The sequence below is a fragment of the Sediminicola luteus genome, from assembly GCF_040566555.1.
Classification (GTDB): domain Bacteria; phylum Bacteroidota; class Bacteroidia; order Flavobacteriales; family Flavobacteriaceae; genus Sediminicola.
Map to the genome: position 1 here is coordinate 692,059 of NZ_JBEWYP010000001.1, position 115,343 is coordinate 807,401.

Sequence of the window (115,343 nt, forward strand, 5' to 3'; positions counted from 1 at the left end):
TCTTTTAAGGATATGGGGCAGTTATTTGCCAAATAGCCTGAATTTACCTTCGACTAGCTACAGCTTTTTATATAATCAGCCTTACAGGAATTTTTCAAAACACATACTGTTTTCAATTCCCGCATACTGTCCGTAATTGGGAATGATTTTATATCCATTCTTGGTATAGAGGGCTATTGCCTCTGGTTGTCTTTTTCCCGTTTCCAAAACACATTTTTGGTAGCCCAATTCCCGTGCCCAATCTTCCAAAGAGGACAAGACCTTGGTAGCAATCCCTTTACCTCTTTTTTCCGGAGTCACGTACATCCGTTTTACTTCCATGACATTTGGCTCAAATTCCTTAATGGCCCCACAGGCTACTGGTAGATCCTTTTCATAGGCGACCAATGCATATTTTATAAGATGCAGCTTATTGTATTGATCATAAAACGAATGATCTTCCCCGTCCCTTTCCGCCAAATCAACATCCAGAAAAGCCACAAGCTTTTTAAAGTCGGGCTGGGAGGCATCGGTTTTAATTATGCGAATCATTGGATATTTATTATCTCATTATTAATAACGCCAGCTGGTCAGATCGGCCCCTTTTGGAGCGCTCTCAGCAATACGTTTCATTATTTTGGGCACATACATGGTATTGTACCGCAAACGGCTAATATAATTGGGCTGGTCCGGGTCCCCATTCCAACAATGCTCCGCCCTATCTCCATAAGCTACTTCCCCCTCATAATAAGGATCTGTGGTACTTTCTAAAAAGTCCTCCATCAGATACACTGCATTGTTCAAATAGTAATTGTCCATATCTCCACAATAGATATGGATTTTCCCCTTCAATTTATCTCCCAATTTGTCCCAATCGCGTTCCATAATATAACGAAGGTCATAGTTTTCCTGCCAGTATTTGGCCACATCTGCATTAATATCCCCACTCATTTTATCCCATAAGCGAACTGGATATCCATCTTCCCCTTGTGGGGAATACGTTGCCTCCCATATGTCCCATTGCTGTCCAGACCTTGACTTATCCCCTAAGACCAGCTCCAGGTGATTCCCTTCCCTCAAGGTAGATTGTATTTGGCCTAGGTTATCGCGATGGGCAGGTACCTCCAATTTTTTGAAGTTGCTGTTATAGTAATAGGCATTTGTATCCTCATAGATATTGGTTAGGCAATAGGCCCTGAAATCAATGGGGTCTGGACAAGCAGCAAAACACCCGTTGTATTCATCAGGATACTTTACCTGTACCGCCAAGGCCTCCCAACCTCCCGTAGAACCGCCATAAAGAAAACGGGACCAGCCTTCGCCCATTCCCCTAAACTTCTTTTCAATATGCGGAATCAGCTCAAAGGTAATGGCGTCCCCGTACGGGCCTTGACTGGCTGAATTCACCGCATAGGAATCGTCATAATAAGGCGTTGGATGTTGAATTTGGATGATAATGAAACGAGGAAAATCTGGTTCGTTCCAACGCTTATAAAAGTCATATGCTTCTTGTTCCTGTATAATATTATACCCATCAACATTGAACCTAGCCGAATATTCTGGTTTCATATTGGGATCTGGGGGCGTGGTGCTAAAACCTCCAAAGTCACTCGGGAAGTGCCCGTGAAAGATCATCAACGGATACTTGGCCTCAGGGTGTTCCTCAAATCCTTTGGGTAACAATATATGGGCACCCAAGTACATATCCTTCCCCCAAAATTCAGAGAGTTTCTCGGATTTTAATTTGATGTGCTTTATCCATTCCGTGTCCTCTGGCTCTTCTATTGGAGGAATGATCTGATCCATTTGAATATTTATATCCGGAATCCCTTTTTCGGTGATGGTAACCTTTATGGGCTTGCTATAAATATTGCCCGGTGAGCGGTTCCATTGCTGGCCTTCCCCATCGTCCATTGGCAATTTTACGGTCTGACCCGTAGCCAAATTGAAAGTTTCATACTTGTGCAATAGTGCTTGTACATAATAATCGCCTGGTGGGATATCTGCCATACTCACAATCGGAAAACCAAAGTCCTCCCCGTTGAAGACTACTTTTTCATTGGGTGCCATTCCATCCACATTTTTTCCATATATCAATTGGGCCTTGAGACCATCATTAATTTGAAATCGCGGTTCTGTTTGGTCATTGTTTGCCAGCATCAACAATAACCTACCGTCCATTTTCTCCGTTCCAACGGCATCAGAAAAAGATATTGTTACGGCAATGGGAGTGGCTACCTCGTTATTTGATTGAAAGGATGACATGCAAATGACGGCAATTAAGAGAAAAATTCTTTTCATGGTTTGGTATGGATATATTTAGAGAAAAGATACTCATTTCCCAATTATAATCAAACCCCATAAGCAATCCTTCGGACCAAAGGACAATGTATTGAATGTACCTCTCCCGCTCAAGGATGGCATACCTGTTGGTTATAAGAAAAATTGTTTTTAAACGTTATATATCCTAAAGAGGACTAGGTTTTGATACCTACTAAATTTCTGGTCTATGAAAAAAGTATTAGCCGTATTCTTGGTGTTTGGCAGCATCATCGCTATGAGCAGTTGTGATTATGACGACAGTAATGATATTGATGTGTTAAACCCCTACGACACTGTTCAAGGGGCAAGCTATGAAACAAAAATGCCCCAATAAATTGGGGCATTCATAAGTCGTTATATTATTTTCTTCCTCTGTGACGTTCCCTTGCCAATAAGGTGTTTTTTAGCAGCATAGCAATGGTCATAGGTCCTACCCCACCTGGTACGGGGGTAATGAATGATGCTTTTTTGCTTACGTTTTCAAAATCCACATCCCCAGTAATATAATATCCTTTTTCCTTGGTATCATCTGTTACACGGGTAATTCCCACGTCGATGACCACAACATCATCCTTCACCATTTCTGCCTTTAAGAAATTAGGAACCCCAAGGGCCGAAATAATGATATCTGCCTGAGATGTTATTTGGTTGATATTTTTAGTGTGACTATGGGTCAAGGTTACCGTGGAATTCCCTGGCCATCCTTTACGGCCCATTAAAATACTCATGGGGCGACCAACAATATGGCTTCTTCCAATGACAACGGTATGCTTTCCTTTGGTATCCACATTATAACGCTCCAATAATTCCAAGATCCCAAAAGGGGTGGCTGGAATAAATGTGCTCATATCCAATGCCATTTTCCCAAAATTCATAGGGTGAAATCCGTCCACATCCTTATCTGGGTCTACGGCCAACAATACTTTTTGCGTATCTATCTGTGGAGGTAATGGAAGTTGTACGATAAAGCCGTCGATATCGTCATTTTCGTTAAGTTCCTCTATCTTTTTCAGTAATTCAAGTTCAGAAGTGGTACTTGGCATTTTTACCAACGTGGATTCGAAGCCTACCTTTTCACAAGAACGTACCTTACTTCCCACATAGGTTAAACTGGCACCATCATTACCAACGATAATTGCTGCCAGATGCGGAACCTTCTCCCCACGCTCCTTCATTTTGGAAACCTCAACGGCAATTTCCTCCTTAATCTGATTGGAAACTTTCTTTCCGTCCAATAGCTCCATAGTATTTTTTTTAGGTATTAGTTTTTAAATCAAGGTTCAATTACTTCATCCCCTTCATGGCACCCATCATCTGCATCATCTTTTTACCGCCACCGCCTTGCATCATCTTCATCATCTTGCTCATTTGGTTGAACTGTTTCAATAGTTGGTTCACCTCTTGTACCGTTCTACCACTCCCTTTTGCTACACGTACTTTTCTGCTAGCGTTCAATACGGCAGGATTGGCACGTTCATCTGGGGTCATAGAATGTATGATGGCCTCAATATGTTTGAAGGCATCATCATCTATATCCAACCCTTTAAGCGCCTTACCGGCTCCAGGGATCATCCCCATCAGATCCTTTAGGCTACCCATCTTTTTTATTTGCTGAATCTGACTCAAGAAATCATCAAAACCAAAGGTGTTCTTGGCAATTTTCTTTTGGATCTTTCGTGCTTCCTCTTCGTCGAACTGCTCTTGTGCACGCTCAACCAAGGAAACAACATCTCCCATCCCCAGAATACGATCTGCCATACGGGAAGGATGGAATACATCAATGGCATCCATTTTTTCTCCTGTACCAATAAATTTGATAGGCTTATCGACCACCGATTTAATTGAAATAGCGGCACCACCACGGGTATCACCATCCAATTTGGTAAGGATTACCCCATCAAAATTAAGGATGTCATTAAAGGCCTTGGCAGTATTTACTGCATCCTGACCGGTCATGGCATCTACCACAAAAAGAGTTTCTTGAGGTTCAATAGCCTTATGGATGTTGGAAATTTCCTTCATCATGGCCTCATCAACTGCCAAACGACCCGCGGTATCTATGATGACCACATTGTGTCCGTTTGCCTTCGCGTGGGCAATACCGGCCTTGGCAATCGCCACGGGATCATTATTCCCTTTATCCGAGTATACTTGAATTCCCAATTGATCACCTACAACATGTAACTGGTCTATCGCCGCAGGACGGTAAACATCACAGGCAACCAACAAAGGATTCTTTGATTTTTTGGTCTTTAAGAAATTGGCGAGTTTTCCAGAAAAGGTAGTTTTACCAGATCCCTGTAGACCCGACATTAAGATTATAGAAGGGTTCCCTGAAAGGTCAATGCCCTCTGTTTCACCACCCATAAGCTCTATCAGCTCATCCTTTACCAATTTCACCATCAACTGCCCTGGCTGAAGGGAAGTCAGTACATTTTGGCCCAACGCCTTTTCCTTGACGGTATTGGTAAATTCTTTTGCAATCTTAAAATTGACATCGGCGTCCAACAAAGCCCGTCTTACCTCTTTGAGGGTTTCAGCAACATTTATTTCCGTTATCTGTCCATGCCCTTTGAGGACGTGTAGTGCCTTATCTAACTTTTCGCTTAAATTATCAAACATAGTCTTGCAGTATTAAGAAATGCAAATTTAAGAATAACAATGGGAAGTGGGAAGTTTGACCCTAAAAATATAAATGCAAAAAGGGCAACTTCGTTATGAAGTCACCCTTTTCAAAATATTTGGGGCAAAAAAGTGGTTCTTATTTCTCGAAGACCAGGATATCCTCTGTTCCTCCAGTATTTTCTTTTCTCAATTCTATACGTGTACTACTCACAGCGTGTATTCTCCAATCATTGGACAACACGATAAAATTATTGTTTTCACCGTAGTTCAGGTAACATCTTAGTTTTCCTTCACTATCTCGGATAATTCTCCATAAACTATTGTCTACCAAAGGATCTGCATCAACAGAAATACTGGCTACATTATTGGATGAGAAGAAGAAATCAAAATCGACATAAGTATCAGCGGTATCGATACCATTAACAGTATACTTAGCTATTTTCCAGGCACCTCCCATTAAATAATTTCTGATTTCCATCACATCACCATCTTCATTGTTATCATTACAGTGACGCTCCAAAATCAACTCATAGGCCGTACCTTCAATTTCAAATTTCAGACGCTTATTTGTCAAATCTCTCAATAACCATTCAAAGCTTACACCTGGCTCATCGCCCATGGTAATTGCCATAACCAATTGTCCTTGTGCGTTGGTAGTGATGGCCCAAGATCCAGTTGAAGTGTTTACACCATTGCTCAATGTTACTTCGGCATTGGCTCCAAAACTGAACTTGTAACCCAACAAACGATCTATTTCCTCTCCATTATTCTTTACTTTTTTGATCACCCAGCCACATTCCTTTAGAATATCCCTTAAGGTATCAGGCGTATTATTTACAAGATCACAGGCTTTCTTCATGATGATCTTATTACCCTCACCAGAGTATAGCTTAATTCTACCTTCCTCAATCTCATACACAAACCATTCCAAAGTAAAATCTACCAAGACATCAAACTCTAATTTCAAGAGAACACGATTTTCACCAATCCTAGTGGACCAAGTTCCTTCTAAGGCTGCACCTGTTCTATTCTTAACAATTACAGTTCCATTTTCTTTAAAGTTCATTACATATTCGAAATATTGATCGGTCTGGTTAATACCATCCCTTTTTACTTCGTGCACCAAGAAAGGACAAGAGACTAAGAATTCATCCAATCGCTCCTTATTAAAGTCGTCATCGTTATAATCATTGTCATCATCCTCATCACATTTATCCTTTGCATTCTCAATGGCATTGGCCAATTCAATATTACTATTCACTGTTATTTCAGTCCCATCATATAGTGCGAGGCTAATAGGAAAATCGAAACTTACCAAGTCATTATCATCCAAGCCTTTAAAGAATCTTCTTAATTCCAAATCACTGTTCACTACCACACTACCCGTTTGTTGTAGGTTAGCACTGAAGGTGTACAGTTTTACTGGATATACAAAATCTATACATTCAATATCATCATCCTCGCCACCTTCTTTACAATCGGCAACGATTTCACGTAGATCCTCTTTATTGTTGATCACCACTTCGGTATAATCCGCAAGGGTAATGGTAATAGGAAATAAAATTTCCAAGAAATCCTCATCCCCATCAACAGAATCGAATATTTCTTCGATCAATCTCAGATCTGCTATGGAGTCTATGGTCAATTGAATTCCTGCCACTTCTACGGTATAGGGAAATTGGATGGCAATACAACTGGAGCCATCAACAATATTATCATAGGAACCATCATTAGAAGATGTACGCTCCACTAACTTAGCAGTAGCTGAACTGGCTGCAATAGCCTCTTGATCATTTCCTTGTGGCAATTCTTCAAACTCATCTTGACATGAGGTGAAGTTTATAGCAAATACCAGTAGGCCGGCATACATTAGATAACTAAAAAACTTTTTCATAATGTTTGGATTTAATTTGGTGTTATAACTATAGAACAACCCACTTAAAGAAAACCCTACCCACTTTTTAATTTTTTTTAAAATATCTTTGAAAAAAATTAATACGCTTGGATACGGACAACAAAAACAACGTTTGCAAAGAAGAGGTCTATAGCGCCCTCTTTAACACCAATTCTAAAACGGTTTTTAACTATATATATTATAAGTTCGGAAATGAGGAAAAAGCCTATGATGCAGTACAAGAGGCTTTTATAAAACTTTGGGAGAATTGTGCCAAAGTAGCACCGGAGAAAGCAAAATCTTATGTGTATACCGTTGCCAACAATCTTTACCTTAATGTGATAAAGGCCGAAAAGGTCCGTTTAAAGTATGCCGATAAGAGTTTGGAGGTTTCCCATGAGTCGCCAGAATTTTTGTTGGAAGAAAAACAATATCAGGAAAAATTGGACCGTGCTCTGAACAGTTTACCAGACAACCAACGCACCACGTTTTTATTGAATAGGATAGATGGGAAGAAATATGCAGAAATAGCAGAAATGGAAAATGTAAGTGTCAAGGCCATAGAAAAACGGATGCATTTGGCATTAAAAACATTGCGCGAACAAATTGAAGGAATTTAAGGAGTCCGTAATAAAATGTTTAAAGTAGGATAGCTTTAACATGAATTGAATTATCATTTCAGTTATACATTATCCTTTTAAAGATAAAATATTTCAATTAAAAAGTAGGGTTTTTATTTTTTTGGTTGTTACAATTATGAAAAGAACAGTAAGATGCAAGAAAATTACTTAGCAAAATGGCTCAATAACGAACTCTCTGAGGAGGAGTTGGCAGAATTTAAAAAATCTGCCGAGTATGCTTCTTATCAGAGGTTAAAGGAGGTTTCCAGTACTTTGGAGGCTCCTAAATTTGATGCTGATCAGGTATGGGCGTCCCTTAAGAACAAGAGGGAATCGTCCAAATCCAAGGTTGTCCAATTGCGTCCCTTCACAAAATTGATGCGGGTTGCGGCCGCCATTGCCGTTATTGCTGTTGCTTCTATCTTTTACTTGAATTCCCTGGACGAAACCATTTCAACACAATATGCAGAGCGCGCAGAAGTAATTTTACCCGATGCCTCTGAAATTGTATTGAATGCCGATTCCGAAGTTTCCTATAGCAAAAAGAAATGGGACAAAAAACGGAATGTATCCTTAAAAGGAGAGGCTTTCTTTAAGGTGGCCAAAGGAAAACGATTTACCGTTACCACCCCTGAAGGCACTGTTGCAGTATTGGGAACCCAATTTAACGTTGAAAATAGAAAAGGACTTTTTGAAGTGACCTGTTTTGAAGGACTTGTAAGTGTAACCTTCCAAAACAAGGAATTCAAGGTTCCTGCCGGATCTTCGTTTTTGGCTATCAATGGGGAGGTAAGACCTACCATTGCACCAACAACCACGTTGCCGTATTGGATGAACAACGAAAGTAATTTTAAAAGTATTCCGCTTTCCTATGTGCTGGACGAGTTTGAAAGACAATACAATGTAACTGTTGAAGTAAAGGATATTGATACCACCCAATTATTTACCGGTACTTTTAGTAATACAGATATAGATTTAGCGTTAGAAAGTATAAGTGTTCCTGTCAATATCCAGTTCAAAAAACTGGACGGGAATAAAGTCGTGTTCTATGCTGAAGAAACACCATAAAATTCTACATACCACATTTTTACTCCTGCTGTTTTTCACCTTGGCGACCAAGGCGCAAAACAGCAAGGTTGTTTCTATACCCCTCATAGATTATATCCAATCCTTGGAAGCCACTTTTAATGTTAAGTTCTCTTATGTAGACGAGGATATCCAAGATTTATCGATCTCCCCAATACAGAGTAACGACCTAGCAGAAATATTAACAGGCATCCAAAACCATACGCAGTTACAGGTCAAGAAACTGAGCGACCGCTACTATACCCTATACAAAAGTACCACCGTGGATATTTGTGCCCAAGTGCTCGATAATTTTGAAGCTAACACCATCCCCGGAGCTACCATTGAAGTATTGGGAAGCAGTATTGCCATAGTAACCAATTTTGAAGGTTCCTTTAAATTGGAGAATATCCCCAGACAGGCCACCTTGAGAATACGGTTCTTAGGATATAAAACAAGATACATTAGGGCCGAGGAATTGGTAAACCCTTCCCCCTGTCAACAAATATTATTGATACCCAATTATGAAGAATTGGACGAGGTAATCCTATTTAAGCTACTGACCACAGGGTTAAGCCAACAAAGGGATGGAAGTATTTTACTGACCATAGACGATTTTGGGATTCTCCCTGGACTCATAGAGCCCGATATACTGCAAACCGTACAAGCCCTACCGGGGATTAAAAGTATTGATGAAACGGTATCCGACATCAACGTAAGGGGCGGTACCAATGATCAAAACTTGATCATATGGGATGGAATAAAAATGTACCAGTCAGGCCACTTTTTTGGATTGATCTCGGCCTTTAACCCTTATCTCACCGATAAGGTGACCCTCATCAAAAACGGCACCAGCGCCCAATATGGGGGCGGTGTCAGTAGTATTATCAATATGGAATCCCAGAACAACATCCATGATTCATTTTTTGGGGGTGCAGGGTTTAACTTAATCAGTGGCGATGTTTATGCCCATGTACCTTTAAGTAGAAAGTTGGCATTTCAAGTTTCTGCCAGACGTTCGGTAACCGACTTTTTAAATACCCCAACCTATAGCAGATTTTTTGACAAAGCTTTTCAGGATACCAAAATTAAGGACAACAATTCCCAATCAACGGATGCGGATATCATTAGGGAAGAGGACTTTTATTTTTATGACATCTCAGGTAAAATACTCTATGATCTCAATGAAAAACAGAAAGTAAGGCTGAGCTTTATCAATATCAAAAACGATCTCTTATATACGGAAACGGCAAAGGACAGCGCTCAATCTTCACGAAGCGGCCTTGATCAAAACAATATTTCCTTTGGAGGTCATCTGGAAAGTACATGGACGTCTAATTTTTCCACGGATCTAAATATGTACTATACCAGATATAATTTAGATGCCAGAAATAGTACCGATAATGGCAATCAGCAACTGTTTCAAAACAATCAGGTGCTGGAAACGGCTGTAAAACTGAACACCAGATATGAGTTTTCGGAAACCATCAGCATGCTCAATGGGTACGCTTTTACGGAAGTTGGGATCATCAATTTCACCAATGTGACCCAACCGGCTTTTAAAAGCAACATCAAGGGTGTTCTCAGGCAACATTCGGTATTCTCGGAACTCAATTATAATGCTTTGAACAATAAGTTTAATGGTAGGATTGGGGGTCGATTAAATTATTTGGAGAACCTCAACACTTTCAAAGAGTGGATCCTGGAACCACGATTAAGCCTGACCTATAACTTTACCAAACATTTCAATGGAGAGATTTTGGGGGAGTTTAAAAATCAGGCCACCAATCAGATTATAGATCTGGAACAAAACTTCTTAGGGATTGAAAAGAACCGATGGATCTTATCCGACAACGATGAACTGCCAATTACCAAAAGTAAACAAGGATCGATTGGGTTCAAATACGACGACAAAAGTTGGTATGTGGGGCTTCAAGGTTTTTATAAGGAGGTCAACGGCATCAGCACCTCAACCCAAGGCTTCCAAAACCAAAATCAATTCAATGGAGAGATTGGAAAATATGATGTAAAAGGGGTCGAATTTTTGATCAATAAAAAAACAAACACCTTTAGCACTTGGTTGAGCTACGCCTACAACCTCAACAATTATACATTTGAAGATATTACCCCAAATACATTCCCCAACAATTTGGACATAAGGCACACCGTTACTTTTGCAGGTACGTATACTTACGAGGGACTTAAATTGGGAATTGGCCTAAATTACAGGACCGGGAAACCTTATACGCAACCTCAGGAAGGCGACAATGCCATTGACAGGACAACCTTTCCCAATACCATCAATTACCAAGAGAACAACAGCAGTAGGCTTCCAGACTACCTAAGAGCGGATGCCTCTGTCATCTATTCTTTTGAGATGGGCAATAAGGTAAAGGCATCAGTAGGCGCATCCATACTTAACCTTTTGAACAAAAGAAATGTTCTGAACACCTATTACAGGTTAAACGACGATAACCAAATACAAACTATAGAGAGTGTTTCCTTGGGAATAACGCCTAATGTTAGTTTTAGAGTAAGCTTTTAATCTAGACCAACTTATTGTACAGCCCCTAATACTCCTGTAAAAAAAGACTAGAATCCCTACTTAGGTCTCAACGACAACTGCGAAAATTTCCAATTATTTTGACATCCCAATTGGGTGTACTTCCCGAAAAATATGGATTACATCCTTTCAGGTACTTCTATTCCCAATAATTTAAAGGCCGATTGAATCACATCCCCCACTTTCTTGGCCAATTGTACCCTTAGCATTTTCTTTTGCTCATCTTCTTCTCCCAATATAGATACATTCTGGTAGAAGGAATTAAATCCCTTAACAAGATCGTAGGTGTAGTTGGCAATTAAAGCCGGACTGAAATTAGTCGCTGCCAATTGTATGGTATCCGGATATATCTGCAATTGCTTCAACAATTCTTTCTCCTTCTCATGAAGTTCTATCTCAGAAGTTTCTACTTTGCCCGAAATAGATACATTGGTATCCACAGCCTTTCTTAGAATAGATTGAATCCTTGCATAGGTATATTGTATAAAAGGCCCTGTATTCCCCTGAAAATCTACAGATTCCTCCGGATTGAAGAGAATACGCTTTTTAGGATCTACCTTTAAAATATAATATTTCAGGGCACCTAAGCCAATGATTTTATAGAGTTCTTGTTTTTCTGCTTCAGAATAATCCTCCAATTTTCCCAATTCCTCCGAGATCTCTGCAGCGGTTCTGGTCATATCATCCATGAGGTCGTCCGCATCCACTACAGTGCCCTCCCTACTCTTCATTTTACCACTGGGTAGGTCCACCATTCCATAACTTAGGTGGTACAGGTTTTCGGCCCAATCAAATCCCAATTTCTTCAAAATAAGAAATAGGACCTTAAAATGGTAATCCTGCTCGTTCCCTACAGTATAGACCATCCCTTTAACATCTGGGTTGTCCTTTACCCTTTGAATAGCTGTTCCTATATCTTGCGTCATATAAACGGCAGTGCCGTCTGACCGCAGTACTATTTTTTCATCCAACCCTTCATCGGTAAGATCTATCCAAACACTGCTATCCTCTTTTCTGTAAAAAACTCCTTTTTTGAGTCCGTCTTCAACCACATCCTTCCCCAACAGATAGGTATCACTTTCATAATAATATTGGTCAAAATCTACTCCTAGATTACTATAGGTTACTTCAAAACCTTTATATACCCATTGGTTCATGGTTTGCCAAAGTGCAACCACTTCCTCATCCCCTGACTCCCATTTGCGGAGCATTTCTTGTGCATCTAAAAGTATTGGGGCTTCCTTTTCTGCGATTTTCTTATCCACTCCCTCAGCAACCATGGCTGCAATCTCTTCCTTATAGGCCTTATCAAAGGCAACATAATAGTTCCCTACAAATTTATCCCCTTTTAATTGGGCACTCTCCGGGGTTTCACCATGACCAAAACGTTGCCATGCCAACATGCTCTTACATATATGTATACCCCTATCGTTTATAATTTGGGTTTTGTATACCTTTTTCCCAGATGCCTTTATGATTTCAGCAACGGAATAGCCCAATAGGTTGTTTCTAATATGTCCAAGATGTAACGGTTTGTTGGTGTTTGGCGATGAATATTCCACCATCACCGCATCTGCTTCTTTTTGCCCAACATAACCAAAATGCTGATCGTCCTTAATTTCATTAAAGAAATTGAGATAATAGCTATAGCTAATTGTAATATTCAAAAACCCCTTTACTACATTAAAGTCTTCTACTTCTACAACATGATCCTTCAGAAACTGACCGATCTGCTCCCCAATTTGAACTGGATTGCCCTTCACCGTGCGTAACATGGGGAAAATAACAACCGTAATATCCCCTTCAAAATCTTTTCTGGTAGGTTGAAATTCCACCTCAGGCAGATCCACTTTATAAATAGTGTTAACTGCTTCTTTTACCTTTAGGGTTAAGACTTCTTGAATGTTCATTAGATCTTGGCTTTTAAAGCTGCAAAACTACGCATTTTTATTCTTTCACACTGATTATATCACCAACCGAGCCTTTATAGTTGAAGATTTCCTTAACTTTAGAAGTAACTATGAAAAGTAACTTAAAATAAAAAATTGCTAAAATCAACATGCTTGTAAACGTATCCTACAACAACAAAGAAATCACAAGAAAAGTAGATAAAGAAGTAGGTAAACCTTTTACCTTAAAAGAGCGTTTTGCTTTAAAGGGTATCGGTTCCCCAAAATTGTTTATTACCGAATCGAGCCCTGGGATCAGAGACCTTTTGCTCTTGGACAACAATTTGGACACTTGCAATATTGAGATGAGGCCCAAAGGAATAATTGTCAGGTTCCGTTCTTTATTGGAAACCTTTGCACTGGTAATCCCCTATTACAAACTCACCATTTACAAGGGTGATTTTGCGGTATATTCCATCTTCCGGGACCATCACTTTATCAAAGTTAGATCAGATACCAAGGCCATTCAAAAATACTTCCGTAAAATTTTGGATTATAAAGCGGACAATGCTCCCACCTCTATTGAAGATCTTTAGGCAACTATAGCGTCCCCAGTTTAGGAGAAAATTATCAATGAAGGTCTACACCAATAATTAGATGCTATGAAGATATTACTTACAGGTGCCAATGGATATATAGGTATGAGGTTGTTACCACAACTTTTAGACCAGGGGCATGAAGTGGTCTGTGCCGTACGCGATCAAAAGCGGCTGTCCATAGATGCCGAAACGCTATCCAAGATCAGCATAGTAGAGGTTGACTTTTTGGACGAATTTAAACCAAATTTGATGCCAACCGATATAGATGCGGCATACTATCTTATTCATTCCATGAGCTCTTCAACTACAGATTTTGATGAGAAAGAGGCTGTCTCCGCAAAAACCTTCAATCGCTACATGAAGGACACCAACGTGGAGCAGGTCATATATCTCAGCGGCATTGTAAATGACAAAGATCTGTCCAAACATCTGCGTTCCCGAAAAAATGTGGAAGACATTTTGTTCCAAGGAGGTTACAACCTCACGGTACTAAGAGCAGGTATTATTGTTGGGTCTGGAAGTTCTTCTTTTGAGATCATAAGGGACCTATGTGAAAAGCTACCCATAATGATTACACCAAAATGGGTTTTGACCAAAACCCAGCCGATCGCTATTAGGGATGTTATTCAATTTTTGACAGGGGTATTAGGAAATAAAAAAACCTTTAATGACTCCTTTGATATTGGGGGTCCCGAAGTTCTCACCTATAAATCTATGTTAGAGCAATATGCAAAGGCCAGGGGGATTAAAATTGCTATCTATACCGTACCGGTAATGACTCCAAAACTTTCATCCTATTGGTTATATTTTGTAACCTCCACCTCCTATAAATTGGCTATGAACCTGGTAGATAGTATGAAGATGGAAGTTGTGGCAAAGGACGATCGCCTTCAACAGATACTGGGGATAACGCCCCATACTTATCAAGAGGCCATTGAAATGGCATTTGTCAAAATAGAACAGAACTTGGTCGTCAGCAGTTGGAAAGATAGTATGGTAAGTGGGAGAATGAACAAAAATTTGCAAAAATTCATTCAGGTCCCAAAATTTGGGGTTCTCAAAGACCACCAACAGATAAATGTTGAAAATCCCGAAAAGGTATTGGAAAACATCTGGAAAATTGGGGGTGAAAATGGATGGTACTATGCCAATTGGCTGTGGAAGATTAGGGGCTTACTGGACAAGTTTACAGGGGGTGTGGGCTTGAGAAGAGGGCGTACACATCCTGATAGAATATATGCTGGGGATTCCCTAGACTTTTGGAGGGTTTTAGTGGCCGATAAGAAGGATAAGAGACTATTGTTATTTGCGGAAATGAAATTACCCGGAGAGGCTTGGTTGGAATTTAGAATAGACGAACAAAATAAATTACACCAGACGGCCACTTTTAGACCAAGAGGATTAAAAGGGCGCTTATACTGGTATAGTATTGTACCGTTACATTTTTTTATATTTGGAGGTATGATCCGCAATATTGCTAAAACCTAAACTTCTGCCCTATCGATATACTTAAATTCATTAGGAAAAATATACTCCTTTCCGTCTCTATCGGGATCATATTTTTACTCTCTCTTGTCGTTTATGGTTTTACTAAGGAATCTTACAATACCATAGAAGTCGTATCCATTTGGGTACGCAACTATTTTGGCTATTTCTATCTCTATCTTGGTTTGGGGTGCGTTCTGTTGTTGGTAGGAGTTGCGCTTTCCCCTTTAGGCCAAATAAAATTGGGAAAAAAGAATCAAAAACCAGAGCATTCCCTTTGGGCATGGACCGCCATGCTCTATAGCGCCGGAATGGGGGCCGGTATACTTTTGAGAGCAGTTCAGGAACCCGTATTTATGCAACAGAACCCTCCATTCACTTCTACGAACACTCCCGAAATTTTGGCCTTGGAATTCACGTTCTACCAATGGGGCTTAACGGCCTGGGCATTTTATGGACTGTTTGCAATGGTTGTTGGTTACGCCCTTTTTGTGAAAAAGAAAATGGTATTGGTGAGTTCAACCATAGACGATACCATCACTTATAAGCCCGCGAGAATGGGTATTGATGTTATGACGATCATTACCACCGTATTTGGCCTCATAGCAGCCATAGGCCTAGGGACCACACAGATCAATGGTGGTCTAAACCATGTATTTGAAGCAAATTTTGGAATTGCGACCACATTAATTTTGGCCATTGTCATTTCCTGTATCGCATTTATTTCAGTTTGGATGGGTGTCAACAAAGGGATTAAACTCTTATCAAAATTGAATATCCTAATTACCCTTGCACTCTTGGTTTTCATTTTCGTAACCAGTGATATTGGCAATATACTATGGTCCTTTATACAGGCTACACTACAATATTTAATTGACTTCATTCCTATGAGCCTTGCCTTGGGATCCTACGATCCCGGTATAGAATTCCTAACGGACTGGACATTCTATTATTGGGCCTTCTGGTTGGCCTGGGCTCCGTTTACCGGTATTTTTATTGCACGCATCTCCAAGGGTAGGACTTTACGTCAATTGTTGTTGGGAGTGCTTATCATTCCCTCTCTCGGAACCTTCTTTTGGTTTTCTGTATTTGGTAGTTCGGCTTTTCAACTTATAGAGGAATGGGGAACCTACCAAAATGAGTTTGGCAATGTCTTCACCTCTATTTTTAAGTTTTTCGAACACTATCCCTTGGCTACCTTTTTGAATCTGACCACCATTGTTTTGTTGATAAGCTTTTTGGTGACGTCCGTGGATTCTGCTGTTTTTGTATTGAGTATGTTCAGCGATAAGGGAAAAAAAGATCCCAGTAAAATGCACCGTCTTCTTTGGTCCGTTTTTATTCTTTTTGGGGCGTTGGCCATTATTCTTTTGGGGAATGCCAAACCGGAGGTTGATGTGTTGATCGCCGTACAGAAACTACTGATCATCACCTCGTTGCCTTTTGCCTTTTTTATGGTGGCCATGATTATCATTTTCCTTAGGGAGCTCATAAAAAGTAAAAAAGCCCCTCTTTCACAATAAAAGAGAGGCTTGATAAATTTAAGTTTTGCCTATTTTTTTGGAAGGAATACCTCTGCCATCATACAGCGTGCACTTCCACCACCACAGGTTTCTATGGTTTCCAAAGAACTATGGATTATGGGACAATGTTTTTCTATGGCTTTCCTCTGTTCAGGTGTTAAACTATTGAAAGCCGAAGTACTCATAACCAGATATGCTTGGCCACCCATACCTTCTACCTGCAACATATTTCCTGCAAATTGGTGCATCTGGGCTTCGGTAATTGCAATAATCTCCTTACCATCCTGCTTCAAATGCTCCACAACATTTTTCTTTTCTTTCTTGTCATCAATGGTATCCAAACAGATCACTGCAAAGGCATCTGCAATACACATCATAACATTGGTATGGTAAATAGGCAAACGCTCACCATTTACCGTTTGATTAGCCGTAAATACTACAGGGGTGTATTCAAAATCCTCACAGAATTCTATGAACAGTTCTTCGTCGGCACGAGCAGATAAAGCACAATAGGCCTTTTTATGTTCGCGGTCCAATATAATACTCCCAGTACCTTCCAAATACAATTCCTCGGCCTCAGCAGACGTATAATCAACAATGTTCTCTATCAAAAATCCCTTTTCTTCAAGAGTTTCCAAAATATCATCACGGCGCTCATTTCTTCTATTTTCAGCAAACATTGGGTAGATCCCAACATTTCCGTTCTCATGGAAAGAAACCCAGTTATTTGGAAAAATGGAATCAGGAGTATCAGGATTTAAGGTATCCTCCACAACCACAACATTTACTCCTTTTTCCCTTAATTTACTGGCGAAGGCATCAAATTCATTTTGCGCCTTGCTATTAATTTCATTATTCATCATTTCCAGATTTTCTTGGAAATAATTGTTGACGGCAGTTTGCTCATTCATACGAAAGTTGACTGGGCGAACCATTAAAATTGTATTTGTTGCTTGCTTCATGACTTGATGGTACTATCTATTTTAAAAAATTCTTATCCTATACTAATAAGCACAAAATTAGTTCATTAATTTGCCAATCTAAATGCCATAAGGTTAAATAATATACAAGATGACTACTACAGATTGGATTGGGGCTATCGGTGTTTTTTTAATATTATTGGGTTATTTTCTCAACCTAAGGGAAATAATAAAACCTACAGATCTTTCTTATATCCTATTAAACCTATTAGGCGCAGGCATTGCGTGTCTTGCCTCGGTTTTATTAGGCTATATGCCCTTTATAGTCCTAGAGGGTATATGGGCCCTGGTTTCCCTAATGGCCCTTTTAAAGTATGTAAGACATAGGCCTCAAGGAATTAATCCCTGATTAAGGGCATCGTACTACACCTCAGTAAACCTTCCTGTTTGGAAATTTCAGCATATGGAATTTCCTCCACGGTAAATCCTTTTTCCCGCAGCCAATTGTTAAGTCTGGTAAAATTACGCTCCGATACTACAACATCAGGGGAAATAGAAAAGACATTGCTGTACATATGGTACATTTCGTCTTTAGTAATTTCAAACACCTTTTCCTTCCCGAAAAAATTGACCAACCAAAGGTATTCCTCCTCTACAAGGAAACCATTCTTATGGATTATGGCCATGTCCTTGCCTACCGGCTGAAAACAGCAATCTAAATGAAGTGCATTCTCATTGGCTATGGTATTGGACTTCCTCAATTCAAAAGACTTGACTTTTTTATTGGGAAACAGTGATCTTATAAATTCCACGCCAGCTTTATTGGTCCGGGCAGTAATGTAATCTGAATAATCTGCTCCGGAATATGTTCCAATAAAAATATAATCCCCATAAGGCATCACATCCCCTCCTTCAATATGAACGTCCTCTGGTGGGGTAATAATATTTTCTTGGGGTATTTCATCCAAAACGTGCTTAATGGCCTCTATTTCAATCTCCCTATCTGGAAGAATATTGGCCTTTATCAATTTATCCTCTATAACGAAAGTAATATCCCTTGAAAAAATCTGGTTAACATCCTTGAATACTTTAGGTCTATAAACTTTCACTCCATATTTTTCAAAAACCGCTGCAAATGCTTCCATTTCCTTTACCATATCTTCTTCTTTGGGATAGGTTCCGGCTAAAATATGTTCCAATGATTTAGGATCATAGGCCTCCTCTGGAGTAGGAACGGGACCACAACTCTCTGCGGTTCCTAAAAGAACTGCTCGTAAGCGAGAAGTTTCGTCTGTAACATTAAGATGTAACATAGTTAAATTTTAAGCAAATATAGAATACTTATATCTCTAAAAAAAAACTGCCCCTGTAAAAGGGGCAGTTTTTAATTTTATGTAATCGGCACGTCTTACTTTCTCTTTTCTACAGCAACAAATGCTCTGGCATTTTCGCCAATATATACCTGTCTAGGTCTTCCGATTGGCTCATTTTTCAATCTCATTTCCCTCCATTGTGCAATCCAACCTGGAAGTCTTCCCAAGGCAAACATGACCGTGAACATTTCTGTTGGTATGCCCAATGCCCTGTATATGATTCCAGAGTAGAAATCCACATTCGGATATAATTTTCTATCTACGAAGTACTGGTCTTCCAAGGCTTCTTTTTCCAATCCTTTGGCGATTTCCAAGATAGGATCATCTATACCCATATCTCCCAAAACGTCGTCCGCTGCTTTTTTAATGATTTTTGCGCGGGGATCAAAATTCTTATAAACCCTATGCCCAAAGCCCATCAATCTAAAAGGATCATTTTTGTCCTTGGCCTTCGCCATGTATTTTTTGGTATCGCCACCATCCTTTTCTATGGCTTCCAACATTTCCAATACGGCTTGGTTGGCACCACCATGTAAAGGACCCCAAAGGGCAGAAATTCCTGCTGAAAGAGATGCGAACAACCCAGCATGGGAAGAACCTACAATACGAACTGTAGAGGTGGAACAATTCTGTTCATGATCAGCATGGAGAATCAATAATTTATCCAAAGCCTCAATCACCAATTTATTGCTTTTGTATTCTTGATTTGGTTTCTTGAACATCATTTTATGGATATTCTCTACATATCCAAGGTTATCATCACCATAATCCAAAGGCAGGCCTTTCTTTTTACGTAAAGTCCATGCTACCAATACTGGGAATTTTGCTAGAATTCTAACAATGGCTCCATACATTTCCTTTTCAGAAGAAACATTTACTGAGGCAGGGTTAAAAGCTATCAAGGCACTGGTCAGTGAAGAAAGTACGCCCATAGGGTGTGCCGATTTTGGAAAACCATCCAAAATCTTTTTCATTTCTTCATCAACATGCGATTCCGCTTTAATGTCCTTATGGAAATTGGCCAACTGCTCTTGGTTGGGCAGTTCACCAAATATCAATAGGTAGGCCACTTCCAAAAATTCGGCCTTTTCTGCCAATTCTTCAATAGAGTATCCCCTATATCTTAAAATGCCTTTTTCCCCATCCAAAAAGGTGATGGCACTTTCACAGGATCCGGTATTTTTAAAACCTGGATCTATGGTTATCATCCCTGAAGATGCACGTAATGTTTTTATATCAATGGCGAGCTCGTTTTCTGAACCCTCAATCACTGGAAATTCATATTTTTTCCCTTGATACTCTAAAGTAGCTTTGTCCGACATTTTTGATTTTTACTATTTATATCATCGTAAAGTTATGAAAAACGATGTTGGTTAACAATTCCCTAATTTCTTTTGTATTTTAATTAACAATACTTTTTTCTCATGGTAAATAACCAACAAAAATCAGTTGATTTTAAACAATATTTTAGGTGCTTATGGAGTAAAGTTGGGTATAATACTCATCGACAGATTTTTTCCATGTGAATCTCATCTCCTTTGCATTATTTTCTATTTTTTCCCAGGTTTGCTTATCATTAAGAAAAACATCCAAAACTAGATCAAAAGCACTTTCCATATTGCGCATTTTCTGATCGTAAGTATCTCCATCAAAAATAAAACCGGTCCTAAGATGTTCTACTGTATCTTTCAAACCTCCCGTGTGATGTACCAAACAAGGGTGACCGTTTCTCATCGCCAGCATTTGGCTTATCCCGCATGGTTCAAAAAGACTGGGCATAAAATAAAGGTCGGACTCCAAATAAATGGAATCAATGACATCCTCAGATTGTCCATTGACGAATATGAAGTTTTTATGGGAATAACTTATTTCACGGAACAATTTCTCATAACCTGGGTCCCCCGTTCCTAAAATCAGTAAAATTCCGTTGACCTTGGACAACTTTTCCAGTATGGCTATCATTACCTCTGGGGAGCGCTTAAAAAAATAAAATTTTTGTTCTGTTAATCTGGCCACACTTGAGCAAACAAAAGCAGGTGGTTCAGTTAAAAATTTGACTATCTTTTCTCCAGTGTGGGCTAGAAAGTCCGATTTATATTTCTTGGACTCTTCCTGCAGCCACTGAAAAATTGCAGTTATTGTATTGCGGTACAGATTCCCTTTTTCTGCTTCCCGAATATTCTGATAGTTACTTCCATTGAGAATCCCGAACAACCTTCCTTCATTATCTGCATCTTGGAGGTCTTTTTCCAACCCTTCCCCTCCAATGAATTCAGGCGGGGAACTGGGATGAAGTATATCTTCCTTATAGGATGGGGATACTGTATGCACAGCATCGGCCAAACGAATTCCAATAGCCATTAGGTTGATACAATCCTGATACCGATAATCCATCAAGACCTTATAATCCAGATCGATCTCAGGGAACCAATTTTTGACAGAGGCGTAATTTCCATCAAACGGACGTATCCCCTGTATCGCCAAGTTATGGATGGTGTACACGAAACGCATCTGGTTCAAGTTCCTATATCCAGGATGGAACGCTCTTAGAAATAACAATAAACTAGTATGCCAGTCATGTATATGCACCACATCCAGTTTGCCAAAACATTCTTTTTTAATTGCTTCTGCAACGGCTGTGCAAAAAATTACATATTTAATGAAGTCAGTATAAAACGGTTCTGTAGGATCGTCATGATATATATGGGCAATCCCACCGGCTTCTATTTCAGGATGATGAATGACATAATGGTGAATATTGGCAAATTCCTTTTTAGGAATCACTTCATATAGTTCCGCAGTATAGGTAACTCCTCGAAGTTTAAAATTTAAAAGCGTCCTAAGTGTTCCATTTTGGTGGAGTCTGGAATAGGAGGGTACAATAATATGCGCCTTATCCCCTCTTTCTGAAATTTGTCTGGGAACATCCCTGACCACATCCCCCATACCCCCTGCCTTACATTTGGGTATTCCATCATTCTCGGCCGCTACAAAAAGAAAATTGTTCATTTATCTCGTAATATTCATTAATGTTTTATACCCATAAAAGGTAATTATTTATTTTCTATATGAAGACTATTTATAAAAAAAACAAAAAAAAAGCCCTTCTGAATTAGAAGGGCTTTAGTTTAGATCTAAAATATAGTTCTTATTTTATTTTAAATGCGTTTGGACCAGGGTAGTATGCCACACTTCCCAATTCTTCCTCTATGCGCAATAACTGATTGTATTTTGCCATTCTATCAGATCTGGATGCTGAACCAGTCTTAATCTGACCTGTATTTAAGGCTACCGCCAAATCAGCAATAGTATTGTCTTCGGTCTCTCCGGAACGGTGAGACATTACAGAAGTGTATCCAGCATTGTGTGCCATATTCACTGCGGCAATGGTTTCAGTTAAGGTACCAATTTGATTCACTTTAATTAAAATAGAATTGGCAATTCCGTTTTTGATTCCTTTGGACAAACGCTCCACATTGGTAACAAAAAGGTCATCTCCAACCAATTGTACCTTGTCCCCAATCTTATCGGTAAGGTATTTCCAGCCTTCCCAGTCGTTTTCGTCCATTCCGTCCTCAATAGAAATGATAGGGTATTTGGCAGATAGCTCAGCCAAATAATCGGCTTGTTGCTCACTGGTCCTTACCACTCCTTTATCACCTTCGAATTTTGTGTAATCATATTTACCGTCCACATAGAATTCCGCTGCTGCACAATCCAGGGCAATCATTACATCGTCACCCAATTTATAACCCGCTTTGTCAACCGCTTTTGCAATAGTATCTAAAGCATCTTCAGTTCCACCAGCCAAATTTGGTGCAAAACCACCTTCATCACCTACGGCAGTACTCAAACCTCTATCGTGCAATACTTTTTTAAGGTTGTGGAATATCTCTGTTCCCATTTGCATGGCCTGAGAAAAATCTTTTGCTTTTACCGGCATTACCATAAATTCCTGGAATGCAATAGGAGCATCGGAATGCGAACCTCCATTGATGATGTTCATCATAGGAACTGGAAGTGTATTGGCACTTACTCCACCAACATACCTGTACAACGGCATTCCCAATTCGTTGGCTGCAGCCTTAGCTACCGCCAAGGAAACACCTAAAATGGCATTTGCACCAAGTTTGGATTTATTTGGAGTACCATCCAAATCGATCATTGTCTGATCAATAAGATTTTGTTCAAATACAGACATCCCAACAATTTCTTCAAAGATGGCCGTATTTACATTCTTTACAGCCTGTCCTACGCCCTTCCCCATAAATGCTTTACCTCCATCGCGAAGCTCAACTGCCTCATGCTCACCAGTAGATGCTCCAGATGGGACTGCGGCCCTACCTAAAACTCCACTTTCTGTGTGCACATCAACTTCTATGGTTGGGTTACCCCTAGAATCTAAAATTTGTCTTGCATGAACGTTAATTATAATACTCATAATTTTTCTTTGTTTCTGGTTATTTACTACTACACAAATATACAAAACAGCACCATCACTGATTGTCTATATATTGTGATATTCCGCAGGTTTTAAAGAATTTATCAACTATATCGATTTAGTTTTGCGTATTCTTTATCATTTCGAAAAAATCATCGAAAAGATAGCTCGCATCGTGGGGACCTGGACTTGCTTCCGGGTGGTACTGTACGGAAAATACATTCTTACCTTTCATTTTCATACCTGCCACCGTCTTGTCATTTAGATGTACATGAGTAATCTCAAGATCTGTATTCGCCTCAGTATCTTCCCTACTTACCGCGAAGCCGTGATTTTGAGACGTAATTTCACCCTTGCCCGTTTTTAGGTTCATAACAGGGTGGTTAATTCCCCTGTGTCCATTGTGCATTTTATAAGTAGACACGCCGTTGGCAAGTGCAAGTACTTGATGCCCCAAACATATTCCAAATAATGGTTTATTGGATGCAATCATCTTTTTAGCAGCTGCTATAGCATCAGTTAGAGGCTCTGGATCTCCAGGGCCATTGGAAATAAAATAGGCATCCGGGTTCCATGCGCTCATTTCTTCAAACGATGCATTGTAAGGAAAGACCTTGATGTAGGCATCCCTTTGGGAAAGGTTACGTAGAATGTTTTTCTTTATCCCAATGTCCAAGGCTGCTATTTTATAGGTAGCTTTTTCATCTCCGTAGAAATATGGTTCTTTGGTTGAAACTTTTGAGGACAATTCCAGTCCGGCCATGCTTGGTACTTTTGCCAACTGTTCCTTTAAGGAATCAAGATTGTCAACATCGGTAGTCATTACGGCATTCATAGCCCCATGATCCCTAATATAATTAACCAAGGCTCTTGTGTCCACGTCAGAAATGGCAAACAAATTATCCTTGTCCATGAAATCCTTTAAGCTCATGTCTGCATCTGCCCTAGAATAGTCATAACTGAAATTTTTACAGATCAATCCAGAAATTTTTATGGAATCGGATTCCACTTCTTCCTTATTGGTTCCATAATTTCCAATATGTGCATTGGTGGTGACCATCAACTGTCCAAAATATGAAGGGTCGGTAAATATTTCCTGATATCCCGTCATACCGGTATTAAAACAGACTTCCCCAAAAGCGGTCCCATCTTTATCTCCTACGGCCTTCCCATAAAAAATGGTCCCATCAGCCAACAACAACAATGCTTTCTTTTTTGTTTGATACTTCATCTTGTTATACTACTTAATTGTTTGACAAATAAACATAAAAAAAAGGATAAGCTTTTAGGCCTATCCTTTTCATATATCAAAAATGTGATGATATTTTATTTTTCTGATTCATCAGCTTTGTTTTCAGCGTCTGCTGCTGGTGCTTTTGTTTCAGTCTCAGTTTCAGCAGCCGGAGCAGCCTCTACTTTTTTGGATTTACCTCTTCTTGTGGTTTTCTTAGCTTTTGGCTTACCAGCATTGTAAAGTTCATTGAAATCTACTAGCTCGATGATTGCCATGTCAGCGTTATCCCCAAGACGATTACCTAATTTGATAATCCTTGTGTAACCTCCTGGTCTATCAGCAACCTTTTCAGCAACTCCACCGAACAATTCTGTTACAGCGTTCTTGTCTCTAAGGTTTTTGAAAACGATACGTCTGTTGTGCGTTCCTTTTTCAACTGTCTGATTATTCTCAGCTTTGGACTTTGTGATCAAAGGCTCAACAAATTGCTTTAAGGCTTTTGCCTTGGCAACGGTAGTGTTGATTCTCTTGTGCTCGATCAAAGAACAAGCCATATTAGCCAACATAGCCTTTCTATGCGCTGTTTTTCTTCCTAAATGATTAACTTTTTTTCCGTGTCTCATTACTATAACTATATGCTTCTTTCAGAATGATCTTCACCATTCATAGGGAAGTCAATTAATCCTTATCCAATTTATATTTTGACAAATCCATTCCAAAACTCAACCCTTTGTTGATTACCAACTCCTCAAGTTCAGTTAGGGATTTTTTACCGAAGTTTCTAAACTTCATCAAGTCGTTCTTGTTAAAAGAAACCAAATCTCCCAATGTATCCACTTCCGCAGCTTTCAAACAATTCAAAGCACGAACGGATAAATCCATATCCACTAATTTAGTTTTCAATAACTGACGCATGTGAAGGGATTCTTCATCATAAGTTTCAGTTTGTGCAATCTCATCTGCCTCTAGTGTTATTCTCTCATCGGAGAACAACATAAAGTGATGGATAAGAACTTTGGCAGCTTCGGTCAATGCATCTTTTGGATTTATTGAACCGTCACTTGAAATTTCAAAAACTAATTTTTCGTAATCGGTCTTTTGCTCTACACGAAAGTTCTCAATACTGTATTTTACGTTCTTTATTGGAGTAAAGATAGAATCTACAGCAATGCTTCCTAACGGTGCACCAGACTTCTTATTCTCTTCAGCCGGTACATAACCTCTTCCTTTCTCAATAATGATTTCCATATTGATACTCACCTTAGGATCCATATTACAGATCACCATATCTGGGTTAAGTACTTGGAAACCGGAAATGAATTTTTGAAAATCACCAGCAGTCAATTGTTCCTTTCCGCTAACAGAAATAGAAACAGTTTCACTTTCAACGTCTTCTATTTGTCTCTTAAAGCGTACTTGCTTTAAGTTTAGGATGATTTCTGTAACATCTTCAACAACACCAGAAATCAATGAAAACTCATGCTCTACTTTGTCTATTCTAACAGAAGTTATAGCAAAACCTTCCAAAGATGAAAGCAATACTCTTCTTAATGCGTTCCCAATAGTCAATCCATAACCAGGTTCCAAAGGGCGGAATTCAAACTTCCCTTCAAAATCTGTAGAATCGATCATTATAACTTTATCGGGCTTCTGAAAATTAAATAATGCCATAATTGGATCAGTCTTGTTTTATTTAGAGTATAACTCCACGATTAATTGTTCCTTGATGTTTTCTGGAATCTGCAATCTTTCAGGAATAGCAACAAATGTTCCTTCCTTCTTTTCAGTATTCCATGTAATCCATTCGTAGACATTGCTACTTGCAGAAAGAGAATCCTGAATGGATTGTAAAGATTTAGATTTTTCCCTTACACCAACAACATCTCCTGCTTTCAATGAGTAAGAAGGTATGTTTACCAACTCACCATTAACAGTAATATGTCTGTGGGATACTAATTGTCTTGCAGCTCTTCTTGAATTGGCAATGCCCATTCTGTATACTACGTTGTCCAATCTAGACTCACAAAGTTGTAGTAAAACCTCACCGGTTACTCCTTTGCTACTATTTGCTTTTGCAAATATGTTTCTAAACTGACGCTCCAAAATACCATAAGTGTATTTTGCTTTTTGCTTCTCCATTAACTGGATTGCATATTCGGATTTTTTACCACGACGTCTTGTGTTACCGTGTTGTCCTGGAGGATAATTTCTTTTTTCAAAAGATTTATCGTCTCCGAAAATCGCTTCACCGAATTTACGGGCGATTTTAGTTTTTGGTCCTGTATATCTTGCCATCTTCTTTAAATTGGGAAATGTGATTATGAATTAAGGCTAATCCTTCGATAATCGTAACTACACTTCCTGTGAAAACCCATGCGGGCCATATTAATAATTATACTCTTCTTCTTTTTGGAGGTCTACATCCATTGTGTGGCATTGGAGTAATATCAATGATCTCCGTTACCTCAATACCTGAATTGTGAATAGAACGAATAGCAGATTCCCTACCATTTCCTGGTCCTTTAACATAGACCTTAGCTTTTCTCAATCCAGCTTCGTGAGCGACCTTTGCACAATCTTCTGCAGCAATCTGGGCAGCATAAGGAGTGTTCTTTTTAGAACCTCTGAAACCCATTTTACCAGCGGAAGACCAAGAAATTACGTCACCTTTTTTATTGGTCAAAGCGATTATAATATTATTGAAAGAGGCAGTTACGTGTGCTTCACCTACTGACTCAACAATAACCTTACGTTTCTTTGTTGTTTTTGTATTTGCCTTTGCCATAATACGCTACTTATTATTTAGTTGCTTTTTTCTTGTTGGCAACTGTTTTTCTTTTTCCTTTACGAGTCCTAGAGTTATTCTTTGTTCTCTGACCTCTTAATGGCAAACCAGATCTGTGACGAATACCTCTGTAACATCCGATATCCATTAAACGTTTAATGTTCATTTGGATCTCTGAACGAAGTTCTCCTTCAATTTTGAAAGAGGAAACGGAGTCACGAATACGTCCGATTTCATCATCGTTCCAATCAGATACTTTAGTATCCTCACTAACTTGGGCTCTCTCTAAAATTTCTTTAGCCCTACTTCTACCGACACCAAAAATATAGGTAAGAGCTATAACTCCCCTTTTCTGTTTTGGTATATCTACACCTGCAATTCTTGCCATAATTACCCTTGTCTTTGTTTAAATCTAGGATTCTTTTTATTAATTACGTACAATCTGCCTTTTCTACGCACAATTTTGCACTCGGCACTCCTCTTTTTTATTGATGCTCTAACTTTCATCCTATATACTTAATATCTATATGTAATTCTCGCCTTAGTCAAATCATAAGGGCTCATTTCTAATTTTACCTTATCACCTGGAAGCAACTTAATATAATGCATTCGCATCTTTCCAGAGATATGAGCCGTTACAACATGTCCATTTTCCAGTTCCACTCGGAACATTGCATTGGACAATGCTTCAATTATGCTCCCGTCTTGCTCTATTGCTGCCTGTTTAGCCATAATCTAAGCTACTTTTCTATTTTTACCCGTTTTCATAAGACCATCATAATGTCTATTAAGCAAATACGAATTCACTTGTTGCACCGTATCAATGGCCACACCAACCATAATTAATAGTGATGTTCCTCCATAAAACAAGGCCCATCCTGGCTGTACATCCATTAGCTTTACAACTACGGCTGGTAAAACAGCGAGCAAAGCTAAGAAAATTGATCCTGGTAACGTAATCAAAGACATTATTTTATCAAGAAAATCACCAGTTTCTTTTCCTGGCCTGATTCCTGGGATAAAACCACCGCTCCTTTTAAGGTCATCGGCCATCTTATTCGTAGGAACTGTGATCGCAGTATAGAAGTATGTGAACACGATAATCAAGAAAGCAAACAATATGTTATATGCTAATCCGAAGATATCTGCAAACTGAACTTCCATCCATTGTCCTACAGCTGTATTATTAAAAGTCTTTCCTAATAATCCAGGTGCGAACATGATCGCCTGGGCGAAGATAATTGGCATAACTCCTGAAGCGTTCAACTTCAAAGGGATATACTGTCTTGAACCCATGATGTTCTTTTCATATCCTCCAGAAGCTGTTCTTCTGGCGTACTGTACCGGTATCTGCCTCGTTGCCATCACCAATAGAACACTGGCCAGAATAACAAGGAACCAAATGATAATTTCAATCAACATGAACATTAATCCACCGTTGTTGTTGGCTGTTCTAGAGATAAATTCCTGAACAAATGACTGTGGTAAAGTTGCTATGATACCAATCATAATCAACAATGAAATACCGTTACCAATCCCCTTGTCCGTAATTTTCTCACCCAACCACATGGCAAAAACAGTACCTGTTACCAAAATGATCACAGAAGGTATAATGAAATTCAAACCTTTACCCAATACAAATGCACTGTCCGGAACTCCTAAAGCTCCTAAACTGTACAAATATGCCGGAGCCTGAACGATACAGATACCAATGGTCAGCCATCGTGTGATCTGATTGATCGTTTTTCTTCCGCTTTCACCCTCTTTCTGCAACTTCTGTAGATAAGGAATAGCTATTCCCATCAACTGAACCACAATAGAGGCCGAAATGTAAGGCATGATTCCCAATGCAAAAACAGAAGCATTGGCAAAAGCCCCTCCTGTAAATGCGTTCAAAATACCTAAAATACCGCTGTCCGTGTTGGAAGATAACTCTGCCAACTGTTCGGTATCAATACCAGGAAGAACTATTTGGGCACCAAAACGATAAACCAAAAGCAAACCAAGGGTAATAACAATTCTCCCCCTAAGTTCATCTATCTTCCAAATATTGGATAATGTCTCAAAAAATTTCTTCATAGTGATATGCTTATAAACTTATTACCTCACCACCCGCAGCCTCAATAGCCGCTTTGGCACTGGCAGTAAATTTATGTACAGATACTTTTAGGGGAGCTTTTAATTCACCACCACCTAAAATTTTGATCAAATCGTTTTTACCGGCCAACCTGTTTTCAACAAGAACATCAATAGTAACTGCATCTTTAACGATACCGTTATCTACCAATTCCTGTAGTTTATTAAGATTAACACCAGTAAAATCTTTTCTGTTGATATTGGTAAAACCAAACTTAGGTACACGACGTTGCAATGGCATCTGTCCACCTTCGAAACCAATTTTCTTGGAGTAACCAGATCTAGACTTTGCTCCTTTGTGTCCTCTTGTGGCAGTTCCACCTTTTCCAGAACCTTGACCTCTACCAATGGTTTTCCCATCTTTGTGAGTAGATCCCTCTGCCGGTTTTAAATTGTGTAAATTCATAACACCTTATCGTTATTAAGCTTCTTCTGTAGAAACTAAGTGTTCAACTTTATTTATCATACCAAGAATATTAGGCGTTGCTTCATGCTCTACTACCTGGCCTAATTTTCGTAATCCAAGTGCCTCCAAAGTCCTTTTTTGGTTTTGTGGCTTTTTGATACTACTCTTTACTTGCTTAACTTTAATCTTTGCCATAATATCCCTGATTTATCCTTTAAAAACTTTTTCCAAAGAAACCCCTCTTTGTGTTGCAACAGTTTTTGCATCTCTAAGTTGTAACAAGGCATCAAAAGTAGCCTTCACAACGTTGTGTGGGTTAGAAGAACCTTGTGACTTAGAAAGTACATCTTGTACCCCTACTGCCTCCAATACGGCTCTTACAGCTCCACCAGCAATAACTCCGGTACCATGGGAAGCAGGCTGTATATATACACGTGCTCCACCAAATTTACCTTTTTGCTCATGAGGAAGTGTTCCCTTGTTTAAAGGAATCCTTATTAAATTTTTCTTTGCATCTTCGATTGCTTTAGCGATTGCTGTAGCAACTTCTTTGGATTTCCCCAAACCGTGACCAACAACGCCATTTTCATCTCCAACTACAACTATTGCAGAGAAACCGAATGCTCTACCACCTTTAGTAACTTTAGTTACCCTTTGAACACCTACCAAACGATCTTTTAATTCTAGACCTCCTGGCTTAACGGTTTCTGCGTTTTTATATTTTTGAAACATAATATATTAGAATTTTAGTCCGGCTTCCCTAGCTCCTTCAGCCAATGATTTTACTCTACCGTGGTATAAATTACCACCCCTATCAAAAGCAACAGTTTCAATTCCTATCTTCTGTGCTTTTTCTGCTATAGCCTTCCCCACTTGGGTAGCTATTTCCGATTTTGTTCCTTTCAAAGAGCTAAAATCTTTGTCCCTAGATGATGCAGCAGCTAAACTAACTCCTTTTGTATCATCTATTAATTGAACGTAAATTTCCTTATTGCTCCTAAAAACAGACAATCTAGGCTTTGTGGACGTTCCAAAGGAAACCTTTCTAATTCTTCTCCTAATCCGTTGTCTTCTCTCAGTTTTCGATAATCCCATAATGCTAATTATTAAGCTGACTTACCAGCTTTTCTTCTTAATTGTTCACCAACAAACTTGATTCCTTTTCCTTTGTAAGGTTCTGGCTTACGGAAACCTCTAATCTTGGCAGCAATTTGTCCTACCAATTGTTTATCAAAAGACGTTAATTTTATGATCGGGTTCTTTCCTTTTTCAGAAATAGTTTCCAATTTCACCTCTTCGGCCAAATCCATAACTATGTTGTGGGAAAAGCCCAATGCCAAATCTAACTTTTGTCCTTGATTACTTGCACGGTATCCTACTCCTACCAGTTCCAATTCCTTGGTCCATCCTACGGATACACCTTTAACCATATTCAAAACTAGGGCTCTATAAAGACCATGTTTAGCTTTGTGTTCCTTTGAATCAGAAGGTCTGGTTACCCATACCTGTCCGTCTTCTATTTTTATTGCTACCGCTGAGAATTCCTGGGTAAGCTCACCTAATTTACCTTTTACGGTAATGATGTTCTCGTTTACCTCTATGGAAACTCCCTCCGGGATCGCTATTGGATTATTACCTATTCTAGACATTATTCTAACTCTTTATAGTATTAATAAACGTAACACAAAACCTCTCCACCAACTTTCTCCAACTTGGCTTGCTTACTAGTCATTACTCCATGGGAAGTAGATACAATCGCAATTCCAAGACCATTCAAGACTCTAGGAAGTTCTAAAGCATTGGCATACTTACGTAAACCTGGCTTACTAATACGTTGTAATTTTTTTATAACCGGCTCTTTAGTAACCTTATCGTATTTTAAAGCTATCTTGATATTACCTTGTACGGCGTTATCCTCAAATTTGTAGCTTAAGATATACCCTTGATCAAACAAGATTTTGGTCATTTCTTTTTTCAAATTAGAAGCAGGGATTTCAACAACCCTGTGACCAGCCATATTGGCATTTCTAATTCTTGTCAAGTAATCCGAAATTGGATCTGTAAACATAATTATATATTTGCGGTAACGGTTTTTAACACTATTGTTAAACCTGGAACCAGTTTATACTCAAATTTTTTACCAACTAGCTTTTTTAACTCCAGGAATCAAACCGTTGTTTGCCATTTCCCTGAACAATACTCTAGAAACACCAAAAGTTCTCATGTAACCTCTTGGTCTACCAGTCAACTTACATCTGTTATGCATACGAACAGGAGAAGCATTTCTTGGTAATTTCTGTAATGCTTCATAGTCTCCAGCCTCTTTCAAAGCTTTTCTCTTTTCTGCATATTTTGCTACAGTTTTTGCTCTCTTGACTTCGCGGGCCTTCATTGATTCTTTAGCCATACTAATTCTTTTTAAAAGGTAGTCCTAATTCAGTTAATAATGATTTTGCTTCCTTATCGGTATCAGCCGTGGTCACAAAAGTGATATCCATACCATTGATTCTATTGATCTTGTCAATATTCATCTCTGGGAAGATAATCTGCTCAGTGATTCCCAAGTTGTAATTACCTCTACCGTCAAAACCAGTAGCTTTAATTCCTTGAAAATCTCTTTCACGAGGCAAAGCACTTGTGATCAACCTGTCCAAAAATTCGTACATCCTTTCACCACGCAAAGTTACTTTGGCGCCAATTGGCATCCCTTTACGCAATTTAAAAGCTGCAACATCCTTCTTAGAGATAGTTGAAATTGCTCTTTGACCAGTGATTGCCGTAAGTTCATCTACAGCATGATCAATTAATTTTTTATCTGCCACAGCTGCTCCAACACCCCTGCTAAGAACTATCTTTTCCAGCTTAGGAACTTGCATTACGTTTTTGTAACCAAATTCTTCCTGAAGCGCTTTTATAACACGCTCTTTATACTCTTGTTTTAATCTTGGAATGTAAGCCATAACTAAATTACTTCATTAGATTTCTTGGAAAACCTTACTTTCTTGCCATCCCTTTCTTCAAAACCTATTCTTGTTGAATCGCCTGATTTAGGATCGATCAAAGATAGGTTAGAAATATGAACGGGAGCCTCTTTCTTTACTATTCCTCCCTGAGGATTCTTAGCGCTCGGTTTCTCATGTTTAGATACCATATTGGCACCTTCTACAATCGCTTTGTTTTTTTCACGGTCAACACTAACAACCTTGCCCTCGGTACCTTTATGGTCCCCGGCAATGATTCTTACAGTGTCTCCTGCTTTTATTTTAAGTTTCATCATCTTACTGAATATATTAAAGCACCTCTGGAGCTAATGATACAATCTTCATGAATTGTTTATCACGAAGTTCTCTTGCCACAGGACCAAATACACGTGTACCTCTCATTTCTCCCGTAGGATTCAATAAAACACAGGCATTGTCATCAAAACGAATGTATGAACCATCCTGTCTTCTAACTTCTTTCGTAGTCCTTACAACAACAGCAGTTGAAACTGCACCTTTCTTGATAGTACCATTTGGTGCGGCTTCCTTAACCGTAACCACTATTTTATCACCTACTGAAGCGTATCTTCTTTTAGTACCTCCCAAAACACGTATGGTCAATACTTCTTTTGCTCCTGTATTATCGGCTACCTTTAGTCTAGATTCTTGCTGTAACATAATTATTTAGCTCTTTCAATGATTTCAACTAATCTCCAACACTTGTTCTTACTCAATGGGCGGGTTTCCATGATCTTCACAGTATCCCCAACATTGCAGTCGTTCGTCTCGTCGTGTGCAACATATTTCTTAGTTTTCAACACGTACTTTCCGTACATAGGGTGCTTTACACGTTTAACTTCTGAAACCACAATTGATTTCTCCATTTTATCGCTTGTTACAACGCCTATTCTTTCTTTTCTTAAATTTCTATTTTCCATAAAGCAGAACCAATTATTGTAATTCCCTTTTTGTTAATTCTGTCGCAATTCTTGCCACTGTTCTTCTCACTTTTCTTATCTGAAGAGGATTTTCCAATGGAGTAACAAAATGGGCCATTTTTAAATCCGCATGTTGTTTTTTGTACTCAGCTAGTTTTTCTTTCAACCCTTCTACTGATAATTCCTTTATTTCCGATTGTTTCATAATTTCTTGAAATTAAAATTAAGCTGAATAATCTCTAGCAACAACAAACTTAGTTTTAACAGGTAGCTTTTGAGCTGCCAATCGCATTGCCTCTTTAGCAATGTCCATAGTCACTCCACCTACCTCAAACATAATTCTTCCTGGTTTTACAACGGCAACCCAGTACTCAACGGCACCTTTACCTTTACCCATACGTACCTCTAAAGGCTTCTTCGTAATAGGCTTGTCCGGGAATATTTTAATCCATAATTGACCTTCTCTTTTCATGTACCTTGTAGCCGCGATACGCGCTGCTTCAATTTGACGTGAAGTAACAAAATCAGAATCCAAGGATTTTATACCAAACATACCGTTAGAAAGTTGGTGACCTCTTCCCGAGTTCCCTTTCATGCGACCCTTCTGCGCTTTACGATATTTGGTTCTTTTTGGCTGTAACATTTCTTTCTTTCTTTAAAAAATTACTTTCTACGACGTGGTTTCTTTCCTCCTTCTGGTTTTCCACCTTTGCCCGAGGTCTGTCCTTTAGACATTCCTACCAAAGGAGAAAGTTCTCTCTTACCATAAACCTCACCCTTCATGATCCACACTTTAATACCCAATCTTCCATAGGTAGTATGTGCTTCATGTAATGCATAGTCTATATCAGCTCTAAAAGTAGACAATGGAATTCTACCATCTTTGTATGATTCCGAACGTGCCATTTCAGCTCCGTTCAAACGACCTGATATCTGTATTTTGATACCCTCGGCGTTCATCCTCATTGCAGCTGCGATAGCCATTTTTATTGCTCTTCTAAAAGAAATTCTACTCTCGATCTGACGTGCAACACTTGCAGCAACCAAATTGGCATCCAATTCCGGTCTCTTGATCTCAAAGATGTTAATCTGAACCTCTTTGTCCGTAATTTTCTTAAGCTCTTCTTTCAACTTGTCTACTTCCTGACCACCTTTCCCGATAATAATACCTGGTCTTGCAGTTGTAATAGTTATAGTTACAAGTTTAAGAGTACGCTCAATAATAACTCTAGAAACACTAGCTTTCGCCAAACGTGCATGAACATATTTTCTTATCTTATCGTCTTCGGCCAACTTATCTCCGTAGTCGTTTCCACCGTACCAGTTAGATTCCCATCCTCTGATAATACCTAGACGATTCCCGATTGGATTTGTTTTCTGTCCCATACTAAATGCTCTAGCTTTGTGTGTTATTGTTAGACTCCAATACCATTGTTACGTGGTTGGAACGTTTTCTAATTCGATGCGCTCTTCCTTGTGGTGCAGGTCTAAGTCTTTTCAACATACTTCCACCATCAACTCTTACCTCTTTTACAATAAGGTCAGCATCTTCTATACTTGCTTCTTCGTTTTTGGCTTGCCAGTTTGCAATTGCAGATAGCAATAATGTCTCCAATCTCTTAGAAGCTTCCTTCTGGTTGAACTTTAATATAGCTAGAGCCTTTTCAACTTGAACTCCCCTTACCAAATCAGCTACTAAACGCATCTTCCTTGGTGATGTAGGGCAATTGTTCAATTTCGCAAATGCAACTTGCTTTTTCTCTGCCTTTATTCTTTCGGCCATTTGTCTTTTTCGAACTCCCATAGCTTACTTTTTACCTTTATTCTTAGTACCACCATGACCTCTAAAAGATCTTGTAGGTGAAAATTCTCCCAATTTGTGACCAACCATGTTTTCAGTTACAAATACAGGAACAAATTGTTTCCCATTGTGTACTGCTACTGTTTGACCAACGAAATCTGGTGTTATCATTGAAGCCCTAGACCAAGTTTTAATAACTGATTTCTTTCCAGATACCACATTATCTTGGATCTTCTTGTCTAGACTATAGTGAACGTAAGGTCCTTTCTTTAGTGAACGTGCCATTTCTTTCTCTTTTTATTTCTTTCTACGTTCTATTATATACTTGTTGGTACTCTTGGTTTTAGAACGAGTTCTAAATCCTTTTGCAGGAATACCATTTCTAGATCTTGGATGACCACCTGAAGCTCTACCTTCACCACCACCCATTGGGTGATCGACTGGGTTCATCGCTACCGGTCTAGTTCTTGGTCTTCTACCCAACCATCTGCTTCTACCTGCCTTACCTGATACCAACAACTGGTGATCAGAGTTAGACACGGCACCTACAGTAGCCATACAATCCGCAAGAACCAATCTTGATTCCCCTGATGGTAACTTAACAGTAACAAACTTACCGTCTTTTGCCATCAATTGGGCGAACGTACCAGCACTTCTAGCCATAACAGCTCCTTGACCTGGACGTAACTCTATACAAGAAATAATAGTACCTAAAGGAATAGCTTTCAAAGGAAGCGTGTTTCCAATTTCTGGAGCTACTTCGCTACCTGTGGCAACTTCTTGACCTACTTGCAACCCATTCTGGGCAACAACATACCTTTTTTCACCGTCTGCATAATTCAACAAAGCGATAAAGGCTGTTCTGTTAGGATCGTATTGTATTGAATCAACAGTAGCAACAACTCCTTGTTTCTCCCTTTTGAAATCAATAACACGATACCTTCTCTTATGACCTCCACCTTTCTGGCGTATGGTCATTTTTCCTTGACTGTTTCTACCTCCGGACTTTTTTAACGGAGCGAGCAAGCTCTTCTCCGGCTTATCAGTAGTAATGGCGTCAAACCCATTTACTACTCTAAATCGCTGTCCTGGAGTGATTGGTTTTAATTTTCTAACTGACATTTTTTGTCTTTATAGATTATTGTAAAAATCAATTGCCTCTCCATCCGCTACATCAACAATTGCCTTTTTATAAGCATTTGTCTTACCGTGCTGTACGCCGGTTTTAGTGTAACGTGATTTACGTTTTGGACCGTAGTTCATTGTACGAACTTTTTCCACAGAAACCCCATAAGTAGTTTCAACAGCTTCTTTAATCTGAAGCTTATTGGCACTAGGGTCAACAATGAAACCATAACGATTGTACAACTCGCTGTCTGCGGTCATTTTTTCCGTAATTATTGGCTTTATCAACACACTCATGACTCTCTTATTTAGTTAAGTTCGATTCAATTCCTTCTAAAGCACCTTCCATCAAGACAATGCTACCAGCATTTAAAATTTTGTAAGTGCTTAATTCTGAGTTGATTACGACCTCGGAACGCTTTAAATTGCGTGACGACAAATATACGTTATTATTTGAATCGCCCAACACAAATAAAGATTTTTTATTTTCCAATCCCAATGACTTCAAGACTTCCTTGAATTCTTTAGTTTTTGGAGCCTCAAAATTAAAATCTTCAACCACAAAAATTGCCTGCTCTTTTGACTTGATACTCAAAGCCGATTTTCTTGCAAGACGCTTTAGGTTCTTGTTTAATTTCTGGGTGTAATCTTTAGGTCTAGGTCCAAAAATACGTCCACCTCCCTTAAAAATAGGAGACTTAATACTTCCCGCACGAGCGGTACCTGTACCTTTTTGTTTCTTTATTTTTCTAGTACTACCAGCTATCTCAGCTCTTTCCTTTGATTTGTGGGTACCTTGTCTCTGATGCGCTAAATACTGCTTTACATCTAAGTATACAGCATGGTTATTAGGCTCTATTCCGAAAACATCGTCGGAAAGTTCTACTTTCCTACCTGTTTCTTTTCCTTTGATATCTAAAACTGCTACTTTCATTACTTCTGAATAGTTACGTAAGCGTTCTTATGACCAGGAACTGCACCTTTAATTACAATAAGGTTTTTCTCTGGAACTATTTTAACAACTCTAAGGTTCTCAACTGTCACCCTATCATTCCCCATTCTACCTGCCATTTTCATTCCTTTGAATACTCTCGCTGGATATGAAGCGGCACCAATAGAACCTGGAGCTCTAAGTCTGTTGTGCTGACCGTGAGTTGCCTGACCGACACCTGCAAAGCCGTGTCTTTTAACAACACCTTGGAATCCTTTTCCTTTAGATGTACCTATTACATCTACAAATTCTCCTTCTACAAATAGATCTACACCTAAAGTGTCACCTAATTTGTAATCTCCTTCAAAATCTCGGAACTCAACGACTTTCTTCTTAGGAGTAGAACCTGCTTTTTTGAAATGACCCATTTCGGCCTTATTCGCACGTTTTTCCGCCTTGTCATCGAAACCAAGCTGAAGGGAACTGTACCCGTCAACCTCTAAGGTTCTGACTTGGGTAACTACGCATGGTCCAGCTTCGATTACTGTACATGGAATATTCTTTCCATTTTCATCGAAAATGCTGGTCATGCCGATTTTTCTACCTATTAACCCAGACATATTTACTAATTATTAATTATTAACTTATTTGTGTTCTGCCAACTATGTAGCAAAAAAACAGGGTCAAAAATAATTCAACCCTGAATTTATTTTTTTTCCATTTTTCCTTTGCACAACGCGCCGGACATGTTACCCGCTCCAACCAGGAGAGGACTTAGATAAACTATACTTTTATCTCCACTTCAACACCACTAGGAAGCTCTAACTTCATTAAGGCGTCGATAGTTTTAGAAGAAGAACTATAGATATCCAAAAGTCTTTTGTAAGAACTTAATTGGAACTGCTCTCTAGACTTCTTATTTACGTGCGGAGAACGCAATACTGTAAATATCTTTTTATGTGTTGGCAAAGGAATTGGCCCTGTAATAACAGCTCCTGTGGTCTTTACCGTCTTAACGATCTTCTCAGCAGACTTGTCTACCAAGTTGTAGTCGTAAGATTTCAATTTTATCCTGATTTTCTGACTCATTTTACTATTATTTAAGCGGTTACCCCTTTAGCTTTTTTAATTACATCTTCTGCAATATTCGATGGTGTTTCTGCATAGTGCGAGAATTCCATTGTTGATGTAGCCCTACCTGAGGACAACGTCCTAAGTGAAGTTACATAACCGAACATTTCCGAAAGTGGAACCGTACCTTTAACAACCTTTGCTCCGGCCCTATCATCCATATTGGTAATAGTTCCTCTTCTTCGGTTAAGGTCACCTACAATATCACCCATGTTTTCTTCTGGGGTCAATACTTCCAATTTCATGATTGGCTCCATAAGTACGGCACGTGCAGCTTTAGCAGCAGCCTTATAACCCATTTTTGCAGCCAATTCAAAAGATAGTGAATCAGAATCCACAGGGTGGAAAGATCCATCTTTTAATGTAACTTTCATTGCATCCATTTCGAAACCAGCCAAAGGCCCATTTCTCATAGCATCCTTAAATCCTTTTTCAACAGCTGGTACATATTCTCTAGGAACGTTACCACCTTTAATTGCGTTTACGAATTCAAGTCCAGTCTTACCTTCTTCAGCAGGCTCCATAGTAAATACGATATCCGCAAATTTACCACGTCCACCAGATTGCTTCTTGTACACCTCTCTATGATCTGCACTTGCAGTAATAGCTTCTTTGTACTCAACTTGAGGCTGACCTTGATCTACCTCTACTTTGAATTCACGTCTTAAACGGTCTACAATAATATCTAAGTGAAGCTCACCCATACCAGAAATAATGGTCTGACCTGATGCCTCATCAGTTTTTACTTGGAATGTTGGATCTTCTTCAGCCAATTTAGCCAAAGCCATACCCAATTTATCAACATCCGCCTTGGTTTTCGGTTCAACCGCAATACCAATAACCGGATCAGGGAAATTCATACTTTCCAAAACAATAGGATGTTTCTCATCAGACATGGTATCACCAGTCTTGATATCCTTAAATCCTACTGCTGCTCCAATATCTCCTGCCTCGATAAAATCGATGGCATTTTGTTTGTTGGAGTGCATTTGGTAGATACGTGAAATACGTTCTTTCTTACCTGATCTATTGTTCAAGATATAAGAACCAGCATCCAAACGACCTGAATACACTCTAAAGAATGCCAAACGTCCTACAAAAGGATCGGTAGCAATTTTAAAGGCCAAAGCAGCGAAAGGCTCCTTTACAGATGGCTTACGAGAAACTTCTTTCTCAGTATCAGGGTTCATACCTACGATATCATCCTTATCCATTGGAGAAGGCAAATATCTACATACAGCATCCAATAAGAACTGAACACCTTTATTTTTAAAAGAAGATCCACAGATCATTGGAATGATACTCATGTCCATTACCGCAGCTCTTAAAGCAGCGTGAACTTCGTCTTCCGTAATAGAATCCTCATCTTCAAAGAACTTCTCCATTAAGGTTTCGTCATATTCAGCTACAGCTTCAATCAAAGCAGCTCTGAATTCCCTAACCTCTTCTTTCATTTCTTCCGGAATTGCAACAACATCAAAAGTTGCCCCGAAATTCTCATCATGCCATACGATAGCTCTGTTCTTCACCAAATCCACGATACCTCTAAAGTCAGCCTCGTCTCCGATTGGCAAAACAATAGGCACCGCATTGGATCCCAACATCTCCTTAACTTGTTTGTTAACCATTAAGAAGTTAGCCCCTTGACGGTCCATTTTATTAACGAAACCGATACGTGGCACTTTATAGTTGTCAGCTAATCTCCAGTTCGTTTCAGACTGAGGCTCAACACCATCAACTGCACTGAACAAGAAAACCAAGCCGTCCAAGACACGCAAAGAACGGTTTACTTCAACCGTAAAATCAACGTGACCAGGAGTATCAATAATATTAAAGTGATAAGACTGAGCATCTTCAGTTGGCTGTGCATTCTCCATTGGAAAAACCCACTCACATGTAGTAGCAGCAGAGGTAATTGTAATACCACGCTCCTGCTCTTGCTCCATCCAGTCCATAGTGGCAGCACCATCATGAACCTCACCTATTTTATGACTCACACCAGTATAAAACAAGATACGCTCTGTCGTAGTTGTCTTACCTGCATCAATATGAGCAGCAATACCTATATTTCTTGTTAATTTTAAATCTCTAGCCATTTCTCTATTAATTAAAATCTAAAGTGGGAGAATGCTTTGTTTGCTTCTGCCATTTTATGGGTATCTGTTCTTTTCTTAACTGCAGCACCTTCTTCCTTAGCAGCAGCTAAAATCTCGCCGGCTAATTTTTGGGACATTGCTTTTTCATTACGCTTACGAGCATAACTGATCAACCACTTCATTGCAGTGGAAATCTTACGGTCCGGTCTAATTTGCATTGGGATCTGGAAAGTCGCCCCTCCTACCCTTCTACTTCTAACCTCTACGTGAGGCATTACGTTGGACAACGCGTCTTTCCACAATTCTAATGCGGTCTTTTCTTCATCGGTCTTCTTTTCTTCTACGATATCAATAGCATCATAAAATACTTTGAAGGCGATAGACTTTTTACCATCCCACATCATCATGTTTACGAACCTAGTTACTAACTGGTCGTTAAACCTTGGATCCGGCAATAACGGTCTCTTTTTGGCCTGTTTTTTTCTCATGTCTTCTCTTTAAAAAGATTTAATTACTTCTTAGGTCGTTTAGCTCCGTACTTAGATCTACGTTGGGTTCTTCCAGCAACACCTGCTGTATCCAATGCACCTCTAACGATGTGGTATCTAACACCTGGCAAATCCTTTACTCTTCCGCCTCTTACTAATACTATCGAGTGCTCTTGAAGATTGTGTCCTTCTCCAGGGATGTAAGCGTTCACCTCTTTACCATTGGTCAACCTAACCCTTGCAACTTTACGCATTGCAGAGTTTGGTTTCTTTGGTGTTGTAGTGTAAACACGAGTACAAACCCCTCTTCTCTGTGGACACGAATCCAAAGCAGCCGATTTACTCTTCTTAGTAATTGTGGCCCTTCCTTTTCGTACTAATTGTGAAATTGTTGGCATACTATATATTATATGTATAAAACTTACCCTCTTTTAAGGGCTGGCAAATGTAGCAATTATTACTAATAATTCAAATTCTAATGCATTAATTTCCAATGTTTTTTAAAAAAAGTCAAAAAAGACCCCATTAGCACCCTCTTAAAATCTAAATAAATCCATAGCGCATACTCTCTAAAATCACAATCACAGCCGTCAGCACTTTTATTGGCAATTCTCCACAACCCTATATAAACATGATATCCTACTATAAAAGCGCAATCTATAGGTTGACAATAATTACCGATTTCCTATCAAATGTCCTCTCAAACCATAAATATTAATAATAAGTATCTTAAAAGATTATTAAAATTAGTTTGGATTATTAACATGAAATTATGATTTTAGCGGTCAGCTAATTCAAATAATTTAAAAATGAGAACAAAACTAAATGGAATCTTGACGCTACTATTAGCGTTTGTTGTGCATTTGACTTTTGCACAAGAGAAAACGATTTCAGGTACGGTGACCGATCAAGACGGTCTTCCACTGCCTGGGGTCAACATTGTTGTAGTAGGAACCACTAACGGGACCCAGACAGATTTTGATGGAAACTATTCCATCCAAGGAAATACGGGTCAAACCCTTTTGTTTACCTATATAGGTCAAAAGGAAGTTAGAATGCCAATTGGAGCAAGCAACACAATTAACGTTCAAATGACAGAGGACGCCCAAGCTTTGGAAGAGGTAGTTGTTACCGCCCAAGGTATTAAAAGGGAAAAGCAGGCTTTAGGTTATTCTGTAGCCACAGTGGGCTCTGAAGATTTAGAGCAAAAGACTGAAGGTGATGTAGGTCGTGTCCTAAGAGGTAAAGCTTCTGGGGTTAACATTACAGCCCAGAGTGGTATCTCTGGATCTGGAACAAGCATCGTTATTAGAGGTTTCCAGTCATTTTCACAAAACAACCAACCATTATTTATTGTTGATGGTGTACCTTTTAGTAGTGATACAAACGCAGGGGGTTCTTTCGTAGATGGTAACAACGGTTCTAGCCGTTTCTTAGATTTAGATCCTAACAGTATCGCCAGCGTAAGTGTTTTGAAAGGTTTATCAGCAGCGACACTTTACGGAGAACAAGGAAAGAACGGGGTAATCTTGATTACAACGAAGAACGGATCAACAGGTGCTAAAAAATCCAAGTCAGAAATCTCGGTAACAACATCTTATTTCTTTAACGAAATTGCTTCCATGCCTGAATATCAGGACGATTATGGTAACGGTTTTGACCAAAGATTTGGATGGTTCTTCAGTAACTGGGGACCTAGCTTTAGAAAAGACGGAGTAACAGGTTGGGGCAATTCAGCCAACTTTCCTGGTATTTATGACTTAAATACTACAGACGGGACAATCAGACACCCGTATGCTACTGCAAGTAGCGCCACTGGAATTCCTCAGGCATTTCCAGAATTGGCCAATGCAAGATACAAATGGCAACCGTACAGCAGTGTACAGGATTTCTTTAGAGTAGGTGGTGTTTCCAACGTATCTGTTAACGCAACAGGCGGATCAGATGATGGAAAAGTTTCCTACAATGCCAGTTTTGGTCATTTGGATGATGAAGGATTTACCCCAGGTAACAATCTTACAAGGAACAACATAGGTATTGGTGGTAGAGCTCAATTGAGCAATAAATTCACCATTACAGGTACAATGAACTACTCAAGAACAGATTTCAAAAGCCCTCCAGTAGCGGCTAGTACAGGAAATGGTTCTTTTGGTAGCGGATCATCTGTATTTGGAAACCTTTTCTTTACTCCACGTTCTGTGGATCTAATAGGTCTTCCTTTCGAAAACCCGATCACTGGAGGAAGTACTTACTACCGTCAGAACAACAGTATTCAGCATCCACTTTGGACAGTTAAAAATGCGCGTAACGAACAAGTTACCAACAGAGCATTTGGTAACCTTACCACAGTTTATGACCTTACTGACAACTTGAATTTAACCTATAGATTTGGATATGATGTCTACAACGAGCGTAACATCAATTACCAAAACAAAGGTGGTGTTGACGGTAGTGCAGCAACCTTGAGTGGTATTTACCAAACTTGGGATAACAACAACACTATCTGGGATCACAGTATTATCTTAAGCGGTAACTATGACCTTACGGAAAAATTGGATGTTAACGTAACTGCCGGTGGTACAACCAGAAGCACGAACTATGACAGACAAGGTGTTGCCAGTAGTGGACAGAATGTATTTGGAGTGTTAAGACATTTCAATTTTGACTTACAGGATGAGATTCAATTTACAAGCTTCCAGAACATTGCAGGTCTTTATGCACAGGCAGATTTTGGATACGACAGAATGTTCTACGCTACTTTCAATGCTAGAAATGACTGGGTTTCCAATCAGTCTAAAGAAAACAGATCTTTACTTTACAAAGGTGGAAGTTTCTCTTTCATACCAACACAGGCTATTCAAGGTTTAACTAGCCAAGGAGGTTTGAACTACTTGAAGATTAGAGGTGGTTACGGTGAATCTGCAGGATTTGCACAAGGCTTCCCAACTTCTGTAGATTTAAATATAGATACTCAGGCATTTTTAAATGGAGACGGACAAAGTGTTGTAACCAACTCGGTTTCGAACACTGTGGCCAACCCAGACATACTTCCTGAGCGCTACACAGAATTTGAAGTAGGTATTGAATCTAGGTTGTTCGATAGTAGATTGACACTTGACGTATCGGCCTACAAGCGTATCACAAAAGATTTGATCGTAAACAGACCTTTGGATCCTAGTACAGGAGGTACTTCAACCCAGACAAACGTAGGGGAGATTGAAGGTGAAGGTTTAGAAGTAGATTTAGGTTTAGATATCTTCAGAAGCGACAAAGGTGGCTTCAACTGGAGTGTTAACTCTAACTTCAACACCAACAAAGCGGTTGTAACAGACTTGGGAGCAGACACGGAATTGATCATCTATTCTGGATTCTCCAACTTAGGTAATGCCGCCATCGTAGGTGAGCAATTAGGAGTAATTGCAGGTAGTAGAATTGCAAGAAACGCCAATGGTGAGTTCTTGGTAAGTGGTTCTGGTAACTACATTGAGGAAGAAGTTGACGAAAACGGGTTGTTGCCTGTAATTGGTAACCCAACTCCAGATTGGACGTTGAACGTAACCAATAACTTTTCTTATCAGAACTTCAACATGAGCTTCTTGTTCAACCATGTACAAGGTGGTGACATCTATACTAGTACTGTAGCAACTTTATTGGGTAGAGGTTTAACAACTGATACATCTGATAGGGAGAATGTTTATGTTTTACCTGGTGTTGCACCTGATGGCAACCCTAACTCTGTTCAGATCAACAACTCGGATTACTACTTCAGTAACGTATTGTTCGGACCATCTGAACTGCAGATTTACGATGCCACTACTTTAAGATTACAAGAAATTTCTCTTGGATATTCTGTGCCTAAGAAACATTTGGACAATACTCCATTTGGATCGATAAGCTTTACAGTAACAGGATTCAACATGTGGTACAAGGCCTTTAACGTGCCAGATGGAACCAACTTTGACCCTAACGTTGCGGGTGTTGGTGTAGGTAACGGAATTGGATTCGATTTCTTAAACGGACCTAGCTCCAAGAGATATGGATTTAGTGTAAAAGCTACCTTTTAATTTTAACAAAACAAAGTATCGAAATTATGAAACAATTATTTAAAATATTTTGTATCGCAACGGTTCTTGGAGCTTCTTTACTTCAATCCTGCGAAACAACAGAACTGGACCTTAGGAAGAATCCTAATGCCCTGTCAGCGGACCAAGGGAACCCTGACTTTTTATTAAATGGCATACAATTATCATTTGTCTCCTTAGTAGAAAGTTTAGGTGGCACTGGTGCCGAAATGACCCGTATTGACTATATGTTCGGTAGGGACTACAGAAACGTATATTCTCCTGCTTCTTTTGACGGAGAATGGACTACGGCCTATACGCAAATCAGAACGGATATCAATGCTCTTACGCCATTGGCTGAAGAAGCTGGACTAAACTATCATTTAGGTATGGCCCAATTTATGGAAGCGTATACTTTAGCATCTTTGGTAGATTTCTTTGGAGATGTACCTTATACTGAGGCTAACTTGGGATCTGAAAACTTTAATCCTAGTGTAGATCCGGGAGCTACTGTTTATGACGCTGCTCTTGGTCTTATAGATGATGCAATTGCTAATTTCACTGATGGTGGTGCTGCAGACCCACAGAACGACTTTTTCTACGATGGAGATGCCAGTAAGTGGATCAAAGCTTGTAATACGCTTAAATTAAAGCTTTACATGACCAGCAGATTGGCCAACAGCGGTGCACTAGCCAGTTTTAATGCTATCATTGCTTCTAACAATTACATATCTTCAACAGCGGATGATTTTCAGTTCCAGTGGGGTGTGAATGAAGTACAGCCAGATACAAGACATCCAAGATACAGTGCTAGTTACACTGCTCAAGGTGGTACAGATTACATGTCCAATCATCAAATGAACTATATGCTTCAGAACGATGATCCTAGGATTCGTTACTATTTTTACAGACAAAATGAAGAGACCCCAGGTGCAGAAGCCCCTCCGGCTTTGGAAGTATTGCAGTGTTCTTTACAGACACCTCCTTCCCACTACACAGGTTTCCCATTTTGCTATTTACCAAACGGGTATTGGGGTAGAGATCATGGAAGTGACGAAGGAACACCACCAGATGGTTTCTTGAGATCATTGATAGGTGTTTATCCTGCAGGAGGTAAATTTGACGATAGTTCTTTTGAAGGACAAGGTCAAGGTGATGGTGCTGGAGGTAACGGAGTTACCCCAATATTATTGGCTTCTTGGGTAGATTTTTGGAGAGCAGAAGCTGCCATGGTGAACAACAACCCAGCAGGTGCAAGAACTTTCGTACTTGCAGGTCTTGCTAAATCTGTAGCCAAGGTACAGTCTTTCGGATCTTTAGATTCATCTTCAGACCTTTCAACAGCTCCAACCGCTGCTGATGTTGCAGATCACAGTGTAGCAATTGCTGCAGCATTTGACGCTGATAACACAGGTGGATGGAATGTTTTAGGACAAGAGTTCTTTACAGCATTGTTTGGAAATGGTATAGACGCTTACAACTTCTACAGAAGAACTGGATATCCAAACAGCCTACAGCCAAGTTTAGAACCACAGCCTGGTGCTTTCATCAGATCTGTATTCTATTCAGCTAACTTTGTGAACAACAACTCTAACGTAACACAAAAAGCAGATCAAACCCAACAAGTATTCTGGGATACGAATCCTGGTTCACCAGCATTTCCATTATCTAACTAAATAAAAGAAAATGAAAAAAATATTATTAAAAATATCGACTGTTGCCCTAGCTCTGATAACCTTAGGTTGTTCTAGCGACGATAACGTAATAGATATCGTTACCAGGGATCTTAGCACCGATCTTCCGTTCCTTAGAATTACGAGTCAAACCGGAAGAAGTTTAAACTTGTTCGATACTGATTCAAAATACACTGTGAATTTTGAATATCAAGAAGTTGAGAACACAAGCGCCATGGAAAAATTTGAGCGCGTTGATTTCAGTATCAACTTCATCGATAACTTTGATGATGGGGTTGACAACTCTAAAGCTGCAGTAGCTTTTGGTACTTTAGGAAAAAGTGACTTTTCAGCACTAAGTTCCTTTGGAATGCCTGTAGGCTCTTTCGATTATACTTTCGGAGAAGCATTAACAGCACTTGGACTTACAACAGCCCAAGTTAATGGTGGTGACCAGTTTCAATTGAACTGGGAATTGTTCCTTACTGATGGAAGTTCAATCAATAGTTCAGATGTCAGTGGTAACATTAGTGCGGTTGGAGGGTATTATTCTTCTCCATACCAATCCAGAGCTGCAATGGTATGCTTGTTTGATGCGCCTGATTTCTTTGTAGGTGACTATCAATTGGAGCAATTGTCAGGTTCAGATCCATTTGGAATAGGACCCACTTTTGGTTCTCAAGTAGTAACACTTACTGCTACAGGAGCCACCCAAAGACAATTCAATTTCCTTTATTACCCAGGAGCTTTTGATGCTAATTACACATTTACAATGAATTTTGTTTGTGATAGACTCAGCATGGTAGGAGCTGGAGGTTTAGGTTGCGGTGGCAGTATTGGCCAAACAACCGGTGATACACCAACCTTCTTTGATCAAAATCTTGTTGATGATGCTGAAATCATATTGAGCATTACCGATTTTGATGGTGATGGTGGATGTGGTACAGGATCAAACCAGATCACTGTAAGGCTAACGAAACTATAAGATTAGCTTAAAGTAATTCAGAAAGGCCACTCCCATGAAAATGGAGAGTGGCTTTTTCATTTATAATATCATAATATTAGGTATAACAATGATCATTCATAGTTAATCCAAAAAGTATTGTAGAAAACCCATCCACTAATGTTGTTTGGGAATTTAAAGGTGCAGGACTATTCCCAAGGCCCTACCCTATTTACAATAACAGAAGCTGATTTGCGTTTTTTGCACTTAGCGTAAATAAGCATATATTTAGACCCCGACAAGTGATTATTTTCTCCGCACAAGTGTTTTTAAATTTTAACACTGTTAGATGTAACAAATACTAACTAATTGCAACTAATGCACGGTCAACACTTTTTGTTGGTCCAAAGCTTAAATTTTAATTAATTAAAAAAATGATGAGAACTATTTTATTACCCTTGGCGTTTCTATTTTTCTATACAGGTTCATATGCCCAAGGAGCCACCAGTGCTAAATTGGACAACTTTACAGGAAACGGCTATGCAGGAGCTGCATTTTCAGCGATGCGAAAAAAATTAAACTCCCCTTCCGACTTGGAAACAGTAGGATCTGTTTACATAGACGAACGTTTTGTACCCTGCAAAGTATTTTATAATGATGAAATGATTGGTAATTTTTATTACCGACACAATGCTTTTAACGATGAAGTAGAAATAAAAGATACCCAATTTGGGGAGCAGCCAGAGAGTTCCCTTGCGACGATCAAAGAACTAAGACTTGTAGATGAATTGGATAACAAAGAATTAGCTCTAAAGGCCTATAAAAATAAAAAGGACGTTGTTAGAAATGGATATTTGTATAAATTGAATGAAGGAGACAAATACGACTTATTTTTTAAGAACAGTGTAAAATTTACAGAAGGAACCAATCCTGTAAATTCCATGGTAAGAGCTACTCCCAACAAATTTTCCCACTTCACGGAGTACTATTTCATGAAGGATGGTGATAAATTGGCCCACTACATCGGGAAGAAAAAAAGTGAGTTCTTGAGAGCATTTGAAAAGGGCAAAAGAGATTCAATTGCGAATTATATCAAAGAAGAAAAAATCAACCTTAAAAAAGAGGAAGACCTCATGAAGGTATTTAATTATCTGAATTCCATTTAGAATCCCTAAAAAAATCCAATAAAAAACCTTTAGGCCCAACCTAAAGGTTTTTTTATGCGCTTAGATTCCATTAAGGCGAATCATTTTAACACAAACTAAATACTGTAGCTTTTTGGTTTTTAGTAACTTAACGCACAACAACCTATAATACAATGATCATGTCATCCATTTCAAGCATGCAGTTAAGGCTTTTGTATATATTTAGTTTAACTGTTCTTTACAACCTACCATTAATGGCCCAAACTACCATTAATTACAATACCTCTTCCAGGCCCTCAGGCGATGCAGCAATGGAAGCAGCTGCTAATCTGATGACAAGGAGAAATCCCTCCAATGATTTTCTGTTCAGCAACGTTAGGAATGCCGAGGTGAATGTTGATTGGAAAAACGCCAGTGGCTCACCATATCTAAAAGAGAGCTTCTCACCATGTAAACTCTATTCAAATAATGAACAGCTCGGTAGTTTTTACTATCGCTATAACGCCTATAGCGACGAAATAGAACTAAAAGAAAGCCTATCCAGTCCTCAGATTTCTTCCTTAGTGCAAAACAAGCATTTTCGATTAATCGATGGATCCAACATCTATACGTATAATACCATCGTTTCCAAAAAAAATGAACATTCAGAAGGTCACCTAAACCTTCTTGAAGACGGAGAGCATTTTAGTTTGTTCCGAAAGGACTTTGTAACATTTAAAAAAGGGGCTCCAGCCCCTAACTCCATGGTTAAAGCTACTCCGGATAAATTCACCAATTTTACGGAATTTTACTATGTAGAAAAGAGCTCTGGGAACGAGCAAGCCTATTTTCTTGACAACAATCTAAAAAACTTTCTGAACTCCCGGAATAAGAACGAAAAGGTAAAAATAAAAACGATCATAAAAGAACAAAAACTCAACACCAAAAAAGAAGCAGACCTCATCCTACTTTTTAGGTTGCTCAATAACCGTTGATAATCCTTATTTAAATTTTGGTTGTATTATATAGATGGTTTTTTATTTTACCTTTGCCCCATGAAAAATGAGGATTACCAAGTATTTGGAATACGCGCAATTATAGAAGCTATAAACGCCGGAAAAACATTGGATAAGGTATTTATCCAAAAAGGCCTAAAAGGAGATCTTATCAAAGAAATGGAAACCTTGGTCCGCAAGAATGGCATAGGGTTCTCCTATGTACCCGTTGAAAAATTAAACCGCCTGACTAAAGGGAACCACCAAGGTGTCGTTGCCAGCATCTCCCCTATTTCATTTTATGAAATGGAAGAATTGGTAGAAAAAGTATTGGCCAACGATAAAAAAACACCCCTTTTCCTCTTATTGGACCAATTGTCTGATGTCCGGAATTTTGGAGCTATCATTAGAACAGCAGAATGTACCGGAGTAGACGGGATCATCATACAAAAGAAAGGTGCCGCCCCAGTAACAGCGGACACCATAAAGACTTCAGCCGGGGCTGCATTTAAGGTACCCATAGCAAAAGTAGATCATTTGAAAGATGCCGTGTTCTATTTGCAGTCATCGGGGATCAAGGTTATTTCAGCTACCGAAAAAACAGAGAAAACTATATATGATGTTTCCTTTGAAGGACCTTGTGCCATAGTGATGGGTGCAGAGGATGTGGGTATTACACCATCCATCCTTAAAGCTTCTGAAGAAACAGTGAAATTACCCCTTTTGGGTGAAATTGGATCTTTGAACGTTTCCGTAGCGTGCGGAGTATTCTTGTACGAAGTTGTCAGACAACGTTTAAAATAAAATTAGTCCTTGCCCTCTTCGGGTGAGGACTTTTTAAAATGGTAGGTAATCTTTACCGAGGCTTCCTCTGTATGGTTCTGCTCCTCTTCCCTTTCAATAAAATTTCCATCGGCATCAAAATGCCTCAAAAAGGGGTCGTCCTCTTCATTAAAATCATCACGCTCCCAATCATATTTTTTTAGCGGTGGTGTCCTTACCTTCATTAGAATGGCTAAGAAGAGACCGGCAATAAATCCTCCCAAGTGTCCCTCCCATGAGATTCCATCTTCGATAGGAAATATATACCATAACAGCCCTCCATAAATAAATACAACCACTAGGGATAGGGCTACCAATCTATAGTGTTTGGTGAAAATCCCTTTAAAAAATATAAAACTTGCCAAAACATAAATCAGGCCACTAATCCCAATATGATACGATGGTCTTCCTATTGCCCAAGTGACCAATCCAGAAATGAATATACCCCAAAGCAATACCTTCCAATAAATGTCCTTGTAAAAATAGACCAATGCCCCCAAAAGAATTGCTATGGGAATGGTATTGTTGTATAAGTGCTCTACCGAACCATGGATGAACGGACTGAGAAATACTCCTTTCAATCCGCTCAGAGTCCTGGGAAAGACTCCCAAATGGCTCCAATTGACCTGTAGCCTTAACTCCAACCAAAAAACCATCCATATAGTCAATACGGCGACCATAGGAACCACCAATACCGCATTGGAAAATTTGAAATACTTATCCTCGGACATTCCTACAATTTAATACTAATCCATCAATTTAACGACCAAAAATATAAAACCTGATAAATTGTCATCAAGATAATTGTTATACTTTTGAAGCTATGAATGAACCATTAGCAGAACGTGTACGCCCTAAATCCTTGGAAGATTATGTCAGCCAAAATCATTTGGTTGGTGAAAAAGGTACACTAACGCAACAGATCAAAAAAGGCATATTGCCTTCACTTATTCTTTGGGGCCCTCCTGGTACAGGTAAAACAACCTTGGCAAATATCATTGCAAATACCAGTGGACGTCCATTTTATTCCCTTAGTGCCATTAGCAGTGGTGTAAAGGATATTAGGGATGTTATTGACAAGGCCAAACAAAGCGGAGGCTTGTTCACCACCAAAAACCCCATTCTTTTTATTGATGAAATACACCGTTTCAGCAAATCCCAGCAAGACTCACTTTTGGGAGCCGTTGAAAAGGGATGGGTCACCCTTATTGGTGCCACCACTGAGAATCCAAGTTTTGAGGTAATTCCCGCTCTCCTCTCCAGATGCCAAATTTATATTTTAAATCCGTTTGGAAAGCAAGATTTGGAGGCCTTGCTCCAAAGGGCCATGGAACAGGACGAATACCTAAAGAAGAAAGACATAGTCCTGAAGGAAACCGAGGCCCTCTTGAAATTATCGGGTGGCGATGGAAGAAAATTGTTGAACATTTTTGAATTGGTCATTTCCTCCGAAAGTGGAGATAAAATAACGATTACCAACGACCTTGTACTGAGTAAGGTTCAAAAAAACACCGTACTGTACGACAAGACGGGCGAACAGCATTACGACATAATTTCTGCCTTCATAAAATCTATCCGCGGGAGCGATCCTAACGGAGCCGTTTACTGGTTGGCAAGAATGATAGAAGGTGGGGAAGATGTAAAGTTTATCGCCAGACGCATGCTCATTGCCGCTTCTGAAGATATCGGCAATGCCAACCCAACAGCCTTGGTCATGGCCAATACCACTTTTCAGGCAGTTACTACCATTGGTTATCCGGAAGCTAGGATATTATTGAGTCAATGTGCCATATATCTGGCGACCTCCCCTAAGAGCAATGCGAGCTATATGGCCATCAACAAGGCCCAGCAACTCGTTAAGGAAACAGGCGATCTATCCGTACCCATAGGTTTGCGAAATGCTCCCACTAAATTGATGAAGGATTTGGGGTATGGGAAAGAGTACAAGTATGCCCATGATTATCAGAACAACTTCGTGGAGGAGGAATTTCTCCCCGATAGCATCAAGGGCACCTCATTTTATAAACCCGGTAATAACCAGCGGGAAAATGCGTTAAAAGAATTCCTGAAAAACAGATGGAAAAGCAAATATGAATTCTAGAATTTGATATTCAGTTCATCAACAACTACTTTGCCGTCTTTGTTATATTCAAAATACCACTTATTGTTCCTTTTATAGACCACCCCATTAAGTTCCAGGGATTCTGCAATGAAAACCCCCTCTAAGGTACTCTTCAACATTTTCAAGATGACCTTTGGGGAGGCATCTACCAGTTGATACCCGTTGTTAATCACCTGGGCATACAGGACGGTTGGAGGAACTATTGGGCCTTTCTGCAAAGCTTTTTTGGTGGCGTCTCCCTCTTGGTTGACAACTCGTGGCGCCATTTCTGTCACCTCCCCTTTCTTCCCTGTATTATCTTCAACCGAAACGGCAGCAGCAGGTTTTTTAGCATCCGTCTCATTAAGCTCCTTTACATCATTTTTAAAACTGATCTTCACAGGAGCCTCTTGTTCTTCTTTTGGCGAATACTTATAATCAAGTCCCTTGAAAGAAACAAAAGCATCCCTTATGGCTTCATTATAGGCATCTTTATAATCTTTTTCCTTACTGGTGCCCTCTTTGGTCTCAAAGACAACTTTGGATTGGCAATCTTTTAAGATCAACGATATTTTTGTTGTGAACATACTTGAGTCATCCTTTAATCCCACAACTGTCCCTAGACAACGATCCCTATTCAGATCATCCGGTAGTGCATCCTCATATACGGCAGTATATCCGTTTTCTACAAACAGAAATTTGATCAGCGTACTGGTCTGATATTGGTTTACATTTCTAAACCCATCAAACTTTTTAGGGACAATGATATATTTGTATTGATTGAGATCTGCTTGTGCATTTCCAAGAAACAGCGCAAAAAGTAATAGTGTAAAAAGTGAGATTTTCATAAGTGGCTTGCCATCATTTTCTGCCCCAAGATATAATATTTAATCCGAATTGGAAAGAGGCATATTTACTCGCAAAGACATTCCTATACCCTAGCAAATTATCCGCCATGGCATAAAGTTCAACAGGTCCGGCCTGCATACTCATACCCAATCCAATATTGGAAAAGGAGAATTTATCTACAGTATAGGTGGTTTTGAGCGCCAGGAAATTGCCGAATTTATGCATGTAAAAAGCGGTCAGTGCCGCTTGTGGACCTCTTGGCCTGTTGATCATATACAGTTGTCCGCCCACACTATTGGTATACTCTGGAAGTCTTCCTTTTAATCCACCCCCATCCGAGGTACATTCACAATCTTCCTCTGAGGTCAATGGTTTACCAAAATTATGGCGTATGGAGGCATTGAGTTTTGTTGGTCTAAAATTAATATAACTGTTCCTATTGTCTTCAAAAGGAATAAGCTCTTCTATCTCATCTACAAGATCCTGCCAAAAATCTTTATTGGGATCCGCTAGGGCTTCTGGAAGTATGATGGAGATACCTTCATTTGTGGCGCTTCCTTTCAGGGTATAATTCTTAACATCTGTAGTATGACGTATAAAGCCGATATCCAAAATGCTCCCGGTCACCAAGGTTTTGTTATTGAGTCTGTATGTAAATCCAACATCCAGACCCAAACCTAAATCGCCCCCAAAAAGGGCCCTTTTAATAAACGTTTGGGACACCCCTTGGTCTCCTTCTACAAGACCGTCGATACCTGACGTCCTGACCGTCATATCTGCATCAAGTGTATTTGCAAGTAGATTGTTTTGACCTGGATTGGTTACAAAATAACCAGAATTATTGGTAGAGCTAATATCAAAAATACCTGAATACAATTTCCCTCTAACTCCAACCCTAAGGGTATTGTTCAATTTTCGGTTGAGGCCAAAATGAAAAACATTGACCACTTCTCCGCGAACCTTCAGATGGTCCAAATTAAAGCTATTGCCAATATAATTGGCATTGCCCTCGAATCCCAATATCGCCAAATCCTGAGGCCAGTAGGTGATCATATCCTCCTCCAAATACATCCCGAAGGAATAAAAATCATCGGGTCTATTTTTGCTTCTAAACCCTACATTCAAGAATTCTACCTGTATCGTCTCACTGATCTCATCCCTAAAATCCATGCCAAAAATAGCCCTATCCCTTACTTTTGTGGTAATGTCCACGCCATCATTGGCAAAAATATCGTTGACTGAAATACCACTGGTTCCGGCAGCTGCAGAAATACCAGAAAGCATGGGGACACCACTATACCATTGATAGTTTGCCCTAGCTCCAGGATTTAGCATCAAGGCCTGTGGCACTGCCATAAAATCGTATAGCAATTGTTTATTTTGGGCCAATATGGAAGAGGAGCACAAAAGAAGAAAAACGACAATTTGTTTTTTTAATCTCATTCAAGCTCAACCTTAAAGGATCCACTGGAACGCAGTATTATTTTGGGATCAGATTCACTGGAAACACTGGTATCATCGCTTAGATTCTGTGCGCTCACCCTGATGGCAGAGGTGTTTTTTATTATATCGATGCTCCTACCCCCCGGGCCATAGGCGATTTCCACTCTCTTAATAAATACTGGAGGTGCAGGTTCCACAAGTATGGGTTCCGTGTCCAGCACATTTCCGTTTTCATCCAATAATTCTATAATGATCTCGAGTGTCTTACTTGTCGAATTTTCTATCTCGTACGTTAGGACACCGCTAAGTACACCTTCAGCAAAAAACCCCTCTGCAAAGGCATCAAAATTGAAATCTTCCGAATAGAACTCCCCTGGCACCACAGCATTAATTTGGTCTTCTGCTGCTTCCATATACAATATACTGGATGTGATGGTAGGGGTAATGCTCAGGTCTTCCAATTGGTTGAAATCCTGTTCTTGCATGCATGAACTGCATAGGGCTATTAACAGAAATAGGGAGACGAAGTACTTCATTGTGACTCTAATTTAAAGAATCTTTAGGCTCCACATTTCGTGGCAGTTACCTAAATGATACTACTTCTACAACTCTATAAATAGGATTTTATTTCATTAAGCTCATTTATCATGTCACAATAGTCATGTTTTTTATCATTATGAACATTAAAATGTAGTGCATGAAGCCCCATGGCCCTGGCTCCCATGATGTCTGCCTCCAAACTGTCCCCTATCATAATGGACTTTTCAGGGGTAACATTTGCCTTTTGGAGGGCCAGTTGGTAAATTATGGGATTAGGTTTCTTTACCCCAGCCATTTCAGAATCTATGATCTGATCAAAATAGCTATGAATGTTGGCATTTTTTAATTTTTTTTCCTGAATTTCCTGAAAGCCATTGGTAATGATATGGAGCTTATATTTTGGTTTTAGATAGTCCAAGATATCCACTGTATTGGGAAACAAATGCGTAAAAGAGCACAAATGTTCTATATATTGCTCAGAAAGAACATGGATGGTTTCGTCCGATATGGTAAAGCCCAATGAATCAAAAGTCTGTTTTAACCTTTGGTACCTTAAATCTTCCTTAATAATTTTTCCATCCCTATAGAGTTTCCAAAATTCGAGGTTAAGGGGGACATAAACCCTCAAAAAATCATTCAGATCTACGCCTACCCTATTGGCCTGTAATATCTTATCAAAGGTTAGCGCGGAATTCTTTTCAAAATCCCAAAGGGTGTGGTCCAAATCGAAAAAAACGTCGGTTACAATATCTCTAAACATAAAACCTCTTTAAAACTGTACTATATAAATCTATCCAATCTATTTTACTCTCGCCACCAAGCAATTCATTAGAAAAAACACTGATAAACTCTCCTTTGACCTCTTTTGTTTCTTTATATAAGAAAGATATCTTTTCCAGTATCTCTTCCTTATCCTTGTATTTCATCAAAGCGTAATCATGTACTGCAAAGGGATGTACCTTAATGGGTTGTTGTACCTCCAAAGGAATATCATAAAAGAAAAATGGTGTACAGGTACCTGCCCTAAAACCTATTTCATGGGTATATCCCATTGTATAATCATCGGTGAATTCTGTTTCAACGAGGTTGCGATAGGTCGTTGGGATATCTACCCTGTTGTACCGCATCCTAGAAGCATTGATCGGCCTATTTATCACCTGTGACAACTGCTTTTTTTCCTCTTTTAATAAAGCAATATTGTCAAAGGAACTATACGAGGCACCCAGGGACACTATGCTGTAATCTGCAACCGATTTAATTAAGTGCCTAAACCTATTGTTATTGGGTGACACATTTTTGTCATAGGTAGAATATTCAGCAAATTGGAAAAAGAACATACTCCCAACCCCATAATTCTTATGAAGCTCTATAAGACTGGAGAAATTATCAAAAGGATCCAATCCTGGATTAAGCCAAACCATAAAACGCTCTGCCACGCGTTTAAATTTGAGAGAACCTAAATCCAAAACCAAACCAGCAAGACTCCTAACAAACCCTCTATGGGCGTAACAATGGGACGTTGTTACATCTATGATAGACGTATAGGAAAACCCTCTTTCCTTCACCTCCATATTGGGGAACCTTTCCTTTAATTCTTTAAGTAACTGGAAGGCCCAAATATCTACCACCGGCCATTCTAAAAAATCATTCTGATAGGCCAAGCTTTCTGTGGGAGGAAACCTACCATGCACGTCTTTTACATGGGGCAAATATTCTTCATACCTAGATATCAGATAAAAACTGGCAGCGAAAATATCAAAAGGAATATTGCTCCTATCCCCGGTAACGAAAAAACAGGGTACACCATCCCATTCCGCCATTTTAAATTGTAAGTCGTTAATCCCCTGTTCGAAAAGTAAATCATTACTACGAACAAAAAACTCATTCTGTAAAGGCTGTTTGGTATAGGTTATTTTTGGACCGGTATGTTTAATAAAATCTTCAACCTTGGTAGTAAACACAACCTCTATCCCCAGAATTCGAGTAAAAATGTGCTTCATGATGTAGGTGAAGCGAGAAGTAATCTTATGGGTATATATCAACAACATAGGTTCCTATAATTCCAAGTATAATGATTTCCAGACATTTTTTATAGCATGGCGTTATCCGCAAAGCTAAAATAATCTTGCTGGGTAATGATCACATGATCCAAAACTTTTATATCCAAAGCCTCTGCAGCTAATTTTAGTTTACTGGTGACCTTCTTATCCGCTTCACTAGGTTTTAATGTGCCCGATGGATGGTTATGTGCCAAAATAAGACCAACTGCACCCAGTTCCAGTGCCTGTTTCAATACCAAGCGCACATCTACCAAAGTGCCTGTGATCCCTCCTTTGCTCAAAAGAGCGGAGAGCATCACTTTATTTGCATTGTTCAGGTAAACAATCCAAAACTCCTCATGGGGAAGTTCACCCATCATTGGTTGCAACAGTTCGAATACACTATTACTACTTGTTATTTTAGTAATCTTCTGTGCTGCTTCCCCTCTTCTTCTCCTACCCATTTCAAGGGCTGCTGCAATGGTTACAGCTTTGGCTTCCCCTATACCCTTAAACTGCATTAACTGTTTTATGGAAAGTTTTCCCAGTTCGTTCAGGTTATTGTTGGCCGATGCCAAAATCCTTTTTGCAAGTTCTACAGCACTTTCATTTCTACCACCTGATCCAATCAAAATAGCGATCAATTCAGCATCTGAAAGCACGGATTTTCCCTTATGCACCAATTTTTCTCTAGGTTTGTCATCATTGGACCAATGTTTAATGGAGAAATAAGTCGATTTTTCTTGCATCTGTTAAAGATAACAAACAAAATAATCCAAAATAATATCCTAGAAAAAAATCTCTTTCCAGCCCATAATCAGCTTCGCTCTCAATTGTCCATAAGGCCTTTCACCTCATCGAAATCCAATCCCCCATAATTCCCGGAACTCATAAGCAAGAGTACGGAATCCTCAAAATTTTGTCGGAACAGGAATTCTTTGAAAGAAAGTGCATCCGTATATATTTTAAGATCGGTTCTTTCAAAAGCCGCTGCAATTTGATCCTTGGTCACTTCCTCCAGCTGTTTGATCTTAACAGATTCAGGGGAATAAAAAACCACGGCCTCATCAGCAAACTCCAGTGCCCCTTTGTATTCCTTTAAAAATTCGGCATTCAAACTGCTATACGTATGCAGTTCCAGACAAGCCAAGAGCTTTTTATCTTGATACTGCTCCTTGACAGCCCTAGTTGTTGCCGCTACCTTACTTGGCGAATGAGCAAAATCCTTGTACGCTACGCTACTTCTTCCCTCTCCTATTTTTTCCAACCGTTTGGAGGCGCCTTTAAAAGTGGCTATTGCCTCATAAAAGTCGGCCTCATCAATCCCCATATTTTGGCAGATCCACTTAGCACCTGCCAAATTGCTCAGGTTGTGCTTCCCAAAAACCTCAATAGGCATTGGTCCCTCTTCGGTCTCCAGTAGGGTCTCGCCATTTTCAACAGCATATGCAGGTGTTTCATAGGGCAATTTCCTGATAGAGTTCTCAGAAGCTTCCACTACTCTTTTTACCTCGGGATCTTCTATATTATAGGTGATGCTTCCTCCCTTGACAATACTGTCCACAAATATCTGGAACTGCTCCACATAATTCTCATAGGTCGGGAATACATTGATATGGTCCCATGCAATTCCACTTAACAAAGCAATATTGGGCTTGTACAAATGAAACTTGGGCCTTCTATCTATGGGAGAAGACAAATATTCGTCCCCTTCCAATACGATAAAATCATTTTCTTCTGTTAAATGCACCATTCGGTCAAAGCCCTCCAATTGAGCGCCCACCATATAATCAACTGGCCTATCGTGATAATCCAAAACATGGAGAATCATAGAGGTAATGGTGGTTTTACCATGGCTGCCCCCTATAACCACCCTAGTCTTATGTTTGGATTGCTCATATAAAAATTCAGGATAGGAATATATCTTCAAACCCATTTCTTGGGCCTTGAGCAGTTCTGGATTATTTGGTTTGGCGTGCATTCCCAAAATCACTGCATCCAATCCTTGGTGGATATTCTCAGGATACCAACCAAAAGCTTTGGGCAAGAGACCTTTGGCTTCCAACCGCCCTTTTGAAGGTTCAAATATTACGTCATCGCTCCCGGTAATGACATAGCCTTTATGGTATAGGGCCAGAGCCAGATTGTGCATGGCACTTCCGCCAATAGCTATAAAATGAATGTGCATTTAATCAATTTTAAAAAGGTAAAGATAAGGATTGCAGGAGCCTAATAAAATTTAAATCATCCGTTTTTGAACCACATCCAACACCTTTTTTTAGGGACTCCAAATATTGAATATTGCTTATATTCGTAGAAAGAACAAGAACATATGCATATTAAATTAAAAGATGTAACTCCAAAAGAAATAATGCCGGGATATCATGGAAAACTGGTACACACACAAAACATGAGCCTAGCCTTTTGGGAGGTGGAAAAAGGGGCAGAGGTCCCTGAACACTCCCATATGAACGAACAGGTAATGCAGGTATTGGAAGGTAGCTTTGAATTTACATTAGACGGCAATAGCCAGGTTTATGGGCCAGGGGATCTCGTGATCATTGCCCCGCATATACCCCATAGTGGCAAGGCCCTTACCGACTGTAAGTTGATGGATACTTTTAGTCCTACAAGAGAAGAATACAAATAATCATGAATATATCTTTAATTGGAAAAAAGGCTTTGGTTGGCGGTAGTAGCCAAGGCATAGGAAAGGCTATAGGCCAGCAACTAGCTGCTTGTGGTGCGAGTGTTACCCTAATGGCGCGCAGTGGGGATAAACTGAAAGATATTATTTCCCAATTGCCAACGGAGCACGGGCAACACCATCAATACTTGGAGGTTGACTTTACCGACTTCAATTCCTATCGTGAAATTATTGAGAATTATTTTAGGAATAATTCGGTGGATATCCTTGTAAACAATACGCAAGGTCCGGCTTCCGGTGGAGCAATGGAAAAAAAAGTTGAAGATTACCAGACAGCTTTTGATTTGTTGTTTAAAACAGTAGTCTATACCTCGGAACTTGCATTAAAGGGAATGATAGATAAGAAATATGGCCGGATCATCAATATCGCCTCCGTTTCCGTAAAAGAGCCTTTATCCTATCTCACCTTGAGCAATTCCATAAGGGCGGCAGTGACCACTTGGGCCAAAACACTGGCTGCTGATGTCGGCCAATATGGTATTACCGTCAATAGTACCCTTACAGGTTATTTTGATACAGAAAGACTAAAAAATCTTAACAGCGCCAAAGCGAAGTCGTTTGGAATCCCTTTGGAAGAGGTGAACCAACAAATGCTTAAGAATGTTCCCGTAGGTAGATTTGGAGACCCGAAGGAGTATGGATATCTAGTGTCCTTTTTAGCTTCTGAACAAGCATCATTTATAACAGGAACCAATATCCCTATTGATGGAGGAATGCTAAAATCACTCTAGATTGAGCCTAGTTACCACAACATCAAACTAAAAGTCCCACTTGCCATTGGGACTTTTCTTCTTTAGGCTCCCATTTTGGTACTCTTTTTGTAATTGAGGTTATAGTAATACTTGCGGATCCCTATATTTTGATGGCCATTCTTTATTGAGGATGGACATACTTGAAAATTCATTTTTGTTCCTAAATTTATGCATATGAAACACTTAGCTTTTTTACTTCCTATTCTCCTATGTATCCAACTGGGCCATGGCCAAATTAACGGGAATACTTCGTATGATCCCCTCTGGAAAGAAGTATCCCAACTGGAAGAAAAATCCTTGACAAAATCCGCCCTGGAAGTAGTAAAGACCATATCCCAAAAAGCTAAAAAAGAGCAAAATTCGCCACAGACGATTAAAGCATTATTGTATTCTTCCAAATACTTGATGGTATTGGAAGAGGAATCGCAATTGACCATTGTAAATGAATTCAAAAGTGAGATTGCCCAAGCCACTACACCCACAAAGAACATATTAGAGAGCTATTTGGCCAACCTGTATTGGCAATATTATCAACAGAACCGCTTTGAGTTCTACAATCGGACAAAGACAGAAAGCAAGGTAGACCTCATAGATTTTAGGACCTGGGACCTGAGCACCTTATTTGAAGAAATTAGCATTCATTTTGAACGCTCCCTGGAAAACACCGAGGAGCTACAAAAATTGGACATCAATCTCTTTAAAGAAATTCTCAATCAGCAAAAGGATTCCCGTGCATACAGACCTACCCTATATGATGTCTTGGCCCATACTGCATTGGATTTTTACAGGACGAGTGAAAATGGCATCACTAATCCTTCTTATAAATTTGAATTGGACAAGCCCGAGTATTTTGCCCCGGCAGAAGAATTCAGTGCCCTACCTTTAATTGTAAAAGATAGCAGCTCTCTTCAATTAAAAGCCTTGAAACTATATCAGGAACTTTTAACATTCCATCAAAAAGACCCTTCTCGTTTAGCATTGGCAAATGTGGATTTAGAACGCCTACGTTTTATAAAACAATATAGCATCATTGAAGAGGCGGACCAATTCTATTTGGACGCATTGAAAAATAGCGCTACATCTTATAGGGAGGAGGTGGCAGCGTTATTCAATTATGAGATTGCTGCATTATATGACCAATGGGCGAACAACTACGATCCAAAAACCGATGTAACACAACAATGGAAGCGGAAAGAAGCATTGGAAATCTGTAATGCCATCATAGAAAAATATCCAAAAAGCAGAGCTGCTGAAAATTCCCTGGCGTTAAAAACACAAATTCTATCCAAGAACCTTCAATTAAAAGCTGAAAGTCATCTGCAAATAAATCTACCATCACGAATCTTGGTGAACTACAAAAATATGGATGGGCTAAAACTTACCGCCCATATTATAACGGAGGATGAAAAAGCTCAATTGGAAAAAATTTATCCCATAGAAAAGCAAAGTGCTTTTATAAAAAGACTGCCAGTTGCCAAACAATGGACAGGAACGCTTAAAAACGTTGGGGACTATCAGAATCACAGCACAGAAATATTGCTCCCTGCCTTACCGAATGGCTCATACACTATCCTTGCCGTAAATGATGCTACATTTGCCTTTCAAACAGTACAGGTAACTGACCTCGCCATTGTACAAACAAGGGGAGCAAATGAACAAATGTTCCAGGTCATTAATAGAGCTAATGGTTATCCCGTTTCAGGAGCCCAGGTTACCTTCAGCTATCAAACAAATTACAACGGGCCTTTAAAAGAACATATCTATCTCACAGATAAACAAGGCTTCATCGTCATTCAGCTTTCAGATGATAGATGGACAAATCTCACTATGACTGTTAGATCCAAAGAGGATGTTGCCACTTTTGGAACCTACTTTATTTCCAAAAAGACAGACATCAACAATCCTACGGAAACCAGTTATTTCTCATCCCTTTTTCTGGATCGTAGCATTTACAGACCAGGCCAAGTGGTATTTTTTAAGGGAATCGCCATCAAAAGAAACAACGTGTCCACTTCGATATTAAACAACACAAAAGTGGTAGCAACTCTCCTCAATGCCAATAGCCAGGAAGTAGGCAGGCAGGAATATACAACCAATGATTATGGCTCCTTTAATGGGCAGTTCATTTTGCCCAATTACGGTCTTACAGGGGAATACTCATTAGTCATAAACTCCGAAGAAGTTAATTTAAGCGGACAATCCAATTTTTCAGTGGAGGAATATAAGCGCCCAAAATTTAAAACCCGTATTGATCCGGTAACGGAAACCTATAAAGTAAATGACAGTATTCTTTTAACGGGGACTGCCACTGCCTTTGCCGGCAGCACCATTACCAACGCAAAGGTTAATTATACGGTGCGCAGGATTGTTGAATATCCTGTATGGTATTATTGGAGTCGCCCATATGTAAAAAGTACTGCCCAAGAAATTGCACATGGGGAAACTATTACCAATGAAGAGGGCAAATATGAATTTAAGTTCAAGGCAATCCCTGATAGTAGTATTCCAGAGGAAGATCTCCCCATTTTCACCTATGAAGTCACGGTGGATGTAACGGATATCAACGGAGAAACTCATAGTACTTCAAAAATGGTACGTGTAGGCTACCATTCCCTATTGGCGAAAATAATAGTTCCGAATAGGTTGGACAAGTCTAAAAGCGATCAATCTATCGAAATCAGCACTACCAATCTCAATGGCCAAGAGGTTCCCGCAAAGGGCACCCTTAAAATATATAAATTAAAGGGTCCGGATAACGTCCTTAGAGAACGGCCATGGCCGGCTCCAGAATTTTCCTCCTTTACAAAAGAGGAGTTTAAGACCCTATTCCCTTACGAACCATATTCCAATGAAGAAGATCCAACAAACTGGGAAAAAGGAGCTTTGGTTTGGCAAGCCGATTTTGATACGGAAAAAATGGACAAATTAAGCTTGGGCCAAATCAAATCATGGGAATCTGGAAGGTATGCTATTGAACTGGAATCTACTGATAGATTTGGCAAGGCCGTAAAGGATGTAGTACATACCACCGCTTTTTGGAAGAAGGACAAAAATTTAGCGGATAATCAATTATTCGACCTCAAGACCGATAAGGAAGCCTACGCCTTAGGAGAAACAGCAAAACTTACTTTGGCCACAAGCGCGAAATCCCTTAAGGTGACATTATTTATTGAAAAGGATAAAAAAAATATAGAAACTATTATTGTACCCCTATCCAATAACAGCAAAACTATTTCAATTCCAATTGGGGCAACCGATTTGGGCGGCTTTGCCATTCGCTATAGCTTTTCTGCCTTTAATGGGTTTGTAACTGGAACCCAAAGCATTAGTGTGCCGTACCCATCTACCCAACTGGATGTGGAGACCATTACTTTCAGGGATAAGTTGGCACCTGGTGCCGAGGAAAAATGGAGCTTTAAAATTAAAGGACCAAAAGGAGAAAAAGTGGCTGCCGAAGTTTTGGCCAGTATGTACGATGCTTCTTTGGATTCTTTTAGGGAACACAATTGGTATTTCAGCCCCTTAGAAAAGTCTTCTTATCATTCCATTTACTACTCAAATGCTCACCAAAGCTTTGGAACCGTATATTTCAATACAAAAATAGATGAAGTGGATAGCCCACAGTTTACTCCTCAAGGATATGACTCCTTCAATTGGTTCAACTTTTATTTCGGAACTGGGAATAGAATGTACAGAACTGAAATGATGATGAAAAATTCTGGACCAATCGCCATGGAAGATTCAGAAGGTGTACAAGAACAAGCTGAGGAAGTAATTGCTCCAAATCCAATTTATATGGGCAAGGTCAATGATGGTAATGATAAAACTACAGTTGATAAAGAATCCGAACCAGAAAAGGTCCAAATTCGAAGAAACCTTCAAGAAACTGCTTTTTTCTTCCCTAAATTAATGACGGATCCAGAAGGCAACGTTACTTTTAGTTTCCTCACCCCAGAAGCCCTTACACAATGGAAGCTTCAGTTATTGGCGCATACCGCTACCTTGGAAAGTACAGTGAGGACCTTTGAAGCCCTTACCCAAAAAGAACTCATGGTTACACCTAATATCCCTAGGTTTCTGAGAGAAGGGGATACCATCACCATAAGTAGCAAAATAAGCAACCTCACAGATCACCAATTAACTGGCAAGGCCACTATTCTTTTGGAGGATGCCCTAACGGGAAAGGATATTACTTATGATCTACTTTTGTCATCGGCTGAACCGAGCACGGCTGATGAGAAGGAATTTAAGGTAGCATCCAAAAACAATACACAGGTATCTTGGACAATTACAATTCCAAAAAACCTCCAAGCTGTCCAATTTACAGTCATGGCAAAAGCGGGAGATTTTAGCGATGGCGAACAGAACACCCTTCCCGTTCTTACCAATAGAATGTTGGTGACAGAAACCATGCCCATGTGGGTCAGTGGAATTGACACCAAAACATTTACGCTGGACAAGCTAAAGGAAACTACCTCAACCACGAGGAGCAACCATAAGCTCACCCTGGAAATCACCTCCAATCCCGCCTGGTATGCGTTGCAGGCGCTCCCCTATCTGATGGAGTATCCATATGAATGCAACGAGCAGATATTTTCTAGGTTGTATGCCAATACCCTGGCCAATCATATCACAAAATCAAATCCGAAAATTAAATCCGTTTTTGATCAATGGGCAAAATCTGATGCCTTGGTGAGCGATCTAGAAAAGAATCAGGCTCTAAAATCTATTCTAATTCAGGAAACCCCTTGGCTAAGGGATGCCCAATCGGAAACAGAAAAGAAAAAAAGGATAGCCCTTTTGTTCAATAGTAATCATGTGGCCCAGGAACAGCAATTGGCATTGAACAAACTTCTAAACAACCAAATGTCCAACGGGGCATGGGCCTGGTTTCATGGAGGTCCTGCCAATAGGTATATTACCCAACACATATTGGCTGGAATAGGGCATTTAAGGCAACTAGATACTGGACTTTCCGATGAGAATGCTAGACTACTTGAAGAAAGAGCTCTTGGCTATCTACAGGGGGAATTTATAGCCGAGTACGAAGAGATGAAAAAACATATGGATAATATCAATGGGGATCATCTAAGTGCAATACAGATTCATTACTTATATATTCGCAGCCTTTTTAAGGACCAACCCGAATCTGAAAAAGTCCAAGAGGCGGTACAGTATTACTTAGGTCAGGCAAAGAAGTATTGGACAAAGAAAAGCTTATATGAAAAAGGCATGATAGCACTTGTATTCCATAGGCAGGACATGGCATCCGAAGCCGAGAAAATAATGCAATCCCTAAAGGAAAACAGTATCGAAAGCGAAGAATTGGGCATGTACTGGAAGGAAAACACAGCTTCTTGGTATTGGCATCAATCACCCATTGAAACACAAGCACTCATGATCGAGGCTTTTGCCGAGATAGGCAGTACGGACCCATTAGATAATCAGATCATAGAGCATCTCAAAATATGGTTGTTAAAAAACAAGCAGACCAATAACTGGCAAACCACCAAGGCCACTACAGACGCCATATACGCTTTATTGCTAGAAGGCAACGATTGGCTTTCCATAACCGAGGCCGTGGATGTACGTTTAGGTGGGAATAGAATGGGACCATGGAAATTAGATAGCCAAAAAAAGGAACAAACACCTATAGAAGCCGGTAGTGGATATTATCAAACCTCATGGAAGGGAATTGAAATTAAGCCAGAAATGGCCGAAGTTCAGTTGAGCAAAAAAGGTAACGGCATAGCCTGGGGTGCTTTGTATTGGCAGTATTTTGAGGATTTGGACAAGATAACCCCAGCAAAATCTCCTTTACAACTGGATAAAAAATTGTTTTTGAAAAGGAATACAGATTTAGGGGAAGAACTCAAAGAAATCACCGAAGATACCCCGTTGAATGTTGGTGATCTAGTCAGAACCAGAATTGTAGTAAAGGTCGACAGGAAAATGGAGTTTATCCATCTCAAAGATATGAGAGCTGCAGGTTTGGAGCCTATAAACGTTATATCCCAATACAAATGGCAAGATGGATTGGGTTATTATGAAAGTACTAAAGACGCAGCCACAAATTTCTTTTTTGATAACCTGCCAAAAGGAGTTTTTGTCTTTGAATACGACCTCAGGGTGAACAACACTGGTGTTTTCAGTAATGGAATTACAACCATTCAAAGTATGTATGCCCCCGAATTTAGTAGCCATAGCGAAGGGACGAGAATTCGCATAATGGAGAAATAGTTATGAATTTCTTAATATGTTATCGATTTTTTTCATAAATTAACGTATAACTAATACATAAACAGCCAATTATGAATCCAAAAGTTTTCTTGGTCCTGCGTATTGCGTTTGGACTCTTCTTAATCGTATTCGGATCGAATAAACTATTTCATTTTATGCCCATGGGACAAATGTCCGAAGCGGCAAATGAGTATTTCTCTGCATTGATGAGTACCAATACCCTTAACATGGTTGCCTTGGTCGAAATACTTGCAGGTCTTTCTTTATTGGCCAACAAGTTTGGGGCATTGATGATGATCATTCTAATGACCATTTCTGTTAATGCCATTTTGTTTAATGCGTTCTTGGAGCCCAGCTCTATAGGTCCGGCATTAATACTACTTCTATTAAATATTATTATGCTTTATTTTTATAAAGATCGTTACAAGGACATTATTAGGCCATAGGTCAAATTACGGTATCAAAAAAGGTGGACACATATCGCTATGGGTCCACCTTTTTCATTGTATCTAATTCTTAACTGCCGTATTTATGGCAATATACGGGTATTATTTGTTAGTTCTTGGTGCCAGGGGGGTATTTGGAAAATACCTTATCCACCACTTGTTTTAATTTGGCCTCCCTTGCTTCTGGGGAAAGGTTCTCCTTAAAGGAGCTTTCACTGATTGCCTGCCAAAATAGCTCATCTTTTTGGCTATCCACAAAATCGAACTGAATAACACGCTCCAAATCGGGCTGGCCTATCGGCAAACCTATAGATATTCCCCCTCCCACATTTCTACCTGTTCCGCCAACCCCAACACCCACGTTGTTGTTTCTAGGACCTCGAACAGAACTGCTGGTGATATTTACCAAAAAATCTGGCTCCTCGGCAAGCAACATCCCTTTAACCTGCATGATGGAGTCTATGGCATCCAATAAACGTCTGGTATCCAACTGAGTTAACCCGGTTTTCATATCCGGATAGTAATTGTAGGTGGTATAACTGGAATAATCAGTATCCTTATCGTAATCATAATTGACTCTTACAGCATTGCACGATGCTAAAAGTAAAACTGCCAAAATGGTTATGAAATTTCTCATCATTCGGTTTTTCATAAAAATACTTAAAAATGGGAAGGCAATTAAATATTCAATTATTTAATCGTTCAACATTGCCCAGAGCCTATCCTTGAGCTCCACGATGCCCTGTTGTGCTACAGATGAAATGAACATATAGGACGTTCCTTTAAGATCCTTGTCAAGCTCAACCCGCATTTCTGCCTTTAGTTCCTCATCCAGCATATCGCTTTTGGAAATGACCACCAATCGTTCCTTGTCCAAAAGTTCCTCGTTATACCTGCGAAGCTCATCCAACAAAATCTCATATTCCTTACTAATGTCCTTGCTATCTGCAGGAATCAAAAATAATAAAGTGGCATTCCGTTCTATATGTCTCAGAAAATAATGTCCAAGCCCCTTACCTTCAGCCGCTCCCTCTATAATTCCGGGAATATCCGCCATTACAAAACTTTGGAAGTCCCTGTATTCCACTATTCCCAAATTGGGCTTGAGTGTAGTAAATTCGTAATCGGCAATTTTTGGTTTCGCCGAAGTGATAACGGAGAGTAAGGTAGATTTTCCAGCATTGGGAAAACCTACTAGGCCTACATCGGCCAATACTTTCATTTCCAGGGTTATCTGTCTCTCCTCACCGGGTTTACCTGGTTGAGCGTATCTAGGTGTTTGATTGGTAGAAGATCTAAAGTGCCAGTTTCCAAGGCCACCCATTCCACCTTCTACAATGATCTGTTCTTCCCCATCTTTAGTGATCTCGAATAAAATTTCATTGGACTCTGTATCTCGTACCACAGTACCCAAAGGAACATCTACATATACATCTTGCCCATCGGCACCAAAACTTCTGTTTTTACTTCCGTGTTCCCCGTGACCCGCTTTAAAATGTTTTTTAAATTTAAAGTGAACCAACGTCCAAAGGTTTTTATTGCCCCTAAGGATTACATGTCCACCTCTTCCTCCATCACCACCATCGGGACCACCTTTGGTTATAAATTTCTCACGGTGTAAATGCGCAGAGCCTTTGCCCCCATTTCCGGAAGAAACATATGCTTTAACATAATCAACAAAATTACCTTCAGTCATTTTTACAATTTAACGGTTTGCAGAAGTTCTTTAGGGCATCCCATAATTGAGAAAACCCATCGAAAAGCAAACCTTATAATTTATCTATTACCGCTTTTAAGCGTTCTGTAATATCCGCGATGGCTCCAATACCATTAACGCTATGAAATTTTCCCTTAGACTCGTAATACTGCTTTAAAGGGGCGGTCTTTTGGTTGTACTCCTCAAATCTGTTTCGGATCTTATCCTCATCCTGATCATCTGGCCTTCCACTTACCTCTCCTCTTTCCAAAAGACGCTGAATCAATACCTCATCATTCGCTTCAAGTGCAATTGTCGCATTGATCTTCATGTCCTTGGTATCCAAAAAATTGTCCAAGGCCTCTGCTTGTGCAGTCGTTCTTGGGAATCCATCGAATATAAATCCGGATGCTTCAGGATTTTTCTCCACTTCATCCTGCAACATTTTTATCGTAACCTCATCCGGCACAAGATCACCTTTATCCATATAAGATTTGGCAAGTTGTCCCAGAGGAGTATCATTTTTAATATTGTAACGGAACACATCACCTGTAGAAATATGCTTTAAGTTATAAGTGTCCCTTAGGAATGCAGCTTGGGTGCCCTTTCCGGCCCCTGGTTTTCCGAACAATACTATGTTTATCATATATTTTTGGTTTAATTGGTATACTTCTTTTAAATTTCTGCCCAATTCATTGTAATCCAAACCATACCCAACGATAAACTTATCGGGAATTTCCATTCCTACATAGTCAATGGTATATTCCCCATTGTAAACGGATGGTTTATAAAAAAGGGTGGCTATTTTAAATTCTTTGACATTGGCATTGGCAAACAAATGCACCAGTTTTTGTAAGGTTCGGCCGGTATCAATGATATCTTCTAAAATGATGACTACCTTACCTTCAATATTCTCTGGCACATCCAACAAGGTTTCTACTATTCCTGTAGAGGTAAGTCCGCTATAAGAGCTCAACTTCACAAAGGAAACCTCACATGGGTGCTCATAATGCTTTAAAACATCCGAAACAAACATAAAAGATCCATTAAGTACGCCTACAAAAATGGGCACTTGATCTTTATAATCTGCTGCAACGGCATGCGCCACCTTTTTAACAGCAGTTTCTATTTCCTGTTTGCTAAGAAATGGTTTAAAATATTTGTCGTGGAGCTTTATCACCGCCATTAATTTAATGAGATGCCAAAGATAACATTTTGATTTCTCTTTTTAAGATGCGCAAGGCTGTTTTAAGATTTAAATGTATTTTTGTTACACTATTTGTATTCGATTATCCATAAGACTAAAGAATAATCCATGAACTATTTTTCTTCCGATTTCAAACTGGGTATCCTAGGCGGTGGCCAATTAGGAAAAATGATGCTTTACGAGACCCGTAAGTTCGATATCCACACCAAAGTTCTGGACCCTTCAAAGGAGGCGCCCTGTAAAATATCCTGCAATGAGTTCCAACAAGGAGACCTCATGGATTATGATACCGTTTACAATTTTGGAAAAAATGTGGATGTTCTTACTATTGAAATCGAGAATATCAACTTGGATGCACTAGAACAGTTGGAGGAGGAAGGCATCAAGGTGTATCCACCATCACAAACATTGCGCACCATTCAGAACAAAGCCACACAGAAGCTTTTTTATATAGATCATAATATCCCTACGGCCCCTTTCAGCAGGTTTGCCCACACTAGTGAAATAGAGGACAGTATTAGCAATGGCGGGATGGAATTTCCCTTTGTATGGAAATGCACCAAATTTGGTTATGATGGTCAAGGGGTAAAGGTAGTAAGAAGCCTAAAGGACTTGGATGGTTTGCCGAACGTGGAATGCATTGCGGAAAAAATGATCCCGTTTAAAAATGAGCTTGCCGTAATTGTGGTTAGAAATCCTAGCGGACAAGTGGCCACCTACCCTGTTGTGGAAATGGAGTTTCACCCAGAAGCCAACCAGGTGGAATATGTGATTTGTCCCGCCAGAATTGATGAAAAGGTAGCAGAAAAAGCAAATATAATCGCCTTAAAAGTTTCAGAAAAAATGAAACATATTGGGGTTTTGGCTGTAGAAATGTTTCAAACCAAGGACGATCAGATCTTGGTCAACGAAGTGGCCCCTAGGCCTCATAATAGCGGACATTACAGTATTGAAGCCAGCTATACCAATCAATTTGAGCAACATATCCGCGCAATATTAGACCTCCCATTAGGGAATACAGCGAGCAAAGTAGCCGGTATTATGGTGAATTTAGTGGGCGCTGAGGGACACACTGGAAATGTGGTCTATGACAACATGGAAGAAATCCTTAAAATGGAAGGGGTTACCCCACACATCTATGGAAAAAAACAAACGAGGCCCTTTAGAAAAATGGGACATGTGACCATAGTGAACGACGACATTGCAAAGGCAAGAAAAATTGCTGAGCAGGTAAAAGGGACCATCAAAGTAATAAGTGAATAAGAAAATTATACAACTATGAGTAAAGTGGCAGTGGTTATGGGAAGCACAAGTGATCTTCCCGTTATGCAGGAAGCAGTGGATATTTTAATAGGTTTTGACATAGAGGTTGATGTGGATATCGTTTCCGCTCACCGTACCCCTGAAAAATTATTCGACTTTAGTATGAATGCCCATAAAAACGGCTATTCAGTTATCATTGCCGGTGCTGGCGGTGCGGCCCATCTCCCGGGCATGGTAGCGTCCATGTCGCCATTGCCCGTTATTGGTGTTCCGGTGAAGAGCAGCAATTCTATTGATGGATGGGACTCCATTCTGTCCATCCTACAAATGCCCGGCGGGGTCCCGGTTGCCACTGTAGCCCTGAACGGTGCCAAAAATGCCGGTATCCTAGCCGCCCAAATTATTGGCAGCAGTGATAAATGCGTTCTGGACAAAATTTTGCTCTACAAGGAAGGGTTGAAACAAAAAGTAATACAAGGAGCAGAAGAAGTACGCAAAAAATAACCTCAAGGAGGATGTGACCAACAATTGATTGGTGAACTTCAAATTAATGCCTCCTCATATACAACAGATTGCAACATAAATTAAAATTGAATTAGAATACACTATGAACAACCCCTTATTGACACCTTTTGATACGGCTCCTTTTTCCAAAATAAAGAATGAACATTTTATGCCTGCTTTCTTGGAGTCTATGGCTCAAGCCCGACAGGAAATAGACCTTATCGCGAACGCGAGTTCTGCTCCGACTTTCGAAAACACAATTGCAGCCTTGGATTTTGCAGGTCAACAATTGGATCGGGTATCAAGTGTATTTTTCAATTTAAATTCTGCTGAGACCAATCCTGAAATTCAAAAAATCGCACAGGAGGTTTCCCCACTACTCTCAGAGTTCAGCAACGACATAATGCTTAATGAAAGCCTTTTTAAAAGGGTCAAGGCCGTTTATGAACAAAAGGATGACTTAAACCTGACGAAAGAGGAATACACTCTGTTGGACAAAAAGTATAAAAGTTTTAGTAGAAATGGCGCTAATTTGCCAGATGACAAAAAAATACGCCTTCGTGAAATTGATGCCGAGCTTTCCAAATTAAAGCTACAATTTGGGGAAAATATCCTTGCCGAGACCAACAAATATGAAATGCACCTTACCGATGAGTCCGACTTGGATGGTCTTCCGGAGGGCGAAAAAGAGGCTGCGGAACAGTTAGCAAAATCAAAAGACAAAGAAGGTTGGTTGATCACCTTGGATTACCCAAGCTATATCCCATTCATGAAATACGCCAAAAATAGGGCGTTGAGAAAGGAACTTTCCATAGCATTTGGCAGCAAAGGATTTCATAATGACGAACTGGACAACCAAGAAAACATAATGAAGATTGCTAGGCTCCGTTATGAGCGTGCTAAATTATTGGGATATAAGTCCCATGCCCATTTTGTCCTGGAGGAGAGAATGGCAGAAACCCCTGAAAAAGTTCATGAGTTCCTAAACGAACTATTGGAAAAGGCAAAACCGGCTGCAGAAAGAGAATTTAAAGAACTGGAAAATTTTGCCAAGGAATTGGATCAGATTGACAGGTTGGAAAAATGGGACAGTGCTTATTATTCCGAGAAGCTAAAACAAAAACTGTTCAATTTGGACGATGAGAAACTGAAGCCATATTTTAAATTGGAAAACGTTATTGCAGGGGTTTTCAAAGTAGCAGAAAAATTATTCGGATTGCAATTCGAAGAAGTTTTTGATATTGACAAATACCACTCGGATGTGAAAACATATCGCATATATGATGAGCATAAAAATTTGGTCTCCCTCTTCTATGCGGATTTTCATCCAAGAGCTGGAAAACGTGGGGGAGCCTGGATGACTTCCTTTAAATCACAATATGTGCAATATGGCGTTAATGAAAGACCACATATTTCCAATGTGTGCAATTTCACCAAACCAACAGCCAGCAAGCCCTCCTTACTGACCTTTAATGAAGTGACCACCCTCTTCCATGAGTTTGGTCACGGACTGCACGGTATGTTGGCCAATACGGTTTATCCTGGATTATCGGGCACCTCCGTGTATTGGGATTTCGTAGAACTACCAAGCCAGATTTTGGAAAATTGGTGTTACGAAAAAGAGGCTTTGGAACTGTTTGCAACACACTACAAGACAGGAGAATTGATTCCCATGGAAATGGTCGAAAAAATAAAGGAATCCTCTACCTTTCAAGAGGGGATGGCCACCTTGCGCCAATTGAGTTTCGCCCTATTGGACATGTCTTGGCACGGAACAGATCCATCTGATATTACGGATGTAAAGGAACAGGAAAAAGAGGCTTTTAGGGACACCGACCTATTTCCCGATATGCCGGAGACCTGTATGAGCACTTCCTTCGCACATATTTTTCAAGGCGGATATTCCTCAGGCTATTACAGCTACAAATGGGCAGAAGTGCTAGATGCGGATGCTTTTGCCTATTTTAAGGAAAAAGGCATATTCAACAAAGAAGTGGCTACTAAGTTCAAAGAACATATCCTATCTAAGGGAGGAACGGAAAACCCAATGGACCTCTATAAGCGTTTTAGGGGTGCCGAGCCAAAAATTGAGGCCCTTTTGGAAAGGGCAGGATTAATTTAACAAACAAAAAAACCTGCAAAACTTAAGACCTTGCAGGTTTTTTTTAATATGAATCTTGCTCTATCAAGGTTTCTTTTTCTGCAAAAAGGCATCATATCCTCCGGATAGGTTGGTCACATTTTTATAACCATGGGCCAACAACCATTCGGCAGCTTTTAAACTACGACCACCAACCTTACAGTACACATAAACAGGTTGGTCTTTGGAAACGGCTTCAAACTGTTTGGCAAAAGTATCACCCATCCAATTGATATTTTTTGCGTTCTTTAAATGGCCGGCTTCAAATTCAGACGGTGTTCTTACATCGACTAAAACAACTGAAACCAATTGATTTTCTGACAACGAGGCAATAGGTATTGTTTTTATTTGGGCCATTCCAAATTGAACGATGGCAAATAAAAGAAGTGATAATATGGTTTTCATAGGATAAAACTGTTTAAACAAAAATAATACTTAATGTTCAAAAAAAAATAAATTACATTTGGTATGAGCAAAAAATGATATGACAACTCACGTATTACAGCCCGAAATATGGGTGGATCAATATGCCGACTACCTTTTTAATTATGCTGTTTCCCGCGTAAGCGATGCTGAAATAGCGAAAGATCTGGTACAGGAAACCTTTTTTGCTGGGTTAAAATCTGCCAAAAACTATAAAGGCGATGCTGCAGAGCGCACTTGGCTAATTGCTATTCTAAAAAGAAAAGTCATTGACCATTATCGCAAAATAAACTCCAATAAGGGAAAAGCAGAGGTACGCATGACCTATAACTCCAGTACAGAAACAGACGGTGACTGGCTAGAGGAGCAGGTTGCCGATCCCATGAGTATATTGGAAAATAGTGATATAGAAAACGAGGAGTTGGGAATGGCCATACAGGACTGTATTTCCAAATTACCTAAAAAACAATCTTTGGTGTTTACCATGAAAACTGTTCAGGGGATGAGCACTGAAGATATTTGTAATGAGTTGGATATTAATCCGTCTAACCTTTGGGTGATGATACACAGGGCCAGAACAACCCTGATGGATTGCCTTAATCAAAATTGGTTTTAAATTATGATTTCTTGCCAAGAAGCAGCAGTAATATGCAACAAAGCACAATATAGAGAAGCTAAGTTTTTGGAGATCCTAAGACTTAAGTTCCATATTCTTATGTGCAAGACTTGCTCGAAATACACTAAGAAGAACACCAAGCTTACAACCTTATGTGAGCAGGCTCGTTTAAATGCCCTATCGGAAAAGGACAAATTGGACATGAAGGAAAAGCTATATCCAAAAAGCAAACAAGAGTAGGAATAGCCACCAAAAGATAGGCATGGATTCCACCCAAAAGGAAGAAAAATAAGTAGATTGTTTTTTTTGGGTAAACAACATTAGCAGTCCCAGCATAAACAACCCCACGCCCTTAGACAAGGCATCCAGATTAGAGATATGGTCCTTTAAAAAAAGGAACCAAAAAAAAAGAAAGGCCCCAAATGTGCCTATCATCTTAGTCCTTAAATAGCCAATTAGTTGTGGCAAAGTCTTTAAATCAGGCCCATCATATTTCAAATCCCTGATCTCAAAGGGCACCATCAGTACTAATACGAACAAAAATCGCTGTACTCCTTCCACCCACACATCCCAGGTTAGATCTCCTGATACAGCCAGAACTGGCAAATGCACGGTAGCCCCTGCCCAAACAACTGCTACGACAACAATTTTAAAACCCCCAAGGCTTCTCAGATTTCTAGCCTTAGGCAAAACCGGTATGGCATAAAGAGTCGTTAATAATACCAGTACGACAATACACTTCCATGCATCTAAATTCAAAAACCATGCGTGATAGATGGCAATGAAAAAAGAAATAAAGCTAAAGATCTGTATATTCTTATGGTAGCTATTGGCAACAAGGAGGTATTTCTTGGCCTCAACCCCATATTTGACAAAGTTATAACCGACAATAGTGCCAAAAAACAGAAATATGGCCAGATTGCGGTCCAAGGAAATGTTTAAGATTAAACAAGTCACCATCGCCATAGCAAAAACAGCTAGCGCCACATGGATACTCGCATCCAAATAAAAGTCAAAAACTCGCTTAGGCCATTTCATTGAACAAAACTAATTAAACTGTTTACAAGATTGATTTTTAGTTAAAAACTTTATGTTTTACCTAACATAATTTATCGATTTTGAAATAAGAAATCAGTAATTTTGCACATCTTTTTGATTAAGAAAAAAAACGCCCAAAATATGAGGACAGACGTATTTGCATTGCGCCATATTGGTATAAGAGAAGAAGACCTTCCAGAAATGCTTAAAACGGTACAAGTAGATAATTTAGAACAATTGATCTATGAGACCTTACCGGATGATATAAGGTTAAAAAAGCCGTTGGATCTGCCGATGGCCATGAGTGAACACGAGTTCCTCACCCATCTCCAAAAGCTTTCCGAAAAAAACCAAGTTTTCAAGTCGTACATTGGACTTGGATACCACGAGAGTCTTACCCCTTCTCCGATTAAGAGAAATATTCTTGAGAACCCAGGATGGTATACGGCCTATACCCCTTATCAGGCAGAAATTGCCCAAGGACGCCTAGAGGCCTTATTGAATTTCCAAACCATGATCTGTGATCTTACGGGAATGGAATTGGCCAATGCCTCACTATTGGATGAAAGCACCTCTGCTGCCGAGGCTATGACCATGCTTTATGAAGTGAGAAGTAGGGATCAAAAAAAGAACAATACGGTTAAATTCTTTGTTTCCGAAGAAGTTCTACCACAGACCTTATCCCTTTTAAAAACAAGGGCCATACCTTTAGGCATAGAGTTGGTTATTGGTGATCACAGCTCTTTTGAATTCACTAATGATTTTTACGGGGCATTATTACAATATCCTGGCAAATACGGTCAAGTAAACGATTATGCATCTTTCGTGGCCAAAGCGAAAGAACAAGAAATAAAGGTAGCAGTTGCTGCTGACATCTTAAGTTTGGTATTATTGACCCCTCCAGGAGAATTTGGAGCCGATGTTGTAGTGGGTACCACCCAAAGATTTGGGATTCCATTGGGTTACGGTGGACCACACGCGGCATTTTTCGCAACTAAGGAAGAATATAAAAGAAGTATTCCCGGACGTATCATTGGGGTAACCAAAGATACAGATGGCAAGCCTGCCCTACGTATGGCATTACAAACCAGGGAACAACATATAAAGAGGGATAAAGCCACCTCCAACATATGTACTGCCCAGGTTCTATTGGCCGTAATGGCAGGAATGTATGCCGTATACCACGGTCCAAGAGGATTAAAATATATTGCGGATAAAGTACACTCATCTACAGCTACTTTGGCCTATGCGTTGGAAAAAATGGGCTTGGTCCAGACCAACACTTCTTATTTTGATACTATTCTCGTTAAGGCCGATGCCAAATTGGTTAGACCGGAAGCAGAGAAGAACGAGGTAAACTTCTTTTATCCAGATGCCGGTACCGTAAGTATCTCTCTGAATGAAGCTACCTCTCTAAAAGACCTACAACAAATAGTTGATATTTTCGCAAAGTCACTTTCCAAAGAAGGGGTGAAAATTGATAGTTTGTCAAACAAAACTTTCATTGATGGTTCCATAAAACGTACTTCCACTTTCTTGGAAAATGCTGTTTTCAACTCTTTTCATTCAGAAACACAATTGATGCGCTACATTAAAAAATTGGAGCGTAAAGATTTGGCGTTGAACCATTCCATGATCTCCCTTGGTTCTTGCACCATGAAATTGAATGCAGCCTCGGAAATGCTTCCACTCAGTACTCCACAATGGGGCAACATACATCCATTCGTCCCTGTTGAGCAGGCTGAAGGATATCAAATCATGCTCAAGGAATTGGAACAAAACCTAAACGTCATCACTGGATTTGCCGGAACATCATTACAGCCCAACTCGGGTGCCCAAGGTGAATATGCGGGTTTAATGGCCATAAGGGCCTATCACGAATCCAATGGCGATCACAACAGAAACATCTGTCTTATCCCTGCTTCTGCCCATGGAACCAACCCTGCTTCCGCTGTTATGGCAGGAATGAAAGTAGTGGTTACAAAAACCGATGAAAAAGGAAATATAGATGTTGGCGATTTAGAGGCTAAAGTTGAACAGCACAAAGAAAATTTAGCTGCTTTGATGGTAACCTATCCATCTACCCATGGGGTATTTGAATCTTCTATTAAGCACATCACAAAATTAATCCATGATAACGGAGGTCAGGTCTATATGGACGGTGCCAATATGAACGCCCAGGTTGGACTTACCAACCCAGCTGCCATAGGTGCCGATGTATGTCACTTAAACCTTCACAAAACATTTGCTATTCCCCATGGCGGTGGTGGACCGGGAGTTGGACCAATCTGCGTTGCAGAACAATTGGTTCCATTTTTACCTGGAAACCCACTTATTAAAACAGGAGGAGAAAAAGCCATCACAGCTATTTCTGCAGCTCCTTGGGGTAGTTCATTGGTTTGCTTGATATCCTATGGCTACATAAAGATGTTGGGGGAAAAAGGTCTTACCCATTCTACCAAAATCGCTATTTTAAATGCCAACTATATCAAACATAGACTTAGTGGTAAGTTCGATGTCCTTTATACAGGAGAAATGGGACGCGCAGCCCATGAAATGATCATCGATTGTAGGCCTTTCAAAGAAAACGGAATAGAAGTAACGGATATCGCAAAACGATTGATGGACTACGGATTTCATTCTCCAACCGTTTCCTTTCCTGTTGCAGGGACAATGATGATAGAACCTACGGAAAGTGAGGGATTATCTGAATTAAACCGTTTTTGTGACGCAATGCTTTCCATAAGAGCAGAAATAGATGAAGCTTCCTTGGAAAATAGCGATAACGTCCTTAAAAACGCACCACATACCTTGGACATGGTCACCAATGATAATTGGGAATTCCCATACAGCAGACAAAAAGCTGCATTCCCGTTACCATATGTATCGGAAAATAAATTCTGGCCGAGTATCAGAAGGGTAGATGAAGCTTATGGAGACCGTAATTTAATATGTACTTGCGCACCAATTGAAGCGTACGCAGAAGCATAAGAATCCCAACAAAACAAATACCTCAGAGCCTCCCTTATCATTTAGGGAGGCTTTTTATTAGCAACTAATCATGAATCATTTTGAATTGGACATCGTAGTATTCATTATGCATGCATAATAATATTTGTTAAATTGCGCTATATTGCACCTATTATATGAACACTACTTCTATGACTATTGGTATTACAGGCACAGGTTGCTACCTGCCAACAATTATCACCTCAAATGAGGATTTTGGCAATCATGAATTCCTTAATTCTGATGGCACAACATTCAATAGTCCAAATTCGGTAATCATTGAAAAATTCAAGGGTATAACTGGGATTGAAAAAAGGCGGTATGCCGATACTAACCTTAACACCTCACATCTAGCTTTTAAAGCTGCCGAAGAGGCCATTGCTGATGCGGGTATTGACAAGGAAGAACTTGACTATATAATATTCGCCCACAATTTTGGGGACGTGGCACACGGACAGTCACAAGGGGACACCCTCCCAAGTTTGGCTACTAGGGTTAAGCATCAACTCCAGATACAAAATCCAAAATGTGTGGCCTACGACCTTTTATTTGGTTGCCCAGGATGGATAGAAGGGGTTATTCAGGCGTATGCATTTATAAAAAGTGGCATAGCCAAAAAATGTCTCGTTATTGGGGCTGAGACCTTGTCTAGAATAGTTGATAAGTACGACAGGGATTCTATGATCTATTCCGATGGCGCCGGAGCTACAATTATTGAGGCCAATGCCGAAGGAAATATTTTGTCACATGCCTCTGCCACATACGCCAATGATGAGGCTTATTATCTATTTTTTGGAGATTCGTATTCCCAAAAAGATTCCTCAAAAACAAAATACATTAAAATGCACGGCCGGAAAATATACGAGTTTGCCGTGACTCATGTACCTGGTGCAATGCGCGACTGCTTGGATAAAAGTGGTGTTGGCATTGAGGAGGTCAAAAAAATATTCATCCATCAGGCGAATGAAAAGATGGATGAGGCCATTGTAAAACGTTTCTACAAATCATATGGCCTTGAAATGCCAAAAGATGTGATGCCAATGGTCATCAATCAACTGGGCAACAGCTCTGTAGCCACAATCCCTACACTCTATGATATGGTTAGAAAGGGAAAATTAGAAAATCAGGAAATAAAAAAAGGAGATGTTGCTATATTTGCAAGCGTTGGCGCGGGAATGAACATAAACGCCTTCGTTTATAGATATTAGCATGTACGAAAATAATTTTCCGAATAAAAGATTCAAACATACCGCAGCATTTTTACAAAAACACATTAGCAAAGACCAGCCCATTTTAGATCTTGGGGTGGAAAATCCTTTTTCAAAAATCATGAAAGAGCAGGGGTATTCCGTAATGAACACCCAGGGTGAGGATTTGGATCTCGAATTTACATCGGTAAAGAATTCCACAGCCGAAGTGGTTACTGCCTTTGAAATCTTTGAACACCTTGTAGCCCCCTTTAATGTTCTTCGTGAAATAAAAGCAAACAAACTGGTTGCGAGCATCCCTTTGCGCCTTTGGTTTTCCAGTGCCTATAGAAGCAAAACGGATTCTTGGGACAGACATTATCACGAATTTGAAGACTGGCAATTTGATTGGCTCCTGGAAAAAGCGGGATGGGAGATAAAAGACCGTGCCAAATGGACCAATCCCGTAAATAAACTGGGCATTAGACCCTTATTGAGAAGCATAACCCCTCGTTATTATATTGTATATGCCGAAAGGAAAACTCCAAAAGCATCCTAAGAAAAAACAAATTGTTTTCTATGAAATACAGTATCATAATCCCTGCACATAACGAAGAGATCCATTTAAAAGATGCATTGTCTTCCGTACTTAGGCAGACACTTCAACCCAGTTCCGTAATTGTGGTCAATGACAATTCTGATGACGCTACAGAAAGTATCATAGACGATTTTACAGCGCTAAATCCTATATTTCAGAAGCTAAATATCATATCCTCCCATCTCCATATGCCCGGCAGCAAAGTGGTGAATGCTTTTAAAAACGGGCTAGATCAACTACAAGTAGAGTATGATTTCATTGTGAAGTTAGATGCCGATATTATTTTGCCTGACAACTATTTCGAAAAAATAGCCAATATATTCAACAATTATCCAAATGTAGGTATAGCCGGAGGGTTTGCTTACGAACAAGATGAGACCGGCGAGTGGAAAAGAAACCACCCTATGGACAATGATCATGTGAGGGGCGCATTTAAATCCTATAAAAAGGCTTGCTTCCTGGCCATGGGAGGTCTTAGAAATGCGATGGGATGGGACACTGTAGACGAGTTGCTGGCCAAATTTCACGGGTTTGACATCCATACCGATGAAAGCTTAAAAGTGAAACATTTACGGCCCATTGGAAAAGCCTATAACAAAAGAGCAAAACTTTTACAGGGCAAAGCCATGTACACCATGCGCTATGGTTTTCTTATTACCCTTATCGCATCGGCAAAAATGGCTTGGAAACATCGAAAATTAAAATCGCTCTTGGATAACTTAAAAGGCTTCTTTGGCGCTAAAAAAGAGAAGGCTCCCTTCTTGGTAACTGAAAAGGAAGGTGACTTCATCAGGGCTTTGAGATGGAAAAATATCAAGGGTAAACTATTGGGATAGCTCACCCTTATCCTAGCAGATATATTCAATTAGGATAGAAAAGAAGCCATCAGAACCTCAAATCATTATTCCAACACCTCTTTTATTGGCTCTCCGGTGGATCCATTCGGAAAAGCAATTCCCAACAAAGCAGCAATTGTAGGAGCAATATCAGGTATTTCAGTTTTCACAACCGTACTTCCCCTTTTTATTCCTTTCCCAAAGAAAAATAATGGAACATGCGTATCATAGGAAAAAGCAGAACCATGGGTAGAACCTGTTATCGAATACTGAACTGTAGAAGGCTTTAATACCAATAACACATCTCCCGAACGTTTTTGATTGTAGCCATTCTGTAAGATATAAGGAATTCCCGTGGTATACTCATTCTGCCACATTTGATTGGCGGTATACGTTCGTTCAACACCATCATATCCAAGCAATTCGTTAGCTATGGTCACTTGGACATTTTCCAGACTAAGATCCAATCCTTTGATTACCCCATGATCCAGGAAAATTTGATTATTCGATATATTACGGATCAAATCTTTCGTCCCATAAGTATACCCAACAAATTCATTTAACTTTTTTAGCATCTCTGAAGATTGAATATATCCCGCTGGAATTTTTTGATCTATAAGATAGGCAGGCACCTCGTTTGCTCCGTGGTCTGAGGTTAGAAAGATTGTATACTCCCCTTTCCCTACTTTTTTGTCCAAAGCTTTAAGAAGACGCTCCAAATCCCTATCTAACCGGATATATGTGTCCTGCACCTCCTTGGAATCCACTCCAAACATATGCCCTACATAATCCGTACTTGAAAAGCTTACGGCTAGAAAATCCGTGATCGCGTCCTCCCCTAAATCTTCGCCATCCAATGCAGCCAAAGCGAAATCTGCAGTTATACTATTACCATAAGGGGTAGATTTTAGGAGATTAAATTTTCCATTGGCATCCCAAAGAAATGGAATATCATGGGGAAAGGTAGTCGTGGTCTCTCCATTAAACATTCCTTCATAGGGGCTCTCATCCGAACCACTCTCCAAATAGGTGGCTATGTCCTTGAAGGTGTTCCATGGTTTTTTATAATCTTCAACAATATTTGATGCATTAAAATCCTTAACCCACTTGGGCAGCTCCTGCATATAAAAGGTGCTGGTTATCCAATTTCCTTCATCTCCACCCTGCAGCCAATATGCACCATTCGCGGTATGTCCGCCTGGTAAAACTGCTCCCCTATCTTTTAAGGAAACGGCAATTACCTTTCCGCGCATCTGGGTATGCAATCTAAGTTCATCGGTTATGGTTGTTGTGTTCATCCGATGGGGTGACATTTTCCCTGCATTGGTCAAGGTTCCAACTGAAGCGTAAGCCTCGTCACCTGCGCAATACACACTTTTACCAGATTCTTTATCATACCAATCATTCCCAATTATACCATGTATAGAAGGGGTGGCTCCCGTATAGACAGATGCATGACCAGGTCCAGTATACGTGGGTGCATAATTAAAATGGTTGTTTTTACATGTAAATCCTTCATTTGCCAACCGTTTAAAGCCACCGTCACCATAATGATCCCAAAAACGCGTTACATAGTCATAGCGCATTTGATCCACCACTATTCCTACCACCAATTTTGGTTTTGTTTGAATGGAGGTGGGATTTTGAGTATCAGATTTACTTCTTTTCTGGGCTTTAATTGTACTAGGTTGGTTTACGAATAGGAAAAGCAAAAAGACTAGGAATACATTATTTTTGATCATGCTGAAAATCTTAAAGACGTAAATTTAAATAAATAAATACCTTTAAAGGATAATTGAAGCTTAAATGAAAGCTAATATTCCTATTTTTACAGCAAGAAGTCTATTTATATTACATGAACTACTTAGCATCTATTGGCAGCTATTTTATTATGATTAGAGAGGTTTTCAAAAAACCTACAAAATGGCCCATCATGAAGTCCCTCATTTTAAAAGAGATAGATGAATTGATTTATGGCTCTTTGGGAATTATAATATTTATTTCCTTTTTTATCGGCGGGGTGGTTGCCATTCAAACAGCCCTTAACATCACAAACCCGTTCATACCAAGGAATTTAATTGGTTTTGCCACCAGACAATCCGTAATTCTGGAATTTGCACCTACCTTTACCTCCATCATCATGGCCGGTAAGGTAGGCTCATATATCACCTCCAGTATAGGGACCATGAGGGTTACAGAACAAATAGACGCCCTTGAGGTAATGGGAGTCAATTCCCTTAACTACTTGGTATTCCCAAAAATCATTGCGCTATTGCTTTATCCATTTGCCATCGCCATTGCCATGTATGTGGGTATTTTTGGTGGTTGGGTCGCAGGTGTTTTTGGAGGATTTAGCTCAAGTGCCGACTTTGTAGAGGGGCTGCAGTTAGATTTTATTCCGTTCCACGTTGCCTATTCCTTTATCAAAACAATGGTATTTGCATTTATAATTGCAACCATCCCCTCCTTCCATGGATATTATATGAAAGGTGGCGCCTTGGAAGTTGGAAAAGCCAGTACTACTGCCTTTGTGTGGACCAGTGTTACCATTATCATTGTAAATTACATGTTAACTCAATTACTACTAGGCTAATGATAGAAGTAAACGATATATACAAGTCATTTGGAAATTCGGAGGTCCTAAAAGGAATCACCACCAATTTTGAAAAAGGGAAGACCAATCTGATTATTGGTCAATCTGGTTCAGGGAAGACCGTCTTCTTAAAATGCCTTTTGGGCCTTTTTACCCCGGATAAAGGGACGATCAGCTATGATGGAAAAGTGTATTCCAAACTCTCTGGGGACGAGCAAAGGGATTTACGTCAAGAAATGGGTATGGTATTTCAAGGCAGCGCCTTGTTCGATTCCATGACAGTGGAAGGCAATGTTATGTTTCCTTTGGATATGTTCACCAAACAATCCAAATCGGAAATGAAGGATAGAGTTGACAGGGTATTAAAGAGGGTAAACCTTATTGATGCCCACCATAAATTTCCTTCTGAAATATCCGGGGGGATGCAAAAAAGGGTTGCCATAGCCAGAGCGATCGTAATGAACCCCAAATACCTATTCTGCGATGAACCCAATTCTGGGCTAGATCCGAAGACGGCGATCATGATAGACAACCTCATCATGGAAATCACTGAGGAATATGATATTACAACTGTGATCAATACCCATGACATGAATTCTGTAATGGAAATAGGGAAGAAAATATTGTTCCTAAAAAATGGTCATAAAGAATGGGAAGGGACCAACAGAGAAATCTTTAAAACAGATAATGAAGCTGTGACCGACTTTGTATACTCTTCTGAACTTTTCAAAAAGGTAAGACAGATGTATGTGGAGGAGCGCAATTAATTACTGGCTTCCTTCACTTGTATCTTTGCATTTTTCAATCTCAATTTTAACCAATCGTTTAGTTTTTTAGTATCGGATGCAACTTGGGAAGATTTGGTTCCCTCTTTCCACTTTACCTCAAATATTGGAATGGTATCCACTTTATTAAAATCAGTACTAATGGTATAACTGAACCCCATACTGGATAAATTTTCATAATTGGTCTTTGCCTCGGCGCTTATCTCCTGAAAGGGTATCTGTTGCGAGGCAAGCTTACTGACCTTCATTAGTTCACCTTCCAACACCTTTATTTGTTCGTCCTTATTTAGCAATTCGTTTTTCTTGGACTCATAAAGCTCACTGATGTACTTCATTTGGTCTTGCACCTCATTGTTCCCCTGAACCACTTTAAGCTCGGTATTCTTTAACTTGGGATAATCCTTCATTTGAGCTGCCCAAGTGGCTATTACGTTGTCCGGTACAGTCTCATTCCCCATAAAAACCAGCTCAATTTTAGGATCTTGGCCCTTATCATATTCCATAGTGGTCAGGTTGTCCAAAAACCTTCCCTCTCCCTGAAATTTGTAGGGAGCAATCTTTTCAGCAATAAACTGGCCGGCGTCCTTTCTGAACAATGACTTTTGCAGGGCATTGTAGAAGGTGAAACTTGCGGGAATCATTACCAGGATCGCCACAACAGAGGCTATTCTTGCTATTAATCTTCTTCTTTGTGAGTTTACATAACGCACCATGGGAAATCGCAACAAACGAATGACCAAAAACGTGGCAAGTCCAATAAAAATGGTATTGATCGTAAACAGGTACATAGCACCATAGGCATAGGAAAAATTACCAATGGCCAGGCCAAACCCAACAGTACAAAGTGGCGGCATCAGAGCGGTAGCAATGGCCACCCCAAATATCACACTGGCAATAGTCCCTTTTTTAGCCCTGGCAATTACTAGGGCCAGTCCACCAAAAAAGGCTATCAACACATCTCTTATATCTGGCTCGGTACGAGCCAAAAGCTCCGAGGACTGGTCCTTTAAAGGAAAAAAATAGAAAAATAGGAAGGCCGTAATTACACTGAGCACCACCATTACCCCAAAATTCTTTAAAGACCTCCTAAGGGTATCTATATCATTGATAGCCAGTGACAGCCCCATCCCCAAGATAGGACCCATCAATGGAGAAATTAACATGGCTCCAATGACCACCGCTGTGGAATTGGCATTTAAACCTACAGAGGCTATAAAAATAGAACATATCAAAATCCAAGACGTATGCCCCTTAAAGGGAATATCAGCGATTATGGATTCTTTGGTGGCCTCTTGATCTGTATTGTTCCGGATATCCAAGAGCTCGGATAAAAACTTTTTAGTACTTTCCAATAAACCTTGAAAGTCCCTTTTTACCTCTTTACCACTATCGTCACCTCCAGTTGGAGTGATATTGTCTTGATTTAAGTTTTCGCTCATAATTAGGCATGCTGGTCGCCAAACTTTTCTTTGACGGAATTCAATACTTTTTTAATATCCTGTTCCTTTGATTTTGGATATATCAGGAGCACTTCTTCCTTATCAACAATAATATAGTCCTTTAAGCCGTCTACAACAACAATCTTATCTTTTGGGGTACGAATCATATTGCCATTGGCATCCTCGGCTATAACCTTACTATTGACGATGGCATTGTTATTTTCATCCTTATCTAACTTATCATAAAGGGAACCCCAAGTACCTAAATCATTCCAATCAAAGGTAGCTGGCAAGACAAAAATAGATTTAGACTGTTCTAAGATAGCATAATCTATTGAAATGTTTTCTGCCTTCGAATAATTCTCCTGAATAAAGGAACGCTCCCCTGCGGTGTTATAAATAGGCATTCCGTCTGCAAACAATTTAAATTGGGAGGGCTGAAATGCTTTAAAAGCATTGACGATTGTGGAAACACTCCACATAAAAATACCGGCATTCCATAAGAAATTACCCTGTGCCAAAAATTCTTTAGCAGTTTCATAATCAGGTTTTTCCCTGAATTGATCTACTTTCTTCAGCGCATCGGTGCTACCTTTCTGATACTCTATATATCCGAATCCCGTATTTGGAAATGTTGGCTTAATACCCAAGGTGCATAGCGCATCTTCTTTTTCACATTTGTCAAAACACATCTTCACATCCTTTGCAAAGGCATCTTCATCTTCAATCCAATGGTCACTTGGTGCGACGATCATAACTGCATTGGGATTCATTTTTTGAATCTTAAGTGACGCATATAAAATACAAGGGGCGGTATTTCTCATGGCAGGCTCAAGAACCACTTGATCTTGCTTAACCATAGGCAATTGTTCCAACACAAGGTCATTATAACGCTCATTGGTCAGGATCAATATATTTTCTGTAGGTATAAACTTGTTCAACCTTTTGAACGTTTTTTGGATAAGGGTATCCCCTGTTCCAAGCATATCATGAAATTGCTTTGGATTATCCGATGTACTGATAGGCCAAAATCTAGATCCTACGCCCCCAGCCATTAATATGGCATAATAATTCTTATTCATGGTCAATATTTTTAATCTGTGATCAATTCAACCTCTGCATTGGGCTGAAATATATATACTTTCCCAGTAGCTATTTCAATACATTCGTACCGTTTCACCCTTTTGTTCCCTTTTTTAAACAGCTTGCCATTATAGATCCTAAAGACACTGCCTATTGGTAGTTCAAAAATATAGGAATTATCCTTATTTTGACTATCAAACTGCTTTAAAGCGATAGATAATTTAGCATCCGTATCACTACTTGCTTTTGGGTTTTTAAAATGGTTCGCCAACAATGGCAGGAGTTTTGATGGAAATATCTCGGGCCTGATAAAAGGCAACATCAAATATTGGAATGTCCTTTTCCATTCTATCCCATGTGGCAATATTTGTCTTCCATATTTTTCAAATGCCACTAAATGAGCTATTTCATGAACCAAGGTTATCAAAAAACGATACTTGTTCAGGGAAGAGTTTACCGTAATATGATGCAACCCATTGGGCAATCTCCTATAATCCCCATGCCTTGTGACACGCTCATTTACAATCTTAAGATGCACCCCGTTATCCTTGATTAAAACCAAACAAGGTTCAATCGCTCTTTCAGGGAGGTATTTTTTTAAAACATCGTTCATTTAAGGGGTACTGTTAGATACCTGAAGCATTTTTCCGTTATATAATTTATGTCCTGTTAAGGCAAAATCTTTTATATATGTGGCCATTTCAAGGGCAGTCACCGGAGCTTGATAGCCGGGAAAGGCCTCTTCCAACATTTCTGTTTGTACGGCCCCCAAGGCCAACACGTTGAATGAAGGTCCATTTTCTTTAAATTCCTCGGCCCATAATTCCGTTAAGGTGATCACAGCACCTTTACTTGAACTGTAAGCGGACAAACCAGGAAATTTTGCACTACCCTGTACCCCACCCATGGAACTAATGGTAACTACATGTCCGCCTTTGGACATATAGGGAATGACACTCTGTGTAATATGGGCCACGCCGAAAACATTTACCCGATAGACCTCTTCAAACTCATCCATGCCGGATTCCAAAAATGGCTTGTTCAGTAATTTCCCCGCATTGTTTATAAGGACATCCACGGTGGTCCAATTTTCAGAAATATAGCCTTCCATCCTTTCAATATCTTCCTTTTTGGCGATATCGAAGGAAAAGGCGGTAATGTTTTTATGTTCGAGTTCTTGTATGGGCTTTTCATTCCTGGAGAGCGCCAGGACCTGATGGCCTTCATTTGCAAAAAGCTGGGCCATTTCAAAACCTATGCCCCTACTGGAACCTGTGATGATAATATTTGACATTAATTGTATTTTATTTCTTTGGTAGGTGCATTGATAATATTTTCCAATACGGGGCTCATCTTATTAACGAAGTTCGCCATATGTTCATAATCCATCAGCTCTGCCTCGTCCCCTACCTTGTGATAAAAATCAAAATTGGTAAAATCGAACGTACAATAGGTTTGTGATGGTACAGCAAATTCCTTATCAAATGGATAATTGTCCGAACGCTGGAAAAGGTTGTACTCTTTTGCTGTGGGCAGGAACCCTACCAACTTTTCCTTGGCATACCTATTACTAATGGCCGCTAAATTCGACTTTTCATATCCGGTAACATAGACATAGTAATCCTTTTCCACTAAGGGTACCCCGACCATTTCGAAATTCAACATGGTATAGAGATCAAGATTTTTGGACTTTAATCTTTTTGCCAGATGGGCAGACCCCAACAGTCCTTTCTCCTCCGCACTGAACAGGGCGAAAATTATACTCCTTTTATTGTTTTTTTTGTTCCCGAAATACCGGGCAAACTCCAACACCGTTGTTGTGCCCGAAGCATTATCATTTGCACCGTTGGCTATTGCATCCCCATTCACTGGAGCAATTATACCAATGTGGTCATAATGGGCCCCGATAATCACAAATTCATTCTTAAGTTTAGGATCAGTACCCTCCAAAACCCCAACTATATTATAGGCATTGGAATCAATATTGGTAAGGGTATCCTTGTAGGCAACAAAGTAGGGCATGATATTGTTTTCTTTAAATACACCTTCAATAAAATCTGCGGCCTTTTCTATACCCTCACTACCAGTTTCCCTGCCCTGCAATTCATCTGATGCCAAGAAATCCATTATTTCCCCGATCTTGTCCTTATCAGCAAACGCAGGGATCATTCCGCCATTGTCGGATGAACCATAAGCCTCAGCATTATCAGTAGTCTTTACAATTTTCCCTTGAACACCTGCGGGACCTCCTACAACACCTGTTTGGGTCTCCATATTTTGTGCCGAGCCACAACCTACCAATAACGCTAAAAGTGCAATCCAACTAAATTTCTTCATCGATTTGATTTTGGTTTTAAAGATAAAAAAAAGCACCCCAATATCATTGGGATGCTCTATAATATAATTTCAAACTATTGTTGTTATGCAAGCATGGTAACGGGGTTCTCTAAAAACGCCCTTAGTGTTTGCATAAACTGTGCTCCAGTAGCACCATCTACAGTTCTATGATCACAAGCCAAGGTAACCGTCATGGTATTACCTACCACAATTTGACCGTTTTTAACCACCGGCTTTTCAACGATTGCACCTACAGATAATATCGCAGAGTTGGGCTGGTTGATAATGGAAGTAAATTCCAAAATTCCGAACATCCCAAGATTGGATACTGTAAACGTACTACCTTCCATTTCTGCCGGAGTCAATTTCTTGTTCCTTGCTTTTCCTGCCAAATCACGTACAGATGCGCCAATTTGAGTTAGGCCCATTTGATCCGTAAATTTCAAAACAGGAACCACAAGTCCATCTTCAACAGCAACCGCAACTCCAACACTTATATGGTGATTGTAACGGGTGGAATCCCCATTCCATGAAGTGTTTACTTGTGGGTGCTTCCTTAGAGCCATGGCACATGCCTTAACCACCATATCATTAAAAGACACTTTAGTATCTGGCAAGCTATTGATCTGTTCTCTTGAAGCTTTGGCATTATCCATGTCCACTTCAATAGTGAGATAGTAATGAGGGGCGCTAAATTTAGATTCTCCCAACCTTTTTGCGATTACTTTTCGCATTTGGGAATTTTTCACCTCTTCACTACTTTCCTCACCTATAGGTGCGGCAAACGTCATACTTTGTGCTTTTTCAGCAGGAGCGGCAGTTTGAGCCGGTGCTGATGCGGCAGCCTTTTGAGTTGGCTGATAGTTCTCAATATCCTTCTTCACTATCCTTCCGTGATCGCCACTTCCGGTAACAGTTGAAAGATCGATGCCTTTTTCATCCGCTATTTTTTTCGCTAAAGGAGAAACAAAGATTCTCTTACCATCACTTGCGGCTACAGGAGCAGAGGCAGGAGTAGATTTTTCTTCGTCTTTCGCCTCGGCTTTCTTTTCAGTTTTCGCTGCGGGTGCCTTTGCACCACCAGATGAAGCTCCACTCAAAATGCTTTCTACATCGGTGCCTTTTGGACCTATAATTGCCAAAACAGCATCAACAGGAGAAGATTCACCCTCTTTTATCCCAATATACAATAAGGTACCGGAATAGAATGATTCAAATTCCATGGTGGCCTTATCTGTTTCGATCTCTGCAAGGATATCTCCTTCTTCAACCTCATCACCCACTTGTTTCAACCAGGAAGCAACAGTTCCTTCTTCCATGGTATCACTTAAACGGGGCATTTTTATTATTTCAACACCCTCTGGAACTTCAGATGTTCCAGCGGTACTTTCAGAAGTTGCATCATCAGATTCCGATGGCGCTTCCGCTTCTTCTTTTTTTGTTTCTTCTGATTCAGTTGAAGTTGCTGAGTCCCCGCTCAAGAGTCCAGAAATATCTTCTCCTTCTTCTCCAATAATTGCCAATAGGGAATCAACAGGAGCTCCATCACCTTCTTGAATGCCAATATGAAGTAACGTACCCTCGTGAAATGATTCGAACTCCATTGTAGCCTTATCAGTCTCGATTTCGGCTAAAATATCACCTTCCTCAATTTTGTCACCTACTTTTTTAAGCCACTTAGCTACCGTACCTTCTTCCATGGTATCGCTAAGTCTTGGCATATTAATTACTTCTGCCATCTACTTATAATTTATGTGGTAAAAATGGATAATCCTCTTGCTCGTATACCATGTCGTACAATTGTTGTACTGGTGGGTAATCTGATTCGTCCGCGAATTTCTCACATTCGGTAACCAAGTCCTTTACGCGCTTGTTGATTTTCTTGATCTCATCATCGGTAGCATATTTGTTTTCCTTGATAATTTCCAGCATTTGATTGATAGGATCTATTTTCTTGTATTCCTCAACCTCATCTTTCGTTCTGTAATGTTGCGCGTCTGACATAGAGTGACCTCTATATCTATATGTTTTCATCTCTAAAAATGTTGGTCCACCACCACTTCTGGCTCTTTCCACCGCTTTGCTAACTTCCTTGGCCACTGTTTCCGGATCCATACCGTCCACTGGTCCACAAGGCATTTCGTAGCCTAAGCCCAATTTCCAAATATCAGTTGAAAAAGATGTTCTGGCCACAGAGGTACCCATAGCGTAACCATTATTTTCACAGATAAAAACAACTGGAAGTTTCCAAAGCATTGCCAAGTTGAAACTTTCGTGAAGTGATCCTTGTCTAACAGCACCATCACCCATATAACAAAGGGTTACCGCTTCTCTTTTAAAATATTTGTCGGCAAAAGCCATACCAGCTCCCAAAGGAATTTGGCCCCCTACAATTCCGTGACCTCCGTAAAATCCTTTTTCCTTTGAAAAGATATGCATGGAACCTCCCATTCCCTTGGAGGTACCTGTAACCTTACCATACAACTCTGCCATTACCCTTCTTGGATCTACGCCCATTCCGATAGGCTGCACGTGATTACGATAGGCTGTGATCATCTTATCCTTAGATAGGTCCATAGCATGCAAAGAGCCTGCTAAAACTGCCTCTTGCCCATTATACAAGTGCAAAAAGCCTCTTACTTTCTGTTGAATATAGACTGCGGCTAGTTTATCCTCAAATTTTCTCCAGAACAACATGTCCTCATACCACTTAAGGTAGACCTCTTTGGTTATTTTTTTCATTAATTCAGTATTTATTGAAGCTTATGTATCAAACAAGGAAACAAAAATACACATAAATTCAATAGAGAAAAAAAATTGAAGAAAAAGCTAGCAAGAAACCACAAAAAGGCAGAAAAATATGAAATAAGGGCTCTATCTGTAAATCCCTAAGGCTTACTAATGAGATTAACCTAAAAACGACTTCCCAAAAGCCAGTGGGAGAATATCCCCAATGGAATTACATTTAAGAACTTCACCGGTCTCCCCCATTAACATCAATTTAATAGGAGTTTCTTGCTTTTGTTCGTATTCAGATATGGCCTGTCTGCAATTACCACAAGGCGCAGCTGCCTCTTTAACCACATACTTTTCAGAAGTTGCCGTTATGGCGATTGCCTTGATGGTTACCCCAGGATATTTGGCCCCTGCGTAGAATACCGCTACCCTTTCGGCACACAGGCCGGAAGGATAGGAAGCGTTTTCTTGATTATTTCCAATTACAATTTCACCATTTTCCAATAGTACGGCGGCACCCACTAAAAAGTTGGAATACGGTGCATATGCATTTTGTCTGGAAGCAACAGCTGCTTTCATAAGTTTTTGATCTTCTACCGACAAATCGTCGAAGTTGTCAAAAACGGTCATCTCAAAGGAAATGGTCTGTTTTCTCAAGGAATATTATTTTAACGGTTATTGTATGGTTTCAAATATACTATAACCAATAGGAAGCTTTGTTCTATTAATCGTTTAAAAATTCTTCCCCTAAATTAAAGGTAAGTGAAAATCTAAGTGTATTCTCCAATGGGTTCTGCACCTTGGAAGAAGAGAACAGGTACGATAGGTCTATCTGTGTAGCCTTAAATTGGAATCCTGCTCCCAATGTAAAGAATTTTCTAGATCCCTTATCTTCGCTCTCATTAAAGTACCCGGTACGTAACATGAAGGCATTTTGGTATTTATATTCCAGACCCAAAGCCCAGGTAACTTCTTTTAATTCTTCACTAAATCCATCAGGAGCATCACCAAAAGATTCGAACACTCCGCTAAAGAATCCGATTTTTTGATACTCTTCGTTATCAGCCGAATCCACATCCCCGTCGCCATCAAAATCTCTTGGGGTTGGCACCAATAGTTTATTGAATTCTGAGGTTATTCCCAAAACATTATCTTGATCCAGTATAAAATCAAAACCGGCACCGAACTTTAAATTGGTAGGTAAGAAGTTTCCTTGTCCGCCTTCATCATATGCAATTTTACCTCCAAGATTGGACAGGTTGAAACCTGCCCTCCATCTACCGTCAAAATTATTGTATGCTATTTCCCTGGACCGATAATATCCGGCCACATCAACCGCAAAAGAACTCGCTGCCTGAGAATCTGCACCGGCATCGTCTTGGAATTTTAAATTGGAACTAATGAACCTTCCACCTACTGCCATGGAAAAGGTCTGACTCAATTTCAAGGAATATGAACCATCCAGTGCCAATTCATTTGGTTTAGCGGTGGTCCCTGGATCATTGGCAAATTGTCTTAATTCTATTTCACCCAAAGTAAAATAGCGCAAGCTTAAAGCAAAGGCACTTCTGTCATTAAGCTTGTTATAGTACCCTGCGTTTAATAAGGCAATATCTGTAATAATACTTTCCAAATAAGGGGTGTAGCTCAAGCCTATTCCCATTTTCCGTTCCGCAAAAGCAAATTTTGCCGGGTTCCATTGCTGTGAAAAGGCATCTGTAGAAGTTGCAACACCCATGTCTCCCATACCAGCTGCCCTAGCATCTGCTGCAATAGTTAAAAAAGGAACAGCAGTTGTGATTACACGGTTTTCTTGGGCGGATAATTTACATACCAATACGAATAACGTAAGCGTCAATATTTTTTTCATTTTCTACTTTTGATTAAGCCAGTTCTCAAAAATGCTCAATTAATTTGAATAACTAAAATAAATTAGATGTATTACAACTTAACGAACATTTTGACGATATCTTATGTTCTTATTAAAAAAAACGATGATCCTACGGATATCCTCCGTTAAATAACAGTTTTATTCCTATCCTTGGTCAAATATAAGCACTTCTATGTACCCAAAAAGAATAGAGTTCTGCCATACTATTCTTGGGTTTATACCGTTATGGATTTTGTAAGCATGTACTATACGTGAATGAATGGCCAGAATTAATGAAAAAAAATGGAAAAGTGTAAAATATTATGCGCTTATCATCGTTCTAATAGCCAAATGCGAATCAATTTAAATCAAAATACGAATCCCAAACTACTTAATAGCAGTTTATATTTTTTTGAACTCAAGTCCTAATTATGAAAAAACAATTTATCAAAGTTGTACTCTCTTGTATAGTGGTAGCAGGAACTTTTACCAGTTGTAGTAAAAACTCCTCTTCATCAAAGAATACGTCCAGAGCTACCGGCTGGAAAATTAATGACAAAGATGGTGGTTTCCAGTTCAATTCAGACTTTAAGGAGCAAGAAACGGCTCCAGGTCTTGTTTTTGTTGAAGGTGGAACTTTTACCAAGGGTAAGGTACAGGATGATGTTATGCACGATTGGAACAACACGGCTACCTCTCAACATGTTCAGTCCTTTTATATGGACGAGACAGAGGTTACCAACGTGATGTATCTTGAATATTTAGACTACCTAAAAAGTGTTTATCCTCCAGACAATCCTCAGTATGCACATATTTACACAGGTGCCTTACCTGATACTTTGGTGTGGAGAAACAGATTAGGGTTCAACGAAACAATGACCAACAACTACCTGCGTCATCCTGCATATGCAGAATATCCAGTAGTAGGTGTGAATTGGGTACAGGCTACACAGTTTGCCGAATGGAGAACAGATCGTGTTAACGAGGTGATGTTGGAACGCGAAGGTTATTTGGCACAAGAGGCAAAATATAAGGCCCTTGATGGTGAAGGTAGTGGTACTTTTAGTACTGAAGCCTATTTGATGAGACCAGAATCTGTCTACAATGGCAGTATTGATTCCCTTCAGGGCAAAAAACAAAAGGATTCAACAAATGTATTCGCCAAAAGAAGCAGTGGGATTATATTACCAGAATATAGACTACCAACAGAAACTGAATGGGAATATGCCGCACAGGCCCAAATAGGACAAAGGGAATACAACAACTATAGAGGAAGAAAAAAATATCCATGGGAAGGTGACTACACAAGAAATGGACAAAGAGTTGGTAGGGGCGACCAATTGGCCAACTTTAAACAAGGAAAAGGTGATTATGGCGGAATTGCCGGGTGGTCCGATGACGGAGCTGACATAACTGCTGAAGTAAAATCATACAAAGCCAATGATTTTGGACTATATGATATGGCAGGTAACGTTTCTGAATGGGTTGCCGATGTTTACAGACCTATTGTAGATGACGAAGTAAGTGACTTCAACTATTATAGAGGAAACGTTTATATGAAATCTGCCATTGGAGAAGATGGTAAGGTAAATGTACTAAGGGATGAAATAGTTTACGATACTTTACCAAACGGAAAGATCGTAGCAGTTAACCTTCCTGGAGAAGTAAAAATGGTACCTGTTGATGAGCAAGAGACCTATTTAAGAACAAATTTCTCTTCCAGTGACAATAGAGGTTACAGGGATGGTGAACCAGGATCAACGAGATATTATGACCAATTCAGTGATGATGAGGAGGACAACAAGAAAAAGAGTATGTACAATTCTCCAAATCATAAAATTGAAGTAGACTCTATTGGTAAATTGGTTGGAAAATACGACAAATCAAATGATAGAAACACCTTGATCAACGATGAAGTAAGAGTCTTCAAAGGTGGATCATGGAGAGATAGAGCTTATTGGTTAGATCCTGCACAACGAAGATACATGCCTCAATATATGGCCACTGACTATATTGGTTTCAGATGCGCCATGTCCAGAGTAGGTTCTAAGTCGAAAAATAAAAACAAGACTGTAAGAACTAAAAAAGCTAAATAAGCTAAAACAAATCTTAAATATAAAAAAGCCCTGTTCGCAGGGCTTTTTTTATGCGTTGAAATCTGGATCAAAAATATAAAAAAAGAGCCTGGTAAAAAAAAGGCACCTCCAAAGAGGCCAGCCTGTAGCCTAAGAGCCGATTATAAAAAGACACATGGCATATTAAAAGTACATAATGCATTCCTTAGGCTACATAGCCCCCATACTTCATTTAATATCTTCTAATTAATGAACAATGCCATTGGCTTAGCCGCTATCAATGTTTGGATGGACACCTCTATTACAGTCAAAATCGTATAGCACCCATCTATGGTACATCTCCTAAAACAAGTTGTCCGTCTATAACAATGGATAATTCCTGCACCATTATACGCCAATTGAATACCTAGACCCTATTTGATTGCAATCATAGATGATCAGACTGCTTAATCGTTAATCTCAAATCGTTACTGATCATACCATTACTTTGACTGAGCTAAATTTTATAAGCCTTGATCAACCAATAATTCAAGTTCCCAATCAAAAGTGATAGAGGATTTAGTGATACAGCACCTGCATAAACAGCTAAAAAACAAATAATTAGAATTCTTAATATCGGTGACTAAGGTGTTTTATCCGTTAAAATACCTACACAAAAGCGTATTTCAACCCCTTAAAGCTGCATTTCATCGAATTGTACCAATATTTTGTAGGAAAGGCCTTTATAGTATAAGAACCAAAACATTAACAAGCGTTCATATTTACATTAACAAAATTGAAATAACAATCTAAATACCCCAGATCATGAAAAACGTATTATTAGTAAAAGAGATTTATTCAGAAGCTTTTAGAAATTTAGGAAGTAAGTTTACAAAGCATTCATTTAAGGCATTGACACTTTTATTCGCTTCTAGTTATTTAATTGCATTATATGCATTGGTTTTTAGGATTTCCACGGGTTTTGCTTTTGAGTAGGATTAAGAGCAAAGGGTTTTGTAGAAACGTCCCACTTAGGGACGTTTTTTTGTTTTAGGGCATTGAGCGCATACTTTACACATCCTAATCAATAAGAGAGCTTCTATATCTCTGATTCTCAAACCCAACAACTTAGTTAGGCCGCCACTCCTCCTATCTCTCCCATTTGATTGTAAACAATATTAATGGTATTTCCGTAACAGATACTCCTTCCAGAATACTCTATTTAGCTAATTATGTCCTTTACTAATTCAGCAACTTTGTGGACACCCTCCTTTTCTTACAGAATTGTTCCGGGCAGATTACGCATTTTTCTTATCCCGCACCTTTCCTATCCGCCTGGTATTGGCTCTTTTACCCTTATTTACACGACTCTAATTTGCTTAATTTCAACAATTTACACCTACACATAAACGATAATATTAACCGTTTATCTGTAAAAATACAGCATTTCAACCCCCAATACTTGTATTTCATCGAATATTTAAAATAATATGTAAGAATCCCCCTTCTATATAAAGAGCATCACGTTAACAACTGTTCATCTAAATATTAACATTAACAAATTAGAAAATTTAAATATCCCCAAATCATGAAAAACGTATTATTAATCAAAGAGATTTATTCGGAAGCTTTCAGGAATTTAGGAAGCAAAATTGCAAAACATTCATTTAAGGCTTTGGCTTTTTTCTGTGCATCAACATACTTTATTGCACTTTATGCATTCGCCTTTAGGGTTTCTACAGGTTTTGCTTTTGACTAGGGTACAAAAGCAATAGGTTTCGGTAAAAAAACACTCCTTTTGGAGTGTTTTTTTATGTTCAAAATTTTCTTTAAAATAGGTCTTATATAGTTTTTCCAATGTACTCTTTTCTTATAGGAGTTACCATGGCAGATTATTATATAAATACACCTAGTATAAATTTATATCTAAAAAAAAGTAAGATTTTCCTTTTTGGTTTTATCTTGCCTTTATATTTAATTATAACATCACCTTTTGTTAAATGACCATACAGGAATTACATCAGATATATTTAGAATCCCCTACCGTAAGCACAGATACGCGAAAAATAACGGAGAATTGCCTCTTTTTTGCCCTTAAAGGTGATAATTTCAATGGAAATGAATATGCACAAGATGCTATAAACAAAGGAGCCCGTTACGCTATAGTGGATGATCTTACCTATCATACCCCAGGAAAAACTATTTTAGTAACCGACACGTTAAAAACGCTTCAGGAGCTTTCCAATTTCCACCGTAGCTATTCATCTGCAAAGATCATAGCCCTTACTGGCAGCAATGGTAAAACTACCACCAAGGAATTGATTAATGCTGTACTTTCCACGAAGTACAAAACAGTGGCTACTAAAGGCAACTTGAATAATCACATAGGGGTTCCATTAACCCTTTTAAATATTAAACAAGACACTGAATTGGCAATTATTGAAATGGGGGCTAACCATAAACTGGAAATTCAGTTTCTTTCTAGTTTGGCAGAGCCCGATTTTGGGTATATCACCAACTTTGGCAAGGCACATATTGAAGGCTTTGGAAGCGAAGAAGGGGTTATTATTGGTAAGTGCGAACTTTACCAATTCTTGATTGAGCACAGGAAGCCAATATTTTTTAATGGAGATGATCCCATCCAAAGAGAAAAATTAAAGGCATATCCACACAAATTAGGTTTCAGTCAGACTGATCCTGAATTAATTCAAATTAAGAACTTAGGTGCCAATCCTTTTGTAGCCCTTGAGTATGGAGGCGCAAAAATACAATCCAACTTAATAGGCAATTACAATTTCACCAATTGTGGTGTCGCTGTTCTAATCGGTAGCTATTTTGATATTCCGCTGGCCGAAATTAAGAAGGCGATTGAAAATTACCAGCCACAGAATAATCGATCACAGATTATTCAGAAAAATGACAACCAAATTATTTTGGATGCCTATAATGCCAATCCAACCAGCATGAAAGCTGCTTTGGAAAACTTCACCTCGATGGATGGGAAGAATAAAACGGTTTTTATAGGAGACATGTTCGAATTGGGTGAAACAGCAGCCCAAGAGCATCAAGACATCGCAGATTTGGCAGCAGCTTCAAAATTTGATGCCGTTTATCTGATAGGGGAGAATTTTTTTAAAACACAAAGCCCTTTACAAAAATATAGAACCTTTGACGATCTTTCCAAGCACCTAAAAAATAATGTCCCTAAAGGAAGTACCATTCTTATTAAAGGATCGAGAGGGATGGCCTTGGAGCGAATTTTGGAAATTATTTAAATTTTTAGACCGACTAGGCAGGAATTCTAGGGTTAATAACCAGGACTAGTACAAGTCCAAATTTTGATAAACTTTGTTCCTATCGTTTAGAAGAAAAATCATTTGCCCTTCACTATAATCATAAGTCTTGTGCGGAAATAAAAAATCCATCCCATAAAAAGGGATGGATTTTAGAAGTGATGTGGGACATACTGGATTCGAACCAGTGACCTCTGCCCTGTCAAGGCAGCGCTCTAAACCAACTGAGCTAATACCCCTTAATTTAGGTTGCTAATGTAAAACTTATTTTAGATTAGAAAAACTATAAGACCTATAACTTTAAATAGTGTTGCCTACTTCTATCTAGTTTAAAAGAATATCAAATTTCCAGAAATTGATACAACCTTTTCAGTTATCGGGCTTTCTTACTATTACCTAACTTGCTATATAACAACACTCTTAAGAATCCTTGCCAACATGAAATCACATGTATGGGCAAATAAATCTCCTTTGGATTCAATTGGGGTATATTTCCAATTTTATTCGGTCAACAAGAAATAAGAAGTGCGCTTTGGGCCCATGACCAAAAATTAATCATTGGAAAATCCAAAAAAATCGTATATTTTAGGATGAACCTTAGAAAACGTTCACAAAGATTTGAACAACAAAGCAAACCAACCCATGGCAAAGTATAATATCGCGGTTCTTGGCCCAATTCCAAGAGATCACATTACAACCCACCGAGGAGAGATAATAGAAAAGTACGGTTGTGCCACACATACTGCCATTGGGCTATCCCAACTATTAGGAAATGAAGGCACTGTTCATTTGGTGTCGCATGTTAGAAAAAAAGATGAAGGGCCCATAAAAGAAATTCTATCCGCCTATCCCAATATAAATACAGAGAATATCACCTCGGATATGGATCAGGGCGATGTAATAAGCTTAAAATTTATTGACCAGAACAACAGGTTGGAAAAACAAACAGGATTTATGAATCCCATTGTTCCGGAAGATCTTAAAACACTATTGCACTGTGATGTTTTTGTATGTGTTCCCATTACAGATTATGAGGTACCACTTGAAACTTTAAAATATATAAAACATAATAGCAAAGGCACTATTATTTTTGATGCCCATGGCCCCACCAATACGGTTACAATGACCGGAGATCGACTTGTGAAATTTTGGATAGATATGGATCAATGGCTCCCGTTTATCGACGTATTAAAAATGAATCTTGAAGAGTCTAAATGCTGTTGGTTTGAAAAGGAATACGAATTGGAAAACCTAATTCATGTCAATGATGAAAGTACAGACCATTTAGCTTCTTTTGCAGAGCATTCATTGAACAAAGGTATAAAGTCTTTAATCGTGACCTTGGATGCCAAAGGGGGAGCTGTTTTCTTTAAAAAAGACAACAAGGTGCATCATGAAATGGTGCCATCTGTGAAGGTGAGCCATGTAGTGGACACTACAGGCTGTGGTGATTCTTTTGCGGGCGGACTCGGATATGGCCTACTACAGGATAAGACCAATTACATTAGGGCGGCCAAATATGCAAATGCCTTGGGAGCTCAGAGAACACAAGGTCGTGACTTTAGCGTTTTTAAAAATATCGAAGAGACCAACAAGATCTTATTGGAAACCTACGGCATCGTTTAAGATAAACATAAAAACAAGCTTCTATTAAGAAGTGGTAAATCAAAAAAAACCTGTTCATTAAAATGAGCAGGTTTTTTTGTTGATGACCATTATACTAAAAATGTTATTGAAATATTAACCACCTATAGTAATCCCTTTTACATTAACAAATTCTTTCATCCCGAAGCCTCCATGTTCCCTTCCAAAACCAGAGTTTTTTACGCCCCCAAAGGGCATCGATGGTGATGCTAATCCAAACGTGTTGATAAAAATCATTCCCGTATCAAAATGTTTCTCGGCCAACTCGGTAGCTTTGGCAATGTCTTTGGAAAAAATTCCGCCTCCAAGACCAAATCTACTGTCATTTGCAATGCGCATGGCATCTTTCTCGTCCTCGGCTTTGATCAACGAGGCTACGGGTCCAAAAAGCTCATCATCGTAGGCTGGCTGACCCGGTTTTACATTTGCAAGAATGGTTGCCGGATAGAAAAATCCATCTCCCTCCGGAATATTTCCACCACACAGAATTTCAGCTCCCTTATCTACACTTTCTTGTACTTGTTCGTGCAAAGTTTTGCGTAAATCTTCACGGGCAATAGGACCCAGGTCATTTTCTGAAGACATGGGGTCCCCCACTTTTAGGGCTTTCATTGCTGAGACAAATGATGCATTAAATTTATCATACACCTTATCTACCACAATAAATCTTTTGGCGGCGATACAGGTTTCCCCATTATTGTAAATACGGCCTTTTACACACATCTCTACTGCCAACTCCAGATCTGCATCTTCTAAAACAATATAAGCATCATTGCTCCCGAGCTCCAATACAGTTTTCTTTAATTCCGCACCCGCTTTCTCACCAATGTTCTTACCTGCCGCAGAGCTCCCTGTTAGGGTTATACCCCGTACATAATCATTTTTTATTATTGTATCTGATTGTTCATGATTAATGACCAGGGTACTAAATAAATACTCTGGCAAACCTGCTGCCGCAAATACGCGTTCCAATAATTTTCCTGTTCCGGTTACATTTGAAGCGTGCTTCAGTAGGATTCCATTCCCTGCCATTAAGTTTGCAATGGCATATCTCACTACTTGATAGGAAGGATAGTTCCAAGGCTGAATACCATAGATAACCCCTATTGGCGAATAGCTTACTATTCCCTTGTCCCCATCTGGCAAAGTTCGTTTTTCGTTTTTGAGTTCTTCCGGACCGTGTTTGGCTGTATAATCACAAATGGCAGTACAAAGATCTACCTCATGTTCGCTTTGAGATAATAGCTTTCCCATTTCCTTGGTCATAAGTTCAGCTATTTCCGTTTTGTGCTCTTGGAGACTCTTCCCAACGGCTTTAATTTTATCTGCCCTTTCTTCAAGAGAAAAATGTTTCCATTTAGTAAAGGCGTCATGACATCTTTTTACTGTCTTTTCCACTTCCTCATTAGAAATGTATTCGTGATTTGAAATTTCTTTTCCCGTAGTCGGGTTAATTGTAGTTATTACTTTTTCTTTCAATTTCATAGCGCTTTTTTTTGTTTTAACTAAAGTTCCAATTTATTTGGGCCTTTGTTTGGCTCTATTCATTACATCATTGACGCGAATACGGTTGTTGTGAATAGTTTAACGATCTAGGGGGGGGGCATAGCATGATTTGCCATTCTTGGCTACATAAGTAATCACGAAGCTATTTCCCCTAGACCTTAATAGGGGATTGCATGACTTAGAATTGAATGGTTTGTCATTTGAGAAAATGACAAGAAAAAGTTAGGACTTTTTTTGAAGCGTATTATTGGAACAAGTATTAAGAACAGAGGATTCTTGGGTTTCAAGATAAAATTGGGATCAACATAATTTTAATTGAAAATTACATCATGGGAGAAGCCTACGCTAGGCACCAAATGCTTGAAAGAATCTTTGGAGATGTTATAAACGAAAAAATCCCGTTCACAAAGTGAACAGGATTTTTTTTGTGGGCCCTACTGGGTTCGAACCAGTGACCCCCTGCTTGTAAGGCAGGTGCTCTGAACCAGCTGAGCTAAGAGCCCGTACTTGTAAATCAATTTTTCAATTAATTCTTCGCTTCTTATTTCTCGAAGCGAGTGCAAATATAGTATAGTTTTTGATTCCCCAAAAGAAAAAATGAAAAAAAATTAAACTACTTCAGCAACCACAAAATTACTGCCTCCTACGTAAATGAAATCAGAATTTTCGGCTTCATTTTTGGCAGAAATAAGTGCTTCATTTACAGAATCATACACCTCACCAATCAAACCATATTCTGCAGCTTTTTCCTGCAGGATCTTTTCGTCCAGCCTTCTCACTATTTGTGGGGAACAAAAATAATACCTTGCTTCCGCGGGAAAAAGCGGTAAAATTGCTTCTAGATTTTTCTCTTTTACAAACCCCAGGACAAAATGTAGGGTTTTATATTTTTGTTGGTTAATTTGCCGCAATACTACGGCAAGTCCTTCACTATTATGGGCCGTATCACACACAGTTAACGGATTTTCACCCAATATCTGCCATCTACCCAACAAGCCTGTATTTTCAACAACATTTAAAAGTCCGGCTTTAATATGATCTTCTTTCACATCGTACCCCTTTAGTTGTTTCAAGGCAGCCAACACCCCCTTTACGTTCATCCTTTGATAGTTCCCCAGCAAGGAGGTCTTATAATCGGGCAAAATCTCATTTTCGGCAAATATGATTACCGCATCGCGAGCCTGAGCTGCTTCCAAGAATACGGAAGCCACTTCTTCTTGATATTCACTGATTACTACTGGTACATTAGGTTTTATGACTCCGGCCTTCTCCGAGGCAATCTGAGGTAAGGTGGTCCCCAACATATCCATATGGTCCAACCCAATATTGGTGATCAAGGAAACTTCCGGTATTATAATATTTGTTGAGTCGAGCCTTCCACCTAAGCCCACTTCTATTATGGCTATATCCACTTGCTCCAGAGCAAAGTAGTCGAAGGCCATGCCTACGGTCATTTCAAAAAAGGAAAGTTTGTTTTCGGTAAGAAATGCTTTGTTCTTATCAATAAAATCTATTACATAATCTTCACTTACATGAACCCCGTTGATTTTGATACGCTCTCTAAAGTCCTTCAAATGGGGTGAGGTATAAAGACCTACTTTATATCCTGCCTCCTGAAGTACAGAGGCCAACATATGGCTACTGGACCCTTTACCATTGGTGCCGGCAACATGAATGGTCTTAAATGTTTTCTCGGGGTGATTTAAATGATCTACTAGTTTGATAATATTGTCCAGCTTTCCATTAAAGGCAGACTTCCCCTTTTGCTGGTACATTGGAAGTTGTGCAAACATCCAATCCAAGGTTTCTTGATACCTCATGAATTACTCTCCCAATTTAAAATTGACAACAACAAACCCTACTTGTTGGCTGGGAGCATTGGAATCGAGGTTCCATTTGTGCATAAAGGCTGTTCTTTTTGCAGGTTCCAAAAGACATGGACTGTTATTTGTTGTGCCTTTTACACCAGGGGTGGCACTTACCACCTTCCCGTTTCTATCCACCACAATCTTAACAACGACCCTTCCTTCTTCGTTACATTCCTGTTGCACCTTACCCTGGCTCACCAAGGATCTTCCATTTAATCCATATCCTCCGGTTCCAGAACCAGAACCTGCGCTGCCATAGTAGCTAGTGGCATAAGGATCCCCATCTGGTTGTCCTTTATCCCCTGCCCTATTATCATTGCCTTCACTGCCAGTTGCAGTTCCATCATTCTTTGGACCATTGATTATACTGGATAGCGCATCTGTGGTAGATTTGGATGGCTTGGGTGTTTCCACTGGTTTCTGAACCTCTTCTTTAGGTTTAGGATCTACCTTGGGTGTATTTTTTACCTCCTTTTTTTTGGGAGGGATAACCGGAGCGTCCACATCTTCACTAGTTAAGACCTCCTCCATTTTCTCTTTTGGGGTCTCTGTTACTGTGGCCTCTACTTTTTGTTCTGGCTGTACTTCTTGTTTAGGTGCTGTTTTAATAAGTTCCTTTGGTTGTACGTTTCCAGAACCAAACTCCATGGTCCCGAAATTGACAGAAATTCCATTTTCTATGGGCGGATCCATATAGGTAAGACCTATGTAAAAAAGCAAAAGAAGAAGCACACTTAACAACACGGTTGTAAGTGTAAAAGACTTCTTCTTATGTTTTGTATCTAATAATGACATTTTAATTGGGTCGCACGGCCAAGATGACCTTATAATTGTTTCTATTAGCGATTTCCATTACATTAACCGCCTCTTTTATAGCAACACTTTCTTCTGCCCTAAGAATAATTGTGGGCTTCTCTTGTCCTTCTAATGCCTTTTTTAATTCAATTTCAACATATGCACCATTAATCTTTTGCTTGTCCACATAATACTCTAAATCTTTAGTAATACTTACCGATACATTCTGAGTGTTGGTAGATTTGCCTTTTGCCTTGGGCAAAAGTAGATCTAGGGCATTGGGAGAATTAGCTGTGAGCATGAAGAAAATCAGCAATAGAAACACGATGTCCGTCATAGAGGACATACTGAAATCTGGACTGACTTTGTTTCTTCCTTTTAGTTTCATAGCTACGGATTAAAGGGGTTCGTTCAGCAGATCAAGGAAATCAACAGCGTTGGCTTCCATCTTATGGACCACCTTATCTGTTCTGTTGACCAAATGGTTATACCCTATGTACGCAATAATACCCACAATCAGACCTGCAACAGTAGTTGTCATCGCAGTATAGATCCCTGAAGCCAAGGATCCCATTTCCGCCTGACCTCCACTACTGGCCATTTGATGAAAGGCAAGAATCATTCCAATTACCGTTCCCAAGAAACCAATCATTGGTGCAGCACCGGCAACGGTTGCCAAAACGCTCACGTTTCTTTCCAATTTGTAAACCTCCAAGGTGCCAGCATTTTCAATAGCTGTATTGATATCGTCCAGTGGTTTCCCGATTCTGGAGATTCCTTTTGCCGTTAATCTTGCCACAGGTGAATCTGTCTGGGCGCATAGCAATTTTGCTGCCTCCAACTTTCCATTGGACACGTGGTCCCTAATCTGGTTCATGAAATTACTATCGATCTGAGAGGCCGCCTTTATGGCAAAAATTCGCTCAAAATAAATGTACAACGCCACGAATAACATGACAAACAATACGGAAATGATAAGAATACTTCCGGTGCCTCCATTGACGATCAAATCGATTACGGAAAGCGTTTTTTCCTCCGACACAACTGCGTCAACAGCTGGATCTTGGACAAGATCTTGAAATAATAACATAGGTTCTCTTAATTAGTGTTGCCGTTATAACGGTTATTTGTCATTTAAATTATGCGTTTAATATTAAATCTCTCAACAAAACAAATGATACGGCTCCAGCCAAGAATCCAACCAGCGCCAACCATGCTATTTTCTTGAAGTACCAGAAGAAATCTATCTTCTCCATCCCCATGGCTACTACCCCGGCTGCGGACCCAATAATAAGCATACTACCCCCAGTTCCAGCAGAATATGCAATAAAGTGCCACAATGGGCTATCCATACTCTCTGAGAACATACCAATACTGGCAGCTACCAACGGCACGTTGTCTATAATCGCAGATCCAACACCCAATAAAACAACTACAATGTCTGTATTAGGTATGGCAGTATTTAATCCTTCAGCAAAGTGGAACAACATCCCCAAAGATTCCAGTGCGGCTACCGCCAATAATATCCCCAAGAAGAATAAGATACTTGGTAATTCAATTTTCGACAAGGAAGAATGTACAGGACTATGGTGTGCTGCCGCATCACTCTCCCCATCAACATTGGAAAGACTGAATTTGGTACTACTGTAAATTTCAGCGAAGGTAGCTACAACGGCCAAGGACAACATCATTCCTACGTAAGGAGGAAGATGGGTGATAGTCTTAAAGAAAGGAACAAAAACGATAGCTCCCAATCCCAGGTACAGCATGGTAGATCCGAATTTAGATTTTGGAGCCTCTTTTTCAAACTCCCCATCTATATTGCCTTGAAAGGCTTTAAACCTACTGGCAATGAGTGTTGGAACGACCATACATACAATAGAGGGCAACAAAACGTGTTCTACCAACTGTAGGGCGGAAACCTTATTCGCAATCCACAACATTGTAGTGGTAACATCTCCGATAGGAGACCATGCCCCACCGGCATTCGCAGCGATTATCACCATCCCGGCAAACCACAATCTGGTTTCCCTGTCCTTGATTACTTTTTGTAAAATCGTGATCAATACAATAGTAGCTGTTAGGTTATCAATTATCGCAGAAAGTATAAAGGCAAGGATGGAAAATAACCATAAGAGTTTTTTCTTGCTCCTTGTTTTAATAAATCCTTTTATCGTTGCAAAACCATCAAAGTAATCTATGATCTCTACAATGGTCATAGCGCCCAACAGAAACACCAAAATTTCTGCTGTTTTACCCAAATGATGCAATAAAATCTCATCAATGTGAGTAGGCTCCAACTCCCTTAATTCAGCATTCACCTCAAATACTGGCATATGCGTCAAGGCAATTATGGCCCAAAGCAATGCCATCATGGCCAAAGCTGGAATCAGCTTATCTATTTTAAGGTTATGCTCTAAGGTTATCGCCAAATAACCCACAATAAATACAATAATGATAATGGTCTCCATTTTCGGTTGGTTTAATTTATACTAATTGTTTCAATGCAATCTCAAAAGCTGTTTTACTTAAATTTACTTTAGAGGCATTTTGTTTAAATATATTCAAAATAGCTTTACGAATTGTTTCGGAAGTGTCCTGAAATATTAATTCATCATCCATCGGCACCCTACGTTCCATAAAATAGGCAAACACTCTTGCCATTCCACAATTGGAAATAAAGTCAGGAATCAAACTTACCTTTTCGTCCGTGTATTCCATGATAGGTCCAAAGAATATTTCTTTATCGGCAAATGGAACATTGGCCCCACAGCTAATTACCTCAAGACCAGATTCGATCATTTTCCCAATTTGATCCTTGGTAATTAATCGCGATGCGGCACATGGTGCAAATATTTCGGTCTGAATGCTCCAAATCTTACTATTGATCTCCTCAAAAGACATCATCCCATCAGCAACCAGGGTGTTCCCTTTCTTATCGAGATAAAATGATTTTATTTCTTCAAATGAAAATCCGTCCTCATTAATGACACCTCCATCCCGATCTATAATACCTACAACTTTTGCACCCATTTGGGCAAAATAAAAAGCCGCTGCGGCACCTACGTTTCCGAAGCCTTGGACAACAGCCCTTTTCCCTTTCACGGTTCCTCCGAAAATATCGTAATAATGTCTTACAGCTTCCGCGACCCCATAACCGGTGATCATATCTGCTACGGTATATTTCCTAGCTGTGGAAGGAGAATACTTTCCACTTTCCAAAACTTTGATCACTCCCAATCGCAATTGACCAATTCTATTGATCTTATCGGCTTCCGTTGGTTTGAAATGACCGTTAAATACACCTTCCTGAGGGTGCCAAACACCTGAATCTTCAGTAATTGGAATCACCTCATGAATTTCATCCACATTTAAATCCCCACCAGTCCCGTAATAACTTTTCAATAATGGGGAAACTGCCCGGTACCATCTTTCCAAAACCCCTTTTTTTCTAGGATCGCTTGGGTTAAAGTTAATACCAGATTTTGCACCACCTATTGCCGGCCCAGAAACAGTGAACTTCACTTCCATGGTCTTTGCCAAGGAGAGCACTTCATTCATGTCCAATCCTTCACGCATTCTTGTTCCACCACCTGCAGCACCTCCCCTTAGGGAATTAATAACTGTCCAGCCCTCAGCTTCAGTCTCTGGATCCTTCCAATTAAAAACAATTTCGGGGGCTTTATTTTCGTATATACTAAGTAATTCTTTCATTATAATTGATCAATTAAATTTATGTAAACTAACATTGTCTCTCATACTCTCTTCAAAATCATTAAGTTATCTGCTCCCAAAGGAGCTAATGCTGTCTCATAAATTACCTGTTTAAATCAATTGATCTATTCATACCGCAACAAATATAAAAATATTGAATTGGTTTTACGTTTTTTAACCTTTGCTAATGAAAAATAATTTTCATGCAGATTATTTACTTCCAGATGCGAAAATTCCGATATAATGCACTAAACTTAATTGAATATTTGTCAGCATAGCTGTATATTTGAGCCACATTTTTAATCATATCGCAAATTTATGGACTTTACATTATCAGAAGAGCAACGAATGATCCAACAAGCAGCTAGGGATTTTGCTCAAAACGAACTACTCCCAGGTGTAATTGAAAGGGATGAGGCTCAAAGATTCCCTACAGAAGAGGTTAAAAAAATGGGAGAATTGGGTTTTATGGGCATGATGGTAAATCCAAAATATGGCGGTAGCGGATTGGACACCTTGTCCTATGCCATTGCCGTAGAAGAATTATCCAAAGTAGACGCTTCTGCCTCCGTTATAGTTTCCGTAAATAATTCCTTGGTTTGTTGGGGATTGGAAACATTTGGAAGCGAAGCCCAAAAAGAAAAATATCTTCCCAGACTGACATCAGGAGAAATTATAGGTGCTTTTTGCTTATCTGAACCTGAAGCTGGAAGTGATGCTACTTCACAAAAAACTACGGCCATTGACAAGGGCGACCATTATATCTTAAATGGCACAAAAAACTGGATTACCAACGGTAATTCTGCAGAAGTTTATTTGGTCATTGCCCAAACAAATGTCGAAAAAGGCTACAAAGGCATCAATGCCCTAATCGTTGAGAAGGGCGTGCCAGGTTTTGAAATTGGTCCCAAAGAAAACAAATTGGGAATTAGAGGTAGTGATACGCATTCCATAATGTTCAATGATGTTAAGGTTCCAAAAGAGAACAGAATAGGTGCTGACGGGTTTGGTTTCAAATTTGCCATGAAAACCTTAGCAGGAGGACGAATAGGAATAGCAGCCCAAGCTTTGGGTATTGCAGCTGGAGCGTACGAAATGGCGAAAAAATATTCAAAAGAAAGAAAAGCTTTTGGAACAGAAATTATGAACCATCAGGCCATTGCTTTTAAATTGGCGGATATGCATACACAGATTGCAGCAGCCCGTCATATGGTATACAAGGCCGCTTGGGACAAGGACAACGGCAATGACTATGATCTCTCGGGCGCCATGGCAAAACTTTATGCCTCACAGGTGGCAATGGAAACCACTGTTGAAGCTGTACAGGTACATGGTGGAAACGGCTTTGTAAAGGAATACCATGTTGAAAGACTTATGCGCGACGCCAAAATTACCCAGATTTATGAAGGGACTTCGGAAATTCAAAAAATTGTTATTTCGAGGAGCATCTTACGCAATTAATCACCATATTTAATAATAGTATTTAATAGACCCCCTGTTTTAATAGGGGGTCTATTGTTATTTTTTGTAATTAATTGTACTTCACCCCCTATTATTCAAAATAAGGAATTATAAATAAAGTATATTTCTACCCTATCCCCCTATTTTTAAGGGATCTAGCATATTAAAAGTGCCTATTTATTAATTTGACAAATATTCCACTACTAAAAAGTAAATATGAATATTTTTCAATGATATATTCCAAACACTGCTTTTTTTGTTACATTATAACTCATAAGGTGCATTTTATGCACTAAATATGATATTTTTGAAGAAATACCATAATTTATGAAGTTGATAAAGCAAGGGTTGTACCTACCGGAATTTGAGCATGATAACTGTGGAGCAGGATTTATATGTAGCCTAAAGGGAAATAAGTCAAACGATATTATCCACAAGGCGCTAGAAATATTGGAGAAATTGGAGCACAGGGGAGCAGTAAGCTCTGATGGAAAAACCGGTGATGGTGCCGGAATTCTTATCGATATACCCCATGATTTCTTTACCGAAGTATGTGATTTTGAACTAACAACAGCAGGGAACTACGCCGTTGGTAATATATTTTTACCCCAAAAACAAAACCAAAGGGAGTTCTGCATTTCAATTTTTGAGGAGAACATCGCTAAACAGGGCCTAAAATTACTGGGCTGGAGAGATGTTCCGGTGAATAAATCGATTCCTGGAAGAATTGCTTCAGAAACAGAACCTTTTGTAAGGCAGGTTTTTATCGCGAAACAGGACAATGATCAAAGTTTTTTTGACTTCAACCTTAAACTTTTCATTGCGAGAAAAACAACAGAACACACGATAATAGCCTCTAAACTTTCAGAGAGCAATTTCTTCTATGTTCCCAGTCTATCTACTAAAATAATCATCTTCAAAGGGCTATTAATGCCCGAAGATATCAGCTTATACTATAGGGACCTAATGGATCCTCGAGTTGTAACACGTTTGGCATTGGTACACCAGCGCTTCTCCACCAATACCTTCCCAACCTGGGATTTGGCACAACCCTTTAGATATATGTGTCATAATGGTGAAATAAATACGCTAAGGGGCAATGTTTCTAGAATGGTTTCTCGGGAAGAGCTAATGAAAAGCGATTGGTTTGGTGATGAGATAAAAAATGTCCTCCCTGTTATTCTACCAGGAAAATCAGATTCGGCCACTATGGATATGGTTGTTGAACTTTTATTGATGACTGGAAGATCCCTTCCGGAGGTAATGATGATATTGGTTCCGGAAGCTTGGGAAAAGAATCCTGAGATGTCCGAAGCAAAAAGGGCCTTTTACGAATACAATTCCTGTATGATGGAACCATGGGATGGTCCCGCTTCCATTCCTTTTACGGACGGAAATTACATTGGAGCAGTTTTGGACAGGAATGGCCTACGTCCTTCCAGATATTCGGTGACCAAAGATGGATATGTGATCATGTCTTCTGAAGTGGGTGTATTGGATATTGCCCCAGAGAACATAGAGATGCACGGTAGATTGGAGCCAGGGAAAATGTTCTTGGTAAATATGGAAGAAGGGAGAATCATCAACGATGAAGAAATCAAGGAGGAAATCGCACAAAGACATCCCTATAAAAAATGGCTAAATGACAATTTGGTCCACTTAAAGGACATTCCTTATAATGATTGCCCACTCTTCTTAAATGAAGCCTCCGTTGAGAAAAGAAAGTCGATTTTTGGTTACACTCAGGAAGACATCAATACTATTATACTCCCCATGGGCAAAACCTCCAAGGAACCCTTGGGATCTATGGGATCTGATACGCCTATTGCAGTACTTTCGGAAAAGCCGCAATTGATCTATAACTATTTCAAGCAATTGTTTGCGCAAGTAACCAACCCTCCTTTGGACGGTATTAGGGAAGAACTGATCACCGATATCAGTTTAACTTTGGGTAGCGATAACAACATTTTTGATTTTTCTGAAAAACACTGTAGAAAATTAAAAATCCAGAATCCTGTCATCTCAAAAGAAGACTTGGACAAAATTAAAAATTATGACGTCAGTCCAAATTACAAGGTAGTTTCTATACCTACTTTGTATGAAATATCAAAAGGGCTAAATGGCCTAGAAGATGCCTTGGCATCACTATTAAAACAGGCTGAAACTGCCATTGATGAAGGTGCCAATATTATAATCCTTTCAGATAGGAATGTGAGTAAGGATCTTGCGCCAATCCCTGCTTTATTGGCCTGTTCCTCCGTAAATAGCGGCTTACAGAGAATAAGAAAACGATCACAATTAAGTGTGATCATTGAATCTGCCGAACCACGTGAGGTTCACCATTTTGCGCTCTTGTTCGGATTTGGCGCCAGTGCCATTAATCCTTATTTGGTCAATGAAATTATTGCAGAACAAATTGAGGAACACGACATTACTGAATATTCCTTTGATGAAGCCATTAAGAATTACAATAAGGCGATAGGAAAGGGAATCCTTAAGGTGATGAACAAAATAGGAATATCTACCTTAAATTCTTACAGGGGATCACAGTTATTTGAATGTATAGGTCTCAACACCAAAGTGGTGGATAAATATTTCCCAAATACCCCAACGAGAATTCAGGGTATCGGGCTGTACGAGATAGAAAAAGAAATTGCAAAACGCCATCAAAAAGCGTACAAAACGCAAGATGTTGCTGCAGATTTAGATTTAGAAATTGGAGGTGCGTACAGATGGAGAAGGGATGGCGAAAAGCATGCCTTTAATCCAATGACCATTGCCAAATTACAAAAATCGGTACGTAACAACGAGCCAGAAACTTTCAAGGAATTTTCAGAATTGGTCAATGAGCAATCAAAAGGGCTAATGACGATAAGAGGATTATTTGAATTTTCCAATTATGACCCGGTTCCCTTGGAAGAGGTAGAACCATGGACAGAAATTGTAAAAAGATTTAAGACTGGCGCCATGTCCTATGGCTCCATCAGTAAGGAAGCCCACGAGAATTTGGCCGTAGCCATGAACAGGATTGGCGGAAAGAGTAATTCTGGCGAAGGCGGGGAAGATGCTGAGCGTTTTTACAAAAACCAAACTGGGGATTGGAAAAATAGCGCCATAAAACAAGTAGCCTCGGGAAGGTTTGGAGTAACCTCCAATTACCTAACCAGTGCAAAGGAGATACAGATAAAAATGGCCCAAGGAGCCAAACCTGGAGAAGGAGGACAATTACCTGGACCCAAGGTTAATCCTTCCATAGCAAAGACGAGAAACTCAACTCCTTATGTAGGATTGATTTCCCCTCCACCACATCACGATATCTATTCCATTGAAGATTTATCCCAATTGATCTACGATTTAAAATCGGCCAATAGGGAAGCCCGTATTAATGTAAAGTTGGTTTCAGAAATTGGTGTTGGTACTGTAGCGGCAGGTGTTTCCAAAGCAAAAGCCGATGTTATCCTAATTTCGGGACATGATGGTGGAACTGGAGCTTCTCCCCTCACCTCATTAAAGCATGCCGGACTTCCCTGGGAACTTGGAATTGCGGAAGCCCAACAAACTTT

The 115,343-nt window shown here is 39.5% G+C and carries 112 protein-coding genes and 2 tRNA genes (2 of these 114 only partly in view); 38 read left to right on the forward strand and 76 right to left on the reverse strand.

Annotated features, from left to right (window positions below; genetic code table 11):
• A protein-coding gene (locus ABXZ32_RS03070) for a VOC family protein (protein WP_354617212.1) crosses the window boundary here: on the forward strand, window positions 1-36 show its end. 390 nt of this gene lie to the left of the window's left edge; 36 of the gene's 426 nt are visible here — the last part of the coding sequence; its start codon lies beyond the left edge, outside the window; its stop codon occupies window positions 34-36.
• A gap of 45 nt (window positions 37-81) precedes the next feature.
• On the opposite strand, the gene ABXZ32_RS03075 is transcribed toward ABXZ32_RS03070, so the two are convergent.
• Entirely contained in the window at window positions 82-531 is a 450-nt protein-coding gene (locus ABXZ32_RS03075) for a GNAT family N-acetyltransferase (protein ID WP_354617213.1), read from the reverse strand.
• A 21-nt stretch (window positions 532-552) separates the two neighbouring features.
• The gene (locus tag ABXZ32_RS03080) at window positions 553-2,280 is read right to left on the reverse strand and encodes an alpha/beta hydrolase-fold protein (RefSeq protein ID WP_354617214.1); all 1,728 of its coding nucleotides are present in this window, start codon (window positions 2,278-2,280) and stop codon (window positions 553-555) included.
• A 208-nt stretch (window positions 2,281-2,488) separates the two neighbouring features.
• Between ABXZ32_RS03080 and ABXZ32_RS03085 the strand changes: the two genes are divergently transcribed.
• Entirely contained in the window at window positions 2,489-2,635 is a 147-nt protein-coding gene (locus tag ABXZ32_RS03085) for a hypothetical protein (RefSeq protein ID WP_354617215.1), read from the forward strand.
• 25 nt (window positions 2,636-2,660) lie between these two features.
• Here ABXZ32_RS03085 and ABXZ32_RS03090 read toward each other — a convergent pair whose 3' ends face one another.
• From ABXZ32_RS03090 to ABXZ32_RS03100, 3 genes are all read right to left on the reverse strand, one after another.
• The gene (locus tag ABXZ32_RS03090) at window positions 2,661-3,545 is read right to left on the reverse strand and encodes a bifunctional 5,10-methylenetetrahydrofolate dehydrogenase/5,10-methenyltetrahydrofolate cyclohydrolase (protein WP_354617216.1); all 885 of its coding nucleotides are present in this window, start codon (window positions 3,543-3,545) and stop codon (window positions 2,661-2,663) included.
• 40 nt (window positions 3,546-3,585) lie between these two features.
• Complete coding sequence (ffh, locus tag ABXZ32_RS03095; protein WP_354617217.1) at window positions 3,586-4,923, reverse strand: signal recognition particle protein; 1,338 nt, start codon at window positions 4,921-4,923, stop codon at window positions 3,586-3,588.
• Between the two features lie 139 nt (window positions 4,924-5,062).
• Entirely contained in the window at window positions 5,063-6,820 is a 1,758-nt protein-coding gene (locus ABXZ32_RS03100; protein ID WP_354617218.1) for a hypothetical protein, read from the reverse strand.
• Between the two features lie 107 nt (window positions 6,821-6,927).
• Here ABXZ32_RS03100 and ABXZ32_RS03105 point away from each other — a divergent pair, with 107 nt between their 5' ends.
• The 3 genes from ABXZ32_RS03105 to ABXZ32_RS03115 all read left to right on the forward strand — a co-directional run bounded on the left by ABXZ32_RS03105 (window position 6,928) and on the right by ABXZ32_RS03115 (window position 11,050).
• On the forward strand, window positions 6,928-7,440 hold the full coding sequence (locus tag ABXZ32_RS03105; protein WP_354617219.1) for an RNA polymerase sigma factor: 513 nt from the start codon (window positions 6,928-6,930) through the stop codon (window positions 7,438-7,440).
• A gap of 153 nt (window positions 7,441-7,593) precedes the next feature.
• Window positions 7,594-8,508, forward strand: coding sequence for a FecR family protein (locus ABXZ32_RS03110; protein ID WP_354617220.1), 915 nt, complete (start codon window positions 7,594-7,596; stop codon window positions 8,506-8,508).
• Window positions 8,489-11,050, forward strand: coding sequence for a TonB-dependent receptor (locus ABXZ32_RS03115; protein ID WP_354617221.1), 2,562 nt, complete (start codon window positions 8,489-8,491; stop codon window positions 11,048-11,050). Before ABXZ32_RS03110 ends, ABXZ32_RS03115 begins: the two co-directional genes overlap by 20 nt.
• 137 nt (window positions 11,051-11,187) lie before the next feature.
• On the opposite strand, the gene argS is transcribed toward ABXZ32_RS03115, so the two are convergent.
• Window positions 11,188-12,978: an arginine--tRNA ligase gene (gene argS / locus ABXZ32_RS03120; protein ID WP_354617222.1), complete on the reverse strand. Its 1,791-nt coding sequence runs from the start codon at window positions 12,976-12,978 to the stop codon at window positions 11,188-11,190.
• Window positions 12,979-13,127: 149 nt separating this feature from the next.
• On the opposite strand from argS, the gene ABXZ32_RS03125 reads away from it, so the two are divergent.
• The 3 genes from ABXZ32_RS03125 (at window position 13,128) to ABXZ32_RS03135 (ending at window position 16,564) form a co-directional block, all read left to right on the forward strand.
• The gene (locus ABXZ32_RS03125) at window positions 13,128-13,553 is read left to right on the forward strand and encodes a hypothetical protein (RefSeq protein ID WP_354617223.1); all 426 of its coding nucleotides are present in this window, start codon (window positions 13,128-13,130) and stop codon (window positions 13,551-13,553) included.
• A 66-nt stretch (window positions 13,554-13,619) separates the two neighbouring features.
• Complete coding sequence (locus ABXZ32_RS03130) at window positions 13,620-15,044, forward strand: SDR family oxidoreductase (protein WP_354617224.1); 1,425 nt, start codon at window positions 13,620-13,622, stop codon at window positions 15,042-15,044.
• A gap of 59 nt (window positions 15,045-15,103) precedes the next feature.
• Entirely contained in the window at window positions 15,104-16,564 is a 1,461-nt protein-coding gene (locus tag ABXZ32_RS03135) for a BCCT family transporter (RefSeq protein ID WP_354617311.1), read from the forward strand.
• A 29-nt stretch (window positions 16,565-16,593) separates the two neighbouring features.
• Here ABXZ32_RS03135 and ctlX read toward each other — a convergent pair whose 3' ends face one another.
• Complete coding sequence (gene ctlX / locus ABXZ32_RS03140) at window positions 16,594-17,526, reverse strand: citrulline utilization hydrolase CtlX (protein ID WP_354617225.1); 933 nt, start codon at window positions 17,524-17,526, stop codon at window positions 16,594-16,596.
• Between the two features lie 109 nt (window positions 17,527-17,635).
• Here ctlX and ABXZ32_RS15785 point away from each other — a divergent pair, with 109 nt between their 5' ends.
• Window positions 17,636-17,893, forward strand: coding sequence for a CBU_0592 family membrane protein (locus tag ABXZ32_RS15785; RefSeq protein ID WP_456291326.1), 258 nt, complete (start codon window positions 17,636-17,638; stop codon window positions 17,891-17,893).
• Here the strand turns inward: ABXZ32_RS15785 and ABXZ32_RS03145 are convergent.
• The 37 genes from ABXZ32_RS03145 to rpsL form a co-directional block, all read right to left on the reverse strand.
• A complete protein-coding gene (locus tag ABXZ32_RS03145; RefSeq protein WP_354617226.1) occupies window positions 17,883-18,797 on the reverse strand; it encodes a dimethylarginine dimethylaminohydrolase family protein in 915 nt (304 codons plus the stop codon). The two genes, ABXZ32_RS15785 and ABXZ32_RS03145, sit on opposite strands and share 11 nt — an antisense overlap.
• Before the next feature lie 95 nt (window positions 18,798-18,892).
• Entirely contained in the window at window positions 18,893-20,179 is a 1,287-nt protein-coding gene (locus tag ABXZ32_RS03150; RefSeq protein WP_354617227.1) for a citrate synthase, read from the reverse strand.
• A gap of 145 nt (window positions 20,180-20,324) precedes the next feature.
• On the reverse strand, window positions 20,325-21,866 hold the full coding sequence (locus ABXZ32_RS03155; protein ID WP_354617228.1) for a glycogen synthase: 1,542 nt from the start codon (window positions 21,864-21,866) through the stop codon (window positions 20,325-20,327).
• 139 nt (window positions 21,867-22,005) lie between these two features.
• The gene (gene eno / locus ABXZ32_RS03160) at window positions 22,006-23,298 is read right to left on the reverse strand and encodes a phosphopyruvate hydratase (protein ID WP_354617229.1); all 1,293 of its coding nucleotides are present in this window, start codon (window positions 23,296-23,298) and stop codon (window positions 22,006-22,008) included.
• Between the two features lie 118 nt (window positions 23,299-23,416).
• On the reverse strand, window positions 23,417-24,529 hold the full coding sequence (carA, locus tag ABXZ32_RS03165; protein WP_354617230.1) for a glutamine-hydrolyzing carbamoyl-phosphate synthase small subunit: 1,113 nt from the start codon (window positions 24,527-24,529) through the stop codon (window positions 23,417-23,419).
• A 95-nt stretch (window positions 24,530-24,624) separates the two neighbouring features.
• The gene (rplQ, locus tag ABXZ32_RS03170) at window positions 24,625-25,155 is read right to left on the reverse strand and encodes a 50S ribosomal protein L17 (protein WP_354617231.1); all 531 of its coding nucleotides are present in this window, start codon (window positions 25,153-25,155) and stop codon (window positions 24,625-24,627) included.
• Between the two features lie 55 nt (window positions 25,156-25,210).
• The gene (locus tag ABXZ32_RS03175) at window positions 25,211-26,203 is read right to left on the reverse strand and encodes a DNA-directed RNA polymerase subunit alpha (RefSeq protein ID WP_062055723.1); all 993 of its coding nucleotides are present in this window, start codon (window positions 26,201-26,203) and stop codon (window positions 25,211-25,213) included.
• A gap of 18 nt (window positions 26,204-26,221) precedes the next feature.
• Window positions 26,222-26,827: a 30S ribosomal protein S4 gene (rpsD, locus tag ABXZ32_RS03180; RefSeq protein ID WP_354617232.1), complete on the reverse strand. Its 606-nt coding sequence runs from the start codon at window positions 26,825-26,827 to the stop codon at window positions 26,222-26,224.
• A 97-nt stretch (window positions 26,828-26,924) separates the two neighbouring features.
• Window positions 26,925-27,317, reverse strand: a complete 393-nt coding sequence (gene rpsK, locus ABXZ32_RS03185; protein WP_062055728.1) for a 30S ribosomal protein S11 — start codon at window positions 27,315-27,317, stop codon at window positions 26,925-26,927.
• Between the two features lie 13 nt (window positions 27,318-27,330).
• The gene (gene rpsM / locus ABXZ32_RS03190; RefSeq protein ID WP_354614215.1) at window positions 27,331-27,705 is read right to left on the reverse strand and encodes a 30S ribosomal protein S13; all 375 of its coding nucleotides are present in this window, start codon (window positions 27,703-27,705) and stop codon (window positions 27,331-27,333) included.
• Window positions 27,706-27,707: 2 nt separating this feature from the next.
• Window positions 27,708-27,824 (reverse strand): type B 50S ribosomal protein L36, encoded by a 117-nt coding sequence (gene ykgO, locus ABXZ32_RS03195; protein ID WP_013621733.1) that lies wholly within the window; start codon window positions 27,822-27,824, stop codon window positions 27,708-27,710.
• 9 nt (window positions 27,825-27,833) lie between these two features.
• Window positions 27,834-28,049, reverse strand: a complete 216-nt coding sequence (gene infA, locus ABXZ32_RS03200; RefSeq protein WP_013305172.1) for a translation initiation factor IF-1 — start codon at window positions 28,047-28,049, stop codon at window positions 27,834-27,836.
• A 3-nt stretch (window positions 28,050-28,052) separates the two neighbouring features.
• The gene (secY, locus tag ABXZ32_RS03205; protein ID WP_354617233.1) at window positions 28,053-29,396 is read right to left on the reverse strand and encodes a preprotein translocase subunit SecY; all 1,344 of its coding nucleotides are present in this window, start codon (window positions 29,394-29,396) and stop codon (window positions 28,053-28,055) included.
• Between the two features lie 10 nt (window positions 29,397-29,406).
• Window positions 29,407-29,859 (reverse strand): 50S ribosomal protein L15, encoded by a 453-nt coding sequence (gene rplO, locus ABXZ32_RS03210; RefSeq protein WP_354617234.1) that lies wholly within the window; start codon window positions 29,857-29,859, stop codon window positions 29,407-29,409.
• A 15-nt stretch (window positions 29,860-29,874) separates the two neighbouring features.
• A complete protein-coding gene (gene rpmD, locus ABXZ32_RS03215; RefSeq protein WP_062055736.1) occupies window positions 29,875-30,054 on the reverse strand; it encodes a 50S ribosomal protein L30 in 180 nt (59 codons plus the stop codon).
• 12 nt (window positions 30,055-30,066) lie between these two features.
• Entirely contained in the window at window positions 30,067-30,591 is a 525-nt protein-coding gene (gene rpsE / locus ABXZ32_RS03220; protein ID WP_062055738.1) for a 30S ribosomal protein S5, read from the reverse strand.
• A gap of 6 nt (window positions 30,592-30,597) precedes the next feature.
• Window positions 30,598-30,954: a 50S ribosomal protein L18 gene (rplR, locus tag ABXZ32_RS03225; protein WP_354617235.1), complete on the reverse strand. Its 357-nt coding sequence runs from the start codon at window positions 30,952-30,954 to the stop codon at window positions 30,598-30,600.
• 11 nt (window positions 30,955-30,965) lie between these two features.
• Window positions 30,966-31,508: a 50S ribosomal protein L6 gene (rplF, locus tag ABXZ32_RS03230; RefSeq protein ID WP_354617236.1), complete on the reverse strand. Its 543-nt coding sequence runs from the start codon at window positions 31,506-31,508 to the stop codon at window positions 30,966-30,968.
• 20 nt (window positions 31,509-31,528) lie between these two features.
• Entirely contained in the window at window positions 31,529-31,927 is a 399-nt protein-coding gene (gene rpsH, locus ABXZ32_RS03235; protein WP_354617237.1) for a 30S ribosomal protein S8, read from the reverse strand.
• A 69-nt stretch (window positions 31,928-31,996) separates the two neighbouring features.
• Window positions 31,997-32,266 carry a 30S ribosomal protein S14 gene (gene rpsN / locus ABXZ32_RS03240; protein WP_337300768.1) on the reverse strand — a complete coding sequence of 90 codons (270 nt, stop codon included), beginning with the start codon at window positions 32,264-32,266 and terminating at the stop codon, window positions 31,997-31,999.
• Between the two features lies 1 nt (window position 32,267).
• Window positions 32,268-32,819, reverse strand: coding sequence for a 50S ribosomal protein L5 (rplE, locus tag ABXZ32_RS03245; RefSeq protein ID WP_062055748.1), 552 nt, complete (start codon window positions 32,817-32,819; stop codon window positions 32,268-32,270).
• Between the two features lie 2 nt (window positions 32,820-32,821).
• Window positions 32,822-33,136 (reverse strand): 50S ribosomal protein L24, encoded by a 315-nt coding sequence (gene rplX / locus ABXZ32_RS03250; RefSeq protein WP_354617238.1) that lies wholly within the window; start codon window positions 33,134-33,136, stop codon window positions 32,822-32,824.
• A 13-nt stretch (window positions 33,137-33,149) separates the two neighbouring features.
• A complete protein-coding gene (rplN, locus tag ABXZ32_RS03255; protein ID WP_062055750.1) occupies window positions 33,150-33,518 on the reverse strand; it encodes a 50S ribosomal protein L14 in 369 nt (122 codons plus the stop codon).
• A 2-nt stretch (window positions 33,519-33,520) separates the two neighbouring features.
• Window positions 33,521-33,778, reverse strand: coding sequence for a 30S ribosomal protein S17 (rpsQ, locus tag ABXZ32_RS03260; RefSeq protein ID WP_062055752.1), 258 nt, complete (start codon window positions 33,776-33,778; stop codon window positions 33,521-33,523).
• 13 nt (window positions 33,779-33,791) lie between these two features.
• Entirely contained in the window at window positions 33,792-33,983 is a 192-nt protein-coding gene (gene rpmC, locus ABXZ32_RS03265; protein ID WP_062055754.1) for a 50S ribosomal protein L29, read from the reverse strand.
• Window positions 33,984-34,001: 18 nt separating this feature from the next.
• Window positions 34,002-34,421, reverse strand: coding sequence for a 50S ribosomal protein L16 (gene rplP / locus ABXZ32_RS03270; protein WP_062055756.1), 420 nt, complete (start codon window positions 34,419-34,421; stop codon window positions 34,002-34,004).
• Between the two features lie 20 nt (window positions 34,422-34,441).
• On the reverse strand, window positions 34,442-35,164 hold the full coding sequence (gene rpsC / locus ABXZ32_RS03275) for a 30S ribosomal protein S3 (protein WP_062055758.1): 723 nt from the start codon (window positions 35,162-35,164) through the stop codon (window positions 34,442-34,444).
• 10 nt (window positions 35,165-35,174) lie between these two features.
• Complete coding sequence (gene rplV, locus ABXZ32_RS03280; protein ID WP_062055760.1) at window positions 35,175-35,582, reverse strand: 50S ribosomal protein L22; 408 nt, start codon at window positions 35,580-35,582, stop codon at window positions 35,175-35,177.
• A 3-nt stretch (window positions 35,583-35,585) separates the two neighbouring features.
• On the reverse strand, window positions 35,586-35,864 hold the full coding sequence (gene rpsS, locus ABXZ32_RS03285; protein WP_062055762.1) for a 30S ribosomal protein S19: 279 nt from the start codon (window positions 35,862-35,864) through the stop codon (window positions 35,586-35,588).
• Between the two features lie 12 nt (window positions 35,865-35,876).
• The gene (rplB, locus tag ABXZ32_RS03290; protein ID WP_354617239.1) at window positions 35,877-36,701 is read right to left on the reverse strand and encodes a 50S ribosomal protein L2; all 825 of its coding nucleotides are present in this window, start codon (window positions 36,699-36,701) and stop codon (window positions 35,877-35,879) included.
• Window positions 36,702-36,710: 9 nt separating this feature from the next.
• Complete coding sequence (gene rplW, locus ABXZ32_RS03295; RefSeq protein WP_062055766.1) at window positions 36,711-37,001, reverse strand: 50S ribosomal protein L23; 291 nt, start codon at window positions 36,999-37,001, stop codon at window positions 36,711-36,713.
• Window positions 37,002-37,008: 7 nt separating this feature from the next.
• Entirely contained in the window at window positions 37,009-37,638 is a 630-nt protein-coding gene (gene rplD / locus ABXZ32_RS03300) for a 50S ribosomal protein L4 (RefSeq protein WP_062055768.1), read from the reverse strand.
• The gene (gene rplC / locus ABXZ32_RS03305; protein WP_062055770.1) at window positions 37,638-38,255 is read right to left on the reverse strand and encodes a 50S ribosomal protein L3; all 618 of its coding nucleotides are present in this window, start codon (window positions 38,253-38,255) and stop codon (window positions 37,638-37,640) included. Before rplC ends, rplD begins: the two co-directional genes overlap by 1 nt.
• Window positions 38,256-38,418: 163 nt before the next feature.
• Complete coding sequence (gene rpsJ, locus ABXZ32_RS03310) at window positions 38,419-38,724, reverse strand: 30S ribosomal protein S10 (RefSeq protein ID WP_062055772.1); 306 nt, start codon at window positions 38,722-38,724, stop codon at window positions 38,419-38,421.
• Window positions 38,725-38,735: 11 nt separating this feature from the next.
• Complete coding sequence (gene fusA, locus ABXZ32_RS03315; RefSeq protein ID WP_354617240.1) at window positions 38,736-40,862, reverse strand: elongation factor G; 2,127 nt, start codon at window positions 40,860-40,862, stop codon at window positions 38,736-38,738.
• An 11-nt stretch (window positions 40,863-40,873) separates the two neighbouring features.
• Window positions 40,874-41,350 (reverse strand): 30S ribosomal protein S7, encoded by a 477-nt coding sequence (gene rpsG / locus ABXZ32_RS03320; protein WP_111624292.1) that lies wholly within the window; start codon window positions 41,348-41,350, stop codon window positions 40,874-40,876.
• 23 nt (window positions 41,351-41,373) lie between these two features.
• Window positions 41,374-41,748: a 30S ribosomal protein S12 gene (gene rpsL / locus ABXZ32_RS03325; RefSeq protein ID WP_013305196.1), complete on the reverse strand. Its 375-nt coding sequence runs from the start codon at window positions 41,746-41,748 to the stop codon at window positions 41,374-41,376.
• A 411-nt stretch (window positions 41,749-42,159) separates the two neighbouring features.
• On the opposite strand from rpsL, the gene ABXZ32_RS03330 reads away from it, so the two are divergent.
• The 6 genes from ABXZ32_RS03330 to rlmB all read left to right on the forward strand — a co-directional run bounded on the left by ABXZ32_RS03330 (window position 42,160) and on the right by rlmB (window position 50,950).
• Window positions 42,160-45,414 (forward strand): SusC/RagA family TonB-linked outer membrane protein, encoded by a 3,255-nt coding sequence (locus ABXZ32_RS03330; protein ID WP_354617241.1) that lies wholly within the window; start codon window positions 42,160-42,162, stop codon window positions 45,412-45,414.
• 26 nt (window positions 45,415-45,440) lie between these two features.
• Window positions 45,441-47,087, forward strand: a complete 1,647-nt coding sequence (locus ABXZ32_RS03335; RefSeq protein ID WP_354617242.1) for a SusD/RagB family nutrient-binding outer membrane lipoprotein — start codon at window positions 45,441-45,443, stop codon at window positions 47,085-47,087.
• Between the two features lie 10 nt (window positions 47,088-47,097).
• Window positions 47,098-48,069, forward strand: a complete 972-nt coding sequence (locus ABXZ32_RS03340) for a hypothetical protein (RefSeq protein ID WP_354617243.1) — start codon at window positions 47,098-47,100, stop codon at window positions 48,067-48,069.
• A gap of 392 nt (window positions 48,070-48,461) precedes the next feature.
• Window positions 48,462-49,193 carry a hypothetical protein gene (locus ABXZ32_RS03345; RefSeq protein ID WP_354617244.1) on the forward strand — a complete coding sequence of 244 codons (732 nt, stop codon included), beginning with the start codon at window positions 48,462-48,464 and terminating at the stop codon, window positions 49,191-49,193.
• Between the two features lie 158 nt (window positions 49,194-49,351).
• On the forward strand, window positions 49,352-50,146 hold the full coding sequence (locus ABXZ32_RS03350) for a hypothetical protein (RefSeq protein WP_354617245.1): 795 nt from the start codon (window positions 49,352-49,354) through the stop codon (window positions 50,144-50,146).
• 60 nt (window positions 50,147-50,206) lie between these two features.
• Window positions 50,207-50,950 carry a 23S rRNA (guanosine(2251)-2'-O)-methyltransferase RlmB gene (gene rlmB, locus ABXZ32_RS03355; RefSeq protein ID WP_354617246.1) on the forward strand — a complete coding sequence of 248 codons (744 nt, stop codon included), beginning with the start codon at window positions 50,207-50,209 and terminating at the stop codon, window positions 50,948-50,950.
• 2 nt (window positions 50,951-50,952) lie between these two features.
• Here the strand turns inward: rlmB and ABXZ32_RS03360 are convergent, their stop codons facing one another.
• Window positions 50,953-51,699, reverse strand: a complete 747-nt coding sequence (locus ABXZ32_RS03360) for a rhomboid family intramembrane serine protease (RefSeq protein WP_354617247.1) — start codon at window positions 51,697-51,699, stop codon at window positions 50,953-50,955.
• A gap of 92 nt (window positions 51,700-51,791) precedes the next feature.
• Here ABXZ32_RS03360 and ABXZ32_RS03365 point away from each other — a divergent pair, with 92 nt between their 5' ends.
• A complete protein-coding gene (locus ABXZ32_RS03365) occupies window positions 51,792-53,069 on the forward strand; it encodes a replication-associated recombination protein A (RefSeq protein WP_354617248.1) in 1,278 nt (425 codons plus the stop codon).
• On the opposite strand, the gene ABXZ32_RS03370 is transcribed toward ABXZ32_RS03365, so the two are convergent.
• The 7 genes from ABXZ32_RS03370 to ABXZ32_RS03400 form a co-directional block, all read right to left on the reverse strand.
• Window positions 53,066-53,917, reverse strand: a complete 852-nt coding sequence (locus tag ABXZ32_RS03370) for a hypothetical protein (protein ID WP_354617249.1) — start codon at window positions 53,915-53,917, stop codon at window positions 53,066-53,068. The genes ABXZ32_RS03365 and ABXZ32_RS03370 overlap by 4 nt on opposite strands.
• A 13-nt stretch (window positions 53,918-53,930) precedes the next feature.
• On the reverse strand, window positions 53,931-55,361 hold the full coding sequence (locus ABXZ32_RS03375) for a DUF5723 family protein (RefSeq protein ID WP_354617250.1): 1,431 nt from the start codon (window positions 55,359-55,361) through the stop codon (window positions 53,931-53,933).
• Window positions 55,358-55,897: a hypothetical protein gene (locus ABXZ32_RS03380; RefSeq protein ID WP_354617251.1), complete on the reverse strand. Its 540-nt coding sequence runs from the start codon at window positions 55,895-55,897 to the stop codon at window positions 55,358-55,360. Before ABXZ32_RS03380 ends, ABXZ32_RS03375 begins: the two co-directional genes overlap by 4 nt.
• Window positions 55,898-55,971: 74 nt before the next feature.
• Window positions 55,972-56,661 (reverse strand): YjjG family noncanonical pyrimidine nucleotidase, encoded by a 690-nt coding sequence (locus ABXZ32_RS03385; RefSeq protein ID WP_354617252.1) that lies wholly within the window; start codon window positions 56,659-56,661, stop codon window positions 55,972-55,974.
• Window positions 56,654-57,949, reverse strand: a complete 1,296-nt coding sequence (locus ABXZ32_RS03390) for a polysaccharide deacetylase family protein (protein WP_408016591.1) — start codon at window positions 57,947-57,949, stop codon at window positions 56,654-56,656. Before ABXZ32_RS03390 ends, ABXZ32_RS03385 begins: the two co-directional genes overlap by 8 nt.
• Window positions 57,950-57,990: 41 nt before the next feature.
• Window positions 57,991-58,689, reverse strand: a complete 699-nt coding sequence (radC, locus tag ABXZ32_RS03395) for a RadC family protein (RefSeq protein WP_354617254.1) — start codon at window positions 58,687-58,689, stop codon at window positions 57,991-57,993.
• A gap of 80 nt (window positions 58,690-58,769) precedes the next feature.
• Window positions 58,770-60,128: a UDP-N-acetylmuramate--L-alanine ligase gene (locus ABXZ32_RS03400; protein WP_354617255.1), complete on the reverse strand. Its 1,359-nt coding sequence runs from the start codon at window positions 60,126-60,128 to the stop codon at window positions 58,770-58,772.
• A 144-nt stretch (window positions 60,129-60,272) separates the two neighbouring features.
• Here ABXZ32_RS03400 and ABXZ32_RS03405 point away from each other — a divergent pair, with 144 nt between their 5' ends.
• The 4 genes from ABXZ32_RS03405 to ABXZ32_RS03420 all read left to right on the forward strand — a co-directional run bounded on the left by ABXZ32_RS03405 (window position 60,273) and on the right by ABXZ32_RS03420 (window position 68,085).
• Window positions 60,273-60,590, forward strand: coding sequence for a cupin domain-containing protein (locus ABXZ32_RS03405; protein WP_354617256.1), 318 nt, complete (start codon window positions 60,273-60,275; stop codon window positions 60,588-60,590).
• A 2-nt stretch (window positions 60,591-60,592) separates the two neighbouring features.
• On the forward strand, window positions 60,593-61,378 hold the full coding sequence (locus ABXZ32_RS03410) for an SDR family oxidoreductase (RefSeq protein ID WP_354617257.1): 786 nt from the start codon (window positions 60,593-60,595) through the stop codon (window positions 61,376-61,378).
• 195 nt (window positions 61,379-61,573) lie between these two features.
• Window positions 61,574-67,639 carry an alpha-2-macroglobulin family protein gene (locus ABXZ32_RS03415; protein ID WP_354617258.1) on the forward strand — a complete coding sequence of 2,022 codons (6,066 nt, stop codon included), beginning with the start codon at window positions 61,574-61,576 and terminating at the stop codon, window positions 67,637-67,639.
• Between the two features lie 71 nt (window positions 67,640-67,710).
• A complete protein-coding gene (locus ABXZ32_RS03420) occupies window positions 67,711-68,085 on the forward strand; it encodes a DoxX family membrane protein (protein WP_354617259.1) in 375 nt (124 codons plus the stop codon).
• 109 nt (window positions 68,086-68,194) lie between these two features.
• Here ABXZ32_RS03420 and ABXZ32_RS03425 read toward each other — a convergent pair whose 3' ends face one another.
• The 3 genes from ABXZ32_RS03425 to ABXZ32_RS03435 all read right to left on the reverse strand — a co-directional run bounded on the left by ABXZ32_RS03425 (window position 68,195) and on the right by ABXZ32_RS03435 (window position 70,961).
• The gene (locus ABXZ32_RS03425; protein WP_354617260.1) at window positions 68,195-68,722 is read right to left on the reverse strand and encodes a DUF4136 domain-containing protein; all 528 of its coding nucleotides are present in this window, start codon (window positions 68,720-68,722) and stop codon (window positions 68,195-68,197) included.
• A 57-nt stretch (window positions 68,723-68,779) separates the two neighbouring features.
• Entirely contained in the window at window positions 68,780-69,781 is a 1,002-nt protein-coding gene (obgE, locus tag ABXZ32_RS03430) for a GTPase ObgE (RefSeq protein ID WP_354617261.1), read from the reverse strand.
• A 73-nt stretch (window positions 69,782-69,854) separates the two neighbouring features.
• On the reverse strand, window positions 69,855-70,961 hold the full coding sequence (locus ABXZ32_RS03435; protein WP_354617312.1) for an adenylate kinase: 1,107 nt from the start codon (window positions 70,959-70,961) through the stop codon (window positions 69,855-69,857).
• A 135-nt stretch (window positions 70,962-71,096) separates the two neighbouring features.
• Here ABXZ32_RS03435 and ABXZ32_RS03440 point away from each other — a divergent pair, with 135 nt between their 5' ends.
• The 3 genes from ABXZ32_RS03440 (at window position 71,097) to ABXZ32_RS03450 (ending at window position 74,877) form a co-directional block, all read left to right on the forward strand.
• A complete protein-coding gene (locus ABXZ32_RS03440) occupies window positions 71,097-72,251 on the forward strand; it encodes a 5-(carboxyamino)imidazole ribonucleotide synthase (RefSeq protein WP_354617262.1) in 1,155 nt (384 codons plus the stop codon).
• Window positions 72,252-72,266: 15 nt separating this feature from the next.
• Window positions 72,267-72,755 carry a 5-(carboxyamino)imidazole ribonucleotide mutase gene (purE, locus tag ABXZ32_RS03445; protein WP_354617263.1) on the forward strand — a complete coding sequence of 163 codons (489 nt, stop codon included), beginning with the start codon at window positions 72,267-72,269 and terminating at the stop codon, window positions 72,753-72,755.
• A 103-nt stretch (window positions 72,756-72,858) separates the two neighbouring features.
• Window positions 72,859-74,877 carry a M3 family metallopeptidase gene (locus tag ABXZ32_RS03450; protein ID WP_354617264.1) on the forward strand — a complete coding sequence of 673 codons (2,019 nt, stop codon included), beginning with the start codon at window positions 72,859-72,861 and terminating at the stop codon, window positions 74,875-74,877.
• A 63-nt stretch (window positions 74,878-74,940) separates the two neighbouring features.
• Here ABXZ32_RS03450 and ABXZ32_RS03455 read toward each other — a convergent pair whose 3' ends face one another.
• Window positions 74,941-75,300, reverse strand: a complete 360-nt coding sequence (locus ABXZ32_RS03455) for a rhodanese-like domain-containing protein (protein WP_354617265.1) — start codon at window positions 75,298-75,300, stop codon at window positions 74,941-74,943.
• 79 nt (window positions 75,301-75,379) lie between these two features.
• Between ABXZ32_RS03455 and ABXZ32_RS03460 the strand changes: the two genes are divergently transcribed.
• Both ABXZ32_RS03460 and ABXZ32_RS03465 read left to right on the forward strand, forming a co-directional pair.
• A complete protein-coding gene (locus ABXZ32_RS03460; protein ID WP_062055825.1) occupies window positions 75,380-75,934 on the forward strand; it encodes a sigma-70 family RNA polymerase sigma factor in 555 nt (184 codons plus the stop codon).
• Between the two features lie 3 nt (window positions 75,935-75,937).
• Window positions 75,938-76,174, forward strand: coding sequence for a hypothetical protein (locus ABXZ32_RS03465; protein ID WP_354617266.1), 237 nt, complete (start codon window positions 75,938-75,940; stop codon window positions 76,172-76,174).
• On the opposite strand, the gene ABXZ32_RS03470 is transcribed toward ABXZ32_RS03465, so the two are convergent.
• A complete protein-coding gene (locus ABXZ32_RS03470; RefSeq protein ID WP_354617267.1) occupies window positions 76,148-76,972 on the reverse strand; it encodes a hypothetical protein in 825 nt (274 codons plus the stop codon). The two genes, ABXZ32_RS03465 and ABXZ32_RS03470, sit on opposite strands and share 27 nt — an antisense overlap.
• Window positions 76,973-77,113: 141 nt before the next feature.
• Here ABXZ32_RS03470 and gcvP point away from each other — a divergent pair, with 141 nt between their 5' ends.
• The 4 genes from gcvP to ABXZ32_RS03490 all read left to right on the forward strand — a co-directional run bounded on the left by gcvP (window position 77,114) and on the right by ABXZ32_RS03490 (window position 82,602).
• Window positions 77,114-79,963, forward strand: a complete 2,850-nt coding sequence (gene gcvP, locus ABXZ32_RS03475; protein WP_354617268.1) for an aminomethyl-transferring glycine dehydrogenase — start codon at window positions 77,114-77,116, stop codon at window positions 79,961-79,963.
• Window positions 79,964-80,133: 170 nt separating this feature from the next.
• Window positions 80,134-81,189 carry a 3-oxoacyl-ACP synthase III family protein gene (locus ABXZ32_RS03480; protein ID WP_354617313.1) on the forward strand — a complete coding sequence of 352 codons (1,056 nt, stop codon included), beginning with the start codon at window positions 80,134-80,136 and terminating at the stop codon, window positions 81,187-81,189.
• Between the two features lies 1 nt (window position 81,190).
• On the forward strand, window positions 81,191-81,727 hold the full coding sequence (locus ABXZ32_RS03485) for a class I SAM-dependent methyltransferase (RefSeq protein ID WP_354617269.1): 537 nt from the start codon (window positions 81,191-81,193) through the stop codon (window positions 81,725-81,727).
• Window positions 81,728-81,747: 20 nt separating this feature from the next.
• Window positions 81,748-82,602 (forward strand): glycosyltransferase family 2 protein, encoded by an 855-nt coding sequence (locus ABXZ32_RS03490; protein ID WP_354617270.1) that lies wholly within the window; start codon window positions 81,748-81,750, stop codon window positions 82,600-82,602.
• Between the two features lie 65 nt (window positions 82,603-82,667).
• Here the strand turns inward: ABXZ32_RS03490 and pafA are convergent, their stop codons facing one another.
• Window positions 82,668-84,344 carry an alkaline phosphatase PafA gene (gene pafA, locus ABXZ32_RS03495; protein ID WP_354617271.1) on the reverse strand — a complete coding sequence of 559 codons (1,677 nt, stop codon included), beginning with the start codon at window positions 84,342-84,344 and terminating at the stop codon, window positions 82,668-82,670.
• A 113-nt stretch (window positions 84,345-84,457) separates the two neighbouring features.
• Here pafA and ABXZ32_RS03500 point away from each other — a divergent pair, with 113 nt between their 5' ends.
• A complete protein-coding gene (locus ABXZ32_RS03500) occupies window positions 84,458-85,195 on the forward strand; it encodes an MlaE family ABC transporter permease (protein ID WP_062055835.1) in 738 nt (245 codons plus the stop codon).
• A complete protein-coding gene (locus ABXZ32_RS03505) occupies window positions 85,195-85,962 on the forward strand; it encodes an ABC transporter ATP-binding protein (protein ID WP_354617272.1) in 768 nt (255 codons plus the stop codon). Before ABXZ32_RS03500 ends, ABXZ32_RS03505 begins: the two co-directional genes overlap by 1 nt.
• Here ABXZ32_RS03505 and ABXZ32_RS03510 read toward each other — a convergent pair.
• The 9 genes from ABXZ32_RS03510 to porV form a co-directional block, all read right to left on the reverse strand.
• Complete coding sequence (locus ABXZ32_RS03510) at window positions 85,959-87,419, reverse strand: DUF389 domain-containing protein (RefSeq protein ID WP_354617273.1); 1,461 nt, start codon at window positions 87,417-87,419, stop codon at window positions 85,959-85,961. The two genes, ABXZ32_RS03505 and ABXZ32_RS03510, sit on opposite strands and share 4 nt — an antisense overlap.
• A 2-nt stretch (window positions 87,420-87,421) precedes the next feature.
• The gene (locus tag ABXZ32_RS03515; RefSeq protein ID WP_354617274.1) at window positions 87,422-88,501 is read right to left on the reverse strand and encodes a mannose-1-phosphate guanylyltransferase; all 1,080 of its coding nucleotides are present in this window, start codon (window positions 88,499-88,501) and stop codon (window positions 87,422-87,424) included.
• An 11-nt stretch (window positions 88,502-88,512) separates the two neighbouring features.
• Window positions 88,513-89,115 carry a SprT-like domain-containing protein gene (locus tag ABXZ32_RS03520; protein ID WP_354617275.1) on the reverse strand — a complete coding sequence of 201 codons (603 nt, stop codon included), beginning with the start codon at window positions 89,113-89,115 and terminating at the stop codon, window positions 88,513-88,515.
• Window positions 89,116-89,796: an SDR family NAD(P)-dependent oxidoreductase gene (locus ABXZ32_RS03525; protein ID WP_354617276.1), complete on the reverse strand. Its 681-nt coding sequence runs from the start codon at window positions 89,794-89,796 to the stop codon at window positions 89,116-89,118.
• On the reverse strand, window positions 89,796-90,839 hold the full coding sequence (locus ABXZ32_RS03530) for a M28 family metallopeptidase (protein WP_354617277.1): 1,044 nt from the start codon (window positions 90,837-90,839) through the stop codon (window positions 89,796-89,798). Before ABXZ32_RS03530 ends, ABXZ32_RS03525 begins: the two co-directional genes overlap by 1 nt.
• Window positions 90,840-90,922: 83 nt before the next feature.
• Window positions 90,923-92,578, reverse strand: a complete 1,656-nt coding sequence (locus ABXZ32_RS03535) for a pyruvate dehydrogenase complex dihydrolipoamide acetyltransferase (RefSeq protein ID WP_354617278.1) — start codon at window positions 92,576-92,578, stop codon at window positions 90,923-90,925.
• Between the two features lie 4 nt (window positions 92,579-92,582).
• Window positions 92,583-93,581 carry a pyruvate dehydrogenase (acetyl-transferring) E1 component subunit alpha gene (gene pdhA / locus ABXZ32_RS03540; protein WP_062055849.1) on the reverse strand — a complete coding sequence of 333 codons (999 nt, stop codon included), beginning with the start codon at window positions 93,579-93,581 and terminating at the stop codon, window positions 92,583-92,585.
• A gap of 165 nt (window positions 93,582-93,746) precedes the next feature.
• Entirely contained in the window at window positions 93,747-94,232 is a 486-nt protein-coding gene (gene cdd, locus ABXZ32_RS03545; protein ID WP_354617279.1) for a cytidine deaminase, read from the reverse strand.
• 67 nt (window positions 94,233-94,299) lie between these two features.
• On the reverse strand, window positions 94,300-95,445 hold the full coding sequence (gene porV / locus ABXZ32_RS03550; RefSeq protein WP_354617280.1) for a type IX secretion system outer membrane channel protein PorV: 1,146 nt from the start codon (window positions 95,443-95,445) through the stop codon (window positions 94,300-94,302).
• A gap of 431 nt (window positions 95,446-95,876) precedes the next feature.
• On the opposite strand from porV, the gene gldJ reads away from it, so the two are divergent.
• The 4 genes from gldJ to ABXZ32_RS03570 all read left to right on the forward strand — a co-directional run bounded on the left by gldJ (window position 95,877) and on the right by ABXZ32_RS03570 (window position 100,774).
• Window positions 95,877-97,541, forward strand: a complete 1,665-nt coding sequence (gene gldJ / locus ABXZ32_RS03555; RefSeq protein WP_354617281.1) for a gliding motility lipoprotein GldJ — start codon at window positions 95,877-95,879, stop codon at window positions 97,539-97,541.
• A gap of 783 nt (window positions 97,542-98,324) precedes the next feature.
• Window positions 98,325-98,495 (forward strand): DUF6747 family protein, encoded by a 171-nt coding sequence (locus tag ABXZ32_RS03560; protein ID WP_354617282.1) that lies wholly within the window; start codon window positions 98,325-98,327, stop codon window positions 98,493-98,495.
• Window positions 98,496-99,087: 592 nt separating this feature from the next.
• Window positions 99,088-99,258: a DUF6747 family protein gene (locus ABXZ32_RS03565; RefSeq protein WP_354617283.1), complete on the forward strand. Its 171-nt coding sequence runs from the start codon at window positions 99,088-99,090 to the stop codon at window positions 99,256-99,258.
• Window positions 99,259-99,499: 241 nt separating this feature from the next.
• Window positions 99,500-100,774: a UDP-N-acetylmuramoyl-tripeptide--D-alanyl-D-alanine ligase gene (locus tag ABXZ32_RS03570; RefSeq protein ID WP_354617284.1), complete on the forward strand. Its 1,275-nt coding sequence runs from the start codon at window positions 99,500-99,502 to the stop codon at window positions 100,772-100,774.
• 182 nt (window positions 100,775-100,956) lie between these two features.
• On the opposite strand, the gene ABXZ32_RS03575 is transcribed toward ABXZ32_RS03570, so the two are convergent.
• Window positions 100,957-101,031 (reverse strand) — tRNA-Val (locus ABXZ32_RS03575).
• 403 nt (window positions 101,032-101,434) lie between these two features.
• On the opposite strand from ABXZ32_RS03575, the gene ABXZ32_RS03580 reads away from it, so the two are divergent.
• Complete coding sequence (locus ABXZ32_RS03580) at window positions 101,435-102,418, forward strand: carbohydrate kinase family protein (protein ID WP_354617285.1); 984 nt, start codon at window positions 101,435-101,437, stop codon at window positions 102,416-102,418.
• Between the two features lie 114 nt (window positions 102,419-102,532).
• Here ABXZ32_RS03580 and ABXZ32_RS03585 read toward each other — a convergent pair whose 3' ends face one another.
• From ABXZ32_RS03585 to ABXZ32_RS03620, 8 genes are all read right to left on the reverse strand, one after another.
• On the reverse strand, window positions 102,533-103,921 hold the full coding sequence (locus ABXZ32_RS03585) for an NAD-dependent succinate-semialdehyde dehydrogenase (protein WP_354617286.1): 1,389 nt from the start codon (window positions 103,919-103,921) through the stop codon (window positions 102,533-102,535).
• Between the two features lie 449 nt (window positions 103,922-104,370).
• Window positions 104,371-104,445 (reverse strand) — tRNA-Val (locus tag ABXZ32_RS03590).
• Between the two features lie 105 nt (window positions 104,446-104,550).
• Complete coding sequence (locus tag ABXZ32_RS03595; RefSeq protein WP_354617287.1) at window positions 104,551-105,762, reverse strand: bifunctional folylpolyglutamate synthase/dihydrofolate synthase; 1,212 nt, start codon at window positions 105,760-105,762, stop codon at window positions 104,551-104,553.
• 3 nt (window positions 105,763-105,765) lie between these two features.
• Window positions 105,766-106,605 (reverse strand): energy transducer TonB, encoded by an 840-nt coding sequence (locus ABXZ32_RS03600; RefSeq protein ID WP_354617288.1) that lies wholly within the window; start codon window positions 106,603-106,605, stop codon window positions 105,766-105,768.
• A gap of 1 nt (window position 106,606) precedes the next feature.
• A complete protein-coding gene (locus tag ABXZ32_RS03605) occupies window positions 106,607-106,993 on the reverse strand; it encodes an ExbD/TolR family protein (RefSeq protein ID WP_354617289.1) in 387 nt (128 codons plus the stop codon).
• Window positions 106,994-107,002: 9 nt separating this feature from the next.
• Complete coding sequence (locus ABXZ32_RS03610) at window positions 107,003-107,695, reverse strand: MotA/TolQ/ExbB proton channel family protein (protein WP_062055867.1); 693 nt, start codon at window positions 107,693-107,695, stop codon at window positions 107,003-107,005.
• Window positions 107,696-107,744: 49 nt separating this feature from the next.
• Window positions 107,745-109,076 carry a sodium:proton antiporter NhaD gene (nhaD, locus tag ABXZ32_RS03615; RefSeq protein ID WP_354617290.1) on the reverse strand — a complete coding sequence of 444 codons (1,332 nt, stop codon included), beginning with the start codon at window positions 109,074-109,076 and terminating at the stop codon, window positions 107,745-107,747.
• A gap of 16 nt (window positions 109,077-109,092) precedes the next feature.
• Window positions 109,093-110,319, reverse strand: coding sequence for a Glu/Leu/Phe/Val dehydrogenase dimerization domain-containing protein (locus ABXZ32_RS03620; protein WP_354617291.1), 1,227 nt, complete (start codon window positions 110,317-110,319; stop codon window positions 109,093-109,095).
• A 318-nt stretch (window positions 110,320-110,637) separates the two neighbouring features.
• Here ABXZ32_RS03620 and ABXZ32_RS03625 point away from each other — a divergent pair, with 318 nt between their 5' ends.
• Both ABXZ32_RS03625 and gltB read left to right on the forward strand, forming a co-directional pair.
• The gene (locus ABXZ32_RS03625; RefSeq protein WP_354617292.1) at window positions 110,638-111,780 is read left to right on the forward strand and encodes an acyl-CoA dehydrogenase; all 1,143 of its coding nucleotides are present in this window, start codon (window positions 110,638-110,640) and stop codon (window positions 111,778-111,780) included.
• A 327-nt stretch (window positions 111,781-112,107) separates the two neighbouring features.
• Window positions 112,108-115,343, forward strand: the 5' portion of a protein-coding gene (gene gltB / locus ABXZ32_RS03630) for a glutamate synthase large subunit (RefSeq protein ID WP_354617293.1). The gene runs 1,273 nt beyond the window's last position; the window shows 3,236 of its 4,509 coding nt (coding positions 1-3,236); it begins with the start codon at window positions 112,108-112,110; its stop codon lies beyond the right edge, outside the window.

Bases quoted from the DNA above. Each gene is read 5' to 3' on its own strand.
- ABXZ32_RS03075 (WP_354617213.1), bottom strand. From the start codon at position 531: ATGATTCGCATAATTAAAACCGATGCCTCCCAGCCCGACTTTAAAAAG.
- ABXZ32_RS03080 (WP_354617214.1), bottom strand. From the start codon at position 2,280: ATGAAAAGAATTTTTCTCTTAATTGCCGTCATTTGCATGTCATCCTTT.
- ABXZ32_RS03085 (WP_354617215.1), top strand. From the start codon at position 2,489: ATGAAAAAAGTATTAGCCGTATTCTTGGTGTTTGGCAGCATCATCGCT.
- ABXZ32_RS03090 (WP_354617216.1), bottom strand. From the start codon at position 3,545: ATGGAGCTATTGGACGGAAAGAAAGTTTCCAATCAGATTAAGGAGGAA.
- ffh (WP_354617217.1), bottom strand. From the start codon at position 4,923: ATGTTTGATAATTTAAGCGAAAAGTTAGATAAGGCACTACACGTCCTC.
- ABXZ32_RS03100 (WP_354617218.1), bottom strand. From the start codon at position 6,820: ATGAAAAAGTTTTTTAGTTATCTAATGTATGCCGGCCTACTGGTATTT.
- ABXZ32_RS03110 (WP_354617220.1), top strand. From the start codon at position 7,594: ATGCAAGAAAATTACTTAGCAAAATGGCTCAATAACGAACTCTCTGAG.
- ABXZ32_RS03115 (WP_354617221.1), top strand. From the start codon at position 8,489: ATGCTGAAGAAACACCATAAAATTCTACATACCACATTTTTACTCCTG.
- argS (WP_354617222.1), bottom strand. From the start codon at position 12,978: ATGAACATTCAAGAAGTCTTAACCCTAAAGGTAAAAGAAGCAGTTAAC.
- ABXZ32_RS03125 (WP_354617223.1), top strand. From the start codon at position 13,128: ATGCTTGTAAACGTATCCTACAACAACAAAGAAATCACAAGAAAAGTA.
- ABXZ32_RS03130 (WP_354617224.1), top strand. From the start codon at position 13,620: ATGAAGATATTACTTACAGGTGCCAATGGATATATAGGTATGAGGTTG.
- ctlX (WP_354617225.1), bottom strand. From the start codon at position 17,526: ATGAAGCAAGCAACAAATACAATTTTAATGGTTCGCCCAGTCAACTTT.
- ABXZ32_RS15785 (WP_456291326.1), top strand. From the start codon at position 17,636: ATGACTACTACAGATTGGATTGGGGCTATCGGTGTTTTTTTAATATTA.
- ABXZ32_RS03145 (WP_354617226.1), bottom strand. From the start codon at position 18,797: ATGTTACATCTTAATGTTACAGACGAAACTTCTCGCTTACGAGCAGTT.
- ABXZ32_RS03150 (WP_354617227.1), bottom strand. From the start codon at position 20,179: ATGTCGGACAAAGCTACTTTAGAGTATCAAGGGAAAAAATATGAATTT.
- ABXZ32_RS03155 (WP_354617228.1), bottom strand. From the start codon at position 21,866: ATGAACAATTTTCTTTTTGTAGCGGCCGAGAATGATGGAATACCCAAA.
- eno (WP_354617229.1), bottom strand. From the start codon at position 23,298: ATGAGTATTATAATTAACGTTCATGCAAGACAAATTTTAGATTCTAGG.
- carA (WP_354617230.1), bottom strand. From the start codon at position 24,529: ATGAAGTATCAAACAAAAAAGAAAGCATTGTTGTTGTTGGCTGATGGG.
- rplQ (WP_354617231.1), bottom strand. From the start codon at position 25,155: ATGAGACACGGAAAAAAAGTTAATCATTTAGGAAGAAAAACAGCGCAT.
- ABXZ32_RS03175 (WP_062055723.1), bottom strand. From the start codon at position 26,203: ATGGCATTATTTAATTTTCAGAAGCCCGATAAAGTTATAATGATCGAT.
- rpsD (WP_354617232.1), bottom strand. From the start codon at position 26,827: ATGGCAAGATATACAGGACCAAAAACTAAAATCGCCCGTAAATTCGGT.
- rpsK (WP_062055728.1), bottom strand. From the start codon at position 27,317: ATGGCAAAGGCAAATACAAAAACAACAAAGAAACGTAAGGTTATTGTT.
- rpsM (WP_354614215.1), bottom strand. From the start codon at position 27,705: ATGGCAAGAATTGCAGGTGTAGATATACCAAAACAGAAAAGGGGAGTT.
- ykgO (WP_013621733.1), bottom strand. From the start codon at position 27,824: ATGAAAGTTAGAGCATCAATAAAAAAGAGGAGTGCCGAGTGCAAAATT.
- infA (WP_013305172.1), bottom strand. From the start codon at position 28,049: ATGGCTAAACAGGCAGCAATAGAGCAAGACGGGAGCATAATTGAAGCA.
- secY (WP_354617233.1), bottom strand. From the start codon at position 29,396: ATGAAGAAATTTTTTGAGACATTATCCAATATTTGGAAGATAGATGAA.
- rplO (WP_354617234.1), bottom strand. From the start codon at position 29,859: ATGAATTTACACAATTTAAAACCGGCAGAGGGATCTACTCACAAAGAT.
- rpmD (WP_062055736.1), bottom strand. From the start codon at position 30,054: ATGGCAAAGATTAAAGTTAAGCAAGTAAAGAGTAGTATCAAAAAGCCA.
- rpsE (WP_062055738.1), bottom strand. From the start codon at position 30,591: ATGTTTCAAAAATATAAAAACGCAGAAACCGTTAAGCCAGGAGGTCTA.
- rplR (WP_354617235.1), bottom strand. From the start codon at position 30,954: ATGGGATTATCGAAAACTGAGAGAAGACAACGGATTAGGAGAAGAATT.
- rplF (WP_354617236.1), bottom strand. From the start codon at position 31,508: ATGTCTAGAATAGGTAATAATCCAATAGCGATCCCGGAGGGAGTTTCC.
- rpsH (WP_354617237.1), bottom strand. From the start codon at position 31,927: ATGTTTACAGATCCAATTTCGGATTACTTGACAAGAATTAGAAATGCC.
- rpsN (WP_337300768.1), bottom strand. From the start codon at position 32,266: ATGGCTAAAGAATCAATGAAGGCCCGCGAAGTCAAGAGAGCAAAAACT.
- rplE (WP_062055748.1), bottom strand. From the start codon at position 32,819: ATGGCTTACATTCCAAGATTAAAACAAGAGTATAAAGAGCGTGTTATA.
- rplX (WP_354617238.1), bottom strand. From the start codon at position 33,136: ATGATGAAACTTAAAATAAAAGCAGGAGACACTGTAAGAATCATTGCC.
- rplN (WP_062055750.1), bottom strand. From the start codon at position 33,518: ATGTTACAGCAAGAATCTAGACTAAAGGTAGCCGATAATACAGGAGCA.
- rpsQ (WP_062055752.1), bottom strand. From the start codon at position 33,778: ATGGAAAATAGAAATTTAAGAAAAGAAAGAATAGGCGTTGTAACAAGC.
- rpmC (WP_062055754.1), bottom strand. From the start codon at position 33,983: ATGAAACAATCGGAAATAAAGGAATTATCAGTAGAAGGGTTGAAAGAA.
- rplP (WP_062055756.1), bottom strand. From the start codon at position 34,421: ATGTTACAGCCAAAAAGAACCAAATATCGTAAAGCGCAGAAGGGTCGC.
- rpsC (WP_062055758.1), bottom strand. From the start codon at position 35,164: ATGGGACAGAAAACAAATCCAATCGGGAATCGTCTAGGTATTATCAGA.
- rplV (WP_062055760.1), bottom strand. From the start codon at position 35,582: ATGGGAGTTCGAAAAAGACAAATGGCCGAAAGAATAAAGGCAGAGAAA.
- rpsS (WP_062055762.1), bottom strand. From the start codon at position 35,864: ATGGCACGTTCACTAAAGAAAGGACCTTACGTTCACTATAGTCTAGAC.
- rplB (WP_354617239.1), bottom strand. From the start codon at position 36,701: ATGTCAGTTAGAAAATTAAAACCAATCACTCCAGGACAGCGATTTAGA.
- rplW (WP_062055766.1), bottom strand. From the start codon at position 37,001: ATGAGTGTGTTGATAAAGCCAATAATTACGGAAAAAATGACCGCAGAC.
- rplD (WP_062055768.1), bottom strand. From the start codon at position 37,638: ATGAAAGTAGCAGTTTTAGATATCAAAGGAAAAGAAACAGGTAGGAAA.
- rplC (WP_062055770.1), bottom strand. From the start codon at position 38,255: ATGTCTGGGTTAATAGGTAGAAAAATCGGCATGACCAGCATTTTCGAT.
- rpsJ (WP_062055772.1), bottom strand. From the start codon at position 38,724: ATGAGTCAGAAAATCAGGATAAAATTGAAATCTTACGACTACAACTTG.
- fusA (WP_354617240.1), bottom strand. From the start codon at position 40,862: ATGGCTAGAGATTTAAAATTAACAAGAAATATAGGTATTGCTGCTCAT.
- rpsG (WP_111624292.1), bottom strand. From the start codon at position 41,350: ATGAGAAAAAAACAGGCCAAAAAGAGACCGTTATTGCCGGATCCAAGG.
- rpsL (WP_013305196.1), bottom strand. From the start codon at position 41,748: ATGCCAACAATTTCACAATTAGTACGAAAAGGAAGGGCCACAATTACT.
- ABXZ32_RS03330 (WP_354617241.1), top strand. From the start codon at position 42,160: ATGAGAACAAAACTAAATGGAATCTTGACGCTACTATTAGCGTTTGTT.
- ABXZ32_RS03335 (WP_354617242.1), top strand. From the start codon at position 45,441: ATGAAACAATTATTTAAAATATTTTGTATCGCAACGGTTCTTGGAGCT.
- ABXZ32_RS03340 (WP_354617243.1), top strand. From the start codon at position 47,098: ATGAAAAAAATATTATTAAAAATATCGACTGTTGCCCTAGCTCTGATA.
- ABXZ32_RS03345 (WP_354617244.1), top strand. From the start codon at position 48,462: ATGATGAGAACTATTTTATTACCCTTGGCGTTTCTATTTTTCTATACA.
- ABXZ32_RS03350 (WP_354617245.1), top strand. From the start codon at position 49,352: ATGTCATCCATTTCAAGCATGCAGTTAAGGCTTTTGTATATATTTAGT.
- rlmB (WP_354617246.1), top strand. From the start codon at position 50,207: ATGAAAAATGAGGATTACCAAGTATTTGGAATACGCGCAATTATAGAA.
- ABXZ32_RS03360 (WP_354617247.1), bottom strand. From the start codon at position 51,699: ATGTCCGAGGATAAGTATTTCAAATTTTCCAATGCGGTATTGGTGGTT.
- ABXZ32_RS03365 (WP_354617248.1), top strand. From the start codon at position 51,792: ATGAATGAACCATTAGCAGAACGTGTACGCCCTAAATCCTTGGAAGAT.
- ABXZ32_RS03370 (WP_354617249.1), bottom strand. From the start codon at position 53,917: ATGAAAATCTCACTTTTTACACTATTACTTTTTGCGCTGTTTCTTGGA.
- ABXZ32_RS03375 (WP_354617250.1), bottom strand. From the start codon at position 55,361: ATGAGATTAAAAAAACAAATTGTCGTTTTTCTTCTTTTGTGCTCCTCT.
- ABXZ32_RS03380 (WP_354617251.1), bottom strand. From the start codon at position 55,897: ATGAAGTACTTCGTCTCCCTATTTCTGTTAATAGCCCTATGCAGTTCA.
- ABXZ32_RS03385 (WP_354617252.1), bottom strand. From the start codon at position 56,661: ATGTTTAGAGATATTGTAACCGACGTTTTTTTCGATTTGGACCACACC.
- ABXZ32_RS03390 (WP_408016591.1), bottom strand. From the start codon at position 57,949: ATGTTGTTGATATATACCCATAAGATTACTTCTCGCTTCACCTACATC.
- radC (WP_354617254.1), bottom strand. From the start codon at position 58,689: ATGCAAGAAAAATCGACTTATTTCTCCATTAAACATTGGTCCAATGAT.
- ABXZ32_RS03400 (WP_354617255.1), bottom strand. From the start codon at position 60,128: ATGCACATTCATTTTATAGCTATTGGCGGAAGTGCCATGCACAATCTG.
- ABXZ32_RS03405 (WP_354617256.1), top strand. From the start codon at position 60,273: ATGCATATTAAATTAAAAGATGTAACTCCAAAAGAAATAATGCCGGGA.
- ABXZ32_RS03410 (WP_354617257.1), top strand. From the start codon at position 60,593: ATGAATATATCTTTAATTGGAAAAAAGGCTTTGGTTGGCGGTAGTAGC.
- ABXZ32_RS03415 (WP_354617258.1), top strand. From the start codon at position 61,574: ATGAAACACTTAGCTTTTTTACTTCCTATTCTCCTATGTATCCAACTG.
- ABXZ32_RS03420 (WP_354617259.1), top strand. From the start codon at position 67,711: ATGAATCCAAAAGTTTTCTTGGTCCTGCGTATTGCGTTTGGACTCTTC.
- ABXZ32_RS03425 (WP_354617260.1), bottom strand. From the start codon at position 68,722: ATGAGAAATTTCATAACCATTTTGGCAGTTTTACTTTTAGCATCGTGC.
- obgE (WP_354617261.1), bottom strand. From the start codon at position 69,781: ATGACTGAAGGTAATTTTGTTGATTATGTTAAAGCATATGTTTCTTCC.
- ABXZ32_RS03440 (WP_354617262.1), top strand. From the start codon at position 71,097: ATGAACTATTTTTCTTCCGATTTCAAACTGGGTATCCTAGGCGGTGGC.
- purE (WP_354617263.1), top strand. From the start codon at position 72,267: ATGAGTAAAGTGGCAGTGGTTATGGGAAGCACAAGTGATCTTCCCGTT.
- ABXZ32_RS03450 (WP_354617264.1), top strand. From the start codon at position 72,859: ATGAACAACCCCTTATTGACACCTTTTGATACGGCTCCTTTTTCCAAA.
- ABXZ32_RS03455 (WP_354617265.1), bottom strand. From the start codon at position 75,300: ATGAAAACCATATTATCACTTCTTTTATTTGCCATCGTTCAATTTGGA.
- ABXZ32_RS03460 (WP_062055825.1), top strand. From the start codon at position 75,380: ATGACAACTCACGTATTACAGCCCGAAATATGGGTGGATCAATATGCC.
- ABXZ32_RS03465 (WP_354617266.1), top strand. From the start codon at position 75,938: ATGATTTCTTGCCAAGAAGCAGCAGTAATATGCAACAAAGCACAATAT.
- ABXZ32_RS03470 (WP_354617267.1), bottom strand. From the start codon at position 76,972: ATGAAATGGCCTAAGCGAGTTTTTGACTTTTATTTGGATGCGAGTATC.
- gcvP (WP_354617268.1), top strand. From the start codon at position 77,114: ATGAGGACAGACGTATTTGCATTGCGCCATATTGGTATAAGAGAAGAA.
- ABXZ32_RS03480 (WP_354617313.1), top strand. From the start codon at position 80,134: ATGACTATTGGTATTACAGGCACAGGTTGCTACCTGCCAACAATTATC.
- ABXZ32_RS03485 (WP_354617269.1), top strand. From the start codon at position 81,191: ATGTACGAAAATAATTTTCCGAATAAAAGATTCAAACATACCGCAGCA.
- ABXZ32_RS03490 (WP_354617270.1), top strand. From the start codon at position 81,748: ATGAAATACAGTATCATAATCCCTGCACATAACGAAGAGATCCATTTA.
- pafA (WP_354617271.1), bottom strand. From the start codon at position 84,344: ATGATCAAAAATAATGTATTCCTAGTCTTTTTGCTTTTCCTATTCGTA.
- ABXZ32_RS03500 (WP_062055835.1), top strand. From the start codon at position 84,458: ATGAACTACTTAGCATCTATTGGCAGCTATTTTATTATGATTAGAGAG.
- ABXZ32_RS03505 (WP_354617272.1), top strand. From the start codon at position 85,195: ATGATAGAAGTAAACGATATATACAAGTCATTTGGAAATTCGGAGGTC.
- ABXZ32_RS03510 (WP_354617273.1), bottom strand. From the start codon at position 87,419: ATGAGCGAAAACTTAAATCAAGACAATATCACTCCAACTGGAGGTGAC.
- ABXZ32_RS03515 (WP_354617274.1), bottom strand. From the start codon at position 88,501: ATGAATAAGAATTATTATGCCATATTAATGGCTGGGGGCGTAGGATCT.
- ABXZ32_RS03520 (WP_354617275.1), bottom strand. From the start codon at position 89,115: ATGAACGATGTTTTAAAAAAATACCTCCCTGAAAGAGCGATTGAACCT.
- ABXZ32_RS03525 (WP_354617276.1), bottom strand. From the start codon at position 89,796: ATGTCAAATATTATCATCACAGGTTCCAGTAGGGGCATAGGTTTTGAA.
- ABXZ32_RS03530 (WP_354617277.1), bottom strand. From the start codon at position 90,839: ATGAAGAAATTTAGTTGGATTGCACTTTTAGCGTTATTGGTAGGTTGT.
- ABXZ32_RS03535 (WP_354617278.1), bottom strand. From the start codon at position 92,578: ATGGCAGAAGTAATTAATATGCCAAGACTTAGCGATACCATGGAAGAA.
- pdhA (WP_062055849.1), bottom strand. From the start codon at position 93,581: ATGAAAAAAATAACCAAAGAGGTCTACCTTAAGTGGTATGAGGACATG.
- porV (WP_354617280.1), bottom strand. From the start codon at position 95,445: ATGAAAAAAATATTGACGCTTACGTTATTCGTATTGGTATGTAAATTA.
- gldJ (WP_354617281.1), top strand. From the start codon at position 95,877: ATGAAAAAACAATTTATCAAAGTTGTACTCTCTTGTATAGTGGTAGCA.
- ABXZ32_RS03560 (WP_354617282.1), top strand. From the start codon at position 98,325: ATGAAAAACGTATTATTAGTAAAAGAGATTTATTCAGAAGCTTTTAGA.
- ABXZ32_RS03565 (WP_354617283.1), top strand. From the start codon at position 99,088: ATGAAAAACGTATTATTAATCAAAGAGATTTATTCGGAAGCTTTCAGG.
- ABXZ32_RS03570 (WP_354617284.1), top strand. From the start codon at position 99,500: ATGACCATACAGGAATTACATCAGATATATTTAGAATCCCCTACCGTA.
- ABXZ32_RS03580 (WP_354617285.1), top strand. From the start codon at position 101,435: ATGGCAAAGTATAATATCGCGGTTCTTGGCCCAATTCCAAGAGATCAC.
- ABXZ32_RS03585 (WP_354617286.1), bottom strand. From the start codon at position 103,921: ATGAAATTGAAAGAAAAAGTAATAACTACAATTAACCCGACTACGGGA.
- ABXZ32_RS03595 (WP_354617287.1), bottom strand. From the start codon at position 105,762: ATGAGGTATCAAGAAACCTTGGATTGGATGTTTGCACAACTTCCAATG.
- ABXZ32_RS03600 (WP_354617288.1), bottom strand. From the start codon at position 106,605: ATGTCATTATTAGATACAAAACATAAGAAGAAGTCTTTTACACTTACA.
- ABXZ32_RS03605 (WP_354617289.1), bottom strand. From the start codon at position 106,993: ATGAAACTAAAAGGAAGAAACAAAGTCAGTCCAGATTTCAGTATGTCC.
- ABXZ32_RS03610 (WP_062055867.1), bottom strand. From the start codon at position 107,695: ATGTTATTATTTCAAGATCTTGTCCAAGATCCAGCTGTTGACGCAGTT.
- nhaD (WP_354617290.1), bottom strand. From the start codon at position 109,076: ATGGAGACCATTATCATTATTGTATTTATTGTGGGTTATTTGGCGATA.
- ABXZ32_RS03620 (WP_354617291.1), bottom strand. From the start codon at position 110,319: ATGAAAGAATTACTTAGTATATACGAAAATAAAGCCCCCGAAATTGTT.
- ABXZ32_RS03625 (WP_354617292.1), top strand. From the start codon at position 110,638: ATGGACTTTACATTATCAGAAGAGCAACGAATGATCCAACAAGCAGCT.